The following is an 84,728-nucleotide window of genomic DNA, read 5'->3' as shown; positions in this document are numbered from 1 at the left end:
TTCTGAGTCCGCCACTTCTTAATAGTATTTCTGTACTATGAAGGCGCGATCGCACTGTGCCAGTTGCGTAAGTCCTGTTGCCCTTGCTAAGACTCCTCACCTTACCCCGTACTTTGCCCTTGTCTGCATCTTCGATGAAGATATTTTTTTGGATGCGGTATTAGATAACGTAGTAATGGAATGCGAATCTAATTTTGCCGATGTCTATGAGTGCAACGATGCTCTGAGTACTGCTTTAGCAATTGTTCAAGATGCTGGCTTACATCAAGCTTTACAACAACTTAAAGACCTACTTCCCGATCCAGAACAAAGTAAAGAAAGGATTCAGACATGGTGGCAAACAAGTTATCCTGCTTGGATAGAACAGTTAAAAACTGCGATCGCCAAGCATCGAAACATTGAGCATCATTGGCACTTCAGCCCACAGCAAGAACAAGTATTACAACAATATTACGATGCCAATCAGTTGCTAATCGATTGCCTTAATAGCAACTGTGAGATCACAGACGTTGTGCGCCAGGAGATTGAAGCCAGTTTGTTGTTGCCGATAAAAGAACTCTCCAAGCGAGAATGGCAGGGATTGTGATGAGGCAGGGGGAGCAGAGGGAGAGAGGAGATATAGCGGTTTGCAGTTGAGTCCAATACAGACCTAACCCCCAACCCCTTCCCTACGAGGGAAGGGGAGTAAGATTCAAAGCCTCTCTCCTTGTAGGAGAGAGGAATGGAAGTGAGGTCAAAACTGTACTTTACCCAAGCGAGAACTGCTGCTATATATTTTAGAATGCAACAATAAGTCTTTGATATTCATTAACGAGGCTTAGAACTCCATTAATGAGCCTTTGATATTCATTAACGAGGCTCGGAACTCCATTAATGAGTCTTTGATATTCATTAATGAGTCTTTGATATTCATTAATGAGGCTCGGAACTTCATTAATGAGTCTTTGATATTCATTAATGAGGCTCGGAACTTCATTAATGAGCCTTTGATATTCATTAATGAGCCTTTGATATTCATTAATGAGTCTTTGATATTCATTAGACTCTTGCAAAAATCCTTGAATCAACCCTCCCCAACCCTCCCCGATGTGTTGGGACTACGGTGTACACATAAGTCTGAAATAGCTGGTGAACCAGGGTTTTACCCCACCCTAACTTTACCCTTATAAGGGCAAGCCACTGCGTTCGACGGGTTTCCGGGCTTGAAGGAAGTGGCGTGAGGGAACTAGATTTCTGTTTCCCCCCCAATATATCGCTACGGTGTACACACAAGTCCTAAAAACTTTGACTTTCGTCGTTCCCAGTCTCCGACTGGGAATGCATTCATTAAGCTTTTCTTTGTGAGGCTGTGCCAAACCCTTTTCTTCCTGATATTTAAATATGGTTTCAGGCATCTTCATACTAGAAGATGTTTAATTATTTAGAAAACATAGATAACATTAGGCAGCTTTTATTCGCTAAGAAAAGGTATCTATGTTTGGACATGACATTATTGTTATTGGCGCTTCCGCAGGCGGACTCAAAGCACTGGGCGCAATCTTGAGTGCTGTGCCTGCTGACATTGATGCTGTGTTCTTCATTGTTCAGCACCTCCCAGCGAATAAGCCTAGCATTCTCCCGCAAATTCTTACAGATGTAGCCTCTCTCCCAGCATCTCACCCGGTAGATGGAGAGTCAATTCAAACCGGGCGAATCTATGTCGCACCGCCCGATTATCACCTGTTGGTCAACCAAGGCTTGATGCGTGTCGTGCGCGGGCCCGAAGAAAACCGCTTTCGCCCCGCGATCGATGCGTTATTTCGTTCAGCCGCCCGTGCTTATGGTACAAGGGTGGTAGGTGTGATACTTACTGGCTATCTCGATGATGGCACGGTAGGGTTGCAGGCAATCAAGAAACGGGGCGGTGTGGCGATCGTTCAAGATCCGAAGGAAGCAGAATACCCCAGCATGGCAAAGAGCGCTTTACGCTATGTGAAAGTCGATTACTGCCTGCCGCTTGCAAAAATCCCAGACTTGCTAGTGGAGTTGTCAAAAGAACCTGCCGCCAAGGAGCAGGCATACCCTGTTACCGAAGAGATCGAAATTGAATCTAAGATTGCTGAACAGCAGATGAATACGCAAGAGCTTTTGGAGAGTGTAGAAGCGATCGGGACTCGAACGACTTACACTTGCCCTCAATGCAACGGTAGCATCTGGCAAATTCGCAAAGGAGAGCCGCTACGGTTTCGCTGTCACACGGGGCATTCCTTTACGGCTAATGTGTTCCTGGCAGAGCAAACTCAGAATCTTGAAAATGCGCTGTGGTCGGCTGTGCGGGCAATGGAGGAAAAGGTTACATTCTCGCGTCAAATGGCAGAACGGATGAGAAACTACAATTTAACTGGTGCCGCAACAAAATATGAAGATCATGCAATGAATTTGGATAAAGAGGTATCTTTAATTCGAGATATTATTCTTAATGGCTTTGCCACGAAACGAACTATTGCCGCAATAGAGGAAGAACAGCCGGAGTAGCTGGAGGCTGAACGGGAGCAACGCGAAAATGTGAGATCATCGCTTTTTGAAGCAGGGGGAGCAGGGGGAGCAGGGGGAGCAGCACTTCGGCTACGCTCAGTGACCGAGGGGCAGGGGAGCAGGGGGAGAGAAAAAAGAGTATTCGAGCGTCATTACGAATTATCTGTGATTCGTCCACTCAAATTTGCAATCATCAATACCAATTGAGTCAGTTGAATCGGTTTAGCTAGATGCACTTGGAAACCAGCATCAATCGCCCTTTGCCGCTCTTGCTCGGTGACATAAGCACTGATTGCTGCTGCTGGAATTTGTCCCCCAGCTTCAGCCTCAAGCTCTCTAACCTGACGAATTAGCGAGTAACCATCCTCCTCTGGCATCCCAATATCTGCTAGAAGCAGATCATATCTGCCAGGAGATTCCGTTAGAGCCGCGATCGCTTCCCTTGCCGATGTCACAACCACTACTTCTGCCCCGAAATCTTCTAATATCCACTGGATTAAGTCGCGGCTATCCTTTTGATCGTCTACAGCTAAGATGCATAACCCTTCAAGGGTAAGGGATGGATTTTTACCATCTAATGGATCTGGAGTCTCAGATAAAAGGCTCGGCTCTAAATAAGTTGGCGGTGTAATCTCCGGCGGCATTGAGCGCAGAGGCAGCCTGATGATGATTGTGGTTCCTAGTCCTTGGCCTGGACTTTGCGCTTGAACTGTTCCACCGTGAAGTTCGACAATATGACGAACGATTGACAAGCCCAATCCAAGCCCCTGACTCGTTTTGCTAGTGCTGGAATCTCCTTGGCGGAAGCGCTCAAACACATAGGGCAGCAAGTCTGCCGAGATGCCAATTCCTGTGTCGCTGACTCGAATCTCGGCGTGACTATATACAGCTTCGAGCATAACTCCCACTCGCCCATCGGTTGGAGTGAACTTAATCGCGTTAGAAAGTAAATTCCACATAACTTGCTGTAAACGGTCAAAATCTCCGACAACTGTCGCCGAGTTCAACTGTGAAACAATTTGAATACCTTTCACCTCTGCGGAAAATTCGATAGACTCAATGGCGGCATTCACTACTGAGACTAGATCGATGAGACGAGTCTTTAAATGAAGCTTTCCACTCGTAATTCGTGAGAGATCCAGCATATCATCGATTAACTGAGCCTGCACATTAGCACTCCGCTCCACCACTTCCCAGGCACGAGCGACTGCTGAAGAATCTAAATCGCGGGTGCGGACGAGTTGCGCCCAGCCGAGTATAGTATTAAGCGGGTTACGAAGTTCGTGGGACAAGTTCGACAAGAATTCATTTTTAGCTTGGTTGGCATTTTCCGCCTCTTGACGGGCTGACTGCTCCTGTGCCAATAACTTGGTTCGCTCTAACTCAAACTGCTTGCGATCGCTAATATCTTCAATCGCCAGCAAAATCCTTTGGCTCTCTCCCTGTTGAACAATTTTCCAACCATTGAGCAGCATGGTTTTCTCCCCAATCCGCTCAAAACGATGCTCTATTTCTAAGTTTTGAATACTGGTATCGTTAACCAGAATGTCTTCTAGGAGCGGTTGTAGTCCAGGTAGGTTCCACTGACCATTCCCTAGTTCAAAAATCAGAGATTGCGTTGTCTCTGCTGGTAAAAGCTGAAATGTTTCATAAAACGAGCGATTGGCTTTGTTCACTCGGAAATCAGAATCAAGCACGATTAACGGCACTTGTACCGTCTCCACAATCGCTTCAGCGTAATCACGGGCTTGTTCTAAGGTTGCGGTAGCGCGTTTAAGACCATCAATATCTATTAACACCAACACTATTCCGTCAATCTGGTTTTCTGTGGTGCGATAAGGACGGATGCGGAGGTTATACCAATGTCCGCCAAAGGTTTGGACTTCTAATTCTTTGATGCTGAGTGTGTCAAGTACCTCTAAAATTAAAGGTTCTAAATCAGGAATATCTAGATTAGCTCTGATATCGCTTAAAAGTCGTCCAGCATCGGTGGGAATTAAATTGAAAAGCCGTTGCGCCATCGGCGTAAAACGTCGAACCCGTAAGTCCGAAGTCAATATCAAAATGGGAATATTGATACTAGCAAGCAAATTCGTCAGATCGTTGTTAACTTGGTGTAATTCCTGATTTCGAGAGCGAAGTTCTTCATTGGTTGTGTTGAGTTCTTCGTTGGTTGCCTGAATCTCTTCTTTGGCAGTTTCTAGCTCTTCATTGGTGCTTTGCAACTCCTCATTGCTGGAGAGGATTTCTTCATTAGCAACTTTCAGGTCTTGATTGATGTGTTCTTGCTCTTGAATCACCGCTTGCAGATATTCTTGAGTTGCAGCCCTCTCTTGGTTGGCGTTTGCGAGTTCTTGCCTTAACCGAACAATCTCTTGCTCTAGGTAGGACTGCTCCTGGCTCTCAGGATTTACCGGATTGAAGTTGTTAACGACAGGTGCGGCTTCTTCAAATAAAATCAGAAAGTAGAATTCTTCGTTAGCCACAGAATTGAATGGAATCACCTCAAGATTGACGATTCTTGAAAGATCGCCTTCTTCAATTCGTAACCCTTGCTTTTTAACTAGATTTTTTTGCCGTTGTGCTTGATAAATTGCGGCGCGTAGCTCTACGAGCAAGCCTTGGCGCACCATTTTAAATAAGTTGAGACTCGCTTTTCCAGGTACAAGTTTTAGGTAGAGATCGATTTCTCCCCGAAGTTGCAGCACCTCCATCTTGTTGTTGATTACTACACCTACTGGGGCATAGCGATTCAAGATCAGTTGATCGGTTTTTCTATCTAAATCAAACTCCTCTGATTGATTCTCATTGATCGCCTTAGGTTCCTCTATTTTTGCTACTGGATGATTGCTGGTAACGAACGAAAGAATTGGACGATTTGCAGTTAGCTTCTTGGCATAAATTTTATACTTTTTGTCAATCAGAGTAAACAACTCCGAATATTTACCTGTGCTTTCTGAAGTCCCTAGCAGCAGAAAGCCTGTCGGGTTGAGACTGTAATGAAAGATGGGCAGTATCCGTTTTTGCAACGTTTCGTCCAAGTAAATCAGTACATTCCGACAGCTAACTAAATCTAAGTTAGAAAAGGGGGGATCATTGCTCAAGTCTTGTCGGGCAAACACACACAGTTCGCGGACAACTTTGCTAATTTGATATCTACCGCCTTCAATGGCATTAAAGAATCTGCGGCGGCGCTCTGGTGAAACCTCCATCATTTGATTCTCTGGATAAATGCCCGATCTGGCTTTCTCAATCGCTATCTCACTGATGTCTGTGGCAAAAATCTGGATCGACGGTGGGGTTACTTTATCTGACAAAAACTCCAGCAAACAGATGGCAATCGAATACACTTCTTCACCCGTGGAACATCCCGCCACCCAAATCCGAATCGGCAACTCTAATGATTTGTTTTTGGTGATGATGGGAAAGACTCGCTCTTTCAACATTTCAAAGGCTTCGGGATCGCGGAAAAAATAGGTGACGTGGATCAGAATTTCTTCATAGAGGGCCTTGACTTCACCCGGATTATTTTGCAAATACTTGGCATAATCCTCTAACTTTTCTAGTTTATACAACAGCATTCGCCGTTGGATTCGGCGATCAAGCGTATTAGGCTTGTAGTGGCTGAAGTCAACGCTAGTTGCCGATCGCAACAATACAAAAATAGTCCCAAGAGCATCTACCAGTTCGGGCAACTTCTCAACCGCGATCGCTGGCAATGATTCAGAAATAAAAGGATTGCGACTGAGGTTTGCCAGTTCCTCGGCAATTTTTTGAGGCGGCAGAATAAAATCAACATTCCCACCAGCAACAGCAGTATTGGGCATACTATCGAATCTTGCTGTGTCTTCACACTGAGCAAAAGTCACGCCTCCGGCTGCTTTGATTGCCTTTAGCCCTAGTGAACCGTCTCCATCAGATCCAGATAAAACCACTGCGATCGCTTTGTGCTTTCGATCTGCTGCCAACGAACTAAAAAACGCATCAGCAGGCATATATTTACCCTGAATTTTCTCTCGCGGCGTGAGTTGCAACACTCCATTAGATAAGATCATCTTTGTGTTAGGCGGAATAACGTAGACCTTGTTAGGTTCTACACTCATGCCGTCTTGCACTTCAATGACGGGCATTTGAGTTTCTCTTGCCAGAATCTCGCTCAACAGACTTTTGTGGTTAGGGTCTAAGTGTTGAATCAGCACAAATGCCATCCCTGTATCGGGAAGCAAATATTTGAGCAACTCTGTAAACGCCTCTAATCCACCCGCAGAGGCGGCAATGCCAACAATGGGAAATAAAGCAGCTGCAATCTGTTGCTGCTCTACGTCGAACGCATCATTAGCGGTAGGTTCAGATACAGGTTGCTCAAAGGGTTGATCGGATGTCATAGGATAAAAGTTAGCACTGCAATGGTTTAGCAGAACAGATTTATACTTTAAGTCAGTTTACTTACTTGCTTTGTATTTAATAATAGTTTAAATACAAAAAAATAAACAATCTAAGAGGATGTCTGAAAACTTTTTGGTGTTGTATTTGAAACTTGTAGATCCCCCTAAATCCCCCGATAAATTGGGGGACTTTGATTCCGGTTCCCCCCTTTTTAAGGGGAGCCAGCGCGGTCTTGGGGGTTTCCCCCATGAGCGACTGGCGTGGGCTAGGGGGGATCAAGCGAAATATTTAATACTTCTCAGACATCCTCTTAGACGATGTTTGAAAAATCTCGTACAGCACATTAAATTTTGACTTATTACCCCCAAAAATTCCCCTGAACAAGGGAACTTTAAGAGATTATTCCCTCTATTTACAAGGGGGGTATTTAGACACTTTAGGTAACAAATATAGCTGTTCACACGCCTTCTAATTTCCCTAAATCCAAGTTAGTGCCGATAAATAATAAGTTAGAAAAAATACAATATTAATGATTTTGCTAATCAAAAGCAAAATTTGAGTTAAAATATACATTTACTCTCCACCTTCATTACCAGAAGATTACAACATTGGCGTGAACAAATTGCAGAAATTGACATGATTATCTACAAGCAGTACTCGTAGCCCTTGAAGAAATGAAGGATGAGTTAGAAATCTATTATTTATATGCATCATAGTTTCAAAATTGAGATTTTATTGAGCTTTGAAATGTCCTTAAGTCGTGAATCTATTGTGTGCTGACTTGAAGTTCAATAAATGTCTAATCAGTCTGACTTTTCACCTTATGTGGAAAAGCTAACGATTGACCTAACCCCCTAACCCTCTTCTCTATGAGGGAAGGGGGAAAATTCAAAGTCTCTCTCCTAAAAGGAAGAGAGAAATACAAAAGAGGTTTTCCAGATACCGTGAAAAGTCAGCTTTATAAGGGGGAATTGAGGGGGGTAATAGGACTTGTGTGTACACCGTAGCTCTTATTAAGGGAGGCTAGACGGGATCGAATTCTATGCAGCTTCATAAAAAATTGGTATTACGCAAGTAAGTTCAGTAATCAAATCGGATTTCTACAGTAGCTTTGATGGCAGCAACTAATATACTAAAGACACTAGTTTTCCTGACCACATTGCCTAAATTAACCTTTTATTTGGGTTACTAAATATAATTTTTGTTAACAAGGTTTACTGTAACATCCTATTGTTAAAGCTCATGTTTAAATAAATGTTTTAATAGCGTATAAGTTGTATAACTTGTATAAAATCACCAATAAATATTTTGATAAAAAATTAAATCATTCCAATGGTCAGTGACTAATGATATCAATATTATGTCTAACGGAGTATAGTTTTTCTATCGTTCAGTAGAAGTCAACACAAAATTTTAATAACTGTACGTGTATGTTGTGCCTGAAGGTGATAAATAGGCTATAAATATAAAGCAGATTGGATAAAAGATATAGCAAATAAACACTGATGAAAACAGGATAGTTTACCAGGCTTTAAACGTATGAACTCATAAATTAAATCAGTCCAAAACTTAATCGTAGCTACTGATAATTAGTCAAACCTAAAAGGCACTATATCAGAAGTATAATCGCTTTAATTATTTTCGACGGACAACATATATATATTTAGTTTTTAGCCTTAACCCAAGCGTATTGCATTACTTCCCTGGAAAAGTCATCATAGAATATTTGGAGATGAACAGTGGTGGAGTTTGATTCTGGTTCCCCCCTCTTTTTAAGCTACGGTGTACACACATCTTTCTAGAAAACCAAAATTGTCGTAGATCCCCCTAAATCCCCCGATAAATTGGGGGACTTTGAGAGTTCTTTGCCCCCCTTTTTAAGGGGGGTTGGGGGGATCAAAAGCTTATGAGGTAACTCTTAAAGACTTGTGTGTACACCGTAGCCTTTTTTTAAGGGGAGCCAGCGCGGTCTCGGGGTTTTTGCAAGTGGAGCGACTGGCGTGAGTTAGGGAGGATCTAAAGTGCCTAAAGTCACAGCGAAACACTTTTCAAACAACCTCTCAGGTATCGTGTTAAGTGCAATGAGTGAGAATCACAAATAAGAAATGGGAACTACGGGAAAATACCACTTTTACAAGACGTGAACACCGATCTAGGCGATCGCCCTCATCTTCTTACAATAACGATATGAAAATAAAAATTTTCCTTTCTTTGGAGTCTAACCTACGGAAAACCGCCGTGGTCTGAGGTCAGCAGTGCTTTACGCTTTTACGATGTCTAATATGGTTCGTTCCTGAAAAAGTCTATGCAACCTACTAATCCTAACCAATTTACAGAAAAAGCCTGGGAAGCGATCGCTCATACCCCGGATATTGTTAAACAATATCAACAACAGCAAATTGAAAGCGAACACCTGATGAAAGCTTTGCTAGAACAAGATGGTCTAGCAACAGGGATTCTCACAAAAGCGGGTGTTAACCTCCAAAAACTGCGCGATCGCACTGAACAATTTTTCCAACGTCAGCCAAAAGTATCCGGTAATAGTACCTCAGTATACTTGGGACGCAGCTTAGATACACTTCTCGATCGGGCAGACGGATATCGCAAAGAGTTTCAAGACGAATATATTTCAATTGAACACTTATTGTTGGCTTACGCTAAAGATGACCGCTTTGGCAAAGCTTTATTCCAAGAGTTTGGTTTAGACGAAGGCAAACTCAAAAATATTATTAAACAAGTTCGGGGGAGCCAAAAAGTGACCGATCAAAATCCAGAAGGCAAATACGAAGCACTGGAAAAATACGGGCGTGACCTTACAGAAGCCGCGCGTAAAGGTCAACTCGATCCAGTGATTGGGCGAGATGATGAGATTCGTCGGACTGTGCAAATTCTTTCTCGCCGTACCAAAAATAATCCTGTGCTAATTGGCGAACCAGGTGTTGGTAAAACTGCGATCGCCGAAGGATTAGCACAGCGCATTATCGCAGGTGATGTACCTCAATCCCTCAAAGACCGCAAGCTAATCGCTTTAGATATGGGTGCTTTGATTGCAGGGGCAAAATTCCGGGGTGAATTTGAAGAACGCCTGAAAGCAGTATTAAAGGAAGTTACCGAATCTGGTGGCAATATTGTTTTATTTATTGATGAAATTCACACCGTTGTCGGCGCTGGTGCAACTCAAGGGGCGATGGATGCTGGTAACTTGTTAAAACCAATGTTGGCGCGGGGCGAATTGCGCTGTATTGGCGCGACAACCCTGGATGAATACCGCAAATATATCGAAAAAGATGCCGCACTAGAAAGACGGTTCCAACAGGTTTATGTCGATCAACCTAGTGTAGAAGATAGTATTTCGATTTTGCGCGGGTTGAGAGAACGTTATGAAAACCACCACGGGGTGAAGATTTCTGATAGTGCTTTAGTTGCCGCCGCCGTATTGTCGAGTCGATATATTAGCGATCGCTTCCTACCAGATAAGGCAATTGACTTGGTAGACGAAGCCGCCGCGAGATTAAAAATGGAGATTACCTCCAAACCAGAAGAACTCGACGAAATCGATCGCAAGATTCTGCAATTGGAAATGGAGAAGCTATCGCTGCAAAAAGAAAGCGATGCTGCTTCTCGCGAACGTTTAGGAAGACTGGAAAAAGAAATTGCCGATCTCAAAGAAGAACAAAAAACTCTAAATACTCAATGGCAGTCTGAAAAAGATATCATTGACAAAATTCAGTCTGTGAAAAAAGAGATTGAACAGGTCAATTTAGAGATTCAGCAAGCAGAACGCGACTACGACCTTAACCGCGCTGCGGAGTTGAAATACGGCACTTTAACCAGTTTGCATCGTCAATTGGAAGCAATAGAAGCTGAATTGGCAAACACTCAAAGAAGTGGTAAATCACTATTAAGAGAAGAAGTCACAGAAGGTGATATTGCTGAAATTATTTCTAAATGGACAGGAATTCCGATCAGCAAGTTAGTGGAATCTGAGAAAGAAAAACTGCTGCATTTAGAAGATGAACTTCACCGCCGAGTAGTTGGACAAGAAGAAGCAGTCACAGCTGTAGCGGATTCAATTCAGCGATCGCGCGCTGGACTGGCCGATCCTAATCGTCCCATCGCTAGCTTTATTTTCCTTGGGCCTACGGGTGTGGGTAAAACCGAGTTGGCGAAAGCACTGGCTCAGTATATGTTCGATAGCGAAGATGCGCTGGTGCGAATCGATATGTCTGAGTACATGGAGAAACACGCCGTCTCTCGTTTAATCGGTGCGCCTCCAGGATACGTAGGTTATGAAGAAGGCGGACAACTTACAGAAGCGATTCGTCGCCGTCCTTACTCAGTGATTCTTTTCGACGAAATCGAGAAAGCACACCCCGATGTCTTTAATATCTTCTTGCAAATTCTCGATGATGGTCGCGTCACTGATGCCCAAGGTCATAAGGTGGATTTCAAGAACGCTATTATCATCATGACTAGCAACATCGGTTCGCAGTACATTCTTGATATCGCTGGGGATAACAGCCACTACGATGAAATGCGCCGTCGAGTCATGGAAGCAATGCGAAATAGCTTCCGTCCAGAGTTCCTGAACCGGATTGATGAAATCATCATCTTCCACGGTTTAGATAAGAGGGAATTGCGGCAAATTGTGCTGTTGCAAGTGGAAAGATTGCGGCAAAGATTGGGCGATCGCAAAATATCTCTCAAACTCTCGGATGCTGCCCTTGACTTTTTAGCAGAAGTAGGGTATGATCCAGTATATGGGGCGCGTCCATTGAAGCGAGCGATTCAGCGAGAGTTAGAAACTCAAATTGCCAAAGCCATCTTGCGCGGCGAATTTAATGACGGCAATACCATCTTTGTAGATGTGCAAAATGAGCGTCTTTCTTTTAGCCGCTTACCTGCTGAAGTATTTACCAGCTAATCATATTATGTCCGCTTGATTACTTATTAAATCCGAAGAACCCCACCCCCAACCCCTCCCTGCGTGCGGGGAACTCGGGGCCCCCTCTGGAGATTAGGGGCAGGGAGACAAAGCACAGCTTCTGAAGGGGTGGGGTTCTTTTATTATGGCTAATTTGGCGGACATGATATCACACCTCATAAGTCACATACAAAACCCGTTTTCTGAAAGAGATCGGGTTTTTTAATTATCTAGGGGAAAATGGGAATCCTAAATTATGTTCATAAAAGTAATTAGGAAAACTCTTTCCAAATCCCCAGTCCCCTAGTCTCTTTATACGAGGTGATAACTAATGATTAGTATAATTACACCAGTTTATAACGGTGAGAAATTTATAGAATCCTGCTTTCAAAATGTCATTAATCAAAATTTTGCAGAAGTCGAGCATATCATTGTTGATGGCGGTTCCAGCGACAAAACAATAAACATTATCAAACATTATGCCAATCAATATCCTCACATCCACTGGATTTCTGAAAAAGACCAGGGACAATCAGATGCATTGAATAAAGGAATTGCTATGGCACAGGGAGCGATTATAGGCATTTTAAACGTTGATGATTTCTATGAGCCAAACCTTCTTAGCCGCATCTTAGAACTATTTAAAACTCTACCAGAACCTAGCTTGATTGTTGGCAATTGTAATACATGGGATCTTCGAGACAAGTTAATTCATATTAATAAACCTAGACGGCTACGGTCAGTTGATTTACTGATGAAAAAGCAAATTAATGATGACGGAATTATTGATGCTGCTTTTCCTGTGAATCCATCGGCTTATTTCTACCACAAATCCTTGCATCAACAGATTGGAGTTTACAAAGTTGAAGAGCATTATGCAATGGATATAGATTTTTTACTTAAAGCAGTTAAAGTAGCTCATGTAAAATATTTTAATGAAACTTGGGGAAATTATAGATATTATCCAGGAACGAAAACTTTTGATGATTCTACAAATGGAACAAGTGAAACGCGAATCCAACAGTTGTTTAAGGATTATGCTAAAACACTCTCCTTTCGAGAGCAATGGGAGATACGTTTGAATCGAATTATGATTTTTATTCCATTAAGATTTTTCTATTTTTATAAGTATCCGCAACGATTACCTCAATCAATTATGACTCGATTCATGAAATCGATTTCGTATTTAAACACTAAATAATAAGTCGTAGGGACACGGTATATAGGAATCCGGTTTGATTACTGAAATCACTTGGCTTAGTAGGCAATAGGCAATAGACTTCTTGGCAAAAGTCGGGAAAAGGGGAAGGTGGGGTCCCAAGAAGGGGAAAGGGAGAAAGGTTTGTTATTTTCCCTTTCCCCTGGTTGGTGAGCTTGCCGAACCATAACCTTTACCCTTTTCCCCTAAGAGTGCAAAAAGCACAAATGCCAAAAGTCTAATAGGCAATAGGATTTCGGAAGATTAAGGTATACCGAATTTTTTTCACGCAATCAAATATGAGTTCTATATATTATTCGTGTCAACTTAAGGGACTTCCAAGTAAAAAACATCCCAAATTTTCTTGTGGGATGCGTTTTCCAACCCGTCTCGTATTTAGGGCGGGCAGGATGCCCACCCCACAAGATGGATAATTTATTTATTGTCAGTTTTCAAACCAACAGCGCCGAAATTTTTTATTGATTTTTACACATAACTTGTCGCATTTTACGCATATTTGCAGGCAGTTCTAAGTTCATTGCTTGTTGAATGAAAATTGATGGAATTGGAATTAAAGGTGTGGCTTGCACAGTATAAGCAAGGATTGTGCCACTACCACAATCATTGAGTTCTAAATTGGCGTTGAAGTCCTCAAAAGTCCCTTTTACCATGCGAAATTGAATTTGCTGCCCCAGAACTTCTACAACGTTGAGGTAAATTTCCACTTGAGCCGTGAAAAAGAAGAAGGCTTTTTGTGCTGCTTGATACAAACGTTTGGCTTCACCTTTATGTACCACCTCACTCTTGGTGATATCGGGAAAATATTGCACCCAGCGAGGATAATCAGTTAATTGCTGCCAAACGTGCGATCGCATCATCGGTAAATACATCCAGGCTGTCACCGCGCCACCTGATGTCTTGTGCGATCGCGTTTCTACTAAAATTTCACCCTGTACCAGCAACTTTTGCTTGTCTTGACTCCAAGCCATATCTGAACCTGCAATAATTGAATCTGATATATAAGACGCAGACATAATGATTTAAGTTACTCCTCAACTCATCCACCTAAATCGAGTTGAAACTACAAGCCATAAAACTTGATTTAGATCCAACCCATTAAATTAGTTCCAGTTTAATACTTATTTTTTCCGGAAACGGTGATTTGTTGCTAATTATTTCAGTCACTTCACTGTAAAAACTGTGTTTCTGATCACAATTAACATAATTAATACTTAAGTGAGTTTTGTCAAAGTAATATTTCTAGATGAAAAACTGCCTTGTTAACAGCTAGAATGGCACAAAGACGATTTAACATCAAGCACCTTACCCGAATCTTTAAATAGTATCTCTTGATTTTTACGTGTTATTTCTGAAGAAACTACAACTTCATGGTAACTTCATATTTTAATTATCAATATTAAGTGTAATGTCTGTTGAGTTGAGAGGAAAATTACGTGAGTAAATCTTCTTTAAATCGTAGATTAATCCAGATTTTCGGTATCCTTCTCGGTATTAGTGTCGCCGTTTGGGTACTCAGAGGTATTGGTATTCTCACTTTTATTCCAGGTGGAATTATTTGGCTATTTCTACTTGGAGCGATCGCCATTGGGATTATCAGTTACGCCCAAAGGACATGGTGGCGTTTTTAGTTATTTGTCATTGGTCATTGGTCATTTGTCTAAGATACAAGAGTTTTTGGTATATACCGTGCCACTCCTGGGCGAAAAAAACTAATGATATCGAACTAATTCAAACCACGTCCCAAGCGATGCCGTTGGGTGGGCGTGGTTTCTCTTGGACTAATGACAAATGACTAGGCCTTTTTGACTCATTGCCAAAAGTATTTAATACTGAAGCAATGCCAACAATTTACGAGGAAAAAGGAACATGGCCAAGTATAGATGTACTGTTTGCAGCTATATATATGACCCAGCACAAGGCGATCCAGATAGCGACATAGCACCGGGAACAGCCTTTGAAGATATCCCAGAAGATTGGTCATGTCCAACTTGTGGTGCGACAAAAGATGACTTTGAACCTTATGAAGAGTGAAAATAACAGCTAGCCTAGAAAGTAGGTGCTGTAAAAGAGACATTTTTGAAATTGTTACCGTTACAAATTGTAGTTATTGGGGGTGGGGCAGCAGGATTTTTTGGCGCGATCGCTTGTGCTAAAGCCAATCCTGATGCCCAAGTTACTTTACTCGAAGCTAGTCGCCAACCCCTAGCGAAAGTGCTAATTTCTGGTGGCGGACGCTGCAACGTAACTCACGCTTGCTTTGACCCTGAAGAGTTAGTGCAAAATTACCCCAGAGGTGCAAAAGCTTTGCGGGGTGCTTTGACTCGGTTTGGGCCTCAAGATACAGTAGCTTGGTTTGCTGCTGGTGGAGTCTATCTCAAAACGGAAGCTGATGGCCGGATGTTTCCTGTCACCAATACTTCAGAAACCATTGTGGAATGTTTGATTAAATCAGTGGCGAAAGCTGGGGTAAAACTCCGTATCGGTACGCATGTAACTTCGGTGAGAACCTCAGCAGATGGGGGTTTTGATGTTCTTCTGAAGTCGGGAGAGACGATTAAATGCGATCGCCTCCTTCTGGCGACCGGTAGCAGCCTTGCAGGTTATAAAATTGTCCGAGAGTTAGGTCATCAAATTGAACCGCCAGTACCCTCATTATTTACCTTCAATATTCTCGATCAAAAGCTACGACAATTGGCTGGAGTTAGCGTTAACCCTGCCCAATTGCGGTTATCTGCGGGCGGAAAATCCCAATTACAACAAACTGGGCCATTACTAATTACTCACTGGGGTTTGAGTGGCCCGGCTGTTTTGAAGCTTTCGGCTTGGGGTGCGAGAGTTCTGCACGAAAGCCGCTATGAAGCCAGATTATTGATTAATTGGCTGCCTAATTTGCACCATGAACAAGTGCGAGAAAAAGTTTTAGCAGTTAAAGATGAATGGGGAAAAAAAGCGATCGCATTGCATCGTGGCGTCGATCTACCTCATCGTCTCTGGCAATATATCATTGCCCGTACAGGCATTACCACAGAAGACCGTTGGGCAGAAATATCGAGTAAAACCTTAAATCAACTGGTGCAAGAACTTACTCAGGGACAATACTTAATTAATGGCAAAGGAGCCTTCAAAGAAGAATTTGTTACCTGTGGCGGTGTCAAGCTCAAAGAAGTCAACTTCAAGACGATGGAAAGTAGGTTAGTTCCTGGTCTTTATTTTGCTGGAGAAATCTTAGATATTGATGGCGTTACCGGTGGGTTTAACTTCCAAAGTGCTTGGACAACCGGTTATTTAGCAGGCGTGGCAATGGCGACTAGCGACTAGTATCGTCATAGGAATTATGACAATTTTAAGATAGTTCGTAGTCATAATTAAAGCCCTTGCTATGAACTCATCAAAATGAATCTCTATCTTACTTACTAGTTATACGTGAGTTCAACTAACCTCTGGGAAACCCAAAGGGAAGAGCAACGGAAAATTCAGCTTTTTGCTCCCCTCTCCGTGTCGGAGAGGGGTTGGGGGAGAGGTCAAATAAGACTTGTCAAACTCACGTTAATTCTCTAGTTAGTACAAAGTTACAAAAATAAAGCTCCTATTCAAAATTACTGTAGTCGTGCATAAAAAGCCATAAAAACAGCAATTAAAAACTAATCAAGGTAGTTTTTTAGTACTTGTATATACATCGTAGTTTACTCGTATTCTTAAAGCTTATTTGTAAGAGTGTCTCCGTGTAAACCCGAAGCCATTTACCAGTTCTTTAAGAACAAGCGATCGCTACTTAACTATATTTACTTATCAAAATTCATACTAATCCTCTAGCATTTCCCACCTTGCCACTCTACATTCACACCAGCCACCCTAGAGAAGGTAAATTTTTAGGGTGTATTAGTTTTTTCACAAAGAATGTATGAACACAAGTAAAAATACTGTCTCTGAAATTAGGTTGCAGGGTAGTCAATATATGCTACATGGCTTTCCAGTGCTTGGTATTCCTAATGAGGAGCGTGCTGTCAAATACTTTAGTCTCAATCCATTTCTGCCAAATGCTCAAAATCGCTGTCCAATAGAATGTGCCTATTGTGTCTGTCATCAAGACCGCGACTGGCATCATTATCCACAAAACTTTCAGGATGTCTCAGATCCAGTTGACCTACTTGATCTTTTGCTAGACCGCATTTTTGCCACCCAACAGGGGCAAAAGGGTTTTCCGATTTCACTATGCGACTACTCTGACCCCTTTATTCCAGCCCATCGAGAACGTGTGCTATCAATTCTGGATGCACTAATTGACCGCAAAGCCGCCAACCTAGTCTACATCACCACCAAAGTCCATCCTGGTCAATCTTTTCTAGAGCGCCTCAAAACAACTCTAGAGCGACCTCATTCCCTTCGAGTCACTGTCTTTGTTAGTCTACCACCCTTGAAACCAGGCTATGAGCAAGCCTCAATTCAGAGCCGGGTACAGTTGTTGCAAGATTTAGTAAACCTTGGCATTCCCTGTTGTTGGTATCTGCGTCCACTGGTTGAAGAGTGGTTTGATGAAGCTTTAATGTGGCAATTAGCACGGACACTATTGCCACATATTTCCCGTCACGTTATTCTATCTGGGCTTGTCATGTCTGAAGAGATTGAAGCGAGTCTGTTAAAACAGGAATTAATCGTTCCAGAATGGGATCGTACACAACCAGGACGTAAACAACACTTGTCATTGGAGTTCGAGTCAAAACTGCGCTCAATTCTCAGCACTGTTGCTAGCGAGCAAAATATTTCTCTTGGCCCGGTAATGGGACATCGGCTATGCGGTACTAACGGCAATCATGCCTATGGCTGCTTGATTTGCGCTAAACAAAATCGTTATTGCCAGCTTTTTCAACTTCATCACTATGGGGAAACGATCGCCGCCGAAGATAATCAACGCCTCAAGACGCTACTGAGACAAGATTCAGTGAAAATAGGCTCATCTTTACCACCAGAGCCATCAACAGAAGAATGTCGATGAAGTACTCCAACCTGAAGTGAAGTTAGGTACGGTCTGATTGTATCACCGTTACAACGTCTATAAAAGGATCATAAAGAGGGAAAATTATCTTGCGATTGTAGATCAATTTTGAACACACCCAACAATGAAATTCAGCGAAATCCTCCGTCAATTTGGTGATGCAGCCACCAATCATAGCCTGACTAGCAACCCAGACCAAGACCCAGAAATTACAGGGGTAGCAGCCATTGATGAAGCTACCCTCGGTACTCTCAGTTATGTAGAAGGTGCTAAATTTGGGTCTTTTGTCGGCAATACCAATGCTAGTGCTTTAATTTTGCCCCAAGACGAAAAATTACAGGGGGTTGCACAGGAAAGGGGTATTGTCTGGCTAGCGACCCCAGATCCGCGACTATTGTTTGCCAAAGCGATCGCCCTTTTTTATCAACCATATCGCCCTACCCCAGAAATTCATCCCACTGCTGTGATTCACTCCACCGCAAAAGTTGGTAGTGATGTTTATATTGGCCCCCATGCTGTGATTCAACAAAGGGTAGAAATTGGCAATGGTGCAATCATTCATCCCAATGTGGTGATTTATCCAGATGCCAAAATAGGCGATCGCACCACCTTACACGCCAACTGTACCATCCACGAACGGACTCTCATCGGTGCAGATTGTGTGATTCACAGTGGTGCTGTCATCGGTGCAGAAGGCTTTGGTTTTGTTCCTACCCGGACTGGTTGGTTCAAAATGGAACAATCTGGCTACACTGTCTTAGAAGATGGTGTAGAAGTTGGCTGCAACACTGGCATTGACCGTCCAGCCGTCGGAGAAACACGAGTAGGTCGCAATACAGTAATTGATAGCTTGGTGCAAGTAGGTCATGGTTGCCAAATTGGTTCTGGTTGTGCGATCGCAGGTCAGGTTGGCATGGCGGGAGGGGTTAAACTGGGAAATCGCGTTATCTTAGCTGGACAAACAGGAATAGTCAATCAAGTGAAGATAGGAGATGGGGCAATGACATCTGCTCAAACTGGAATTCACAACGATGTTGCCCCTGGAGAAATTGTCTGCGGAACTCCAGCCCTTCCTTACAAACTTTATCTCAAGGTATCTGCTGTTTATGGTCGCCTGCCAGATATGTATCAATCGCTAAAACAATTGCAACGTAAATTCAAAAATAGCAATGATTAAGCTGAAACTTATCTAAATTGCATAACCAAATTCAAAATAACTCTTGTGGGGCGGGAATTTTGCACGTCCCATTCTGTATTCTTGTTCAAAAGTATTTTCTTTTGATTCCTATAGTAGAGATGGGAATTGGAATGACATTAATTGAATTAGTTTCGTCTGGTGAAATAGTACTTATACCATATAGCGTTTCCTAATTAAATGAGGTAGATCATAGTCCCCTCCTTGTTTGCTCTTAGAGGGTTTTTGTAGCTCACTCAAGGCAGAATTGCTAGATTATTTTGTTTGAGACAAGTGTGATATAGCAAGGGACTGGGTTCTGGGTGAAAAGTCTTTTTGTATCTAAATTTCATCAAAAGATGATGTCATCACCATCAAGGCTTGTGCTATAAAAGCAGAAAAAAGTATGAAGTGAATGATATTTTAACAAAGGGAACAATTTTCTCCGTACCTCTTTCCTTTTGCCCAAAATATTTTCAATATACGGGATTATCTTGTAAATGCTGAGTATCTAAAGATTCAGCAAGTTGTCTTAGGAATAAAATCGCTTGAAAGTTTCATACCAACTTTAGAAATTGCAGAAAAAAGTGAAGATTTAGTTAATAGTGCTTTTTTGTTTGCGTACAAAAAAATAAAAGACTAAAATTTTTACTAGGACAAAGTACGAGCTTGTACTGAATTATTCACAAATAAGGATAACAAATTGGTTCAAATAATTGTGCATACAGTTATTTGAACCAAAAACAAAATTTTTGGAACGCATTTTAGTTGAAGTTTTGGCTCAATTGCTGAAAAAAATATCAATTTTCAAGCTGATCTGAACCGAAGTCAATTCACTTCGTTAATAAGCATTTGCAAACATCCTTTGAAACATAGTTACAAAAGGTATGCATTTTTTGTTATGCAAACTGCGTGAGTAATTGTCCAGATATTCACGTCTAATTAGACAATCAAGCATCAACAACAACCCACTTATACCCTAAAATAATGACTGCAACTCTTTCTTTGGATACTCAGATATCCAACCAATTACAGCAAGTTTTGTTAGAACTCACAACAGCACAGGATTTGTCTCTACATCCCTTTGTTCAACGTTTTGCCAAAGGAGAATTTTCACAAGATGCAATCCGCCAGTTTGCAATGAAAATGCTACCTGGCTCAAACAGATTCAATATGGCTTTTCTGAAAGTCGCGTCTAAAATGGATAGTTACCATGCTAGGACGATTATGCTAGAAAATGCATTTACTGAGCATGGAGAACTGAATTCAGACCTTGCTCATGTAGCATTATTTATGCGTTTTATGAAAGGTATTGATTGTCCTAAAATTGATATCAATGCCGAGGATGGAGCGTTTATCATTCCGGCATTACGCTTTAAAAAATTTGAATTTTGTGATGATGAACCTATAGTACGTTCTTTAGGAAGATTTGCAGCAATTGAACAAGTCTTACCTGGAATTTTCATCAAATATATCGAAGGACTTCGTAAGATATTTAAAGGTATTGATGACCATACCATCGAATATTTTCATCTCCACTGCCACTTAGACCCAGAACACACAGACGAATTGATTCAAGTGGCTCAAATTTATACCAAATCTGAGAAAGATGTTGAACTCTTCCGTGAAGGAGTTGAAGATATGGTTAAATCAATTGGTGATATGTTTTCTTGGATGGACGAAAATATCGAAAAAGAAGCGTTAACTTTACGAAGCTAATACTAAAGCAATCCTCGACATTATAGTTTAATTAAAGTTATCCAAAATTACCAGTCTTATATATTGTAAGTTGGTTAATTTTGGAAATTTTTTTTGATAAAAAATTCAACAGTCAGAAGTCAGAATACAAGAAGGGTATTCTATACGACTGACGGATATTGCTACGGAGAAAGTTAAATGCCGCTTTCCTACTATGCTCTTATTAACATTACCACCATTAATCTGGTCAAGACCACGGCTAGCTACAGCAGTTTTCTTTTACATGAGGTACAAAGCTATGGGTTTTGTGGCAGGAGGCAGGACAATACGCTTTGGTTAATAATTTAATAACTTTTGCTCCTGTTCTGCCTCCTCTGCCTCCTAGATTAGCGGCAACAGCCCAAAAATCATTTCATAAAATCTTACTTTTTTCTTGACTACATCTTTATCAAACTCAAATTTTACAGTTGGTTTAGCATTTTATGCGTCTGGGGAATCACACGCACGTGCTTGACAAACCCCTTCATCAAAGCTTGCCAGGTCAAAACTTGATCGCTCGAAGGCGCAAGTACAGGTATTGGGGAAAATTGTTCTGATACTGCCAAAGGCGTAACAGGTTGTAAAAATACTGAGATATCTGGACTAACCTCTGCCACCAACAAAGCTGAACGTTCTAACTCGGCAGGATCTGTGTCTTGAGACACAATTATCTTGACAAAAACATTTAAATATGAGTCATGACATAATTGGAGAAATTTAGCATGTTCTTGCCAATGACTTTCGCCGCTAACACTGGGCAATTTGAAATCCATACCTACAGAGTCTAAGTAGGGGAGAATCATTACTAGTTGTTCTAGGCGATGTCCGCCAGTTTCTAAGTATATAGGTAGACCAGTTATGGCTCGCACTTGGGGTAGAAACTGCGTTAAAAATGGGGCATGAAGAAGTGGTTCGCCTCCGGTTAAGCTAATGCTATCGTGTAAACAAGGTAGATTTTGCTGTTTTACCCATTCGATTAACATGGGTAATGGGACAGGGTTAGAGTAAATTTCAAAGTCGCGCAATCCAGGCGATCGCTCTATCCGACAAGTAGCAGGTGCATTCCACGTGTGGGCACTATCACAAAAGTGACAGCGCAAATCACACAAAGCAAAACGAATAAATATCTGACGTGTCCCTACATTCAGTCCTTCCCCTTGAATGGCAGAAAAGACCTCAATCAGGCGTGCGGTAGGTGTAACCGTATTTTTAGCAATCATAAGATGAGAGAAAGGCGATCGCGCTGCGTCGGCACAACAGTAAGGATGTTTTTTGGCTTCTTATTCTATTGTGAATCGTCGCTAACGATCTCCAATCTCAGCCCCGGTAAATAGAAATTAGTCCTTATTACTACTGATTCTGATATTAGGTTAAGTAATTTTCTAGGACAAAATAATGTTTGGCAGATTACATTATACATGGCAACGAAAGTGCAGAGCTTCATGACTAGCCAACCGACAGAGGTCGATTTTCCAGTTAATTCCTTAGACGACACGGCTATAGTGCAGGTGCCGACACGGTTGAGCGTGCTGGAGGCTTTAGGCTTTAAGCAAACCTGCCAAGGCTTAATCCAGCCCAATTCACATCTCAAGCAAATCATCATTGATTTTCACCAAACTACTTTTATGGACAGTAGTGGTTTAGGTGCGCTGGTAAGTAATTTTAAATCTGCTCAGGCGAAAGAAATTACACTAACACTGCGGAATGTAACACCTCAGGTAATGGCAGTCCTAAAACTCACCGGATTGGATCAAGTTTTTCCCCTTGAGTCTGTCGACGATGGGTCGCTAATAGAACCAGAAGAGGTAGTAGATAATCGGAAGACAACTTCCCGTAAAGTAGAGCCGTTACCCGCTACTCACCCTTCTGTAGCATCTTGGATGAAACGATTCTTAGACATTATCGGGTCAGTAGTTGGTTTATTAATTACAGGAGTTTTGTTTATTCCGATCGCGATCGCTATTCAAATTAATGATCCCGGGCCAATTTTCTTTAGTCAAACCCGTTGTGGTTGGATGGGAAAGCGGTTTGAGATTTGGAAATTCCGCTCTATGTGTGTGGATGCAGAAGCGAAGAAATCCCAAGTCAAAAACCAAGTGCAAGGCGCTTTTTTCAAGAATGAGAATGACCCTAGAATTACCAAGGTAGGGCGCTTTTTACGGCGAACTAGTCTTGATGAATTACCTCAATTTTGGAACGTCCTCAAAGGAGAGATGAGTTTAGTTGGCACTCGACCACCTACACCCGATGAAGTGGAACGCTACGAAGTACCGGAGTGGCAACGTTTAGATGTAAAACCCGGTATGACTGGTGAATGGCAAGTCAATGGACGTTCTACAGTCCGTAGTTTTGAAGATGTAATTCGCCTGGATTTGCAGTATCAAAAAAATTGGAGTTTGGTGTACGATTTAAAGCTAATTTTCAAAACTATAACTATTCTATTTAATAGAAACAGTGGTGCTGTTTAGCTAACTACCCTTATTCACAATTTTTTGCTAACTTCCTAACTCTCACGATATTCAAAAATACACCCAAGCCTATTTTAGGTTTGGGTGTATTTTTGATTCACCACGCAAGTGCCAGCCAATTTTGGATTTTAAATCATTCAATCCAAAGTCCAAAATTTGGTAATCCTCAGGATGAAATTATCCTACTGCGTCTTGAACACCCACTACTTCAACCTGCTGCACCTCTGGTAGCAAACGCTTTATACCTTGCTTAACAAATCCCTGCAAAGAACCAATCTGCTGATTTTGCTGAAATACCTTTTGTAAGGTTTGTCGCAAATTCTCCAAATTTAAACCAGTCCCAGAATCTATTGCTATTTCCTGCTGTTGGAAATATTCAACTAAACTTAACCCTGCTACTCTAGTCAGATAAGCTGCACTTACTCCCTGCACTGCGCCACCAGCAACGAAGGTAACGGCATTGCTTTTCAGAACAGTACTAATAGCATTCGTAGAAAGTTCAACTAAACCCAGTTTCAGCATCAAACTTCCCATTGTTCCAGCTACGGTTTGCGCCTGTTCTAGGGAAAATTTTTGCTGATAGATATTACCCAAATCCATTACCATTTGAGCATTAATTGCCGCAGTTGCCAGAATGTCAAGGACTGGTACTGGGTTAGCAAAGGCAGCAGCAGCAGCTATCCATTGATATTGTTCAATAATTGGGGTGGCGCGATCGCGTCTAATTCCATTCAGCCAGTTTTTCGCCTCAGCTTTCAACAACTCGGCTTTCCTGATGGTAGTTACCCAAACTAGCCGTTGTCCCTGTTGTGCCAAAACTTCACCCAACTGCTGCGTCAACTGCTGGATATCTGCTGCTGGTTGTTCCATCCACTCTTGCATAGTGCCATCAGCCTCATGCTTTCGGACTTTGATGGCAATGGGAGAGGCGGCAGTTGCAACTACATTTCCCTGGATTCGCTGTTTCAAAGACAGCAAGATGCTAGCGCTTTCATCGTTTAGATACTGGTCTTGTTTGTTGAAAACCAGCATGGTAGGCAGATTTGCAGCCTTTAGCTGCTGTAAGGTTTGAAATTCTGAATCTGTTAAATCACCGTTTGTCAGAAATAGAACAAAATCAGATTTTGCGACTTCCGCCAAAATAGCCGCATCTGAATTTTCACCCACTTCTCTAAATAAAGGTGCTGTCTCTTGTAGAGACACGAAACTTGGTGTCTCGACATTTTCCTTTAGCACTTTAATTAAAGTGCTTTTACCTACGGATTTACCGCCAGTCACAGCCACTTTAATTTTTTGTCTATCTAATTCCAACAACAATTGGGCAACTTGTTCTCGCAGTGTCTCTAATGCTGGATGGTTTTCTGCTTCTTGTGCTAGTTGGTTAATTACAGTTTCAGTTTTAGCGATCGCACTTCCTACAGTCGCCCGATCCACAACCATACCATCTAGCTGCTCTAAACTGTCTTTCGGGCGATTTTTTTGGAATAACCACAAACCACCGCCTACAGCTAAGGCACTCAACAAACCAAACTCACCTACCTGAACTATAGAATCGTGCCAACTGTCCAACATCCACAAGGAAAAGGACAGTCCCAATCCTCCCACTAAAATTGGTCGCTGCAACTTCACAACCATGATTCTCCGCGCCTTTTAGATGGCTATTTCTTCCAGAATAGATCAAAATAAAACAAAACCCTGCAATCTTTACTGATTGTAGGGTTTTGTTTTATATTTTATTTGGTGGCGGGAAGTGGATTTGAACCACTGACCTTCGGGTTATGAGCCCGACGAGCTACCAGGCTGCTCTATCCCGCGTCGCTCTTAACTTTTATAGCATAACCTATAGTCAAGAGTTTGGCAACTACAAAAATGATAATTCTCCAATTACTTCTAAACGCTTGTATTTTCCTAAGGTGACAAACTTTTCTGAGAGGCTTTCGGCGGCACTGGGACTAATCCAACCCATTTGCTGGAGTAAGTGAATAGCAACGGCATATTTTGCTCGTTTTGCCCCATCCATAACTTTGATTGCCAATCCCAAGCCTTCGCCGAGTCTACCAATGCACTGCACTCCTTCAGCACCTGTTTTACTGACTAGTTCTCCTGGAGTTAAGCGCATCAGTTCCGTATCAAATTCTCCATCTCCTGCGACCATCGCGGGGTGATGAGTCATAGCACGAACGATGCGCTCCATATCCAAGTTGGTACTAGAGGCTAGCAGCGCATATAAAGATGCCATGTGACCGAGTTGCATCAGATAAGTTGGTGCGCCACAGTCGTCATGAGCGCTGATAAATTCTGCGGCTGGCATTCGCAGCAACTCTGCTACTTTGCCCAAAATTAACTGCTGGATTGGGTGCTTGCGATCCAAATAGTTATTCAAGGGCCAATGGCGTTGCTGACAAACAGCTAACATCCCTGCATGTTTTCCAGAGCAATTGTATTCCAGAGGGCTTTGCTTATCTTCAGGAATTGGACACTGGAGTATAGTTGGGTCAAGATCGGCCCGCCAAAGGATGTTAAATACCTGTCGGACTTGATCTATTCTTCCTTTATGGGAACTTGTGATAATTGCTAAGTCGCGATCGCTGAGTTGATAGCGTTCCAATGTACCTGTTGTGGTGACAGCGAGTGCCTGAAATGGTTTGAGCGCTGAACGGATAAATGCAGCAGTTTCAGAATTTCCGGCAACGGTTAGAACCCGTCCTCGTTCGTCGCAGACAACAGCTTGGACTATATGCCTGGATTCAATAATACCTTCCCGCAGCAACCGGACTTCCAGTGCTGTGGCTTGAGTTCGTTTTCCCATTGTCATGGGTTTATATTTATTACCTTTTTTAATTAATTAGTCATTAGTAATTTGTCCTTTGTCCTTTGTCATAAGTCATTTGTTTATTCACGAATGACTAATGACTAATGACCAATGACCAATGACTAATGACTTTTTAAAACAAATGCCAAACTATAGTACCAGTAACGTACATTCCCGCCAAGCCAGCAAAGGTAAATTGTAACCGCCGCAGAATGGGTTTGATTTCGTATGCCACAATTAAGCGATCGCGGTTGAGGACTTCCTCTGGTTTTGTCCAAGTTTGTCCGTCATACCAGCCTGACTCTTCATAAAATACCGTAGGACTGCAAAGACGATCGCACACGTAGAACCAACCTAAGTACAACCTTACCAGTATTAGCACTAATCCGACACTCGCTCCGGCTGCACTACAGAGAAGAAAATGTGCAATATACTTGTGAGGGGGAAAACTTGCCGCAGCTATGGGCCCTGCCAAGAGCCAAGACAAACCCCAAATCCAAACAAGTTTCGTGATATACTCGCGCCAATCTAAAGTCGTATCACGAAATAGCCAGGAAGTTTTTAACTCTTCGTACTCATTGAGCGGTTGTTGGTCTGTAGGAACTGGGCAATTAGAAACCGAAGACCTAATCATGTTGGTTTACCCTCACCCTCATCAGATTCTGGAAGGGAAATACGTTCTGCATGAATCCAGAACGCTTCTAAATTATAAAACTCCCGTTCTTTGGGCATCATGATGTGAACAATCACATCACCGTAGTCTTGTAATACCCAACTACCCTCGACTTTTCCTTCTGTTCTTATGGGACGCCGTTGCAACTCAGTTTCGACTTTTCCTTCAATTGCTTGAGCGATCGCCCTGACTTGTACCCTAGAATAGCCAGTCATCATCACAAAGTAATCCGCTAGATAAGATACCTCTGCTACTTTGAGCAATACAATCTCACCTGCTTTGCGGTCTAATCCCGCTTCTGCTATCGTTGCAGCTAATTTTCCGCTCTCCTCTTCGGTATGGGCGTGGCTCTTTACCACACTTTTCGTCAGTGGAACGGATTGTAATGGGAAATTTCCTTGGAAGTAATCAGTCATTAAACCTCAGGTGCTTTCTTGTGAAACAATTGTTTACATTTACTTACAAATCACAAACAATTGATCTGAAAATGTGTCAATAGGTTTTTTTGAATACTAACAAAAAAACGTGTGTCTATGGGGGCTAGTTTGATAATTGGCTGCTTAGATTTCGACATCAGCAATCAGCAGTTGCAGATGGCTATTGTGTAGTGATAAATTAACCATTATCTTTTCAGCCAGGATTTCCGGTGAAAATAGTGTTCGCTCTACTGGGGATTAATTGAGTATTTGGGGTGACATTTAGGATATTTCCCGCGAAAAAGATTACTTTTTCGCGTTTTGTTGGTATTTTCCTCAGTTTCTACGAGTTGAGCTTGAGTACATCGCAATTCCTCTAATGCCAACTTGAGGCTGAAATTTTTCTCATTTAGATTCCGTGTTCGTTCGCATTTACTGGGATTGTGATCGTCAAACAGAGCCTTTGTAAGTTGTAGATGTGCATCAAGATTGGAAAAGAATAGCTAATGAAAAAGCGATTCAAGCCTACTATGATCCAGTTTAGATGTATCGTTTCAATCCGAAGACTTTAGCCAAATTACGCTACACTGGCTATCTTACTCAGCGTAGCTGCCTCAAATTTGTAAATATGGATAGCGTTCTGCTATGGGTAGTTACAACACAAGTTGTAAATTGCTGTCATTTCAAAAGCGATCGCTCATACCCCATGTTGAGCTTGAGGTGGAGGCCATATTTGCTGTGATTGGATTCGCTGGTGAAAAGAGAGCCGACAGTAGTAATAAACTAAATAAATGATAAATAAAAATTTAGTATTGAGCGATCGCGTTTGCCTGAGCTTAGTAAGCAGTTTTATTAGAAAAGATAAATTTGAATGGTTACAAGCAAGGAACACACCAGTATTAGAAGATGTGACTAGAACTCAAATGTCATTATGAGTCCAGAATAATGATAGTAATAACACTATAGGAATCCGGTTTGATTACTGAAATCACTTGGCTTAGTAGGCAATAGGCACTCTTGCAAGAGGATTTCAGAAGATTAAGGTGTAGCGAATTTTTTTCACGCAATCAAATATGAGTCTTATATTTATGTTGGTACGATTCGTACAAACTTTACTTAACTCAGTACAACCTGCCGTAAACAAGGCATGAAAATCAGGCTGCAATAGTCAGAGCCAGTGGAATAAAATCGTTGGGGTTTTGAGTTTAACACTTTGTGCAATCTAACCCCACTGTTGTCGATTAAACTTCTTGTTTTGTAACTCTTGTAGACTGAATTGCTCCCCGATCTGCCGTCAATGAATAACACAACGACTCATACTGATTTAAAGCTTGCTCAAAAGCATAGTTTTCAACGGCATATTTGCGACTTTTATAACCCAGAGTTTTGACTTTTTCGGGATTTTGGTACAAATCTAAAATTGCGATCGCTAAAGCTTGGGGATCTTCTGGAGGAACGATAACTCCGCCGCCACTTTGCCTGATGGCTCTTGCTGCCGTACCATTATCAGGCACAGAAGCAACTAAAGCTGCTCCACTGGCAAGTAGCACTTGAATTTTTGATGGCATATTGAAGGATACAACATTTTTCTTTTGTACCACCAAGCCAACATCCGCAGCTGCTAACATTTGTGGCAAATCTTTGCGGGGTTGAAATGGCAGTAGCAAAACATTATCTGCACCGCAGTCTAGACATTCCTGTTGCAATCGCTGTAAACCTTTTGCTTCTCCAACGATGACAAAGACAATATCTGGGATATGGCGCAACGCAGAAGCAGCTTTGACGACGCTTTCTAAGCCTTGGGTTAGGGCAATGTTACCAGAATAAAGTACTACAAATTTGCCATTCAGATTATGGGCTGCGCGGAAAGGGTTATCTTCTTTAGGCAAAGGGCGGATAAAATTTACATCAACCCAGTTGGGAATTTGCACAATTTTGTCAGCTTCTACGCCCTTAGATCGCAAATTTTCCACAAACCCATCGGCGATGACGCTAATTTTACTGGCACTGCTATAGGCAAATTTTTCTAATAATGTAAATAACTGGATGAGCAATTTATTTTTCAGCAGACCGACGTGGACGGCTGCTTCTGGTAATATATCTTGTAGATTTAAGATTACCGGACAAGCACGTAACCATCCTAAAAGAGCAACTGGTACACAGCTTGGCAAGGATGGCGATGTTGAGAGAATTACATCTGGACGCCAACCGATGAGAGCGGGTACAAAACTAGTGACGACGAAACTAGCATCTAATAACACCCGATCTAATAGGTTGGGTTGGGGACGAATCCAAACGTAACTGCGTTGAATTTGAACGCCATTTTTGTATTCGTTAAGATACCACTTGCCCCGATATTCTTGGTAAATCTGACGCTCAGGGTAGTTGGGCATAGCAGTGACTACGCGCACTTCATGTCCACGTTTCACTAGTCCCTCTGCTAATTCAGTCATCAGTGGGGCAATACCAATTGGCTCTGGATAGTAGTTGTAGGAGTAAATTAAAATCCGCATAAAAATTTAGTCCGAAGTACCCCGGTTTTTATTTAATGACAAATATTTGTCTGAAATATCATTTGGAGTTTGGAAACCCCCATATTTCAATTGTGACTCCAGACTCTTTTTCTGTCAGGGATTTTCCTTAAAGATTGAGTAAACTTTGATATGAAATACTTAGGGAAACTGTGAATTTTTTTTACTATTTAAGCTATCTTCAAATTGTTATTTTTTGATTGGTACGTACGTAGAAAACCTAAGTATATTGGGTTTTGCCAACCCCTAAGACAAAATTGGGATAGTTATTATTCACTTTTCATAAAAGTTACGGATATAAACTATTTTCCGAAAATCTGAATATTAATAATACTTTTTTATCATACTGGTTATTTAATGAGCGATCGTCCTTGTATTTTTTCCTTTTTTGCTGGCTCAGGTTTTCTAGATTTAGGTTTTGAAATCAGTGGTTTTAATATTGTTTATGTCAATGAAATCTTTGCCCCATTCATGGACGCCTATCGCTATTCACGGGAAGTTTTGAAAATGCGATCGCCTGAATATGAATATCATTACGGTGAAGCAGCAGACGTAACAAAACTTCTTGCTGGAAAAGAAGCACAACGACTTCAAGAATTAGTCAAAGACTGCCGCAAATCTCATCATATAATTGGTTTCATCGGCGGCCCTCCCTGTCCTGATTTTTCTATTGGTGGAAAAAATAGAGGACGTTTAGGAGATAATGGCCAGCTTTCCACTTCATATATAGAATTAATTTGCCAAAATATTCCTGATTTCTTTTTATTTGAAAACGTTAAGGGCTTATGGAAAACGGCAAAACACCGTTTATTTTTTGAATCGCTTAAGCAACAATTACAGGAAGCAGGGTATATATTAACAGAGCGTTTAATTAATGCTATTGAATACGCTGTACCCCAGGATAGAGACAGAATTATCCTAATTGGCTTCAAAAATAGTTTTCTTCAGGAAATGAAAATTGAATTTAATAAAAAATTACTTTCTGAAGAAGCTTTTCCTTGGAATAATTACATTTTATATTCTCAAGAAAAAGTTTTTGCTTATCCTTGGTCTAAGTGTGAACCATTCAAAGAAAATTCTCTAATCCCTTGTCCTGATGGTATACCTGAAAAACTAACAGTTGAATACTGGTTTAGAAAAAATAACGTTCTGAACCATCCTAATACTGAACACTATTTTCAACCAAGGGCAGGTATTACAAAATTTGCTGCTGTTCAAGAAGGAGATAATTCCAGAAAATCTTTCAAACGTCTGCATAGATGGCGTTACTCTCCAACAGCTTGCTATGGAAATAACGAAGTACATTTACATCCTTACAAAGTTCGGCGGATTTCTGTAGCAGAAGCTTTAGCTATTCAATCTTTGCCTATAAATTTTGTACTTCCAGAGAATATGTCTCTGACTAATATGTTTAAAACTATTGGTAATGGCGTCCCATATTTGGCATCGAAGGCATTAGCTGAAACTATTATTAACTTCTTAGGAATTGGTGTAAAAAACACTGTTGATATTCCTAACCTTACTACCACTTAATGTCAACTTAAATACTTACAGTAATTCCGGGATATCTGTAAAGCTGATATTCAAGACAAATTAGCAGCTTGTTTTCAGGATAAACTCGTAATAAATGTGGTTTAATATATATATAAGAAATGTTTTAATTTTTTATAAAGTTTAATAATCAATCACTGGCAGAAGACACGATGGCAGCAGACTATCCAGATATTGATATTGCGCCATTCATTGATCACTCCCTGTTAACGCCAACGGCTACTCCAGAGCAGGTTGAGCAATGGTGTGAAGAAGCATATAGATTCAACTTTGCGGCGGTTTGTCTGTTTCCCGCTAATGTTAAGCAAGCAGTAGAACTCCTCCACGGTAAAAACCCTAAAGTCTGTACGGTGATTGGTTTTCCTTCTGGTGCAACGACTTCAGCCGTGAAACTGTACGAAGCTCAAGAAGCGGCGGATAGTGGGGCCACTGAGTTGGATGTAGTCATGAACTTGGGCTGGTTAAAAGCTGGCAAAACTGAAAAAGTCCACCGAGAGATTGCCGAAATTTGTGAAGAGACTGGGCAAACTGTCAAGGTAATTTTGGAAACTAACCTGTTGACAGATGCGGAGAAAAAAATAGCTGCTGAAATAGCTATGGAGGCAGGAGCAGCATTCTTAAAAACTAGTACAGGTTGGAATGGTGGTGCCACAGTGGCAGATGTACGCCTTTTGCAAGAATTGGCAAAAGAAAAGGTGGGAATTAAGGCTTCAGGTGGTATCCACACTATCAATCAAGCTTTAGACTTAATCGTAGCGGGTGCTACTAGATTAGGCACATCTCGCGGTATGGATTTGATCCGTCAGCGCGATAACTTGGGAAAGGGTGAATAGTCATTTGTCCTACCCTGCGGGAAGCCGCTAAGGCGTCTATGTTATTTGTCCTACCCTGCGGGAAGCCGCTAAGGCGTCTATGTTATTTGTCCTAATCTAATGACCCTTGACCAATGACTAAATAACTACTAAATGACTAGTGACTAATGACTAATAAGTAATGAGTAGAACCTATAAAGCAACTGGTATTAATCTTAAAACCCAGGCACTAGGAGAATCGGATAAAATAGTGACGATTTTGACACGAGAATTCGGTCTAATTAGAGCCGTGGCTCCAGGGTCACGTAAGCACAACTCCAGCCTGGGCGGTAGGAGTGGAATGTTCGTTGTGAATGAACTATTGATTGCCAAAGGGCGATCGCTTGATAAAATTACTCAAGCACAGACGTTAAAAACTTATCCTGGTTTAGCTAAAGATTTGGGAAAACTGGCTGCCAGTCAATATTTAGCAGAAATAGTTCTGTGTGAAGCTTTGAGCGAACAACCCCAAGAAGAACTTTATGATTTGTTCAATGAACATCTCCATCGGTTAGAGATGGTGTCTAGTGCAAATCGACCTGGTGTTTTGGCTCATCTGGCTCATGGTGTATTTCACCTTTTAGCCTTAGCAGGACTGACACCACAAGTGCAAATCTGTTGTCTATCTGGGCGCCTCCTTAAGCCAGACTTTACAGACCCCAACTGGCAGGTAGGATTTAGTATCCCTGCGGGTGGAACGATTTCCTTAGAAGCTAGGGAACGTTTACGAAAAGAGGGGGAGAGGGAGATGAGGGCACAGAGGCAGAGGGAGATTAATAACCAATTCCCTGTATCCCATGCCCCATTGCCAATGACGCCAGTTGCTTCAACGGATAGCGCAGCGTTAGCGAGTACTCGATCGTCGGGAACCTCGGCAACGCACTGGCTCCCCAATGCCCAAACAATTGTTGTGCATCGACAAGAAATACCTGTGATTTCTTGTCGTCTGGGTGCTATGGAGGTGGCTTTGCTTCAACATCTGTCACAACCAGAGATAATGCAAATTGATGGTGCTATAGATGATGACTGGTTATCTGTTGAGCAGATTTTGCGCCAGTATGCTCAGTATCAATTAGGCCGCCCTATTCGCTCTGCTACCTTGATCGACTCTTATTTTGCTGCCAACCATGATGCAACCGTCTGATTTGGATAAAAAAGTCCTACCTTTGTCACCAAGCCTCGTCAAAAAACAGAATAGAGTATCAGATCCGACAGTCAGGAATCACTTGAGTGCCGTTTCCAAGTGTATACCTAGTCAAATAAATGGCCAAGAAATGTCCCCAAATGACGTTTCTAAAAACGAGCAAAGTTGGACAGTGGAGATTCCAAAAACTGATGTTCCAAGTCAATCAGAAACACAATCTGAGGACAAATTAACCACTGTTGAGGTAGATAGCAACGGCGCGCGCAATGGGCAGAATTTGCCAGTAGCCACTATTCCAGAAAAAGAACCAATGAAATTAGGTGGTTCTGGTTCAGGTGGAGAAGCTGTTGTCGGGAATGTAAAACAGCAAGGATTTTTACCTGTATTAAAAAACCCTAATTTCCTGGCTCTTTGGGGCGGTCAAGTTTTCTCCCAACTAGCAGATAAAGTTTATTTGGTGCTGATGATTGCCTTGATTAATACTCAGTTTCAAGCAAGCAATCAGAGTATTAGTGGTTGGGTGTCAGTGTTGATGATGGCTTTTACTATTCCAGCCGTATTGTTTGGTTCCGTTGCTGGTGTGTTTGTCGATCGCTGGTCGAAAAAGGCTGTGCTGGTAGCAACGAATATTTGGCGCGGCATTTTGGTTTTGTCAATTCCCTTCTTGCTGTGGTTGACTCATGATTGGAAACCCATAGGCGTACTACCAGTGGGTTTTGTAATTATCTTGGGTGTGACTTTTTTAGTTTCGACTTTGACACAGTTTTTTGCCCCAGCAGAACAGGCGGCAATTCCCTTAATCGTAGAAGAACAGCATTTACTCTCGGCTAATTCGCTTTACACGACAACGATGATGGCATCGGTGATTGTTGGGTTTGCCGTTGGAGAACCGTTGTTAGCGATCGCAGATGGACTCTGGTCGCAAATTGGCGGTAGTGGTAGTTTGGGCAAAGAACTTTTAGTAGGTGGCAGTTATGCGATCGCTGGAGTAATTTTGTTCCTCCTGGCAACTAACGAAAAACACCACCACCCTGATACAGAATTCCCTCACGTATTCTCTGACTTACGGGACGGTTTTGCCTATCTCAAAGCAAATCATCGCGTCCGCAATGCTTTGCTTCAACTGATTATCTTGTTTTCTGTCTTTGCAGCATTAACTGTTCTAGCCGTTCGAATGGCGGAAATAATTCCCAACATGAAAGCCTCTCAGTTTGGCTTTTTACTAGCAGCTGGCGGTGTTGGCATCGCTGGTGGAGCAACTATTCTCGGTCAATTTGGTCAACGCTTCTCCTACACCCAACTAAGTCTGTATGGTTGTATCGGTATGGCAGCATCCCTGATTGGTTTGTCTGTATTTACAACCCAACTATGGCTAGTGTTATTACTGGTGGCGCTATTAGGTATCTTTGGGGCACTGGTGGGAATTCCCATGCAAACCGCAATCCAAACAGAAACACCTCCAGAAATGCGTGGTAAAGTTTTTGGCTTGCAGAACAATGTAATTAATATTGCACTCTCCTTGCCTTTAGCATTAGCTGGTGTCGCAGAAACCTTTCTGGGATTACAGGTCGTTTTTTTGGGATTAGCTGCGATCGTCTTTTCAGGAGGTATATTAACCTGGTATAACTCACACAAGTAGTTATCAGTTAACAGGAGTTATTATTCATTACCTTGACGTAATTAATAATTTACTTAAAGCTTTTGTGTTCATGGTAAACTATGTCCAGTGAAAATTTATCACATACTTGCCGGATATGAATCTGACATTAGTCAGAATAAGTTGTTTAAATATCAGAGACCAACAGCTTATAAGTAGAATAAATAAAGCCATAAATGCACTGGTTTAATCAGCTTAAAATAAGCTTTTTAAACTAGAACGTTATGGAAATTTTTAATAAATAAAACCAGCAAGTATAGCTAGATAAAATAAAAATCACAAAAATCATACAAGATAATAGATTAAACCCGCTTCTCTTACAGTTAAATAAAGAATGCGTATAGCCTGGATTGGAAAAAAATCACCTTTTTGCGGCAACGTCACCTACAGTCGAGAAATTACAAATGCCTTGCTAGATAGGGGACATCAAGTTAGCTTTCTTCACTTCGCCCAGGAAGAGTCTGAACCTGATAATTGGCCAAATCTTCGAGAGGTTTCTCTACCTTTCATTTACAAGTCTCAGGTTTATACAATTCCCACTTTTAAAGCCACCAAAGTTTTAACTGATTCACTGCGGGAAATCAAACCAGATGTAGTCCATGCTTCCTTGACATTATCTCCTCTAGACTTTTTTCTACCAGAAATCTGTGAGGAACTGAGGTTGCCCTTAGTTGCCACTTTTCACACACCGTTTGCTGGTAAGGGGGCAAAGCTGGTATCGGGAACACAACTTTTGGCTTATCAGCTGTACGCGCCTTTTTTAGTTAACTACGATCGCGTGATTGTATTTTCCCAAATTCAGCGAGAATTATTGGCAGGGATGGGCGTAAGGGAAGAAAATATTGCTGTGATTCCCAATGGTGTTGATACTGTTAAGTATTCTCCAGGATTTTCTCAAGTCAAAGCAGAATTTAAAGCCGAACGCTTGTTTGTATATCAGGGTCGAATAGCGCCAGAGAAAAATGTTGAAGCCTTGCTTCGGGCTTGGAAGCAGTCGGCAATGGGGCCTGGTACTAAGTTACTAATTGTTGGGGATGGCCCTTTAAAGTCTTCTTTAGAGCCGTTTTATGGTTCAGAATACGGCATTATCTGGTTGGGATTTGTCGCTGATGAAGACCGACGCATCGAAATTTTGCGGGGCGCAGATGTATTTGTTTTGCCTTCATTGGTAGAGGGTTTGTCCCTATCTCTGTTAGAAGGAATGGCGTGTGGGTTGGCTTGTTTAGCAACAGATGTGGGTGCAGACGGAGAAGTATTGGAAAAGGGCGCAGGTGTAGTTATTAGTACTAAAACAGCGCGATCGCAATTAAAAACCCTCTTGCCAGTGTTGCAAGACCATCCAGAGTTAACAACTTTACTGGGGCAAAAAGCTAGACAGCGTGTATTAGACCGCTATACCCTAAGTAAAAATATTACTCTGCTCGAAGAACTTTATAAAGAAGTTTTAGCACAGCGACCTCTACCGCTAAGTCGCAGAGCTTAGGAAAAGGCAAGAAGTGCGATACCTACGGCGGGCTGCGCCTACGCATTTTTAAGTTTATCACTGTTCTCCAGGGCATTCAGGTGCAGTTTAGCTTTTCTTCATTAGTCTTATATTAGGTTTCAAAATTATCTCAATAATCAACGCATAACAGTAGCGAAATTTTTATACTTGCTGAGTACAACTTTGGGAACTTGAAAATATTCTTAATGCTCAGGCAACAGACGGTAATAGTTTTAATTTTTTATCTAAATATTCATAATAAAAATATTAGGAATGCTTTGAAAGGAGAACCTGCAATACTTTTCGGTTAGCTTGATGCCAATATTGCCTTACCTTTAGCCACTAAGTTCTGAAACCTTTGACTAGATTTTTCAAGAAAGTTCGCATTGAATCCGATGATCATACACTCATCGCAATTACCAATGGAATTTAATTTAGAGTTAGCTAAGAAAAAACAAGGTAAATCTGTTATTGGCCCTTGCGTAGCAGTCTGAAATATAAAGTAGCCAGTTACCGCACCAGTGGTTATAAACTCCTGGCGATAGACACTATTAAACTATCAGACGGAATATAACCCCTGGCGGGTAATGAATAAATGGTTTTAAAATGGTGCAATCTGAAAATATTTAGGGGTGCAGCTATGTCGCTACGCAATGAGCCTTTAGATTGGCAACTTGAAACGAATAATCCTTATATACCAGTTTATCATCAAGGTAACTTGGTCGGATTTTTTAAACCAGAATATGCCAATGAAATTATTAAAATTCTAAATGAAGAAGAAGTTTTAAAAAAAGCGCTAAAAATGGCTTGCACTGATTTAATAAAAAAAATCGGTGGCGATAGCAGAAAAGTCAATTATTTAATGGAAAAATATGTAAAAACTAGTGAGCGTCCAAAGCATGGAACTAGAGCGATCGCAGTTTTACTTAGAGACAGACAAAAAGAGCTTGACTTGAGTAACCAGGAGTTTGCTAAATTCTGCGATACCTTTAAATTATCTCCGACTGAACTGAATAATATTTATGCTGGAGAGGCATTTGATGATAGTTTGTTAGCGCCCTTATCCCGTATATTAGGGATGGCAAAAGAGCAATTGCTGAAAGTGCGAGATGGTTCTGAAGAAACAAGTAATACATAAACAGCAAATCAAAATTTTCAAATGATAGAAAATTGTGAAAACAGACATCATCTTTTATCGGCTGTTTCAAGAATTCCCTGATATCTTCTTTGAACTTATTGGTAATCCTCCAGAATCAGCTAGCCTTTATCAATTTTCATCAGTTGAAATCAAACAAACAGCCTTCAGAATAGATGGTGTGTTTCTGCCTACACAAGGAAGTGAAAACCAGATTTACTTTGTTGAAGTGCAATTTCAGGCTGATGAGGAAATTTATTCACGGCTAATTGCAGAAATATGTTTATACCTCCGTCAGAATCAACCATTAAATGACTGGGGTGCTGTGGTTTTATACCCAAACAGAAATGTAGATACAGGAGATATCAAACATTACCGTGAGTTTTTCACAAGTGGGCGCGTCAGGCGCATTTATTTGGATGAATTAGGTGAAGGTGCATCGCTTCCAATTGGCATTGCAACTGCTAAATTAGTAATTGCAACCGACGATATAGCGATCGCACAAGCAAGGGAGTTGATAGACAGAACCAAGTCAGAGATAATCCCACCATCAAAACAGCAACAATTATTACAATTTATCGAGACTATTTTGGCTTACAAGTTTCCTGCAATGAGTAGGGAGGAGATGGAGGAAATGTTTGGCTTAAACGAGTTAAAGCAAACCAGATTTTATCGGGAAGCCTTTCAGGAAGGTGTTGAACAAGGCATTGAACAAGGTGAGATTAGAGGTGAGATTAAAGGGAAACTAAAAGCAGTACCAGCAATGTTGGCAGCAGGGTTGACTGTAGAACAAGTGGCAAAAGCCTTAGATTTGAGTGTCGAAGAAGTCAGACAAGTAGCACAAAGCCAACCTTAAGATAGATGTGGTAAATTTTATCCGTGGCTCAAGCCAAATTTGGTTTGCGGCTTCCAGACTTTCTCACGACGAATTTATAGTTAATTTTTGTTAATATTAGAGGCGGTGTTAGTACTTCGTCCTCAACCACCCACTCCCTACCTGAGAGAAACTTAATGCTGCGACTAGAACATATAAGTAAAATTTATCCCACAGGCGAAGTTCTCAAAGATATTAACTGGGAAGTTAAACCAGGCGATCGCATTGGCTTAGTCGGTGTCAACGGTGCTGGAAAATCCACCCAGTTAAAGATCATCTCTGGGGAAATTGAACCCACCGCAGGCGAAATTATCCGTCCTAATAGCTTACACATAGCCTACCTCAACCAAGAGTTTGAAGTAGACCCTACCCGCACCGTTAAAGAAGAATTTTGGACTGTCTTCAAAGAAGCCAACGAAGTACAGTTAGCTCTGGCACACATACCACAGGAGATGGAAACGGCTAACCCAGATCAACTGGATCGGCTGATCGAGAAATTGGATCGCTTGCAGCGCAAATTTGAAGCATTGGATGGCTACAACTTAGATGCACGCATTGGGAAAATCTTACCAGAAATGGGGTTTGGGCTAGAAGATGGCGATCGCCTCGTCAGTGCCTTCAGTGGTGGTTGGCAAATGCGGATGAGTTTAGGAAAAATTCTGCTGCAAAAACCCGACTTGTTGCTGCTGGATGAACCGACTAACCACCTAGATTTAGAAACCATTGAATGGTTGGAAAATTACCTCAGAGGGCTGATTACGCCAATGGTAATAGTCTCCCATGACCGGGAGTTTCTTGACCGCCTCTGCACCCAAATTGTGGAAACTGAACGTGGCGTTTCTAGTACCTACCTTGGTAACTACTCGGCATATTTGGAACAAAAAGCCGAAAGTCAATCAGCACAACTGAGTGCTTACGAACGTCAGCAAAAAGAATTAGAGAAACAGCAAACCTTTGTTGATAGATTCCGCGCCAGTGCTACCCGCAGTACCCAGGCAAAAAGCCGGGAAAAGCAACTCGACAAAATTGAGCGCATTGAAGCACCCATTGCTGGGGTAAGAACTCTACATTTCCGTTTTCCCCCTGCACCCCGCAGTGGACGCGAAGTAGTGGAAATTCAAGATTTAACTCATCTTTATGGTGATAAAATCCTGTTCTTGGCAGCAAACCTCCTCATTGAAAGAGGCGATCGCATTGCTTTTCTTGGTCCCAACGGTGCTGGAAAATCTACCCTTCTGCGCGTAATTATGGGTATGGAACAACCCACAGAAGGTATTGTTAAATTAGGGGATCATAACGTTATTCCCGGTTACTTCGAGCAAAATCAAGCTGAAGCTTTGGATTTGAAAAAAACTGTCATGGAAACTATCCATGATGAAGTTCCAGACTGGGATAATCAAGAAGTCCGCACGCTTTTGGGACGCTTCTTATTTACTGGTGATACTGTATTTAAGGCAGTTGGGGCATTAAGTGGAGGAGAAAAAGCTCGTCTGGCGTTGGCAAAAATGCTTTTACGTCCCGCAAACTTACTAATTTTAGATGAGCCGACAAACCACTTAGATATTCCAGCAAAGGAAATGCTGGAAGAAGCGCTTAAAAACTATGATGGTACGGCAATTGTAGTTTCCCATGACCGCTACTTTATTTCTCAAGTAGCTAACAAAATTGTCGAAATTCGTGATGGTGAATTTCGCGTTTACTTAGGAGACTATCATTACTATCTCCAGAAAATTGCCGAAGAAAAAGAACAAGCAAAGTTAGCTGCGATCGCTGCTGAAAAAGCTGCTAAAAAAGCTGCAAAAGCTTCCAGTAAAAAGAAATAAGTGATTAAATACGGTCTTAGTAGTAGTGCTAAAATGCTACTACTAAGTAATCACTTGTTATTAGCGATCGCCGACATTAAATAAAAATTGCTAAAGTTGAAAAAATCATTCAAAAAACTGTAAGTCTTTCATAAAATAAATTAATAAGCAAAAATTCACTTGCGGCGTGGATTAGCAGTGGTATCATTCGGGTATTACAAAAAGTAAAGGGCAATTTTACTATGACCAAAGCACCTGTTGCTCCTGTGGTGCTAGTCATTTTAGACGGATGGGGCTACTGCGAGGAAAAGCGAGGAAACGCTATTGTTGCTGCTAAAACTCCCATTGTGGAAAGTTTATGGGCAGCTTACCCGCATACCCTCATCCGCACATCAGGAAAAGCCGTAGGGTTGCCAGAAGGTCAAATGGGCAACTCGGAAGTAGGTCATTTGAACATTGGTGCTGGGCGAGTTGTACCGCAAGAACTGGTACGCATCTCTGATGCGGTCGAAGACGGTTCTATTGCCTTAAACCCAGCACTCGTCAAAATTTGCCAGGAAGTTCGTTCTCGGAATAGCAAGCTGCATCTAGTAGGGCTTTGTTCTGAGGGAGGGGTACATTCGCATATCACCCATCTTTTCGGACTCCTTGACTTAGCTAAAGACCAGCGAATTTCAGAAGTTTGTATTCACGCCATTACCGATGGTCGTGACACCGCCCCAACTGACGGTGCAAGAGCAATCACACTGCTGCAAAATTATATAGACCGTACAGGAATTGGGCGCATAGTCACCCTCAGCGGTCGCTACTACGCGATGGATCGCGATCACCGTTGGGATCGGGTCAAACGCGCCTACGACGTGATGACTCAAGATGGTGTGGTTGATAATCGCAACGCTGTAGAAATCTTGCAAGCATCTTACGCCGAAGGGGTAAAAGATGAATTTGTCAACCCCATCAGAATTGCACCAGGCGCAATAGAACCAGGGGATGGGGTAATATTTTTCAACTTTCGCCCCGATCGCTCCAGACAACTGACTCAAGCTTTGGTCAGTCCCACTTTTAACGGTTTTGAAAGACAGCAAATTACACCACTGTCTTTTGTCACCTTTACGCAGTATGATCCAGACTTACCTGTAGCTGTAGCCTTTGAGCCTCAGAATCTCAGTAATATTCTGGGAGAAGTAATAGCTAATCATGGTCTAAATCAATTCCGCACCGCCGAAACCGAAAAATACGCCCACGTCACCTATTTCTTTAATGGGGGTCTAGAGGAACCTTTTGCTGGAGAAGATCGGGAACTGGTAAGCAGCCCGATGGTAGCGACTTACGATCACGCCCCAGCAATGTCAGCAGTAGCAGTTACAGATGTTGCGATCGCTGCGATTCAAAAAGGTACGTATTCTCTAGTTGTGATTAACTATGCTAACCCCGACATGGTAGGGCATACTGGTAAAATCGACGCTACCATTACAGCAATTGAAACAGTTGATCGCTGTTTGGGACGACTACTAGAGAGCGTTATCAAAGCAGGCGGTACAACAATTATTACTGCCGATCACGGTAACGCTGAGTATATGCTAGATGAGGGGGGTAATCCCTGGACAGCCCACACCACTAACCCAGTCCCGTTGATTTTGGTAGAAGGCGAGAAAGTCAAAATTCCTGGATATGGTACAAATGTCGAACTGCGAAGCGATGGCAAGCTATCCGACATCGCTCCCACGATTCTAGAGATTTTACAGCTGCCTCAGCCACCAGAAATGACCGGGCGATCGCTGCTGAAAACAGCAGAATATGAGTTGCAACGCACTCGCACCCCCGTACAAGTCGGACTGTAAAATAGTCATGAATGCTGAGTTAGGAGTTCACTAAAAACTCCTAACTTCTGTATTTTGTTTTTTGAAACTTTTTATAAATGAGATTCCTACCATGACAGTTAGTAATATCGTGCAAGGCATTTGGGCGTTTTCCGCCACTGGTTTGATTATCTTAGTTTTACTGCATAGCCCAAAAGGTGATGGCGTTGGCGCTATTGGCGGACAAGCCCAGCTATTTAGCAGCACCAAGAGTGCAGAAAACACCTTAAACCGAATTACTTGGGCATTGACAGTAGTTTTTCTCGGTTTAACAGTAGTTTTAAGTGCTGGTTGGCTGCCTAAATAAGGATAAGTAAATGGGGAGAATAACCCAACACCCGATACTTAACACCCTAATAAATTTAATTTCACGACGGCTAATTACAGCTCTTGCCTTGTTTATTGGCACAGGGCTGTTAATTGTTTTTACTAATATCCAGTCGAGTAATGGGTTTACAATAATACCAGAATATGTATATTCAGATTTAATAACTTCTCTCCCTACTTCCCCAAAACCCCATCCCTTACCCTCCACACTGGCACAGTGGCAAGATAGCACTAACAGTGGTGACTACTTTTCCCAAATTACAACAACCCAAGTTGGTTATTTAGTTTGGTCACAATTTCCTGTTCGAGTTTACGTAGAACCACCAAAAGCTATCAGCGAAAAACAAGCTCAAGCATGGGTTAATGGTGTCTTGCAGGGTGTACAGGAGTGGGGTACTTATTTACCTTTAACAGTAGTCGAACAGCCAGAAATTGCTGATATTACGATCGCACGAAAAGCGCCACCTCTACAAATTTCCCCTGGTAGTAATATACCCCGTGCGCGATCGGCACAAACTACTTACGAGTTATACACCAACAACAAAGTTTTATTCCAGCGCTTCACCATCTTGTTAAGTCCCAGTCAAACAGGTGAGTATCTAATTGCAGCTACCCGCCACGAATTTGGTCATGCACTGGGAATTTGGGGTCATAGTCCGCTACAAACTGATGCCCTATATTTTTCTCAAGTTCGTCAACCGTCGCCTATTTCTCACAGAGATGTCAATACTCTAAAGCGGGTTTATGAACAGCCAACTACTTTGGGATGGTCTTTATAACGTTCTATTCGAGACTTTAAGCTGGGGTTCAGTCGCAGATGCCTGTGGATGGCGCGATACTGTTCTCGAATTGTTAAAAACCAACTGTGAGACTGTTGTTCAAGTCGATACTCCCACTTCCAGAGATGACCAATGAGTTTCGACACTTCGACTACGCTCAGTGCATCGCTTGGCGGTAATCGAGCGACTTGCACTGAGCGGCGTCAAAGTGAGTCGAGATTCAACTACCGCGCTGTCGTTGTGTCCCCAGTCCCCAGTCCCTTGCTATAAATTCAATCCTGAACAAATATTCAACTTGCCTTCGCTTCATCCCCGGATGCTTCAGCCACAGCCGCCAATCTATCTGCCGCAGCTTGCACAATTTGAGCCACTTGAGCCAAAGGCATGTGCTGGATTTGTCTCAGAATCAGACTCAAATCTGAGGTTTCTGGAATTGGCTTGCCATCTATGCAGCTGATTAACTCTTCCATTGTGTAGCCTGCTTTCGATGCGATTCGAGCCAAATTTTCTGTATCTGGCACCTTCACACCTTTTTCCCACATCTGAACAGCAGTAGCAGATACCCCCAAAAGCTTACCAAACGCTCGCTGACTCATTGAACCGCGAGCTAGTTTAATAATTTCAATCAGTTTTTGTTTGCTTTCGATCTTCACTGCTTATATAGCTAGCCAACTTTATTTACAAGTTTACTTTCAATAATACAAGTTTACTTTTATATTGACAGCCTTGTGTTTTAGTACTAAACTATATCTCTGGTTGTAAATCGGCAACTACAGGCATCAAGTTAGTAGACCAACCCATCTATCTTTAATCAACCCAAAAAACTTAGTTTGCTACGGCGCTTGTGCTAGTAGCTAGAGTTTGCTGCGAAGAAATAATATCGAAGGTGCATCATGTTTCGCAAACCACGCAAAATTAATCAATATCGCCGCAAAGGTAAAAACCTTATAGCCACTAATAAAATTAAACCAGAACAGTGGAACATTTCTGAGGCAGAAACCAAAGAAGCTTTAAAAGTTAAAGGCTACGATGTTAAGCAAATCAAAAAAATCCACCTTCTGAAGCATCAAGTGTGTATTTCCTACTGGGATGTAAAAGGCAATATATGCAGCAGCTTTTTTAGCTACCGGATTTTTGCGCGTTGGCAAAAGGAAGTAGAGAAATTAATTTATACCTGTCAAACCCTAAAGGAATGGGCAAAGCTAAACTACGTTATGAAATATGAATTTGCCTATTACCATTATCCCAGCGAAATAGAAGATATACTCCACGCGATATTAGAAAACCACCTGTCTGTGTTAGAAGCAACATTACAACAAGTGGTTTTACAAGTTCCGAATGAGCAACAAAACCCTCATGTAGAGACGCGATTTATCGCGTCTTCAAAGACCAATAACCCTTAACTCAAGACTATTGGGATATTTAGCAAAGAGTATTGGGGTATTTAGCAAAAATTAGTTAGCGGCGGAAGTCGCTAACTCCGCGAGACGTTCTTGTTGGTCTAGAGATATACAAGATTGGATAAGTGTCTCTAAATCACCATCCAAAACAGGGGTAAGAGAATAATTCTGACCTAACCGATGATCGGTAGCGCGGTTATCTTTATAATTATAGGTGCGAATTTTTTCCGATCGCGATCCAGTACCAACCTGCGATCGCCGCATGGAAGTTACAGCTGCTTGTTGTTCGCTTAACTTGATTTCGTACAACTTCGCCCGCAGAATTTGCATCGCCCGTTCTTTGTTTTGCAACTGGCTGCGTTCTTCTGTACAGAAAATGCGTATTCCCGTCGGTTTGTGCATCAAGTCAACGGCTGTTTCCACCTTGTTGACGTTTTGTCCACCAGCACCACCAGAACGAGCTGTAGTCATTTCAATATCTTTCGGGTCAATGTGAATTTCCACATCATCCACCTCTGGCATAATCGCCACGGTAGCCGTGGAAGTATGAACCCGTCCACCAGACTCAGTTGCCGGCACGCGCTGCACGCGATGCACTCCAGCTTCAAATTTTAACTGGCTGTAAACGTCATTACCTTTAATTTCTAAAATGACCTCTTTCCAGCCACCCATTTCTCCTTTAGATTCGCTCACTAGAGAAACTTTCCAACCTTGAGTCTGGGCATAGCGGGTGTACATCTGCATCAAATCGCCAGCCCAAATACTTGCTTCATCTCCACCAGTACCAGCGCGAATTTCCAACATGATATTCTTTTCATCATTGGGGTCGCGTGGTAGCAGTAAGACTTTCAAGCGAGACTCTAAATGTTCTATTTTTTCTTCAAGTTCTTTTACTTCCAGTGCCGCCATTTCTTGCAACTCTGGGTCACTTGCAGATTCTTTGTAAACCTGACGCGCTCCTGTCAAGTCTTCTTGGGCTGCTTTCCAAATTTCATAAGTATTAACTACCTCTTCCAAAGAAGAACGAGACTTAGCAATTTCTTGATACTCATCAGGATTGCTAGCGGTATCGGGGTCGCCAAGACGACGTGTTAATTCATTAAAAGTTTGTTCAACGGATTTTAGTTTGTCTAGTAAGTATGATTCAGCCATGACGATTGCGATCGCTCCTTAAAAAAATAACAAATTGGCTCGAGCATATAAATGAAAATCGACCCAGCTGATGCAGGGCCGTCGTTAACAGCAGAGCCAACCCGCTACTTTTTGTTTTGATCGTCGCCAGATGCTTGAGTACTGCTCATACCGTACTTGCGGAGGAAGCGCTCTACTCTACCCTCAGTGTCAATAATCTTCTGAGTGCCGGTGTAAAATGGGTGATTTCCAGACCAAACATCTACATGCAATTCTGGCTTTGTAGAGCCAATGGTCATAACGACTTGACCGTTGCAGTAAACTTTAGCATCTGGATACCACTTGGGGTGAATATCAGCTTTAGCCATTGTTCCTTTTGTGATGAATCTATATCAATTATAACTTTCAGGTTTCAATTGCAGCTAGAAGAAGGGAGAAGGCAACAGGTTACAGGTAACAGAAAACTATCACCTGTCCCTTGTAACCTATCACCTTCTTCACCAATGCCCAATCGCTTATCGCTTAGAGTACTGAGGCGCTTTCCGAGCTTTATGTAAACCATATTTCTTCCGCTCTTTTGCTCTGGGATCGCGAGTCAAATAACCTTCGGTTTTCAAAGGTGGGCGGTTATCTGGGTCGAGTTGGCATAAAGCACGTGCAACTCCCAAACGGACAGAATCAGCCTGTCCGGTCAAGCCGCCGCCTTCTGCTTTTACCAAAATGTCATATTCGTTTTCTAGTCCCAGAGTTTCCAGGGGTGCTTTGATCACTCCCAGGTAGTTGGGGTTAAATTGGAAATACAAGGTTCCATCTTTACCGTTCACAATCAGTTGACCGGTGCCTGGAACCAAGCGTACCCGTGCTACTGCGTTTTTACGACGGCCAGTACCCCAGTATACGGCGCGACCGCTATTAGCATCTGCTACTACCATTAATTTTCTTCTCCAGGAATTGTACTAACTTTTAGTTCTTTAGGTTTTTGAGCATCATGAGGATGCGTAGGCCCAGCGTAAACTTTCAGCTTGGTGAACAACTGCTTACCGAGGCTATTTTTAGGTAACATACCTTTAACAGCTTGTTCTAAAATCCGCTCTGGTATACGGTCTTGCAGTTTAGCGAAAGTTTCGGTTTTCATCCCACCAGGGCGACCAGAATGGCGGCGGTAAAGCTTTTGAGTGCGTTTTTTGCCTGTGACTGCTACTTTCTCGGCATTAATGACGATTACGAAGTCCCCTGTATCTAGATGAGGTGTATATTCGGGTTTCTTTTTGCCTCTCAATACCTGGGCGATTTCGCTGGCGAGGCGACCAAGGCGTTTATCAGTGGCATCTACTATGTACCACTCACGCTCAAGGGTTGCTTGAGAAGGAAGGTATGTTTTAACTGTTGTCATTTGTCATTTGTCCTTTGTCATTTTTGAGCCAGTGCGGTCTTGGGGGTTTCCCCCATGAGCAACTGGCGCTAGCGTAGCGGTAGCGAGGTACGAGCGTCACCCGGAGAGTAATTTGTCATTAGTCATTTGTCTTTTGTCATTTGTCAGTTGTCCTTTGTTATTCACTAATGACGATTGTCCAGAGGCGATTAATCGCGTCTCTACTGACCAATGACTAATGACTCTTGACTAGTGACGAACTTTGGCAAGGTGTCGTACCAAATCTCTTTTGGAAAGGGAAAATCGGGATAGCCGACTCGCAACAAGCACAAGCCTTGAGGCGGTGCGGCATATTTCACTTCTTCCCGACGTTCTTCTTTCCAGAGTTCGGTGAAGCTAGAAAGTGTTCGTTCTCCAGAACCTACTTGTACCAGCATCCCTACCAACAGCCGTACCATGCCATACAAAAATCCATCTGCCTGTATTTCAATATGGATAAATGGCCCACTGCGACGACACTCTGCTGCTTGCACCTCTACCCAGGAATGCGATCGCTTTGAGCCTGCACGGTGGAAAGCAGCTAAGTGATGCTTTCCCAAGAGAGGTTTCAAGGCAGCTTGGATTAAAGATTCATCCAGGGGTGCATAATAATAATGCCAACTGAAGGGTCTTACAAACAAGTTAAGCCGATCTTCAGTATATATTGTGTAGCGATACCGTCGATAGGCTGCACTAAAGCGAGCGTGCCAACGGTTATCGACACTAGCTGAAGCCCTGATTAATATATCTGGTGGCAGGTAGCTGTTGAGGATTGTTGCCCACTTGTGAGGCGGAATAAAACCTGTTGCTTCAAAATGGGCTACTTGAGCAGCAGCGTGAACTCCTGAATCGGTTCGCCCAGCCCCATGTAGTGTTACATGATGCCCAAGAATAGTCGCGATCGCAATTTCGATCTCTTCTTGGACTGTCCGGTGTTGTTTTTGCCTTTGCCAGCCATGAAAATGAGTGCCCAGGTATTGGATTACCAAGGCTACTCGATGAGTTTGTGTAGGCTGGTGGCTTTCTAACATACAGATTTTGTCATTTGTCTTTTGTCTTTTGTCAGTTGTCCTTTGTTATTCACTAATGACCAATGACTAATGACTAATGACCAATAACCAATGACTAAATGACTTAAACCAATTCAATTATTGCCATTTTCGCATTATCGCCCCGACGCGGTACGGTATGCAGGATGCGGGTATAACCGCCCTGGCGATCACCATATCGAGTAGGAGCTTGCTCAAATAGAGCATGAACCAATTGTTTGTCGAAGATATAGCCAAGAGCTTCGCGGCGTGCTGCCAAGGAGCCATTTTTGGCTAGGGTAATCATTTTTTCCACTTCACTTCTTAGAACTTTCGCTCTAATTAAAGTGGTGGTAATCTTACCATGACGGATCAGCTCGGTGGTGAGCGATCGCATTAAAGCACGGCGTTGATCGGCTGGTTTACTGAGTTTTTTGACGCGACAACGGTGACGCATAATTATGCACTATGAATTATGAACGGTTTTTCTTAAGGGTGTTTCGAGCCTCTTTCCATTGGCAGGGTGATGCCCAAGCGTCGCTGCAAAGCTTCCACGACTTCTTCTGCTGACTTCTGCCCAAAGTTCTTAATTTCTAAGAGGTCTTCTTGGGTATAATCCAACAAATCTGCCACAGAGTTAACTTGTGCCCGTTTGAGACAGTTATATGCCCGTACAGAAAGTTGCAACTCTTCGATGGGTATCTGGGCAGTTGGGTCGTCTGGAATATCCGAACCTGTGTCTGTTGGTTCTAAGGAGATGTCCTTCAACGGGTTGAATAAATCTACCAAGATTGCAGCAGCAGAAGATAGTGCTTCTTGAGGAGAAACACTGCCATTTGTCCAAACTTCCAACAGTAGTCGGTCTTTTGGAATCAAGCCTTCCCCACGAGATTCTTCAACACTGTAGTTGACTTTTCGCACCGGCATAAATATCGAGTCGATTTGCAGAAAATCCAACGATGTGGCTTCTTCACGTCCTCGCTCTACAGTGCGATAGCCTTTGCCTTTCTCGATCCGAAATTCCATTTCCAGCTTTCCACCCTCAGCGATGGTGGCTACATACTGGGTCGGATCGATGATTTCTACTTCACTGGGCAAATCAAAATGCGCCGCAGTGATTGTTGTTGGACCGGTAACGAGTAATCTCCCAATCTGAGGCTGCGAAGAATAGTTTTTGAGGATAACTTCCTTCATTCTCATGAGGATTTCCAGCACATCTTCCCGCACGCCCGGAACTGTGGCGAACTCATGTGAAACGCCCGCAATCCGCACTGCTGTAACTGCTGTACCTTCTAAATTAGACAGTAAAACCCGCCGCAGTGCGTTGCCAACAGTTGTTCCTTGACCGCGTTCTAGAGGTTCCAAAACAAATTTACTGTAATGGTTCCGACTTTCTTCGGTATTCGACTCTACACATTCAATTTGAAACTGCGCCACGGATGAGCCTCCCTTTTTCTAAGGTGCTGCTAGCAGACAAATCAATTGCCTCCAGAATTGATTGCCAATTTTCGATTTTGGACTTTGGATTTTGGATTGTGCTTCTTTCGTTCGTGCTCCACCTTTTATTGGCGGAACAAATCTTAAATCATCAACTTAAAATCCACGAGGCCCAGCACCCTTATAGTCGGGTTCAATCTAAAATCGCAAACCTAAAATCCAAAATTGATTAATAATATTTTGGGTAGCCCGAAGTTTAACAGCTTTCCTGACGAGAAAATCTGACGTCCTTCTGGTCGCCCAAGCTTTCACCCAATGACAGTTTGAACGTTAGACGTTCAAGCGGTCATTGCTGGCTGTAACTTTTCGTCCTCACTGCCCAAGTCTTGGTATTTAAACTCGACGGCGCTTGGGTGGACGACAACCATTGTGAGGAATCGGGGTAATATCCCGAATGAGTGTAATTTCCAGTCCTGCTCCTTGGAGTGCTCGGATAGCGGTTTCTCTACCTGCTCCTGGACCACTGACCATTACCTCAATTTGGCGCATTCCTTGATCGATAGCTCGGCGAGCTGCACTTTCAGCTGCGGTTTGTGCTGCAAAGGGAGTTCCCTTTTTTGCTCCCTTAAAACCGCTAGAACCTGCGCTAGCCCAGGAGATGACATCTCCATTTTGATCGGTAATGGTGACAATGCTATTGTTGAAAGTAGACTGGATGTAGGCCATTCCACTGGGTACATTCCGTTTCTGCTTCTTGCTCCCGGTTTTTTTAGTTGGTTGTCTCGCCATACTTGTTTAGTTGATTTAAGGTAAAACTTGCTCGGATTAAGCAAGCGTTGCAAAATTATTTCCCTGGAGCCTTCTTCTTCCCGGCCACTGTCTGCCTTCTGCCTCTACGGGTTCTGGCGTTGGTGCGAGTTCTTTGTCCTCTGACTGGTAAGCCCATGCGATGACGACGACCTCTGTAGGTACCAATGTCAACTAAGCGCTTGATGTTCAAAGACTCCAAGCGCCGCAAGTCGCCTTCAACTTGATAGTTGGTTTCTATTTCCCCTCGTAGGGCTGTCACATCGGCATCACTTAAGTCCTTAACGCGAGTATCTGGGTTCACACCAGTTGTCGCTATAATTTCTTGAGCGCGTGATAATCCAATTCCGTAGATGTAAGTCAGACCGATCTCAACGCGCTTATCGCGTGGAAGGTCTACTCCGGCAATACGTGCCACAATGAACTCTCCCTATTGTTCTCGCAATTACTGTTGGTTTGAAAAACGTGAGCGTCTTTTAGTTTTAATGATGATATGCGTCCTGCAACTAGCTCTGTTGGTAAGAGCGTTATCCTTGACGTTGTTTGTGCTTGGGGTTCACGCAAATCACCATAACGCGACCACGACGTTTGATCACGTTACATTTTTCACAAATTTTCTTGACTGAGGCTCTAACTTTCATGCCTTTTATTTTTTGACTCCAAATATAAAATTATAGCATTTCTAGGGAAATTAATCCAATTAAATGACTAATAAACAGTCAAAAAAATGGTTTTATGGTAAAATTCTCTACATATAGTTACTTTTTGCGTAGTCGATAGGTAATTCTGCCTTTGGTCAAGTCGTAAGGAGTTAACTCTACCTTGACGCGATCACCGGGCAAAATCTTGATATATTGACGGTTCACAGGAAGATATGCCAAGACGGAATCGCCATTGTCTAATTGAACTCGGAACTTCTGAGCATTTACGATTGAGCCATCATCCAGTTTAACTAGAAAGCTGTCACGAGATAATAACTCTGTAACACAGGCTTCCATTTGAATCGCTTCTGGCTTAATCAATAATTTACTTACCTCCGATAAAGATTTTAGTTGCATTACTTTTTACGCAAGCGATAGGTGATTCTGCCTTTAGTCAGGTCGTAGGGAGTTAACTCCACCTTGACGCGATCGCCGGGCAAAATCTTGATATAATTTCGGCGAATCTTGCCGGAAATGTGTGCTAGCACGTTAAAGCCATTGTCCAAGTCAACGCGAAACATCGCATTGGGCAAGGACTCTGTAACCGTGCCTTCCATTTCAATCAAATCTTGCTTAGACAATTTGTTTTTTCCTCAACTCAACAATTTCGTGTTCAGTTGCAGCGCTTCATCTGCAAAGAAACACATTTTAAGAAATATATCAACAGTTTATTAATATATCTTAGCTAAAATTGATCTTTTTTTTGGCATGGGGCATTGGGAAAGAATTACTGTAGCTCCTCCCATGCTTCCTTGTCTCCCTCATGCCCTGCCCTCTCTTTTTCAAGAAGCGATTACCTTTTGTAGTTCACCAGTGACATCTTCTTGGGACTGGTTGCCATTGACTGTTAGGAGTTTTTTGCGATCGCCGTAATAATTAATTAAAGGTGCAGTTTCAGCGCGGTACACTTCTAAACGACGACGAATCACCTCTTCAGTATCATCTTTTCGTCCTCTAGCGAGCAAACGTGCGATTACAACTTCATCTGGTGCATCTAAATTGACGACCTTTTCGCCACCTTGATGTATTGCTTCCAGTAATTTTTCCAAAAAAGCTGCTTGGGTCACTTTCCGGGGAAAGCCATCAAGAATCCAACCATTTTTGGCATCTGGTTGATCAAGGCGCTCCTGTACCAAGTCTTCCACTAGCTGGTCGGGTACTAACTCGCCGCTATCAACATAGCTTTGAGCTTTGATTCCTAAAGGAGTCTGCTCTTTCATGGCTTGTCTTAATATTTCACCAGTAGAAATATGGGGGATATTCAAGTGTTCAGCCAAAGTTTGAGCTTGTGTTCCTTTACCCGCTCCAGGAGGTCCCAAGAAGATTAATCGCGTCACTATTATTTCACCATTCCTTCATAGCGCTGAGAGATGACATAAGTTTGAACTTGTTTGGCTGTCTCAATTGCCACACCAACTAAAATCAGCAACGAGGTTGCACCTATTCCTCGGAAAGTTTTCACATTCAAAGCGCTTTCCACGGCTGTGGGGATAATAGCGACGAAGCCCAAAAAGATCGCACCCAAAAAAGTTAGTCGGTTTGACACACGTTCGATATACTCGCTAGTTGCCTTGCCGGGACGAATTCCAGGAATACTAGAACCCATTTTCTTCAAGTTCTGCGCTACATCTACCGGATTGAGAATCAACGAAGAATAGAAGTAGCTGAAGAAAACAATGGAAACCATGTAGACCAAGGCATAGACCCAGGAGCTAGAACCGCTTGGACTCAAATAAGTGTTAACTATATTCGCCAAATCGGCATTTTTAGTAAAATTGGCGATCAGCAGTGGCAAACTGAGGATGGCAGCAGCAAAAATAATTGGCATCACGCCGCCTTGATTTAGCCGCAGTGGCAAATAGCTCCGTTGCTCTGCTAAAACTCGCCGACCTACTTGGCGACGAGCCGAAATAATTGGGATGCGGCGCATTCCTTCCTGCACAATCACAATACCAACAATTGTTGCGAGGAAAACTAAGATCAACACGATTACGCGACCCACTGCTTCCCGACCGCCTACTTGCACCAAGTCGATGGTATCGCCTAAAGCTTTTGGTAATGATGCGACAATGTTGACAAAAATCAACAATGATGCACCGTTACCAATACCCCGTTCTGTAATTAGTTCTGATGCCCACATGACGAACATAGAACCAGCAGTCAGAGCGATCGCAGTTTCAGCGACAAATATTGGCCCTGGCTTTAAGGCAAATTGCTGGAGGAATAATGCCGAAAAAGCTGTACTTTGAAGAATCGCCCAACCTACAGTTACATAGCGGGTAATTTGCGATATTTTTCGCCGACCAGCTTCCCCTTCATTTTTCTGTAAATTTTCTAAAGATGGAATCGCCGCAGTTAGCAATTGGATGATAATAGACGCATTAATGAAGGGCAAAATTCCTAAAGCAAAGACTCCCAAGGTCGAAAGTCCTCGCCCAGAAAATATATCCAATAAGCCGAATATGGAATTACTGCCCGATATAGCTTCGGCAAATCTCGGTCTATCAATCCCTGGCACGGGTAAGAAAATACCCAGGCGAACCAAAATTAAAATACCGACGGTGACAAGCAGCCTACCTCTGAGGCCAGCTGCCTGCGCCATCTGCATGAAAGTTTCTTGAGCCGTTGGGGCTTTATCTCGACTGATCATAGAGTGCTACCTTTATAGTGAACCAAGCACTGGCAGCGAGTTGGCTTGCATTTAAGTGCGCTGTTCCGGCTCACTCATAAGACTTCACAACTACCACCAGCTGCCTCAATTTTGCTACGAGCTGAACCTGTGAAAGCTGCCGCTTGTACCTTGAGCGGAATGCTCAATTCCCCGTTACCTAAAATTTTCAATGGCCCTTTGACAGCAGTCAGGATACCTGCGGCTTTCAATGAGGTCAAAGTTACTTCCGTATTCGCGGGAAGGGAGGCTAGCTTCTCTACATTAATCGTAGTGTAAATCTTCTGATTAATAATCGGAAAGCCCTTCAGCTTAGGTAGGCGGCGGTACAATGGCTGTTGACCACCTTCAAAACCTGGTCGTGTACTACTACCAGAACGAGATTTTTGACCCCGCATACCTAAACCAGCACTAGCACCTTGACCGGCAGAAATACCTCTGGCTACACGGCGCTTGCGTTTCTTTGAGCCTTTTTGCGGCTTAACATCATGGAGTCTCATAATTTATCAAGTTCTCATTTGTCGTTTGTCATCTGTCTTTTGTCATTTGTCATCTGTCTTTTGTTATTCACGAATGACTAATGACCAATGACTAATGACTAAATTAGATGTAGAGATTTTGAATAGGAATACCGCGATCTTCGGCGACTTCAGCAAGGGTACGCAGCGTAGATAAGGCATTAACTGCGGCTCTAGCATTATTGAGTGGATTGTTAGAGCCTAGTTGTTTGGCTAAGACGTTACGAACTCCGGCTAATTCCAACACAGTTCGCACAGCACCACCAGCAATTACCCCAGTACCAGGTGCGGCTGGACGCATCAGCACTTTTGCACCACCACCGACACCATCAATAGGATGAGGGATAGAGTTGGATTTGGTGATTGGGATATCAATGAGGTGTTTTTTGCCGTCAGCTACGCCTTTTTTAACAGCACCTATTACATCTGAAGCTTTGCCTACTCCAACTCCAACCTGACCGCGTTCGTTACCAACGACAACGATCGCTCGGAAGCTGAGTTTTTTACCACCTTTGACCACTTTACTTACGCGGCGGATTTGAATAACCCGCTCTTGCCAAGTGGTTTCTTCTTTTTTGGCACGCTTTGTTCTACTTTTACGCTCTGTTGCCATAATTTATGCCTCTTTTGTCATTAGTCATTAGTCATTAGTCATTAGTCATTAGCTCTCATACAAGGGACAAAGGACAAATGACAAAGGACTAATTTAGAAATCTAAACCAGCTTCGCGTGCTGCATCAGCTAGTGCTTTGACACGACCATGATATAAGTTACCACCGCGATCGAAGACTACTTTGGTGATGCCTTTTTCTAGCGATCGCACTGCAATCAACTTACCAACTTGTACCGATGCATCGCGGTTTGCACATGACGCTAAACTAGATTTCAACTCTGGTTCTACAGTCGATGCGGCCACGATGGTTTGATGTTGAGTATCATCAATTACCTGGGCATAAATATGCTCATTAGAACGAAATACGGATAAACGCGGACGTTCTGGGGAGCCAACAACTTTGCCACGAACGCGCCGATGACGACGGTTTTTTGATTCTCTACGAGTAAGTTTCATTTCTACTTCTTACCACCCTTACCAGTCTTACCAGCTTTCCGTCTGACTACTTCACCGGCATAGCGGATGCCTTTACCTTTGTAAGGTTCTGGTGGACGAACAGCACGAATTTTGGCGGCTGTGTTACCGACGATTTCTTTGTCATAGCCGCTAACAATGACGTTAGTGGTACCTTCTACAGCAAACTGAATTCCATCTGGTGGTTCAATTTGCACTTGATGGCTGTAACCCATATTTAAAATTAGGTTACGCCCTTGAATTTGCGCCCTATAACCAACGCCTTGAATTTCCAAACGGCGTTGAAAACCTTGGGAAACTCCTTCGACCATGTTGGCAACTAAAGTACGGCTCAAGCCGTGCAATTGCTTCGATATCCGAGTTTCATCCCTACGATTTACGTGTAATATTTCTCCCTCTTGAGAGAGTGAGACATTATCTCTGAGAGTGCGAGAAAGTTCTCCTTTCGGGCCTTTCACCACAATATTCGTACCATTGATCGCCACTTGAACTTTGGCGGGAATAGTAATTGGACGTTTACCAATACGTGACATGACTTTTTGTCCTTTGTTATTTGTCCTTTGTCCTTTGTCTTTTGTCCTTTGTTTTTCACTAATAACAAATGACTAATGACCAATGACTAATGACCAATGACTACCAAACGTAACAAAGTACTTCGCCACCCAAGTTCTGACGCCGCGCTTCGCGGTCAGTCATAATGCCACTGGATGTAGAAATAATGGCAATGCCAATGCCGCCTAGTACCCTTGGTAATTCTTTTCGATTTGAATAAACACGCAAGCCAGGCTTACTCACTCGCTTTAAAGCGGTGATCAGAGGTTGACGGTTTTTTCCCTTGTATTTCAGGGAAATCACCAGATTGCGTTTTACCCCTTCTTCTGCTTCTTCGATTTCAGCAATAAAGCCTTCCTCCCGTAGCACTTTGGCAATGCTCCGGGTCAATTTTGTCGCTGGCACTTGTGTAGTTTGATGCCGCGCCAGGTTGGCATTGCGGATGCGCGTCAGCATATCTGCAATTGTGTCGTTAGCCGCCATCGTTCCCTCTATAGATGAACTTATTGATCGCGAAAGGGCATTCCTAATTCTTTAAGTAAGGCGCGTCCCTCTTCGTCGTTTGTTGCTGTGGTGATGATGGAAATATCCAGACCACGCACTTGATCGATGCTGTCGTATTCGACTTCTGGAAAAATTAGCTGTTCTCTGACACCCAAAGTATAGTTACCGCGTCCGTCAAAGCTTTTAGGGCTAACGCCGCGAAAATCTCTAATTCTGGGTAGCGACAGGCTAACTAATCTGTCGAAAAAGGCATACATCCGTTCGGCTCTGAGTGTCACCATGATTCCCACAGGCATCCCTTGACGAATCTTAAAGCCAGCGATCGCCTTTTTCGCCCTTGTCACCACTGGTTTTTGACCAGTGATCACTGAAATTTCGTTTATGGATGCTTCCAGCGACTTCGCATTTTGAGCTGCTTCACCCAAACCTCGGTTAATCGTAACCTTTACTAACTTCGGTACTTGATGAACGTTGGTATATTGAAACTGATTAATCAGTTTGGGGACGATCGTCTCTTGATATAAGGTTTTGAGTCTTGTTGTCGCCATAGTTTTTTGTCCTGATATCCCTGGGCTTGGTCAGGGAACTTTTATTGTCCTTTGTCTTTTGTTATTTGTCTTTTGTTATTTGTCTTTTTACTAATAACTAATGACTAAATGACCAATGACTAATGACTATTTATCTAAAATTTCGCCAGTTTTCTTGAGTTTTCTCACCTTTTTGCCTTCTGAGGTAAAGGTGTAACCAACACGACTGGCAACATTTTGCTTGGTGGAATAAAGCATGACGTTGGAGCTATGAATCGGGAATTCTTGGGTAATAATTCGCCCCGATTCCCCTTCTTGCTGGGGTTTGACGTGCTTGGTCTTGATGTTGACACCTTTGACGATAACTTTACTCAGTTGGGGAAGTGCTTGGATAATTTCACCAACTTTTCCTTTGTCTTTACCAGCAATCACTTGTACGGTGTCGCCAGTTTTGACGTGCATTTTGTGGAATACTTTGGGAGTACCCTGTTTGGTTGCCATTAAAGCACCTCCGGAGCCAGAGAAACAATTTTGGTGAAGTTTTTATCGCGCAGTTCCCGTGCAACTGGGCCAAAAACCCGTGTGCCTCTGGGATTACCGTCTTTGTTGATGATTACAGCAGCGTTATCATCAAAGCGAATGCTCATACCACTGTCACGATTTACAGCTTTTCGAGTCCGAACAATTACTGCTTCTACCACATCAGACTTTTTAACAGCCATATTGGGTGTAGCATCTTTGACAACTGCAATAATTTTATCGCCAATAAAACCATAACGACGGTTGCCTCCGCCTAAGATGCGGATGCACATCAGTTTGCGGGCGCCGCTATTATCTGCGACATTCAGGTAAGTCTGGGGTTGAATCACAATTATTCTCCCTTGTAATGTTGTTAATTTTTAACAACGATGAGGTTTAAGTAGGTTTGACGTTCAGGACTTCTGTGATTTTCCAGCGCTTGGTTTTACTCAGGGGTCTAGTTTCCTGAATGCGAACGCGATCGCCTACTTTACACTGATTTTCTTCGTCGTGAACTTTATATCGTTGGGTGTTAACCACAATCTTGCCGTACTTGGGGTGAGGAGCGCGGTTTTCTATGGCGACTACCACAGTTTTTTGCATTTTATCGCTCACTACCAAGCCAACTCGTTCTTTAACTGCCATAATCTCCTACTTTTTTTCTTCTTTAGCCGATTGACTTGCTGCCCGTTTGCGTTCTGTTTCTAGCGTCAGCAATTGAGCTAGGCGGTGGCGCAATTGTCGGAACTGATGGGGCTTTTCTAATTGTCTGGTGGCTTTTTGCAAGCGCAACTGAAATAGTTGTCTTTTGGTCGCGACAATTTCATCAGAAAGCTTCTCGTCGCTTAATTCTCTAGCTTCTGAAATTTTAGGAAGAGGCATAAGCTACTCCTGCTCCTGTGGTTGAGAGCGCACAATAAACTTAGTTTTGATGGGCAGTTTAAATGAAGCCAAACGCATCGCTTCACGAGCGATTTCTTCAGAAACTCCACCGATTTCAAACAAAATTCGTCCTGGCTTGACTACAGCTACCCAAAACTCTGGATTACCTTTACCGGAACCCATCCGGGTTTCAGCAGGACGCATGGTTACAGGTTTATCAGGGAAAATCCTAATCCAGATTTGTCCACCCCGACGGATATAACGAGTCATTGCCCGACGGGAAGCCTCGATTTGACGCGAGGTAATCCAAGCAGGTTCTTGAGCTTGGAGTGCAAAATCACCAAAGTTGAGAGTACTACCACGGCTGGCTAGTCCTTCCATCCGTCCGCGCTGTTGTTTGCGGAATTTAGTTCTTCTAGGGCTTAACATGGTTTGTTACTTGTCATTTGTCATTTGTCCTTTGTCATTTGTCATCTGCCATTTACTAATGACTAATGACTAATGACTAATGACGATTTATCCTTCATTTGAGCGGTCTTCAAATTGCTGGCGACGACGTTGTTGTTGACGACGACGGGGTTCACGTTCGCGATCGCGGGGTTCACGTTCGCGATCGCGGCTTGCGGGTGGCAGTGGATCTGGTTCCTGTCCAGGAATAATTTCTCCCTTAAACACCCATACTTTGATACCCAAAATGCCGTAAACAGTTTTTGCCGTGCAATAAGAGTAGTCAATATCAGCCCGTAAGGTATGTAAAGGTACTCTACCTTCACGAGTCCACTCTGTCCGGGCAATTTCTGCACCGTTGAGACGACCGCTAACTTGGATTTTAATACCTTGAATACCAGCGCGTTGGGCACGTTGAATCGATTGCCGCACTACCCGCCGAAAGGAAACCCGACGTTCCAATTGTTGAGCAATGTATTCGGCAATTAGGTAGGCATCAGCATCAACTCGTTGAACTTCAACTACGTTGATCCGAATTTGACGATTACTACCCAACAATCCTTGGAGTCCGGTACGTAAGGATTCAATACCTTGTCCACCGCGACCCACTACTACCCCAGGTCTCGCTGTGCGTACTTCTAAGTCGATTTGGTCGGCTTTGCGCTCAATTCGCACTTCGGAAATTCCGGCGTTGTTTTGAGCCTGTCTACCCAGCTTTTGCTCTATGTACTCACGGAGTTTGTGATCTTCTTGTAAAAGTTCTGGATAGCGATCGGGAACAGCAAACCAACGGGATTGATGTTCATGTGTAATACCCAGGCGAAAACCAACTGGATGAATCTTTTGTCCCACAAATGCTTCCTCTAAAATTTCTTACTTTACGCAATTTATTGGGTTAACGTGCTTATTTTTCTGGAGCAGCTGCAACAGCTACGGTAATATGACACGTCGGTTTGCGAATTTGGTAAGCTCGACCTTGCGCTCTTGGCTGGAACCGCTTCAACGGCGGCCCTTGATCGGCATAAGCCTGAGTAATCACTAGTTGAGTCCGATCTAACCCAGCGTTGTGTTCGGCATTGGCAGCAGCGCTTCTGAGAACCTTCAATATGGGTTCAGTGGCGCGATAGGGCATGAATTCTAAGATGATTAACGCTTCTCGGTAAGATCGCCCGCGGATTTGATCGAGTACGCGACGCACCTTGTAGGCCGAGATGCGGATAAAACGAGCGATCGCTTTTACTTCAGTAGTATTAGTAGCCATAATTTTCTCCAGTTTTGTCCTTCGTCCTTCGTCCTTTATCCTTTGTCTTTTGTCGAAAGCTAATAACTAATGACCAATGACAAATGACAAATGACCAATGACTAATAACTACCTACCTGCTTTTTTGTCGCTTTTTCCATGACCCCTGTAGGTGCGTGTCGGGGCAAATTCACCCAACTTATGTCCTACCATCTGTTCATTGACAAAAACGGGAACGTGTTGGCGTCCGTTGTGAACAGCTATGGTATGTCCTACCATTAGAGGCAAAATTGTCGAAGCTCTTGACCAAGTTTTAATAACTTCTTTTCTGTTGTTGTCGTTGAGCTTTTCAATTTTCTTTAGGAGATGATCCGCAACGAAAGGACCTTTTTTTAGAGAACGACCCATAGTTCAATTTTGGATTTAGGATTTAGGAATTAGGATTTAGAATTTCGGATTTTGGATAATTAGGTATCTGAAGCAAGTTTCACAAATTTTCAATGTTTACAAGTAGACCCCAATCTAAAATCCAAAATCTAAAATTCTATGATTCACGACCACCGCGACCGCGTTTAGAAGACTTACGACGACGGCGCACAATCAACTTGCTGCTAAGTTTCTTGCGATTGCGTGTCTTCGCGCCCAATGTGGGTTTACCCCAAGGTGTAACGGGCCCCGATCTACCGATAGGCGCTCTACCTTCACCACCACCATGTGGGTGATCCACTGGGTTCATGACGCTACCTCTAACCTTAGGACGGCGACCTTTCCAGCGATTTCGTCCGGCTTTACCTGCACTTAGGTTTCTCGCATCGGTGTTGCCTACTTGCCCAATGGTGGCGTAGCACTCGCGTCGAATCAAGCGGACTTCTCCTGAAGGCAACTTGAGAGTTACATAATTACCTTCTTTTGCCACAACTTGGGCGCTAGCACCAGCAGCACGGACAATTTGACCACCTTTACCAGGAGTGAATTCTACGTTGTGAACACTAGTACCTAAGGGAATCTTCCAGAGTGGTAAGGCATTACCATCTTCAAAGGGAGAATCAGGCCCAGAAATAATTATTGTTCCAACTTTCAACCCGTTGGGGTGAAGGATGTACCGTTTTTCGCCGTCTTGATAATACAAAAGGGCAATACGAGCATTACGGTTAGGATCGTATTCAATTGCTGCAACTTTAGCAGGAATATTATGTTTATCCCTTTTAAAATCGATGATCCGATAAAGCTGTTTATGTCCGCCACCCCGGCGACGGCTAGTAATTCGCCCGTGATTATTCCGACCTTTGGCGCGATGCTTCGAGGTAGTTAGGGATTTCTCTGGTTCGCTTCTGGTAATTTCGGCAAAGTCAGAGATTGTAACTTGGCGAGTGCTGGGGGTATAAGGGCGATAAGAACGAGTACCCATAATCTATTTTGGATTTTGGATTTTGGATTTACTTAATTTTGGATTTTGAACTTTGGATTTTGAATTTAATGAGTGTTTAACTAATTGCCACCATTTTCGGTACTTATTCAGTAAACTCTTCAATCTAAAATCTAAAATCTAAAATTTTTAGACTTCTGGGAATAGAACTTGTCTAATCTTGTCTTCATCCCCAGGTGCGACTGTAACAATAGCTCGCTTATATTGGGGTTTATAACCAATAAATTTACCAACGCGCCGCTTTTTACGCGGTGGTAGAGTGGTGTTGACTTTTACAACCTTGACCTGAAACAAGTCTTCAATCGCAGCCTTGATTTCTGGCTTAGATGCCTTTGGAATTACTTCAAAGGTGTACTTGTTTTGCTCCATCAAGATGGTCGCTTTCTCGGTGACAATTGGGCGACGTACTAAGTCGGCAAGGTCGCGGGGGTCAAAGCTAGGCACTGTAGACCTCCTGAATTTTTTCTAGGGCTGATGCCGTAACTACAATTTTGTCAGCGTGCAGTAAATCAAAAACATTTAGCTGGTCGGCTGCAATTAGCTTTAAATTTTCAATGTTGCGGGCTGATAAATAAACGTTATCTGTATCCGCAATCTCAGACAAAATTAACAGTGCCTTGCTTTCTGGTACTACTCCCCAACGGGCAAGCGCTGCTACTAATTCTTTAGTTTTGGGGCGAGATAGCTCGGTGCTAAATTCTTGTACTACGATCAAGTCGTCAATGCGACTGACAAATGCTGTCCGCAGTGCTAAACGTCGCTCTTTGCGATTCAATTTTAGGTTGAAGTCTCTGGGTTTTGGCCCAAATATCACACCACCACCACGCCACAATGGTGAACGAATAGATCCTGCACGAGCGCGACCAGTACCTTTTTGTCTCCAAGGTTTACGACCACCACCTCTGACTTCAGCACGAGTTTTTGTACTGGCATTTCCTTGACGAGCATTAGTCAATTGCCGTACTAAGGCTCGGTGCACAATATGAGACGCTGTTTCTTCCTTGGCAACGCGCAAGTCGAACGTCGTCTCGCCGACCTGTTCTCCTTGCCAATTTTTAACTACGCTTTCAACCATTTTTGTTATCTGTCCTTTGTCCTTTGTCATTTGTCTTTTGTCTTTAGCCAATGACTACTGACTAATGACTAATGACTTTTGACTATCCCACTATTTTTGCCGGCACAACACTTACTAGAGCGCCTGGTTTACCAGGTATAGCTCCTTTAATTAGCAATAAGTTGCGTTCTGGGTCAACTCGCACTATGGTCAACTTACGGATTGTGATGCGTTTCCCACCTAAACGGCCTGCCATCCGCTTACCTGGATAGACACGACCTGGTGTTGTACCAGCACCAATTGAACCGGGCGCTCTGTGGTTTTTGGAACCGTGTGACATGGGTCCACGAGCAAAGTTATTGCGCTTTTGGTTTCCCGCAAAGCCGCGACCAATGCTTGTGCCGACGATATCGACAATTTGACCTGCGCTAAAAATATCTGCTTTAATCTGTTGACCTAAAGCATAATCAGTAGAGCTATCGGTGTGATATTCATTTAAGTGACGCAATGCTGGGGCAGATGATTTAGCCAAATGACCCAGTAGTGGTCTATTTAGTGCCTTGGGTTTGACTTCGCCATAACCAACTTGAATGGCAAAGTAACCGTCGGTTTCTTTCGTTTTAACTTGTGTAATGGTGCATGGCCCTGCTTGAATGACAGTTACAGGAATAGCTACTCCTGCTTCGTCAAATATTTGGGTCATGCCCAGCTTGGTGCCGAGAATACCTACAGACACAGTAACTGGTTCTCCTTTCTACTTCTTGCTGACCTTGGAATTGGACTCTAGAGGACACGCTTTGTACGCATCAGTTTTGGCTGGGTTAGCCTGCGAAATTTAGAATGGTTTCAGTAAACCGTTCTAAATGCTTTTGGACACAACAAACCGTGTCCTTACTGCTTGGTGAATCTGTTTAGCTTCACTCACTAGATCACCAGAACAGCCACAAGTCCCTTCCCATTGGGAAGGAGTAACTTCTGGAATCAATGCAAGGCGCTACAGCTTTAAGCTGTGTGCAGCAATGCTTTCGTCCAAGCAATTGCTCTGGCACTTTCTGGAGGCAGCGCTGTCGGCGGGTTTTCCGATTTTTACACGCCCGAAGGGCGGCTTCCCGGAGATTGGCTACTGCCGTGTTGCAGTTGGACTTAAGCGGTTATTACCGCCCAGTATCCGTTAACTGAGACTGACGTAATGCCATGAAACCAACATTGCTGCTCAGTTTTACTTCCTTAAACACTTTAAACTATTGTTTAAGCTTTTGCCTGCTTTTTTAGAAGCACAGGAGTAAACGTACCTTGGAGCTTAGGATTAACTTTAGTTATTCTTCCATAAGCTCTAATGTTGACCTGAAAGCTTTCTTAGTTTACCAGTCTACGATCGCCCTGAGTTAAATTATCCAATTTGGATTGGATTAAGTCATTAGCTTTTGATGCTAACACTACCCCAGAATGACAGTAAAAAGTCAACCTAATTTGCGTGTTTGGTCACAATCTAATAATATAAATTATTTATTTATGTTTGTCCAGTAATTTATAGAGCTATTTTTAGGGAGTGAGGGAGTAGGGGAAGCAGGGAGCAGGGAGCAGGGAGAACAGTTTCCCCTCTACCCCCCGCACCCCGCCCCTGTGCCTCTTTTCAATGCCCAATACCCAATACCCAATATTCAATACCTAATACCCAATACCCAAAAAAATGCTTTTAATCTATCGGTTCAGGGTAAATAATAGAGATATCTAAGTGGGATAAGACGAAAATCTATGGCACTAATTACCACTGGCAATGGTTTAATCCGCGATCTGGAAAAGTTTGGCGCTCTTGGAGTGTATGTACCTCTGGAAGGGGGTTATGAAGGTCGATATCAGCGCCGACTACGGGCAGCTGGCTATACTACCCTTCACATTACTGCTAAAGGACTAGGTGACGTAGCTGCGTATCTCACAAGAATTCATGGAGTTAGACCTCCTCATCTTGGGAAAAAAAGCACTGGGAGTGGTGCAGCAGTAGGTCATGTGTACTATTTGCCGCCAGTTCTCAATTCTCATCTAGAACAGCTACCACCAAAGTCAAAGGGGCTGGTCTTATGGATTATTGAAGGGCATATTCTTTCTAATGAGGAACTTGAGTATTTAACGAATTTGCCTCAGCTAGAACCACGAGTGAAAGTAGTTATTGAGAGAGGTGGCGATCGCTCTTTCCGTTGGACTTCTCTAGAAAAAACTCTGTTAGCTAGCTAACATTGATAAAAGTGAGAAGTGAGGAGTTTAAAACTTTTAATTCCTCACTTCTTATTATTCGCAATCAACGGTATTGCGATATATGCAACTTAAATGCTCTTAGCTAGTAAGTTTTTTCGTAAATCCACGCAATCTGGTTAACACTGGCTTCGCCCAATTTCCACCCAACAAATCGTGCAGCAGAATATAAAAACAGGGGATGATAAATAGTGTCAGCATTGTTGCGATCGCCATCCCAAAGAAAACTACAATCCCTAAAGGCTGCAAAAACTCAGAACCTTCGCCAATACCCAATGCCAAAGGGAACAGTCCCAAGATAGTGGTGACTGTGGTCATGATAATTGGGCGCAAGCGTTGAGGAGCAGCTTTCACGATCGCAATTTGGCGAGTACAACCAACTTCTTCCCGAATTTGATTCGCCAGTTCCACCATCAGAATCCCTGCGTTTACCACAATTCCCACCAGCAGCACGACACCAACAATTACAGTTGCGCCTATTGCAGTTTGGGTAATGTAAAGTCCAAAAAGTCCCCCAGCTAATGCTAGTGGTACGGTGAACATAATTACCAATGGGTCAATTAGCGAATTGTATTGTACCGCCATAACTACAAAGATTAAGAACGTTGCCAACGCCCCCAAAGTTTTTAAAGCATCCTGAAGTTGTTGATTAGTTTCTTGGGCAGAACTAGGCACAATTGAAACACCGTCAGGTAAGTCTACATCTTGGAGTATCTCGTTTACTTCTGCGATCGCTTCACCAAGACTAGCTCCTTCACTGAGATTTCCGGCGACAATAAAAGCTTGACGCTGATTAATCCGTTGCACCTCACCAGGTGCTTGACCTTCTTGAATGTTTGCCACATCAAAAAGCCGGATTAGTTGATTATTTTCTGTAAATAGCGGTAATTGTTCTAGCTGGGAAGGACGCGCGATCGCTTCCTTATTTAGCTGCACCCGCACATCAACTAAACGATTACCGCGTTGAATTTGCGTGGGAACTGAACCTTCAATTGCTGTTTGAACTGTTGCACCAATTTGCTCGGCGCTCAACCCTAAAGCCGAAACCCTTTCCCAGTCGGGACGAATTTGGATTTCCGGTTGTCGGGGGTCGGCATCTGGGCGGAATGTCGCTAATTTTGCCCTTTCTTGCAATGCTTGCAGCACTTGTGCGCCTGCTTGCGTTAAGTTTTCTTCATTCTCACCTTGCAGAACCACGTCAACGTCTGACCCTTGCACTGGAGAATTACTCAAGATTAAACCCCGCACCTGACCAGGATTGAGGCGTAGCAGAATTCCTGCTAAGTTGAGTTTGTTAAATTCCTGAGTTACTTTTTTGACGAAGGCTTCGACATCTGTGCCTGGTTTTAGATTGATGGTACTGCTGGCACGTAGGGGATTTTCTGTAGTACTGCTGCCAAATAAATTACCACCCACAGTTGTAAAAGCAGACTCTGTTTCTGGTTGTTTGAGCAAAATGTCATCCACAATTTGCATAACTTTTTCAGAAGTTGCTAAAGGTGTACCGGGAGGAAACTGCGCTCTCAAGGTAGCTTGACCAGTGCTGATGCGAGGTAAAATTTCTTGGGGAATTTGACCAAACATGAAGAAGCTGCTGCCACCTAAAATTACCAAAGCAGCAGTTACTACAAACAATCGATAGCGTAAAACCTTGGTTAAGAAGTTACCGTATCCCCGCGTCGCATCTTCAAATCGGTGATTAAACTGTCTAAGCAGCCAAAATTCACTAATCCGACTAGACCAGCGAATTCCCAAAAGTCGAGAAGACAGCATCGGCACTACTGTGATGGCGACGACAAGGGATGCTGCAACTGCGAAGCTAATTGTCAGAATCAACTCATTAAATAGCAGTGCAATAAAGCCGCCAATTAAGAGAAATGGTACTACAGAAACTAAGTTGGCTCCTGTAGCAGCAACTAAAGCAGATTCCACTTCTTGGGAAGCTGCGATCGCACTATTAATAAAGAATCTTGAATTTCTCCCGTTCTCCTCTGCTCCCCTGCTCCCCTGCTCCCCTGCCTCCATCTCTTTTTGATTGGGAGTCATCCCTGTTTTTTCGGAAATGTTCTCCAAAATCACAACCGATGTATCAATTGCTTGACCGACTCCTAGTGTCAGACCTGCCAAGCTAAACACATTCAAAGTCAAGCCAAAGATTTTCATTAAAGCGATCGCTGCTAGAGTACACAGTGGAATCGTCAAACTGATAATAAATGTTTGCCTGAACGATCCCAAAAATAACAACACTGCTGCGGCTGCTAACAATGCCCCGGAAATCCCCGAAAAGATGACATCATTTAAAGAATTGCGGATGAAAACAGATTCATCTGTGGTGGGACTCAAAGTCATGTCTGCTGGAATTAAACCCGATTGTCGTAACTGTTCAATTCGCCGCTTAACAGCATCTACGACTGTGATTGTGTTGGCTTCAGGCTGCTTTTGGATTGAAAATTTCACCGCAGGCTGACGATTTAGATAAACAAATACTCGCTGTTCTTCTGTATCGTCAATTACCTTTGCAAAGTCTCGCAAGTAGACGCGGCGGGAAGGTGCAGGGGAAGTAGGGGAAGCAGGGGAGGCAGGGGAGGCAGGGGAGGAAACTTCCAAGGAAAGGTTTTCAATTTCCTTGGCATTTTGGAAGCGTCCGACAGTGCGAGTCAATGGCTCAGAATTTTGCCCCAGAATCCGACCGCCAGAAGTATCTTGGTTACGGGCTGTTAATTCGTCTAAGACATCATTTAACCCGACCCCCAAAGCTTGCAATCGGTTTAAGTCAACAAGCACTCGTACTTCTTCTTCTGCACCGCCAGATACGTCAACAGAAGCGACTCCTGGCACGACACTGAGTTCACGCGTTAACTCTTCATCAGCAAATACGCGTAAATCTTTCCCTTGTAACGAGGTAGATGTCAGCGCCAATTCATAAACGGGCAATTGAGAAGGATCGACTTTGAATAAGCGTGGCTCCTCTATCGTATCTGGTAGTTGTCCTCGATTCCGGTTAAAAGCAGCAGTTGCATCGTTTAGGGCTTGGTCAATATCGCCCCCTGGTTGGAAGTATAAATCGAGGCTGACTTGTCCTTCACGGGTGCGGGAAAAAACTTGCACTACATTCTCAGTTGCTCTTAAAGCTTCTTCTAAGGGTCTGGTGATTTCATCTACTGCTACTTCTGGTGAAATACCAGGGGCTTCTAGCCGCACCCCAATTCGTGGATAGGTAATTGCCGGTAGGAGATCGACTTGGATCGTTGTGAGAAAAAATACCCCAATGACAATTACTGCCACGGTGAGCATGAGTGTGCCAATGTGTTGGCGGATAGCGATCGCACTCAGGCTAAATCCGCCATTGCCATTATTGTTTGCTTGTTGCATGATACTAAGTGATAAGTGCTGACTACTGAGTACTTTTTTCTTTGGGATGGTGGTTATTGCTCACCCTACTATTGCTTTTCTGAAAGAATTGAAAGACTCACGGTGTCACCTTCTTTTAAGGGCTTACCACTACGAACAACATAGCGCTCTCCTGCTTGTAAGCCGGATAAAATTTCCACTTTGCCATCAGCTTTTTGTCCTAATGTGACAGCACGCATCGCTACTTTCGTTTTACCATCTGTGTCTTTTACCACAAATAGTGTTGCCGATGAGTTTTCTTGCTCTTTCGCTGCTGCCTTTGCTTGTTTTTGAATAGCTGTTTGCGGCACTACTACCCGTTGTTGAGTCTGGTTTTGAAAGTTGACTCGCGCTAGCAGTCCACTACCAATTTTCCCTTGAGTGTTGGGAATCACTACTTCTACAGGTATCAAGCGAGCTGTGGCATCGGCAGCAGGAGAAATGCGCGTAACTCTGCCAATTAATACTTCTTTGGGGAAGGCATCTAAGCGCACTTGTACAGATTGCCCGACCTGAATTTGTGCTAGTTCTAATTCGGAAACTTGGACGACGACTTTGACACGGCTAAAGTCTCCAATTTTCATGACTTCGTTACCTGCTTGCAACAGGTTGCCTGGTTCTGTCACCTTTTCTGTAACTACGCCAGTGATTGGAGATACCAGCCGAGCATAAGACCTGCGTTCTTTGGTTTGAGCAACCAATGCCTGTTGAGCAAGTACTCTACCTTGGGCAGCTGCAACGGCTTGCTGTTCTGTTCGTACTTGTTCTTGGGCTGCCCGGAGTGCCTGGGCGGCTGTTTTTGCTTGGGTACGTGCTTGCTGGGCAGTTTGTTCAGCGATCGCTCCAGCTTTGAACAACCTCTGCTGCCGTTCTGAGTCTGCTTGAGCTTGTACTACTTCTAGCCGCGCCCGTTCAACGTCTGCACGGGCATTGCTTACCTGATTGGTTGCCCTCGCTACTTCTGATTTGAGGGCAGCTAGCTCTGCTTCTGCTTGTTTTAATTCGGTCGAAAGTATGGCATCATCTAACCGCCCGACGTTTTGCCCCTGCTTTACTGTATCACCCACATCAAGGTTCAAAGCCAACAACCGTGCTTCTACTTGCGATCGCAGTGACACAATTCGGAAGGGTGTTGTATTACCTGTGTATTCTGGTTGTGTTTGCAGCGTATCAGTTCGAGCGATCGCCGCATCTACAGCCGTTGCACCACCACGTTGTCCGCTACCAGGACTCTGAGATTGTGCATCAGCCGCTTGTTCCTTGGGTAGCGCTCCACAATTCGCACTCAGCAGTCCTATGCCCAGCAAACAGGGAATCAATAATATGGATGCAAAAGGGGAAGACACTTTTGTGTCAAAGCTACTTTTGGTTTCTGCAACAGCCATATCAGTCTTCACAACTGAATCTAACTGGGTATGAATTACCTGGTTAGCGGCTGCGAAAGGTAAGGTTTTCGCCTGCTTGTGCGGCTTATTTCTGTCCAAAATCATTTCTTTTTCTCGTATTTGGGGAGCTTTTTGGGTTAAACAGCCGTGCATTACCAAGTAATTTTGAGACATTATGACTAGTGAAAAGCGGCGAGAGTAAATTAGCTATCTTCTTGCAGAATTTTGTATCAAAAATTACTTTTTATTCAAAAAAATTCTCACCACTTTAACTCATTACATTGATTCGGCAGCTTTTTAGCTGACTATGCAATTCTTAAAGTAGTATAAATACTTTTAAATTTCTTGCAATCTGCCCTTAGTAGAAAACTTGCATTTACTGAAGATACGCAAATTTTGCGCCATTTATTCTTAAATTGGCAGTATGTCAATAATTATACTTGGGTTGACATTGCCAGATTTAATGTAGTTAGCAAAATGCCTAGTAATTTTTACGTTCAATCCAATATATTAAGAATAGTAAACATAAATTGCTTTTTTTAAAGCTGTCATATTTTGATCGAGCGTAGGCGTAGTCCGTCGTAGACATCGCATATACAGCCAAGAAAAGGGCGATATATATTACAGCCATCAATATTAGTCAGGAAAGTTACAAGTGACATCATTGCTAAAAATTGCACAAACTGCTGACGAAGCCCAGATTTCCGAATTTTTCCAGGAATCAGTGGGTAAGTGGCGATCGCAACGGCGCTACTACACTCTACCCAAGGGAGAAACTAAGGAGATGGAGAGTATAGTTACGATCAATTTTCTCAAGCAGGGCTGTGATGAATTGCAAAACCTAGCTCAGATGCACGATTTGCCTGATACAGGTAGTTTGATCTGTGGTGCAGCAGTTACATGGGAAAGTATGGATGTGCTGAAGGATAGGAAAGAGTCGCAAGGTTCAACATTATTTGGAGCTTTAGGAAACATTTTGTACCGCGATCACGGTTTTGCCATATCCAAACCAGTCACCGCTCAGTATTATTTCTCTAACCCTAAAACAATGTGTTTGCGAACTGAGTATAACGGTTCTGTGTTTGAAGAAGAGTTAAAGCTAATTGGTAGCAAATACCGCACCAGACAAACTATTATCTCGCGTGCTGGTGAGCAGTTGATGATTGGTCAATATTTAGAAAAGAGAGTGGATTAGTTTATCGGGTGGGTGCGGTTCACTATAGCCTTACCCATTTTGGGATTAGCCAGCACCTAGCTACCAACTGCAATATATAACTTTTTATAACAGTTCTTCAAACTTTTACCAAGAAAGTTAGTTGCTATGTCATCATGGGAAGTGAAATGAGAATTAATTCGGCGACAGTGTTTGTTTTTAGTATTGACAGGCTTTTCCCTTTTGGTATTACAGACTTCTCTCCGAAATCTAAATCTCTACAAACTTATGATTTTGGAGACATTTGATGTCAATTTACGTTGGTAACCTCTCCTATGATGTTACACAAGATGCTTTGAGTGCTGTATTTGCAGAATATGGTACTGTAAAGCGTGTTCAATTACCCACTGACCGTGAAACAGGTCGTTTACGCGGCTTTGCTTTCGTGGAAATGAATTCGGAAGATGAAGAAACAAAAGCCATTGAAGCCCTTGATGGTGCTGAGTGGCTTGGTCGTGACCTCAAAGTGAATAAAGCCAAGCCGAGAGAAGACAGAAGCGGTGGTGGTTCCTTCGGTGGTAATCGTGGCGGTGGTGGCGGCTATAACCGTAACCGCTACTAAGCTATAAGCTAAGTTAAGTAGACGAAAGTAACTTAATTGAATCTAGAAAAGGCTCAGGCAGCAATGCTTGAGCCTTTTCTATGCAAAACTTTGACTCTGAAAAAAACATTTTATCCTAGTGTAGCGCAGATGTCCACCTCTATGAATGTATAAATTAATACGGTTAAAAGCGCTACTTGTACAACATCGTGGGTTTTTGAGACGCGATAAATCGCTGTCTCTACAAGTGTTTTGGTCTTATCTGAACTGTATTGATGTTGGGGTGCATGTTAAGGGTTACTGGGTTTGGGAAAATTCTATACCTTTACTCTTTAACCCTTCCCCTTTTCCCCACAATGCCAAGAAGTCTATTCTTTAATCAGAGTGCCCTGATGAAAGATGATTTTCCATCGATCATTATTCAATTTCCAGATAGAACTTCGCAGCGAATGAACAGGCTGTTCGCCAGATATACGTCTGACTATACGATAAGTTACTAAAACAACCCCTGTTGCTAAAACAAGGGTTTTGAATTCTGTTATAAATCTTTGAGTCAGGGGTTCGATGGGTTCATTCTGCAAGCTTTCGATAATTTGCTGTTTATCAAAAATACGCCCTGAGCTTCCGAACTCAATGAACTCGTCAGCAAGTAAGTCGATGATATCTTTAGCTGACTTTCGGACATCGGGTTGCAGCAAGCGCTCCTCAAATTCACGAAGAAGCGATTCTTCTAAATAATCTGCTTGCATATATGTTTTGAAAACTAAATTGTATGGTGATAAGTAGCATCCGGCGATCGCTCTTAACTTTGATGGCGTTGCTGAATTGAAGTATGAATCTAGATGTAGAGACGTAGCACTGCTACGTCTCTACAAGGATTTTGGTATTATGCAAAATCGTTTTCATACATGGAATCAGCAACGCCACTTTGATTTTTATGCGATCGCGCCTTCACGAGCAAGTTAATTAAAAAAAACCCGCTCATTGGTAGGGATTCGAGCGGGGTTAAATAATACAATTAATTTTTCAGAGAAACCAACACTAAACTTGATTACAGAGCTACTAGAAATATTTACGACTAATAGTAACTATTTAGCGAGTTTTATGAGTTAGGTTTTTAGCATGATGCTTATGATGTTTAGTGTGATGAATTTTACCAGATTTCACTCTAGTATGATGGATAGTATTAGCTTGAGCTTGAGATGCAAAAACGGTTACAGGGGCAGCAAAGACTAGAACCAAAAGTAAAGCTTTAGCGAACTTATTCACTTGAAAATCCTCATCAGGTAATCAACAACTTAACTATCCAATAGGCGTATGTCATAAGTTTGTAATTGATATGAATCTTTCATGTCTATTTTTACATCTGTCAAATATAGTATTTACGTGAACTTACGTGCAATACTTCGCTAAAACATATTTACTGGCATTTCCAGCTTAATGTAATATTTTAGACATCACGTAAATAAATGTAATTGGGCTATGATCCGTCTATTTAATTAAGAAATGCTGAGAGTCATCAATTCTTCTGCTATGTCAAAGTTAGCTGTGACATTTTGCACGTCATCCAAGCCTTCTAGAGTATCAATTAACTTGAAAAGCGATCGCGCTTGATCGGGATCGGTAACTTCTACGCTATTACTGGGAATCCAGCGCAATTCAGCATCAATTACTTTAATGCCTTGATCCTTGAGTGTCTGGCTAAGGGTTTCTAAATTTCCAATGTCAGTAAATACTTCAGCCATCTCATCTTCAGTCATTTCATAAGACTGAGCACCGCCTTCGAGAGATGCTTCTAAAAGCTGTTCTTCGTCAACCACACCCTGCACTACACAAACGCCTTTTTGGTCAAACATCCAGCTAACGCAACCTGTTTCACCAAGATTGCCACCATTTTTACTAAAAGCTACACGCAAGTCAGCAGCAGTGCGATTGCGATTATCTGTGAGGGCTTCGATTAAAATCGCTACACCACCGGGGCCATAACCTTCGTAGCGAATTGCTTCAAAGGTAGCATTATCGCCGCCAAAAGTGCCTGCACCTTTAGCGATCGCTCGTTCAATATTATCATTGGGAATACTCGCTGCCTTTGCCTTGTCAATTGCCGTGCGAAGTTGAAAATTCAGCGCCGGATCTGGTACACCACTTCTAGCTGCAACGATAATCGCCCTGGATAACTGAGTAAAAGTTTTTCCCTTTTTTGCATCTACTACCGCTTTTTGGCGCTTAATATTTGCCCATTTACTGTGTCCTGCCATAATTTTGAAATTATCAAAACTCTCTTCAAGATTAGGATATACCTAGCTTTTGCTCTGATGCAAATGTGCATTTGGTAAAAGGAAGTGGAGAGTCTCACTTCTTTACTCAGCACTGAGAACTCAGAAATTTTGAAAAGCGGTGTCAAGTGCGTAGTTTACCGCCGTAAATATCACATCGCGTTTAAATTACAAAAGGTTCAAGTTCAGTATTATGCCATTTTTCTTCAACCCGTTCAGTAATTAAGGGTCTGATGATAAACTTGGGCGGGCTACCATCCAGAACATCAATCCGCACGCATGAGTAAGGTAGTCGGTTTTGGAAATTGTAGTCATGACGACCTACAAAAAGCATTGAATCTGCAACTTTGCGAGTGGGTTTACCTGCAATTTCTGTAAAAGTCTCCATCAATTCAGTCCCTCCTCGCCGTCGATAACGGGGACGATGACCGCTACCACCAGAGATAATACAGTTAATGTGAGAGTCGGCAAATCCGGTATCAGTTGTGCAAAGATGCTCTAAACAGTGAGCGTGTCCATTTAAAATCAAATCGACTATGGGACGTTCTTTAATTAAAGAACCAAGAGTTTCTGCCACTTGTTCAAACACCGAGCGCAAGCGGTGGCGAACTGCTAAGGTTTGTGCCTGATTCCACTTGGTAGCTTCTGTGACGTAGGGGGGATGGTGGAAAAAGATTACACGTCCGCGCACTTCGGAGTTATTCCAAGATTCGACTAGTCTGCTTCGCAACCATTCAAGTTGTTCAAAGTCGATCGCAGGCATTTGATGAGATGCTAATTGTTTTTCAATGTCAATTTTGATTTCGTTTATTTGGTCTAATTTAGCACTAAGCTCGTCGAGTTGTTCCGCTTCGGTAGGTTTATCGGGGTTGAGGCGTAGCTTGCCGCCGTAGGCATCGCATATTTTCAAAATTTGCAATTCTTCTCGATCAATCTCATGGCGACGCTTTTGCAATTCCCGACGGTAAATTTCCCCTTCTTTCGTTACAGGCAAAGGTGATGGTGTATTAAAGGTGTTAGAATCTAGTGCGAAAAAGTCAATGCCGCCGTAACGAAAGGTGTAATAACGATTGGGTAAGCGGGTAAACTGTCCAGGTTCATAACGTAAACAGCGCCCTGTGTCGGTCTTAGCAGTGTAGTGGCGATCTAAATGACGTTCTAATTCTTGTGGAGACATCGCCTGAGTGTAGTCCATAAATGCCCGTGCATAGGCATTACCTTGATACGATCCATGCCAGCCAATCTCGATATTTTTGTAGCCGAAGAGCTGACGTAGTGACGATGTTGTGCCAGTAACTAAACGATACATTAACGGTACATCATAGTAATCATGATTACCAAGTACTGGCAAGAACGGCAGATTAAACACCATACCGTCATAAGGAATGCTTTTCGGGTTGTTACCACCGACAAGAAATTCCCGGTAAGGCTCAATAAAGTTTGTTGAATAATATTCTTGGGAACCCACCACATAGATTACATCGCCTGTGTGCAACACAAAGCTGCAATCATCGCGGTGAGTCAGCATCAGTTCGGCAACTTTTCGTTGTGGGTGGTGTCGAGAATGGGATTTAGTGCCAGAATCGCCAATAACCATAAAGGAAAATTCTGGATTATCTTTTCTGCGATCGTCAATAACTAGACTGGTTTGGTCAATTCCCCGTTGCACAAAACTTGGATGCATCCACCGCACCCGTTCCTTCATCTTTTGAATTTTTACAGGAATCGGTGGATCGGAAATCAATTTCATGGCTGATAACTCTTGAATGCCTAACGCACACGCCGATTGTAACGAAATAATAAGGATTAGGGTTTGGGGACAATACAGTTCAGTTAAGCTTTTTTCTCTCCCCCTGCTTCCCCTGCTCCCGAAGCCTCCCCTGCTCAAGAACAGCCTGCCTTAACAGATAAATTTGCTTAACTGAACTGTATTGGGATTGGGGAAGAAGCAAGAGAGCAGGGCGCAGGGGGCAAAGAGAGAATAAAAAATTACTTCTTTCCCCTCTGCTCCCTGCTCCCTGCCCCTCTGCTTTTCCTCAATTCCCAATCCCCATCCCTACGGCAAATGTTCTCGCAGTAATGCTCGAAAGCCTGCTTGTTGAAAATGCTCGTCAGCAGTCAGTGCGTCAGTGATTCCGCTATATTGCATGACAATAAAAGATACGCAATCGACAAATCCCCATTCTTTCTCGGTTCGTTCGCGATATAGCTGGAAAGCGCGTTCGTAGAGTTCCTGCGAAAGGGGGACTATTTCTACTTTGGAGTCTACTACTAGAGAATTTAATAATATAATTGCCGCTTGACGATAAGGATGTTGGGATAAGGCATTGCCAATTTCCAACATCACCGCTTGTGTTGTCACCAAACGAGTTTCTGCTGCTTGTAACATTTTAGCCAGATGCAAGGCTCGGTCATGCAAGCGATCGCTCGGTGCAGATAAGGCAATGGCAAATGATGTATCCAGAAAGACTTCAGAATCCATGAAAAGTTTACTTACTGTACAAATATTTATCTAGATTGCTAGACCAGTCAGGCGGGCCTTCGAGATTGAGCGATCGCGCCGTTTGCAGAAATGATATTGTTTCATGTTCACTTGGCGGTAAAATTTCAATACTCATTCGCACACGGGTATTGATTGGCAGTGCGATCGGTTCAGCCGGATAGAACACTTTGCCGTTAAAGACAGCTGTGATTTTTTCTACCATCTTCCTCAAAAATTGCTTCTAGTCTATCCTAAGCTGGTTGTATTGCTACGGGTAGGGTAGACGACGCTATAAGTAGTGAAGATACGTATACTTCTCTTACAAATTATCTCAATTTGGAAAAATTGCCTAAACCACCATTTGAATTACACCCCACTGTCCATTTATCAACCAAGAAGAGTCAGATTTTGCTACTTCTTCAATCACTTCTGGTTTTAAACCGACAGCCACTTCTGACTTCAAGGTGCGTAAAGCTACCATTGGCACGGGCAAGTAACAGACTATATCTGCAATGTTAGTGGTAAAATCCCAGTGGCGATCGCCTAATAAACGGCGATAATTTGCATCGCCTTTGACTATAACCAAACTCGCATTGGCTAATTCATTTTTGAGGGAGTTGGGTATTTCCCAAAATGCTAACGGCGATGTCCAAAAGTAGTCTTCAGATAGTACTAAACGTCCTGATGCAATATTTGTTTGCAATCTTTGGGCAAAGGGTGTAGCTTCTTGATTTCCAGTAGCGGCTAAAAAACTTATTGTGTAATGTACATCCTTAATCATTGCATCAGATACAAAAGTTGGATGTGGCTTTAAGTGTAGATAAACTTGATTAGCTAGTCCGCTACTTAATAAAAAATCCACTAAAGATAAGTCACAAACAAGTTCAAAACCAGCATTGTCTACAACAAAATCAATCCTTCCTCCTTGAGAGTTGGCTAATAATTCCGTGACTTGGGAGGCATCATTGACTAAGATGTGAGCTAGTTGGGTTTGAATATCAAAACGACTCCGGTCATTCTCGAATGCTGACCATAAGCTTAAGTCGACTCGATTTCCCCATAAAGCAAAATATAAGAGTGCAATTAAAGCTGTTTGGTTTGATTCTTCCCCTAATTGTGAATTATCTAACCAATTGTTGACTTGCTCGCACAGCAAAATAATCGAATCCAGAGATGCTTCCAAACCTTGAGATTTTTGTAACTCAAATGGATCGACACCTTGCCATATACCAGGGCGAAAATAATTGGTAATTTCCAGAATTAATCGATAAAAATAAGTTTCGGCAAAAAACCAGGGAACATCTACCCAACGCTGACCTTTGTAGGATTCTAAATATGTATTCCAGGCAGAAAAATCTACAGCAGTGTCATTTACAAGAGGTGGCAAACATCCTGTCGGCAGTTCTGTAGCCAAATTTTCTAAGCTGGTATTAATCTCAGATGAGAAATTATTTTCTGCGATAACTCGGCGAGCGATCGCAGGCATTCGTTGAGTAACTGTATACTCAGTAAAGGAACCAACTTCTGACCCCAAAAGAGATGGTGGTATGGGTAATTTGGGGATGTGGGATATATTCACCACAAACTTTGATTTTCCTCATATTTTCAGTTATTCTAACGCTGTATGCGACTTTCTTTCAAACCTAATCAACTCAAAAGCCGGATAACTCGACCAATGGCTGCAAACAAAATCGCTGGAGTAGTGCCAATACGGCTTGGTTAAGGTTTTGTGATGAATTGTCTATTGCGAATCCCCAATGGCTATATACAAAACCGGAAGCAAGCTAGAGAAGCACCAAGTGTATGTAGCATCTCTCAAAGAAAAAATCGAACTGCTTGAAAAACAGAAAGCCGAGATTGACAAGAAACTAACCGAACTACATAAACAATTAAGTGATAACGAGAATTACGAGCCATCAGAAGAATAAACCCAAGCGTGACTAGCTGCGATCGCGTTCGTACTCTTGCGCGGTTTCGTATTCGCGCTGAAACTGTTCTAGTTCTTCGACTCTGTTTTTTAATTGTTCATGGTCTTCGGCTAGTTTTTTAATTAGCAAAAATAATACGTGCTTATCAAGGTTTTGAAGTGTCTCACCGTCCTGAAGCAGATTATTCAATTTTTCAGATTTCGAGGTAGTGCATTCTAGAAAATTACCAATAACCTTAAAATCCCAGGTTTCACCGTCAATACCTTGGGGATGAATGCAAAAGCTATACTGATTGTTTTGGTCTTTTTGGACTCTAAGCCCAAAATCAATTGCTTTTCCATCGTGCAACTGAAAATAATTCTCCAGCGTAAATCTATTCATCATGCTCAACCTTGAAAAGTTAATAGAAGAGTTAGAAGAAGCTTTGGGATACTTGCTATCTCTACCCTCAACGGTTATAGCCTATTACGATGATTTGTATGGTTATCCTTGGGGACGAATGAAGTTAATAGGGATATTGTGTTTAGGTTTTAGTTTTTGGCTTGCGGTTTTCAGCCTTCTAACTGTAAAGTACTGGGCTAAAAACTAATAATTTTTGCAGCGCTAAAGCTTGTTAAAAGGATTTTCCTCTTCCATTTTGCGTAAATCTTGGAATTCGCGGATCTTAAAATTCCCCTGAAGCTGTAAATAATTCTCAATATCTTTCATAGACGTGTACAAGCGGTTTGTACGATGATCAACCGTTTGTGAAACTTGCGCTATTAACAGGGTTACAGTATCTTTTCGATTTATGTAATCCTGGATATGTAGATCGAGTTTCTTGTCTAAATCCCGAATTTTTTCTTTATTGTCAGCATGTTCTTTCAAATCTTGTTTGATTTGAGCAATTGAGCTTGAAATGTTATTAAGGTTGTTAATCAGCTTTACGGCGAGAGTGCCTAACACCGAAATACTTACACAAATCCCAGTGAATACGCCAACTGATTCTAAGCTAACTGTAATTGATGAAGCAGCATTACTAACAGCTATTGTTGATTGCGTAGTATTCATTTAAGAATAAATGTATTCAGTAACTTTAACTTTGGCAGTCGTTGTCACGACTCCTGTGCAAATACCTACAACTGCATTTTGGCTAGAATTATCATCAAGAAATTTCTCGCTGGGAGCAAGTGAAAAATCATAATTACTAGCAGAAACAGTCACAGTATTAGCAGTTTGGTCAGTTCCAATAGGCACATATTTAAAATAAACTGTTGAGGGTCCTACATTTGTAAACAAGCATGAATGCCTACTTCCATCAGCCTTTTCGCCAACAACCATAGTTTTAGATGTAGTCACACTAACATCGTTAGTTGGTTGAGCATTCGTAGCCTGTTGTTTGTTTGTGGCAGAATAAAACATATTTTCTTGATAAACTTGAACATTAATTGACCAACTTACATCAGCATCGTCAAGCCGTAGAAACCCTAAACCCTCTCCAACTACATCTTTAGGAAAATAGAAAACTTCTGTTTCCGAAACTCTATAGCTAAGTCTTTGAGGACTATAAATATTTATTTCGTTATCTCCATCAAAAACTTTAGCGATAACAGCTTTTAAATATTTGCCGTCATACTGTTTAGAAAGAAGATGTTTGACTCGAAAAACTTCTCCAACAGAAGGTACTATTAACCAACTCTTACTTAAATTAAAAGTACCTAAATTAAGCCAAGTCATTTATCCAGCGCCATAGTTAGAAATATCGTCAATTTTCTGTTCGATTCTTGCTAAGTCAGAATCATAATCTGGTCCTGTATAGCGCCAGAGAGCAACACTAGCATTTAAGAACCAATCAGGAACTTGAATAGAAATACTATAGCTACTAGATATTCTCGGAAAAACTACAAGATTTATTTTGTCTAAAAACAGAGGTTGTCGTCTACTGAAACTAGCATCTTGAGAATTTTCAAAAGCGATTCCAGTACTAACATTTTGCTTAAGATGTCCAGCAAATTTCCATACTCTACCTTCTGGAATATCAGTAGCAACTCGAACCGCAACAACAAAAACATTTAGTAATACAGCAATAGAAATTTCTGGAATGGGAGCGGCTATAAAACCGCCTCCAATCTTTGGCACTAATACTGCTGAAGTATTCTCATTATGAATAAGCTCCCAATTATCAGAATTACTTAGTTCTAAAGCGCGAGTCATTGTGTCTCATGTCAAGCGTGAGAAATTACGAAATCAACGTGTTCGGCAAATTCATCTAAAATTTCAAACGGATTAGGAATACCGTAATGCTCTAGCTTATCGAGGTATTCAACTATATCGATTTTCCCAGTCAGCCAATCTCTACCCGCTTGATTGATGGCAAGCATTCCTTGAAATTCAGACTTGGAACAGCTGCCATCAACATCGACAGATAGCAGGTCTAATGGGTCATCTGGAGTCCAAATAATTCCAGTTCGTTCTGCTATCTTGCTCATCAGCCTTCAGGGGTGAATCTAGCCCGATTTTTACCACCGTTTCCTTCGATAAAGGTCACGTAGGCTGATGTTTCTTCTATAGCTAGAACAGCCGCATCGTAAGCTTCGCCGCCAGTACCTTGACCAAAAGGAGAGGTAACAGAATCTACATCGGGCTTTTTATAGGCAGCACCAGTAATTCGGCTATTTTTCTTCACAATGCCAGGCACAACAGAAGTCAGCGTCAACTTGGCAAACTTGAATTTTTTCGTGTCAATCTTAATCGGGTTGGTTAATTCAGCAAATTCGGTGGGTGTGGTAGTACGGCTGGCAAGTAGCGAAAGAAGTACATTAGCCACCCCAGATCCCTGACCTGTTTGGCCGCTCTTGAGCAATTGGGCCGGAAGGTAAACCTTCGTAGTCCCAGCCGTGCCAAACGGAGAAATATAGCCATCTTCTCTTTCTGCCCTCGCCCGCTTACTTTCGTCAGTGATTGCAGCAAAAGCAGCTTGTCGCTGGTCTGGAGTCATCGCAACCCAGGCTTTGTATTTGTCATAACGCGACTTCTGCGACTCAAATCGTTGTAAATCTCTAAATCCCATAATTACTGGTGATAGTTGCTACAGATGTCACCTACTCTAGCCCTTTAAAATCCTTAGAATTCTGTGACGAAACCTAATAGGTTTCTGGCTTTATTTTTCACCACAGTTATTTTCTGATTTCTGTTACGGCTCAAGGATAGGTAACGAGTGACTGGTTCCGCAATGTCGTATCAAGTAAAAAGGTTGGAGATAGAATACTTCCTAAAGATATGTAAGCCATCCTAAATCTGAGGATAGCTACGGGACGATACCGCTTTTTTTGCACCTGCTTGCCTAAGATCGTTGTCTTGCCTGCTGTTGCCGATGTTGTGCTGGGTTTGTCTGGATCATTGAGCAAAAGTCTGTCGGAATAAAAAGGAACATCAATTGCGTTACAAATTTTTTGATAAATTTCTGCTGCGTCAGTTTTACTGTTAACTAAAATGTAGTTGCCTCTAGCAAAGCCATTTTCAGGGTCAGTGTAGCTCACACTTTTATTGCCACAAGTGTAGGTTATCCCTCTTCCACTAGATAAGAAAAGGGCTTTGATTTCATTAGCAATTTCTTTCATGTCTGCTTTAGTAATTGCTGGTTTAATGCTTCCATCATCGTCTCCAGAAGCACAAGAAAATTTCATCAAGCGAATAGACTTTTCATGAATTATCGGAGGTTCGTCTGTTGGAACTGCGGAGGCATCCTGCGAGAACACAAAAAATAGCTGGGGATGCCCAGCGACCGGAGGAGCGGTATCAAATTTTGAGCCATAAACTACAGCTAAATTTTTTCTGCTGTAGCCGATTACATTAAAAAATAAATTGTGACGCATATTCATGATTGCGTCGTTATCGCCATCGGCAATCCTGCACGCTAATTTTAGCGAGGCGCGCGGCGATGACAAATCACCATTACCTTCAACATCCCTAAAGAATCTATCTACTCGCCGATTAAATTCAGTTCTATAAGTCTGTTGTAGATGTTCAAACGGGTTAAAATCATCTGGAATATCTACCATTATTAATCCTCTCCATCAAACAGATCGGAGAAGTCAAAACTAAATGGCTGAGAGTTGGCTTTTGCTTGCTCAATCTCGTCCTTCTTATCCTTGTTTTCTTCAGTTGGAATGCCACTTTCTTTTGGCGTACCGTCGGGGTTTTTGTCCCCTTTTATCGCTGATTTAAATTCAGCGTTAGCGCTATCAATTTGATTTTTGGCATCAACTATACTTACCGGAACTTGTACTACAGCTTGGATAGTATTAGCCCCAGCTTCAGCATTATTTAAAAAAGTGAAATACCTATTGTGAAAGTTTGGACTCGGATGAAACCATTCATAAGCTTTCTGACCCAATACGCCCCAGTATTTGAGAGCGTTACCTATTTTTGCTGTGTGGCTGCCGATAACTTCCAATCCATTGATTAGAGTACTTGTAGCGTTGGTTATTGCATTGAAAACGTTGGCTGAGGCTTGATAAATTCTGTTAGCCATCGCCCATTCTTGGGTTAGCTTGGTGTAATTATCGGTTCCAATAGCATCTTGAATCAGCGTTGTCGTCGTTTTTCCTAAAACAGCACCAATATCAATTGGTGTACCATCAAGACCTTTTGGTAATATCAAACCCAAGATTGTATTAATAATGCTGCCAAGCGTCTGACCTAAATTATTGGTCAACATCAAAGCATTGTGTAATGTGGTGGCGAATGTCAGAACCGCCAATGCTTTCTCTACATAAGTATTTTGAGCAACACTTGTTACTAACCCGCTAATACCTCCCGTGACTTGTGCCCCAAGCTTGCTATTAATGATGTTTAATAATGCCAACTGGGCTGTATTTGCAGCTGCACTGACAACATTTAAAATCTGCTGGCAGACAGCGAATATCGGTGCTAGCGCGGCCATAATTGGCGTGAGTATAGAAAATCTTGTTGTTGCGTGTTGTGCTGTACTATTTGCACGAGTTTGAGTGTGTTGTGAAATAATCAGCGCCCTTAAACTGGCTGCTTCTGCTGGATTCACGTCTTTACCGTTCCTTCCGGGTATACCTGGTTTCCCATCTCTGCCGGGTGCGCCGTCTTTACCAGGTGTTCCGGGTAAAGTTACCACAGTTGTTACGCCGTCTCTGCCAGGCAGCCCCTGCAATCCTCTTTCGCCTTGCTTTCCAGGAATGCCAGGTATACCTTGCAGTCCGCGCAGCGACCTTACACCCTGATAAAGTGCGATCGCAGTCAGTGCAGTGGTAAGGGCTACACCTGCCTTGCCCAAAGCATCTCCAGCAACACGCTTGGCTTGCTCTCCTATCCCTTGAGCCTCATTCGCCTTTTTGTAAGCAGTTGTAGCGTTATCATTTGCGATCGCGGCATTTCTTACCGCACCGTCAGCGGTCAATTGAGCTTGTCTTGCATTACCGAGGGCAGATTCAGCAATTCCTTGCGCCCTCGCGGATGTCACCTGTGCTGCACCAGCTTGCAATCTTGCACTTTCACCCGCTAATCGTGCATCAATCGCAATATTTTTTGTGTCAGCAATTGTTACTTCATTGCGCCCGATGCGATTCTGAAGCCCTAATAGTTTGCCCAGGATAGCTGACACGCTATTACCAATGAATTGTGCTTCTCGCTCTATCGCATCAATCCGTCCTCCCAGTGTTTCAAGGGTGAAATAGTTCTCTGCCAGGGTGGCAAATGTACCCACGATTTGAAATAATTCAGCTACTCGTCCAAGTAACCTGCCTGTAGCTCCTAGTGCTTGCTCACTAATGCCAACAGCCTTAGCAGCACTCGTAATTGCACTGCCCACTTTCGCCTCAATATTGGCGATCGCTCTGCCAAAAGCATCCACACGAGAACCCAGCCCGTTCACCAATCCACGCAATCCAGACACTTCACTTACGCTATTAGCGGCTGCTTTTGTCGCTGTAGCGGCTTCTGAAACTGCCCTCCCAGCTTCACCCCTTGCTTGAATAGATAAACCTTTGGATAGTTCTGCCTCTTGTAATGCTCTTGCTATAGCGCTGTCTGTTTGGTTTAATCGTCGAAAAGCCTCTTGTGCTTGCTTGGCTAATAAAGCCTCTTTCTGTGCTGCTAATTCAGATGCATTGAATGCGCTATTGGCTACTTTTGCAGAAGTGCCAGCAACAATAGAAGATTGGTTGGCGGTATTGTTAGCAGTGTATGCAAGTCTCGAAATCCGTGCAATTTCTGCCCTGTCTGCCCCCTGTTCTTGAGCGATTTTTAGTGCTTGCGACAAACCATTATTAGCAACTTTTTCTACTCTGAATAATCTTTCCAAAGCTTGCCTTGATTGCTCTACAGCACTGCTTACTTGCGGTTGCAATTTATTTGTTGCTACCAATACAGCACCAGCGACAAAAGTTGTAAGTTCAGGCTGCAATGATGACCTAATGGAATTTTTAAGGGAAAGTTCATTGACTGGCTTAATCGCTAATAGTTTTGCATTAATATTGTCGATTTGACGCTGCAATTTAGCGCAACAATCACACTTCCCCGCGCAATTAATTGCACCTTGCAGACCACTAATTATGCTAGTGGTACTCATGAGCAACTCCTATTTTTTATCTGATTTACAAGCCC

The 84,728-nt window shown here is 42.7% G+C and carries 87 protein-coding genes and 1 tRNA gene; 28 read left to right on the top strand and 60 right to left on the bottom strand.

The window, feature by feature from the left end:
* Positions 1-175 precede the first annotated feature (175 nt).
* Positions 176-586, top strand: a complete 411-nt coding sequence (locus RMX98_RS22030; RefSeq protein WP_409881726.1) for an NACHT C-terminal helical domain 2-containing protein — start codon at positions 176-178, stop codon at positions 584-586.
* Between the two features lie 887 nt (positions 587-1,473).
* On the top strand, positions 1,474-2,514 hold the full coding sequence (locus RMX98_RS22025; protein WP_409881424.1) for a chemotaxis protein CheB: 1,041 nt from the start codon (positions 1,474-1,476) through the stop codon (positions 2,512-2,514).
* A gap of 152 nt (positions 2,515-2,666) precedes the next feature.
* On the opposite strand, the gene RMX98_RS22020 is transcribed toward RMX98_RS22025, so the two are convergent.
* Positions 2,667-6,899: a CheR family methyltransferase gene (locus RMX98_RS22020; RefSeq protein ID WP_409881426.1), complete on the bottom strand. Its 4,233-nt coding sequence runs from the start codon at positions 6,897-6,899 to the stop codon at positions 2,667-2,669.
* 2,306 nt (positions 6,900-9,205) lie between these two features.
* Between RMX98_RS22020 and clpB the strand changes: the two genes are divergently transcribed.
* A complete protein-coding gene (gene clpB / locus RMX98_RS22015; RefSeq protein WP_322679530.1) occupies positions 9,206-11,824 on the top strand; it encodes an ATP-dependent chaperone ClpB in 2,619 nt (872 codons plus the stop codon).
* A gap of 331 nt (positions 11,825-12,155) precedes the next feature.
* Complete coding sequence (locus tag RMX98_RS22010) at positions 12,156-13,025, top strand: glycosyltransferase family 2 protein (protein WP_322679529.1); 870 nt, start codon at positions 12,156-12,158, stop codon at positions 13,023-13,025.
* Positions 13,026-13,498: 473 nt separating this feature from the next.
* Here the strand turns inward: RMX98_RS22010 and RMX98_RS22005 are convergent, their stop codons facing one another.
* Positions 13,499-14,056, bottom strand: a complete 558-nt coding sequence (locus tag RMX98_RS22005) for an SRPBCC family protein (protein WP_322679528.1) — start codon at positions 14,054-14,056, stop codon at positions 13,499-13,501.
* Between the two features lie 420 nt (positions 14,057-14,476).
* On the opposite strand from RMX98_RS22005, the gene RMX98_RS22000 reads away from it, so the two are divergent.
* From RMX98_RS22000 to RMX98_RS21975, 6 genes are all read left to right on the top strand, one after another.
* On the top strand, positions 14,477-14,671 hold the full coding sequence (locus tag RMX98_RS22000; RefSeq protein WP_322679527.1) for a hypothetical protein: 195 nt from the start codon (positions 14,477-14,479) through the stop codon (positions 14,669-14,671).
* A gap of 238 nt (positions 14,672-14,909) precedes the next feature.
* Positions 14,910-15,074, top strand: coding sequence for a rubredoxin (rd, locus tag RMX98_RS21995; RefSeq protein ID WP_322679526.1), 165 nt, complete (start codon positions 14,910-14,912; stop codon positions 15,072-15,074).
* A gap of 51 nt (positions 15,075-15,125) precedes the next feature.
* Positions 15,126-16,361, top strand: coding sequence for an NAD(P)/FAD-dependent oxidoreductase (locus tag RMX98_RS21990; protein ID WP_322679535.1), 1,236 nt, complete (start codon positions 15,126-15,128; stop codon positions 16,359-16,361).
* 583 nt (positions 16,362-16,944) lie between these two features.
* Positions 16,945-18,036 carry a hypothetical protein gene (locus RMX98_RS21985; RefSeq protein WP_322679525.1) on the top strand — a complete coding sequence of 364 codons (1,092 nt, stop codon included), beginning with the start codon at positions 16,945-16,947 and terminating at the stop codon, positions 18,034-18,036.
* A gap of 124 nt (positions 18,037-18,160) precedes the next feature.
* Positions 18,161-19,213 (top strand): UDP-3-O-(3-hydroxymyristoyl)glucosamine N-acyltransferase, encoded by a 1,053-nt coding sequence (lpxD, locus tag RMX98_RS21980; RefSeq protein WP_322679524.1) that lies wholly within the window; start codon positions 18,161-18,163, stop codon positions 19,211-19,213.
* 984 nt (positions 19,214-20,197) lie between these two features.
* Complete coding sequence (locus RMX98_RS21975; protein ID WP_322679523.1) at positions 20,198-20,929, top strand: iron-containing redox enzyme family protein; 732 nt, start codon at positions 20,198-20,200, stop codon at positions 20,927-20,929.
* Between the two features lie 440 nt (positions 20,930-21,369).
* Here the strand turns inward: RMX98_RS21975 and RMX98_RS21970 are convergent, their stop codons facing one another.
* Positions 21,370-22,167, bottom strand: a complete 798-nt coding sequence (locus RMX98_RS21970) for a 7-carboxy-7-deazaguanine synthase QueE (RefSeq protein WP_322679522.1) — start codon at positions 22,165-22,167, stop codon at positions 21,370-21,372.
* A 198-nt stretch (positions 22,168-22,365) separates the two neighbouring features.
* On the opposite strand from RMX98_RS21970, the gene RMX98_RS21965 reads away from it, so the two are divergent.
* Positions 22,366-23,415 carry an anti-sigma factor antagonist gene (locus RMX98_RS21965; protein WP_322679521.1) on the top strand — a complete coding sequence of 350 codons (1,050 nt, stop codon included), beginning with the start codon at positions 22,366-22,368 and terminating at the stop codon, positions 23,413-23,415.
* A gap of 177 nt (positions 23,416-23,592) precedes the next feature.
* Here the strand turns inward: RMX98_RS21965 and RMX98_RS21960 are convergent, their stop codons facing one another.
* The 6 genes from RMX98_RS21960 to RMX98_RS21935 all read right to left on the bottom strand — a co-directional run bounded on the left by RMX98_RS21960 (position 23,593) and on the right by RMX98_RS21935 (position 29,829).
* Positions 23,593-25,050, bottom strand: coding sequence for a YcjF family protein (locus tag RMX98_RS21960; protein ID WP_322679520.1), 1,458 nt, complete (start codon positions 25,048-25,050; stop codon positions 23,593-23,595).
* A gap of 103 nt (positions 25,051-25,153) precedes the next feature.
* Positions 25,154-25,230 (bottom strand) — tRNA-Met (locus RMX98_RS21955).
* Positions 25,231-25,276: 46 nt separating this feature from the next.
* Complete coding sequence (locus RMX98_RS21950; protein WP_322679519.1) at positions 25,277-26,230, bottom strand: asparaginase; 954 nt, start codon at positions 26,228-26,230, stop codon at positions 25,277-25,279.
* 130 nt (positions 26,231-26,360) lie between these two features.
* A complete protein-coding gene (locus RMX98_RS21945; protein ID WP_322679518.1) occupies positions 26,361-26,861 on the bottom strand; it encodes a CGLD27 family protein in 501 nt (166 codons plus the stop codon).
* On the bottom strand, positions 26,858-27,316 hold the full coding sequence (gene rsfS / locus RMX98_RS21940; protein ID WP_322679517.1) for a ribosome silencing factor: 459 nt from the start codon (positions 27,314-27,316) through the stop codon (positions 26,858-26,860). Before rsfS ends, RMX98_RS21945 begins: the two co-directional genes overlap by 4 nt.
* 1,241 nt (positions 27,317-28,557) lie before the next feature.
* Positions 28,558-29,829, bottom strand: a complete 1,272-nt coding sequence (locus RMX98_RS21935) for a glycosyltransferase family 4 protein (protein WP_322679516.1) — start codon at positions 29,827-29,829, stop codon at positions 28,558-28,560.
* Positions 29,830-30,204: 375 nt separating this feature from the next.
* Here RMX98_RS21935 and RMX98_RS21930 point away from each other — a divergent pair, with 375 nt between their 5' ends.
* The 11 genes from RMX98_RS21930 to RMX98_RS21880 all read left to right on the top strand — a co-directional run bounded on the left by RMX98_RS21930 (position 30,205) and on the right by RMX98_RS21880 (position 43,309).
* Positions 30,205-31,380, top strand: a complete 1,176-nt coding sequence (locus tag RMX98_RS21930; protein ID WP_322679515.1) for a DNA cytosine methyltransferase — start codon at positions 30,205-30,207, stop codon at positions 31,378-31,380.
* A 170-nt stretch (positions 31,381-31,550) separates the two neighbouring features.
* Complete coding sequence (gene deoC / locus RMX98_RS21925) at positions 31,551-32,231, top strand: deoxyribose-phosphate aldolase (protein WP_322679514.1); 681 nt, start codon at positions 31,551-31,553, stop codon at positions 32,229-32,231.
* Positions 32,232-32,391: 160 nt separating this feature from the next.
* Positions 32,392-33,393 carry a DNA repair protein RecO gene (recO, locus tag RMX98_RS21920; RefSeq protein ID WP_322679513.1) on the top strand — a complete coding sequence of 334 codons (1,002 nt, stop codon included), beginning with the start codon at positions 32,392-32,394 and terminating at the stop codon, positions 33,391-33,393.
* Complete coding sequence (locus RMX98_RS21915; RefSeq protein ID WP_322679534.1) at positions 33,380-35,032, top strand: MFS transporter; 1,653 nt, start codon at positions 33,380-33,382, stop codon at positions 35,030-35,032. Before recO ends, RMX98_RS21915 begins: the two co-directional genes overlap by 14 nt.
* 352 nt (positions 35,033-35,384) lie before the next feature.
* Entirely contained in the window at positions 35,385-36,533 is a 1,149-nt protein-coding gene (locus RMX98_RS21910) for a glycosyltransferase family 4 protein (protein WP_322679512.1), read from the top strand.
* A 640-nt stretch (positions 36,534-37,173) separates the two neighbouring features.
* Positions 37,174-37,671 carry a hypothetical protein gene (locus tag RMX98_RS21905; RefSeq protein ID WP_322679511.1) on the top strand — a complete coding sequence of 166 codons (498 nt, stop codon included), beginning with the start codon at positions 37,174-37,176 and terminating at the stop codon, positions 37,669-37,671.
* Between the two features lie 34 nt (positions 37,672-37,705).
* The gene (locus RMX98_RS21900) at positions 37,706-38,524 is read left to right on the top strand and encodes an Rpn family recombination-promoting nuclease/putative transposase (RefSeq protein WP_322679510.1); all 819 of its coding nucleotides are present in this window, start codon (positions 37,706-37,708) and stop codon (positions 38,522-38,524) included.
* A gap of 155 nt (positions 38,525-38,679) precedes the next feature.
* Positions 38,680-40,365, top strand: coding sequence for an ABC-F family ATP-binding cassette domain-containing protein (locus RMX98_RS21895; protein WP_322679509.1), 1,686 nt, complete (start codon positions 38,680-38,682; stop codon positions 40,363-40,365).
* Between the two features lie 221 nt (positions 40,366-40,586).
* Positions 40,587-42,185, top strand: coding sequence for a 2,3-bisphosphoglycerate-independent phosphoglycerate mutase (gene gpmI, locus RMX98_RS21890; RefSeq protein ID WP_322679508.1), 1,599 nt, complete (start codon positions 40,587-40,589; stop codon positions 42,183-42,185).
* A gap of 91 nt (positions 42,186-42,276) precedes the next feature.
* Complete coding sequence (gene secG / locus RMX98_RS21885) at positions 42,277-42,510, top strand: preprotein translocase subunit SecG (RefSeq protein WP_099101249.1); 234 nt, start codon at positions 42,277-42,279, stop codon at positions 42,508-42,510.
* Positions 42,511-42,520: 10 nt separating this feature from the next.
* Positions 42,521-43,309 carry a peptidase gene (locus tag RMX98_RS21880; protein WP_322679507.1) on the top strand — a complete coding sequence of 263 codons (789 nt, stop codon included), beginning with the start codon at positions 42,521-42,523 and terminating at the stop codon, positions 43,307-43,309.
* On the opposite strand, the gene RMX98_RS21875 is transcribed toward RMX98_RS21880, so the two are convergent.
* Together RMX98_RS21875 and RMX98_RS21870 are read right to left on the bottom strand one after the other, a co-directional pair.
* On the bottom strand, positions 43,273-43,503 hold the full coding sequence (locus tag RMX98_RS21875) for a DUF29 family protein (protein WP_322679506.1): 231 nt from the start codon (positions 43,501-43,503) through the stop codon (positions 43,273-43,275). The genes RMX98_RS21880 and RMX98_RS21875 overlap by 37 nt on opposite strands.
* Positions 43,504-43,599: 96 nt before the next feature.
* Positions 43,600-43,962 carry a helix-turn-helix domain-containing protein gene (locus tag RMX98_RS21870; protein ID WP_012410694.1) on the bottom strand — a complete coding sequence of 121 codons (363 nt, stop codon included), beginning with the start codon at positions 43,960-43,962 and terminating at the stop codon, positions 43,600-43,602.
* A 240-nt stretch (positions 43,963-44,202) separates the two neighbouring features.
* On the opposite strand from RMX98_RS21870, the gene RMX98_RS21865 reads away from it, so the two are divergent.
* Entirely contained in the window at positions 44,203-44,712 is a 510-nt protein-coding gene (locus RMX98_RS21865; RefSeq protein ID WP_322679505.1) for a hypothetical protein, read from the top strand.
* Between the two features lie 51 nt (positions 44,713-44,763).
* Here RMX98_RS21865 and prfA read toward each other — a convergent pair whose 3' ends face one another.
* The 32 genes from prfA to rplC form a co-directional block, all read right to left on the bottom strand.
* Positions 44,764-45,861: a peptide chain release factor 1 gene (gene prfA, locus RMX98_RS21860; protein WP_322679504.1), complete on the bottom strand. Its 1,098-nt coding sequence runs from the start codon at positions 45,859-45,861 to the stop codon at positions 44,764-44,766.
* A gap of 104 nt (positions 45,862-45,965) precedes the next feature.
* A complete protein-coding gene (rpmE, locus tag RMX98_RS21855) occupies positions 45,966-46,208 on the bottom strand; it encodes a 50S ribosomal protein L31 (RefSeq protein ID WP_229483376.1) in 243 nt (80 codons plus the stop codon).
* Between the two features lie 147 nt (positions 46,209-46,355).
* A complete protein-coding gene (rpsI, locus tag RMX98_RS21850) occupies positions 46,356-46,772 on the bottom strand; it encodes a 30S ribosomal protein S9 (RefSeq protein WP_104906415.1) in 417 nt (138 codons plus the stop codon).
* Complete coding sequence (gene rplM / locus RMX98_RS21845) at positions 46,772-47,233, bottom strand: 50S ribosomal protein L13 (RefSeq protein ID WP_012410699.1); 462 nt, start codon at positions 47,231-47,233, stop codon at positions 46,772-46,774. The genes rpsI and rplM overlap by 1 nt, the downstream gene beginning before the upstream one ends.
* 200 nt (positions 47,234-47,433) lie before the next feature.
* Complete coding sequence (gene truA, locus RMX98_RS21840; protein WP_322679503.1) at positions 47,434-48,282, bottom strand: tRNA pseudouridine(38-40) synthase TruA; 849 nt, start codon at positions 48,280-48,282, stop codon at positions 47,434-47,436.
* Positions 48,283-48,385: 103 nt separating this feature from the next.
* Positions 48,386-48,736 carry a 50S ribosomal protein L17 gene (rplQ, locus tag RMX98_RS21835; protein ID WP_322679502.1) on the bottom strand — a complete coding sequence of 117 codons (351 nt, stop codon included), beginning with the start codon at positions 48,734-48,736 and terminating at the stop codon, positions 48,386-48,388.
* A gap of 32 nt (positions 48,737-48,768) precedes the next feature.
* Positions 48,769-49,716, bottom strand: a complete 948-nt coding sequence (locus RMX98_RS21830) for a DNA-directed RNA polymerase subunit alpha (protein ID WP_322672233.1) — start codon at positions 49,714-49,716, stop codon at positions 48,769-48,771.
* Between the two features lie 393 nt (positions 49,717-50,109).
* Positions 50,110-50,505 (bottom strand): 30S ribosomal protein S11, encoded by a 396-nt coding sequence (rpsK, locus tag RMX98_RS21825; protein ID WP_069070761.1) that lies wholly within the window; start codon positions 50,503-50,505, stop codon positions 50,110-50,112.
* Between the two features lie 55 nt (positions 50,506-50,560).
* Positions 50,561-50,941: a 30S ribosomal protein S13 gene (rpsM, locus tag RMX98_RS21820; protein ID WP_099101135.1), complete on the bottom strand. Its 381-nt coding sequence runs from the start codon at positions 50,939-50,941 to the stop codon at positions 50,561-50,563.
* A gap of 109 nt (positions 50,942-51,050) precedes the next feature.
* Positions 51,051-51,164, bottom strand: a complete 114-nt coding sequence (rpmJ, locus tag RMX98_RS21815) for a 50S ribosomal protein L36 (RefSeq protein WP_015129703.1) — start codon at positions 51,162-51,164, stop codon at positions 51,051-51,053.
* Between the two features lie 117 nt (positions 51,165-51,281).
* On the bottom strand, positions 51,282-51,545 hold the full coding sequence (gene infA, locus RMX98_RS21810; RefSeq protein ID WP_322679533.1) for a translation initiation factor IF-1: 264 nt from the start codon (positions 51,543-51,545) through the stop codon (positions 51,282-51,284).
* Positions 51,546-51,580: 35 nt separating this feature from the next.
* Positions 51,581-51,805 carry a translation initiation factor IF-1 gene (gene infA, locus RMX98_RS21805; protein ID WP_006276978.1) on the bottom strand — a complete coding sequence of 75 codons (225 nt, stop codon included), beginning with the start codon at positions 51,803-51,805 and terminating at the stop codon, positions 51,581-51,583.
* A gap of 201 nt (positions 51,806-52,006) precedes the next feature.
* On the bottom strand, positions 52,007-52,561 hold the full coding sequence (locus tag RMX98_RS21800) for an adenylate kinase (protein WP_322679501.1): 555 nt from the start codon (positions 52,559-52,561) through the stop codon (positions 52,007-52,009).
* A gap of 2 nt (positions 52,562-52,563) precedes the next feature.
* Positions 52,564-53,874: a preprotein translocase subunit SecY gene (gene secY / locus RMX98_RS21795; RefSeq protein ID WP_322679500.1), complete on the bottom strand. Its 1,311-nt coding sequence runs from the start codon at positions 53,872-53,874 to the stop codon at positions 52,564-52,566.
* A 74-nt stretch (positions 53,875-53,948) separates the two neighbouring features.
* On the bottom strand, positions 53,949-54,392 hold the full coding sequence (gene rplO, locus RMX98_RS21790; RefSeq protein WP_322679499.1) for a 50S ribosomal protein L15: 444 nt from the start codon (positions 54,390-54,392) through the stop codon (positions 53,949-53,951).
* Positions 54,393-54,495: 103 nt separating this feature from the next.
* A complete protein-coding gene (gene rpsE / locus RMX98_RS21785) occupies positions 54,496-55,023 on the bottom strand; it encodes a 30S ribosomal protein S5 (RefSeq protein WP_322679498.1) in 528 nt (175 codons plus the stop codon).
* Positions 55,024-55,116: 93 nt separating this feature from the next.
* Positions 55,117-55,479: a 50S ribosomal protein L18 gene (gene rplR, locus RMX98_RS21780; RefSeq protein ID WP_322679497.1), complete on the bottom strand. Its 363-nt coding sequence runs from the start codon at positions 55,477-55,479 to the stop codon at positions 55,117-55,119.
* 2 nt (positions 55,480-55,481) lie between these two features.
* Complete coding sequence (gene rplF, locus RMX98_RS21775; RefSeq protein WP_322679496.1) at positions 55,482-56,030, bottom strand: 50S ribosomal protein L6; 549 nt, start codon at positions 56,028-56,030, stop codon at positions 55,482-55,484.
* Positions 56,031-56,130: 100 nt separating this feature from the next.
* Positions 56,131-56,532 (bottom strand): 30S ribosomal protein S8, encoded by a 402-nt coding sequence (rpsH, locus tag RMX98_RS21770; RefSeq protein WP_094349096.1) that lies wholly within the window; start codon positions 56,530-56,532, stop codon positions 56,131-56,133.
* Positions 56,533-56,552: 20 nt separating this feature from the next.
* A complete protein-coding gene (rplE, locus tag RMX98_RS21765) occupies positions 56,553-57,101 on the bottom strand; it encodes a 50S ribosomal protein L5 (protein WP_322679495.1) in 549 nt (182 codons plus the stop codon).
* A gap of 126 nt (positions 57,102-57,227) precedes the next feature.
* Positions 57,228-57,581 (bottom strand): 50S ribosomal protein L24, encoded by a 354-nt coding sequence (rplX, locus tag RMX98_RS21760; RefSeq protein ID WP_292729115.1) that lies wholly within the window; start codon positions 57,579-57,581, stop codon positions 57,228-57,230.
* Positions 57,581-57,949 (bottom strand): 50S ribosomal protein L14, encoded by a 369-nt coding sequence (gene rplN, locus RMX98_RS21755; protein WP_099101129.1) that lies wholly within the window; start codon positions 57,947-57,949, stop codon positions 57,581-57,583. Before rplN ends, rplX begins: the two co-directional genes overlap by 1 nt.
* Positions 57,950-57,995: 46 nt before the next feature.
* Positions 57,996-58,244 carry a 30S ribosomal protein S17 gene (gene rpsQ, locus RMX98_RS21750; RefSeq protein ID WP_094349093.1) on the bottom strand — a complete coding sequence of 83 codons (249 nt, stop codon included), beginning with the start codon at positions 58,242-58,244 and terminating at the stop codon, positions 57,996-57,998.
* A 6-nt stretch (positions 58,245-58,250) separates the two neighbouring features.
* Positions 58,251-58,481 carry a 50S ribosomal protein L29 gene (rpmC, locus tag RMX98_RS21745; protein WP_322679494.1) on the bottom strand — a complete coding sequence of 77 codons (231 nt, stop codon included), beginning with the start codon at positions 58,479-58,481 and terminating at the stop codon, positions 58,251-58,253.
* Positions 58,482-58,484: 3 nt separating this feature from the next.
* The gene (gene rplP, locus RMX98_RS21740) at positions 58,485-58,910 is read right to left on the bottom strand and encodes a 50S ribosomal protein L16 (RefSeq protein ID WP_069070775.1); all 426 of its coding nucleotides are present in this window, start codon (positions 58,908-58,910) and stop codon (positions 58,485-58,487) included.
* Between the two features lie 87 nt (positions 58,911-58,997).
* On the bottom strand, positions 58,998-59,780 hold the full coding sequence (gene rpsC, locus RMX98_RS21735; protein ID WP_322679493.1) for a 30S ribosomal protein S3: 783 nt from the start codon (positions 59,778-59,780) through the stop codon (positions 58,998-59,000).
* A gap of 52 nt (positions 59,781-59,832) precedes the next feature.
* Positions 59,833-60,189: a 50S ribosomal protein L22 gene (rplV, locus tag RMX98_RS21730; RefSeq protein ID WP_069070777.1), complete on the bottom strand. Its 357-nt coding sequence runs from the start codon at positions 60,187-60,189 to the stop codon at positions 59,833-59,835.
* 108 nt (positions 60,190-60,297) lie between these two features.
* A complete protein-coding gene (rpsS, locus tag RMX98_RS21725; protein ID WP_012410721.1) occupies positions 60,298-60,576 on the bottom strand; it encodes a 30S ribosomal protein S19 in 279 nt (92 codons plus the stop codon).
* Between the two features lie 136 nt (positions 60,577-60,712).
* Complete coding sequence (gene rplB / locus RMX98_RS21720) at positions 60,713-61,576, bottom strand: 50S ribosomal protein L2 (protein ID WP_322679492.1); 864 nt, start codon at positions 61,574-61,576, stop codon at positions 60,713-60,715.
* 147 nt (positions 61,577-61,723) lie between these two features.
* Positions 61,724-62,038 carry a 50S ribosomal protein L23 gene (locus RMX98_RS21715; protein WP_069070779.1) on the bottom strand — a complete coding sequence of 105 codons (315 nt, stop codon included), beginning with the start codon at positions 62,036-62,038 and terminating at the stop codon, positions 61,724-61,726.
* The gene (rplD, locus tag RMX98_RS21710) at positions 62,031-62,669 is read right to left on the bottom strand and encodes a 50S ribosomal protein L4 (RefSeq protein WP_322679532.1); all 639 of its coding nucleotides are present in this window, start codon (positions 62,667-62,669) and stop codon (positions 62,031-62,033) included. Before rplD ends, RMX98_RS21715 begins: the two co-directional genes overlap by 8 nt.
* Before the next feature lie 82 nt (positions 62,670-62,751).
* A complete protein-coding gene (gene rplC / locus RMX98_RS21705; RefSeq protein ID WP_322679491.1) occupies positions 62,752-63,384 on the bottom strand; it encodes a 50S ribosomal protein L3 in 633 nt (210 codons plus the stop codon).
* A 1,019-nt stretch (positions 63,385-64,403) separates the two neighbouring features.
* On the opposite strand from rplC, the gene RMX98_RS21700 reads away from it, so the two are divergent.
* A complete protein-coding gene (locus tag RMX98_RS21700; protein WP_322679490.1) occupies positions 64,404-64,880 on the top strand; it encodes an NAD(P)H-quinone oxidoreductase subunit N in 477 nt (158 codons plus the stop codon).
* Between the two features lie 99 nt (positions 64,881-64,979).
* Here RMX98_RS21700 and RMX98_RS21695 read toward each other — a convergent pair whose 3' ends face one another.
* Both RMX98_RS21695 and RMX98_RS21690 read right to left on the bottom strand, forming a co-directional pair.
* Positions 64,980-68,270, bottom strand: a complete 3,291-nt coding sequence (locus tag RMX98_RS21695) for an efflux RND transporter permease subunit (RefSeq protein WP_322679489.1) — start codon at positions 68,268-68,270, stop codon at positions 64,980-64,982.
* Positions 68,271-68,338: 68 nt separating this feature from the next.
* Positions 68,339-69,673, bottom strand: coding sequence for an efflux RND transporter periplasmic adaptor subunit (locus tag RMX98_RS21690; RefSeq protein WP_409881431.1), 1,335 nt, complete (start codon positions 69,671-69,673; stop codon positions 68,339-68,341).
* A gap of 655 nt (positions 69,674-70,328) precedes the next feature.
* Between RMX98_RS21690 and RMX98_RS21685 the strand changes: the two genes are divergently transcribed.
* Together RMX98_RS21685 and RMX98_RS21680 are read left to right on the top strand one after the other, a co-directional pair.
* Entirely contained in the window at positions 70,329-70,868 is a 540-nt protein-coding gene (locus RMX98_RS21685; RefSeq protein ID WP_322679488.1) for a phycobiliprotein lyase, read from the top strand.
* A 265-nt stretch (positions 70,869-71,133) separates the two neighbouring features.
* A complete protein-coding gene (locus tag RMX98_RS21680; RefSeq protein WP_322679487.1) occupies positions 71,134-71,448 on the top strand; it encodes an RNA-binding protein in 315 nt (104 codons plus the stop codon).
* Positions 71,449-71,795: 347 nt separating this feature from the next.
* Here the strand turns inward: RMX98_RS21680 and RMX98_RS21675 are convergent, their stop codons facing one another.
* Positions 71,796-72,176 carry a nuclear transport factor 2 family protein gene (locus RMX98_RS21675; RefSeq protein ID WP_322679486.1) on the bottom strand — a complete coding sequence of 127 codons (381 nt, stop codon included), beginning with the start codon at positions 72,174-72,176 and terminating at the stop codon, positions 71,796-71,798.
* A gap of 76 nt (positions 72,177-72,252) precedes the next feature.
* Here RMX98_RS21675 and RMX98_RS21670 point away from each other — a divergent pair, with 76 nt between their 5' ends.
* On the top strand, positions 72,253-72,393 hold the full coding sequence (locus tag RMX98_RS21670) for a hypothetical protein (RefSeq protein WP_322679485.1): 141 nt from the start codon (positions 72,253-72,255) through the stop codon (positions 72,391-72,393).
* A 126-nt stretch (positions 72,394-72,519) separates the two neighbouring features.
* Here RMX98_RS21670 and RMX98_RS21665 read toward each other — a convergent pair whose 3' ends face one another.
* The 6 genes from RMX98_RS21665 to RMX98_RS21640 form a co-directional block, all read right to left on the bottom strand.
* A complete protein-coding gene (locus RMX98_RS21665) occupies positions 72,520-72,696 on the bottom strand; it encodes a hypothetical protein (RefSeq protein ID WP_322679484.1) in 177 nt (58 codons plus the stop codon).
* Between the two features lie 230 nt (positions 72,697-72,926).
* Entirely contained in the window at positions 72,927-73,685 is a 759-nt protein-coding gene (locus RMX98_RS21660) for a YebC/PmpR family DNA-binding transcriptional regulator (RefSeq protein ID WP_322679483.1), read from the bottom strand.
* Between the two features lie 181 nt (positions 73,686-73,866).
* Positions 73,867-75,453, bottom strand: a complete 1,587-nt coding sequence (locus tag RMX98_RS21655) for a metallophosphoesterase family protein (protein ID WP_322679482.1) — start codon at positions 75,451-75,453, stop codon at positions 73,867-73,869.
* Between the two features lie 306 nt (positions 75,454-75,759).
* Complete coding sequence (locus tag RMX98_RS21650; protein ID WP_322679481.1) at positions 75,760-76,185, bottom strand: type II toxin-antitoxin system VapC family toxin; 426 nt, start codon at positions 76,183-76,185, stop codon at positions 75,760-75,762.
* A 7-nt stretch (positions 76,186-76,192) separates the two neighbouring features.
* Positions 76,193-76,408: a hypothetical protein gene (locus RMX98_RS21645; RefSeq protein ID WP_322679480.1), complete on the bottom strand. Its 216-nt coding sequence runs from the start codon at positions 76,406-76,408 to the stop codon at positions 76,193-76,195.
* Positions 76,409-76,534: 126 nt separating this feature from the next.
* Positions 76,535-77,764 (bottom strand): damage-control phosphatase ARMT1 family protein, encoded by a 1,230-nt coding sequence (locus tag RMX98_RS21640; RefSeq protein WP_409881432.1) that lies wholly within the window; start codon positions 77,762-77,764, stop codon positions 76,535-76,537.
* 178 nt (positions 77,765-77,942) lie between these two features.
* Here RMX98_RS21640 and RMX98_RS21635 point away from each other — a divergent pair, with 178 nt between their 5' ends.
* Entirely contained in the window at positions 77,943-78,113 is a 171-nt protein-coding gene (locus RMX98_RS21635) for a hypothetical protein (RefSeq protein WP_322679478.1), read from the top strand.
* Positions 78,114-78,125: 12 nt separating this feature from the next.
* Here the strand turns inward: RMX98_RS21635 and RMX98_RS21630 are convergent, their stop codons facing one another.
* From RMX98_RS21630 to RMX98_RS21595, 8 genes are all read right to left on the bottom strand, one after another.
* Positions 78,126-78,497 carry a hypothetical protein gene (locus RMX98_RS21630; protein WP_322679477.1) on the bottom strand — a complete coding sequence of 124 codons (372 nt, stop codon included), beginning with the start codon at positions 78,495-78,497 and terminating at the stop codon, positions 78,126-78,128.
* A gap of 219 nt (positions 78,498-78,716) precedes the next feature.
* Positions 78,717-79,163, bottom strand: coding sequence for a hypothetical protein (locus tag RMX98_RS21625; protein ID WP_322679476.1), 447 nt, complete (start codon positions 79,161-79,163; stop codon positions 78,717-78,719).
* Positions 79,164-79,829: a hypothetical protein gene (locus RMX98_RS21620; RefSeq protein ID WP_322679475.1), complete on the bottom strand. Its 666-nt coding sequence runs from the start codon at positions 79,827-79,829 to the stop codon at positions 79,164-79,166. It lies immediately after the preceding gene.
* Complete coding sequence (locus RMX98_RS21615; protein ID WP_322679474.1) at positions 79,830-80,306, bottom strand: hypothetical protein; 477 nt, start codon at positions 80,304-80,306, stop codon at positions 79,830-79,832. It lies immediately after the preceding gene.
* Positions 80,307-80,317: 11 nt separating this feature from the next.
* A complete protein-coding gene (locus RMX98_RS21610) occupies positions 80,318-80,581 on the bottom strand; it encodes a hypothetical protein (protein WP_322679473.1) in 264 nt (87 codons plus the stop codon).
* Positions 80,581-81,162 (bottom strand): hypothetical protein, encoded by a 582-nt coding sequence (locus RMX98_RS21605; protein WP_322679472.1) that lies wholly within the window; start codon positions 81,160-81,162, stop codon positions 80,581-80,583. The genes RMX98_RS21610 and RMX98_RS21605 overlap by 1 nt, the downstream gene beginning before the upstream one ends.
* Positions 81,163-81,292: 130 nt before the next feature.
* Positions 81,293-82,153 carry a hypothetical protein gene (locus RMX98_RS21600; RefSeq protein ID WP_322679471.1) on the bottom strand — a complete coding sequence of 287 codons (861 nt, stop codon included), beginning with the start codon at positions 82,151-82,153 and terminating at the stop codon, positions 81,293-81,295.
* Between the two features lie 2 nt (positions 82,154-82,155).
* Entirely contained in the window at positions 82,156-84,693 is a 2,538-nt protein-coding gene (locus RMX98_RS21595) for a collagen-like protein (protein WP_322679470.1), read from the bottom strand.
* Positions 84,694-84,728: the final 35 nt, after the last annotated feature.

Source organism: Nostoc sp. DedQUE02 (assembly GCF_034531035.1).
In the GTDB taxonomy this organism is placed as follows: domain Bacteria; phylum Cyanobacteriota; class Cyanobacteriia; order Cyanobacteriales; family Nostocaceae; genus Nostoc.
This window is presented reverse-complemented; position numbering and strand designations above follow the sequence as displayed.

Coding starts and splice junctions, on each gene's coding strand:
- rplR (WP_322679497.1), bottom strand. CDS start 55,479: ATGAAACTTACTCGTAGAGAATCAAAAAACCGTCGTCATCGGCGCGTT.
- rplQ (WP_322679502.1), bottom strand. CDS start 48,736: ATGCGTCACCGTTGTCGCGTCAAAAAACTCAGTAAACCAGCCGATCAA.
- rplO (WP_322679499.1), bottom strand. CDS start 54,392: ATGAGACTCCATGATGTTAAGCCGCAAAAAGGCTCAAAGAAACGCAAG.
- RMX98_RS21960 (WP_322679520.1), bottom strand. CDS start 25,050: ATGGTTGTGAAGTTGCAGCGACCAATTTTAGTGGGAGGATTGGGACTG.
- RMX98_RS21985 (WP_322679525.1), top strand. CDS start 16,945: ATGAACACAAGTAAAAATACTGTCTCTGAAATTAGGTTGCAGGGTAGT.
- recO (WP_322679513.1), top strand. CDS start 32,392: ATGAGTAGAACCTATAAAGCAACTGGTATTAATCTTAAAACCCAGGCA.
- secG (WP_099101249.1), top strand. CDS start 42,277: ATGACAGTTAGTAATATCGTGCAAGGCATTTGGGCGTTTTCCGCCACT.
- RMX98_RS21615 (WP_322679474.1), bottom strand. CDS start 80,306: ATGACTCGCGCTTTAGAACTAAGTAATTCTGATAATTGGGAGCTTATT.
- RMX98_RS21910 (WP_322679512.1), top strand. CDS start 35,385: ATGCGTATAGCCTGGATTGGAAAAAAATCACCTTTTTGCGGCAACGTC.
- rpmC (WP_322679494.1), bottom strand. CDS start 58,481: ATGCCTCTTCCTAAAATTTCAGAAGCTAGAGAATTAAGCGACGAGAAG.
- gpmI (WP_322679508.1), top strand. CDS start 40,587: ATGACCAAAGCACCTGTTGCTCCTGTGGTGCTAGTCATTTTAGACGGA.
- RMX98_RS21700 (WP_322679490.1), top strand. CDS start 64,404: ATGGCACTAATTACCACTGGCAATGGTTTAATCCGCGATCTGGAAAAG.
- RMX98_RS21605 (WP_322679472.1), bottom strand. CDS start 81,162: ATGGGATTTAGAGATTTACAACGATTTGAGTCGCAGAAGTCGCGTTAT.
- truA (WP_322679503.1), bottom strand. CDS start 48,282: ATGTTAGAAAGCCACCAGCCTACACAAACTCATCGAGTAGCCTTGGTA.
- RMX98_RS21650 (WP_322679481.1), bottom strand. CDS start 76,185: ATGGATTCTGAAGTCTTTCTGGATACATCATTTGCCATTGCCTTATCT.
- RMX98_RS21930 (WP_322679515.1), top strand. CDS start 30,205: ATGAGCGATCGTCCTTGTATTTTTTCCTTTTTTGCTGGCTCAGGTTTT.
- RMX98_RS21975 (WP_322679523.1), top strand. CDS start 20,198: ATGACTGCAACTCTTTCTTTGGATACTCAGATATCCAACCAATTACAG.
- rplE (WP_322679495.1), bottom strand. CDS start 57,101: ATGGCGACAACAAGACTCAAAACCTTATATCAAGAGACGATCGTCCCC.
- rplV (WP_069070777.1), bottom strand. CDS start 60,189: ATGGCTACTAATACTACTGAAGTAAAAGCGATCGCTCGTTTTATCCGC.
- rpsK (WP_069070761.1), bottom strand. CDS start 50,505: ATGGCGAGACAACCAACTAAAAAAACCGGGAGCAAGAAGCAGAAACGG.
- RMX98_RS21600 (WP_322679471.1), bottom strand. CDS start 82,153: ATGGTAGATATTCCAGATGATTTTAACCCGTTTGAACATCTACAACAG.
- RMX98_RS22030 (WP_409881726.1), top strand. CDS start 176: ATGGAATGCGAATCTAATTTTGCCGATGTCTATGAGTGCAACGATGCT.
- RMX98_RS21950 (WP_322679519.1), bottom strand. CDS start 26,230: ATGACAATGGGAAAACGAACTCAAGCCACAGCACTGGAAGTCCGGTTG.
- RMX98_RS21645 (WP_322679480.1), bottom strand. CDS start 76,408: ATGGTAGAAAAAATCACAGCTGTCTTTAACGGCAAAGTGTTCTATCCG.
- RMX98_RS21655 (WP_322679482.1), bottom strand. CDS start 75,453: ATGAAATTGATTTCCGATCCACCGATTCCTGTAAAAATTCAAAAGATG.
- RMX98_RS21895 (WP_322679509.1), top strand. CDS start 38,680: ATGCTGCGACTAGAACATATAAGTAAAATTTATCCCACAGGCGAAGTT.
- rpmJ (WP_015129703.1), bottom strand. CDS start 51,164: ATGAAAGTTAGAGCCTCAGTCAAGAAAATTTGTGAAAAATGTAACGTG.
- rplP (WP_069070775.1), bottom strand. CDS start 58,910: ATGTTAAGCCCTAGAAGAACTAAATTCCGCAAACAACAGCGCGGACGG.
- prfA (WP_322679504.1), bottom strand. CDS start 45,861: ATGGCTGAATCATACTTACTAGACAAACTAAAATCCGTTGAACAAACT.
- RMX98_RS21690 (WP_409881431.1), bottom strand. CDS start 69,673: ATGGCTGTTGCAGAAACCAAAAGTAGCTTTGACACAAAAGTGTCTTCC.
- rpsS (WP_012410721.1), bottom strand. CDS start 60,576: ATGGGTCGTTCTCTAAAAAAAGGTCCTTTCGTTGCGGATCATCTCCTA.
- RMX98_RS21620 (WP_322679475.1), bottom strand. CDS start 79,829: ATGACTTGGCTTAATTTAGGTACTTTTAATTTAAGTAAGAGTTGGTTA.
- rpsH (WP_094349096.1), bottom strand. CDS start 56,532: ATGGCGGCTAACGACACAATTGCAGATATGCTGACGCGCATCCGCAAT.
- RMX98_RS21675 (WP_322679486.1), bottom strand. CDS start 72,176: ATGCAAGCAGATTATTTAGAAGAATCGCTTCTTCGTGAATTTGAGGAG.
- RMX98_RS21610 (WP_322679473.1), bottom strand. CDS start 80,581: ATGAGCAAGATAGCAGAACGAACTGGAATTATTTGGACTCCAGATGAC.
- RMX98_RS21965 (WP_322679521.1), top strand. CDS start 22,366: ATGGCAACGAAAGTGCAGAGCTTCATGACTAGCCAACCGACAGAGGTC.
- RMX98_RS21880 (WP_322679507.1), top strand. CDS start 42,521: ATGGGGAGAATAACCCAACACCCGATACTTAACACCCTAATAAATTTA.
- rplD (WP_322679532.1), bottom strand. CDS start 62,669: ATGGTTGAAAGCGTAGTTAAAAATTGGCAAGGAGAACAGGTCGGCGAG.
- deoC (WP_322679514.1), top strand. CDS start 31,551: ATGGCAGCAGACTATCCAGATATTGATATTGCGCCATTCATTGATCAC.
- RMX98_RS21970 (WP_322679522.1), bottom strand. CDS start 22,167: ATGATTGCTAAAAATACGGTTACACCTACCGCACGCCTGATTGAGGTC.
- secY (WP_322679500.1), bottom strand. CDS start 53,874: ATGATCAGTCGAGATAAAGCCCCAACGGCTCAAGAAACTTTCATGCAG.
- RMX98_RS21945 (WP_322679518.1), bottom strand. CDS start 26,861: ATGATTAGGTCTTCGGTTTCTAATTGCCCAGTTCCTACAGACCAACAA.
- RMX98_RS21680 (WP_322679487.1), top strand. CDS start 71,134: ATGTCAATTTACGTTGGTAACCTCTCCTATGATGTTACACAAGATGCT.
- lpxD (WP_322679524.1), top strand. CDS start 18,161: ATGAAATTCAGCGAAATCCTCCGTCAATTTGGTGATGCAGCCACCAAT.
- RMX98_RS21630 (WP_322679477.1), bottom strand. CDS start 78,497: ATGATGAATAGATTTACGCTGGAGAATTATTTTCAGTTGCACGATGGA.
- rplM (WP_012410699.1), bottom strand. CDS start 47,233: ATGACAACAGTTAAAACATACCTTCCTTCTCAAGCAACCCTTGAGCGT.
- RMX98_RS21865 (WP_322679505.1), top strand. CDS start 44,203: ATGTTTCGCAAACCACGCAAAATTAATCAATATCGCCGCAAAGGTAAA.
- RMX98_RS21595 (WP_322679470.1), bottom strand. CDS start 84,693: ATGAGTACCACTAGCATAATTAGTGGTCTGCAAGGTGCAATTAATTGC.
- rpsQ (WP_094349093.1), bottom strand. CDS start 58,244: ATGGCAGTTAAAGAACGAGTTGGCTTGGTAGTGAGCGATAAAATGCAA.
- RMX98_RS21905 (WP_322679511.1), top strand. CDS start 37,174: ATGTCGCTACGCAATGAGCCTTTAGATTGGCAACTTGAAACGAATAAT.
- rd (WP_322679526.1), top strand. CDS start 14,910: ATGGCCAAGTATAGATGTACTGTTTGCAGCTATATATATGACCCAGCA.
- RMX98_RS21635 (WP_322679478.1), top strand. CDS start 77,943: ATGGCTATATACAAAACCGGAAGCAAGCTAGAGAAGCACCAAGTGTAT.
- rpmE (WP_229483376.1), bottom strand. CDS start 46,208: ATGGCTAAAGCTGATATTCACCCCAAGTGGTATCCAGATGCTAAAGTT.
- rpsI (WP_104906415.1), bottom strand. CDS start 46,772: ATGGTAGTAGCAGATGCTAATAGCGGTCGCGCCGTATACTGGGGTACT.
- clpB (WP_322679530.1), top strand. CDS start 9,206: ATGCAACCTACTAATCCTAACCAATTTACAGAAAAAGCCTGGGAAGCG.
- rsfS (WP_322679517.1), bottom strand. CDS start 27,316: ATGACTGATTACTTCCAAGGAAATTTCCCATTACAATCCGTTCCACTG.
- rplX (WP_292729115.1), bottom strand. CDS start 57,581: ATGGCAACCAAACAGGGTACTCCCAAAGTATTCCACAAAATGCACGTC.
- RMX98_RS21695 (WP_322679489.1), bottom strand. CDS start 68,270: ATGCAACAAGCAAACAATAATGGCAATGGCGGATTTAGCCTGAGTGCG.
- rplF (WP_322679496.1), bottom strand. CDS start 56,030: ATGTCACGTATTGGTAAACGTCCAATTACTATTCCCGCCAAAGTTCAA.
- RMX98_RS21935 (WP_322679516.1), bottom strand. CDS start 29,829: ATGCGGATTTTAATTTACTCCTACAACTACTATCCAGAGCCAATTGGT.
- RMX98_RS21915 (WP_322679534.1), top strand. CDS start 33,380: ATGCAACCGTCTGATTTGGATAAAAAAGTCCTACCTTTGTCACCAAGC.
- rplB (WP_322679492.1), bottom strand. CDS start 61,576: ATGGGTACTCGTTCTTATCGCCCTTATACCCCCAGCACTCGCCAAGTT.
- rpsE (WP_322679498.1), bottom strand. CDS start 55,023: ATGGCAACAGAGCGTAAAAGTAGAACAAAGCGTGCCAAAAAAGAAGAA.
- RMX98_RS22020 (WP_409881426.1), bottom strand. CDS start 6,899: ATGACATCCGATCAACCCTTTGAGCAACCTGTATCTGAACCTACCGCT.
- RMX98_RS21625 (WP_322679476.1), bottom strand. CDS start 79,163: ATGAATACTACGCAATCAACAATAGCTGTTAGTAATGCTGCTTCATCA.
- RMX98_RS21660 (WP_322679483.1), bottom strand. CDS start 73,685: ATGGCAGGACACAGTAAATGGGCAAATATTAAGCGCCAAAAAGCGGTA.
- RMX98_RS22005 (WP_322679528.1), bottom strand. CDS start 14,056: ATGTCTGCGTCTTATATATCAGATTCAATTATTGCAGGTTCAGATATG.
- RMX98_RS22010 (WP_322679529.1), top strand. CDS start 12,156: ATGATTAGTATAATTACACCAGTTTATAACGGTGAGAAATTTATAGAA.
- RMX98_RS22025 (WP_409881424.1), top strand. CDS start 1,474: ATGTTTGGACATGACATTATTGTTATTGGCGCTTCCGCAGGCGGACTC.